We start from the raw sequence: 115343 nt of genomic DNA on the forward strand, positions 1-115343 counted from the left end.
CACCGGCGACGGCGCCGGGATCATGATCCAGGTCCCGGACGAGTACTACCGCGCGATCACCGACTTCGACCTGCCGCCGGCGGGCCACTACGCGACCGGTCTGGTCTTCCTGCCGACCGACGCCGACGACGCGGCCCGCGCGATCAAGGTCTTCGAGAAGTACGCGCTCGTCGAGGGTGGCGAGCTGCTGGGCTGGCGCGACGTGCCGGTGGACCCGTCCGGCCTGGGCGCCACCGCCGAGGACGCGCGCCCGGCGATCCGCCAGGTCTTCCTGGCCGCGCACCGGCTGGTCGACTCGCCCGCCGGCCCGGCCGGTGAGCAGCTGTCCGGCCTGGAGCTGGACCGGGTGGCGTTCTGCATCCGCAAGCAGGCCGAGCGGGAGACGTCGCAGCGCGGCGTGCCGGCGTACTTCCCGTCGCTGTCCTCGCGCACCGTCACGTACAAGGGGATGCTCACCCCCGAGCAGCTCCCGGCGTTCTTCCCGGAGCTGTCCGACGAGCGGGTGAGCAGCGCGATCGCCCTGGTGCACTCCCGGTTCTCGACGAACACGTTCCCGTCGTGGCCGCTGGCCCACCCGTACCGCCTGATCGCGCACAACGGCGAGATCAACACCATCCGGGGCAACAAGAACTGGATGGCCGCGCGCGAGGCGCTGCTGGCGACGCCGAACATCCCGGGCAACATCAAGCGGCTGTTCCCGATCAACTCGCCCGAGGCGTCCGACTCGGCCAGCTTCGACGAGGTGCTGGAGCTGCTGCACCTGGCCGGCCGGAGCCTGCCGCACGCGGTGCTGATGATGATCCCGGAGGCGTGGGAGAACGACCTGGGCATGGACCCGGCGCGGCGTGCCTTCTACCGCTTCCACGCCAGCCTGATGGAGCCGTGGGACGGCCCGGCCGCGGTGGCCTTCACCGACGGCACGGTCATCGGCGCGGTGCTGGACCGCAACGGCCTGCGTCCGGGCCGCTGGTGGCACACCCGCGACGGCCTGGTGGTGCTCGGCTCGGAGGCCGGCGTGATCGACGTCGAGCCGGCCGAGGTGGTCGCCAAGGGCCGGTTGCAGCCGGGCAAGATGTTCCTGGTCGACACCGCGGCCGGGCGGATCGTGCACGACGACGAGATCAAGGCCGAGCTGGCCGCCGCGCAGCCGTACGCGGACTGGCTGCACGCCGGGCTGATCGAGCTCGCCGACCTGCCCCCGCGCGAGCACGTGATCTACACGCACGACTCGGTGCTGCGCCGCCAGCAGGTCTTCGGATACACCGAGGAAGAGCTGAAGATCATGGTCGCGCCGATGGCGCGGACCGGCGCCGAGCCGCTCGGCTCGATGGGCACGGACACCCCGATCTCCCCGCTGTCGGCCCGCCCGCGGCTGCTGTTCGACTACTTCCACCAGCTGTTCGCCCAGGTCACCAACCCGCCGCTGGACGCCATCCGGGAGGAGCTGGTCACCAGCCTGGCGTCCACCATCGGCCCGGAGGGCAACCTGCTCGACCCGGGACCGGCGAGCTGCCGGCAGGTGGTCCTGCCGTACCCGGTGATCGACAACGACGAGCTGGCCAAGCTGCTCTCCATCGACGAGGACGGCGACCTGCCCGGCTTCAAGGCGGTCCGGGTCTCCGGCCTGTACCCGCTGCGCGACGGCGCGGCCGGGATCAAGGCGCGGCTCACCCAGATCTGCCGGCACGTCTCCGAGGCGATCGAGGACGGCGTGCGCATCCTGGTGCTCTCCGACCGCGACTCCAACGCGGACCTGGCGCCGATCCCGTCGCTGCTGCTCACCGCGGCGGTGCACCAGCACCTGGTGCGGGAGCAGACCCGCACCCAGGTGGCCCTGGTGGTGGAGTCCGGCGACTGCCGCGAGGTGCACCACGCGGCGGTGCTGATCGGCTTCGGCGCGGCGGCGGTCAACCCGTACCTGGCCTTCGAGAGCGTGGACGACCTGATCGCCACCGGCGCGCTGGTCGGCATCGAGCCGCGCAAGGCGGTGCGCAACTACGTCAAGGCGCTCGGCAAGGGCGTCCTGAAGATCATGTCGAAGATGGGCATCTCCACGGTGTCCTCGTACTGCGGCGCGCAGGTGTTCGAGGCCGTCGGCCTGGACAACAAGCTGCTGCAGCGCTACTTCGCGGGCACGTCGGGCCGGATCGGCGGCGTCGGGCTGGCCGAGATCCACGCCGAGGTCAAGGCGCGGCACGAGAAGGCGTACCCGGCGAACCCGGCCGAGCGGGCGCACCGCCGGCTGGAGGTCGGCGGTGAGTACCAGTGGCGCCGCGAGGGCGAGATCCACCTGTTCAACCCGGAGACCGTCTTCCTGCTGCAGCACGCCACCCGCAGCAAGCAGTACGACGTCTTCAAGCGCTACACCAGCAAGGTCGACGAGCTGGCCGGTCAGGCCGGTTCGCTGCGCGGCCTGTTCCGTTTCGCCAGCGAGCGGGCCCCGGTCCCGCTGGACGAGGTGGAGCCGGCCAGCGAGATCGTCAAGCGGTTCGCCACCGGCGCGATGAGCTACGGCTCGATCTCCGCCGAGTCGCACGAGACGCTGGCCATCGCGATGAACCGGCTCGGCGGCAAGTCCAACACCGGTGAGGGCGGCGAGGACGTCGAGCGCCTGTACGACCCGGAGCGCCGCTCCAGCGTCAAGCAGATCGCGTCCGGCCGGTTCGGCGTGACCAGCGAGTACCTGGTGAACGCCGACGACCTGCAGATCAAGATGGCGCAGGGCGCGAAGCCCGGCGAGGGTGGCCAGCTGCCCGGCAACAAGGTGTGGCCGTGGGTCGCCAAGACCCGGCACGCCACCCCCGGCGTGGGCCTGATCTCGCCGCCGCCGCACCACGACATCTACTCGATCGAGGACCTGGCGCAGCTGGTCCACGACCTGAAGATGGTCAACCCGGCCTCCCGGGTGCACGTGAAGCTGGTCAGCGAGATCGGCGTGGGCACCGTGGCGGCCGGTGTGGCCAAGCTGAAGGCCGACGTCATCCTGATCTCCGGGCACGACGGCGGCACCGGCGCGTCCCCGCTGAACTCGCTCAAGCACGCCGGAACCCCGTGGGAGCTGGGCCTGGCCGAGGCGCAGCAGACGCTGCTGCTGAACAAGCTGCGTGACCGGGTCACCGTGCAGGTCGACGGCCAGCTCAAGACCGGCCGGGACGTGGTGATCGCGGCGCTGCTGGGCGCCGAGGAGTTCGGTTTCGCGACCGCGCCGCTGATCGTCTCCGGCTGCATCATGATGCGGGTCTGCCACCTGGACACCTGCCCGGTCGGCATCGCCACGCAGAACCCGGTGCTGCGCGAGCGGTTCACCGGCAAGCCGGAGTTCGTGGAGAACTTCTTCATCTTCCTCGCCGAGGAGGTCCGGGAGATCCTCGCCGAGCTCGGCTTCCGCAGCATCGAGGAGGCCATCGGCCACGCCGAGGTGCTCGACGTGGTCGAGGCGATCGACCACTGGAAGGCCAAGGGCCTCGACCTGTCGCCGGTGCTCTACGTCCCCGAGCTGCCCGAGGGCGCGGCTCGCCGCGGCGTGGTGGCCCAGGACCACGGCTTGGAGAAGGCGCTGGACAACGAGCTGATCGCGCTGGCCCAGCCGGCCCTGATCAAGGGGGCCAAGGTCCGGGCCGAGGTGACCATCCGCAACGACCAGCGCAGCGTCGGCGCGATGCTGGGCGGCGAGGTGAGCCGGCGCTACGGCGGCAACGGCCTGCCCGACGACACCATCGAGTTCACCCTGCGCGGCACCGGTGGCCAGTCGTTCGGCGCGTTCCTGCCGCGGGGCGTCACCCTGCGGCTGATCGGCGACACCAACGACTACGTCGCCAAGGGCCTCTCCGGCGGCCGGGTGATCGTGCGACCGGCCGAGGACGCGCCGTTCGTGGCCGAGGAGAACACCATCGCCGGCAACACCATCCTGTACGGTGCCACCTCCGGCGAGCTGTTCCTGCGCGGCCGGGTCGGCGAGCGGTTCGCGGTCCGCAACTCGGGCGGCTCCGCGGTCGTCGAGGGGGTCGGCGACCACGGCTGCGAGTACATGACCGGTGGCACGGTCGTGGTGCTCGGCTCGACCGGGCGCAACTTCGCCGCCGGCATGAGCGGTGGCAAGGCGTTCGTGCTCGGCCTCAAGCCGGAGCTGGTCAACCCGGAGCTGGTGGACCTGGCGCCGCTCACCGACGAGGAGGGCGAGCTGGTGCGCTCGCTGGTGGAGAAGCACCACGCGGAGACCGACTCGGCGGTGGCCGGGCGGCTGCTGAAGGACTGGCCGGCCGCGGTCGAGCAGTTCACCGCGGTGGTGCCGCGCGATTACAAGCGCGTGATGGAGCTGATCAGGACCGCCGAAGCCGCCGGTCGCAACGTGGACGAAGCGGTCATGGGGGTCACCAGTGCCTGATCCTAACGGTTTCCTGCGCTACCAGCGGCAGCTGCCGAAGCGGCGGCCCGTCCCGGTGCGGATCATGGACTGGAAAGAGGTCTACCCGCCCGCGGGCGAGGAGCTGATCCGCGACCAGGCCACCCGCTGCATGGACTGCGGCATCCCGTTCTGCCACGACGGCTGCCCGCTGGGCAACCGCATCCCGGACTGGAACGACCTGGTCCGTACCGGGAACTGGGCGGCGGCCGCGGAGGCCCTGCACGCCACCAACAACTTCCCGGAGTTCACCGGCCGGCTCTGCCCGGCGCCGTGCGAGGCGGCCTGCGTGCTGGGCATCGGCGACGACCCGGTGACCATCAAGCAGGTCGAGGTGGAGATCGCCAACCACGCGTTCGACCTGGGCTTCGTCCGGCCGCAGCCGGCGCCGGCGCGGTCCGGCAAGTCGGTCGCGGTGGTCGGCTCCGGTCCGGCCGGCCTGGCCGCGGCGCAGCAGCTGGCGCGCGCCGGCCACGCGGTCACCGTCTACGAGCGCGACGACCGGATCGGCGGCCTCCTCCGGTACGGCATCCCGGACTTCAAGATCGAGAAGCACGTGATCGACGCCCGTCTGGAGCAGATGGCCGCCGAGGGCGTGGTCTTCCAGACCGGCGTCGAGGTGGGCGTCGACATCACCGCCGACGACCTGCGCGAGCGCTACGACGCGGTGCTGCTGGCCGCCGGCGCGCTGGCCGGCCGGGACACCCCGGAGACCCCGGGCCGGCACCTCAACGGCGTGCACCTGGCGATGGAGCACCTGGTCCCGGCGAACCGGATGGTGGCCGGCCTGCAGGACACCACGCCGATCGACGCCCGCGGCAAGCACGTGATCATCATCGGTGGCGGCGACACCGGGGCGGACTGCCTCGGCGTCGCGCATCGCCAGGGCGCTGCCTCGGTGACGCAGCTCGACCAGTATCCCCTGCCGCCGGAGATTCGTACCGGGCTGAAGGACCCGTGGCCGACCTGGCCGATGATCCTGCGCAACTACCCCGCGCACGAGGAGGGCGGCGACCGGATCTTCGGCGTCGCGGTGCAGGAGTTCGTCGGCGACGAGAACGGCAACCTGGTCGCGATCCGGCTGGCCGAGGTCTCGGTGCAGCGGGTCGACGGCGTGCGTACGGTCGTGGTCACCCCGGGCTCGGAGCGCGAGCTGCGCGCCGACCTGGTGCTGCTGGCGATCGGCTTCGAGGGCACCGAGGACCAGCCGCTGCTGGCGCAGTTCGGCCTGACCCGCAACCGGCGCAACGTGCTGGACGCGGACCGGACCTGGCAGACCGGGGCCGAGGGCGTCTTCGTCGCCGGTGACATGCACCGCGGCGCGTCGCTGATCGTCTGGGCGATCGCCGAGGGACGGGCCGCCGCGTCGGCCATCCACGACTACCTCGGCGCGGCCGGCGAGCTGCCGGCTCCGGTGCGTTCGGATCAGCAGCCGCTGTCCGTCTGAGTCAACGGTCGTTAAGGGCGGCCCGTCACCCGAAAGTGCGCGACGGGCCGCTTCTTTGCTGGTCAGCGCTCCGATCGACGTACCCGGAAGGGTTTGTGGCATGTGGTGCCGGTCGCCGTGAGGCGACCGATAAGCTGGTCCGGCGGTCGCTGAAGCCCGCGGACGACGCGGCGAACCCGTGACTTTCCGGGTTGACCTCGCCGTCGACACCCGCAGTTCATGCCGATGACGGGGGTCGGCCGCCGAGCCGCCCCAGGAGAAGGACTAGCCTGATGGCCGTGACACGCCGCGTAAAGATCGTCTGCACGATGGGCCCCGCCACCAAATCGCCGGAGCGGATGCTCGGGCTGGTAGAAGCGGGCATGGACGTGGCCCGGATGAATTTCAGCCACGACACCCGGGACAACCACCGGGAGATGTACGAGCTGATCCGCTCCGCCGCGCAGCGGACCGGCCGGGCGGTGGCCATCCTCGCCGACCTGCAGGGCCCGAAGATCCGGCTGGGCAAGTTCGCCGACGGCCCGCACCGCTGGGAGACCGGCGAGCGGGTGGTCATCACCGGCGACGACATCCTGGGTACCAAGGAGCGGGTCTCCTGCACCTACACGAAGCTTCCGCAGGAGGTCAAGGTCGGTGACCGCCTCCTGATCGACGACGGCAAGGTCGCGGTCGAGGTGACCGGCGTCGAGGGCAACGACATCCAGGTCCTGGTCACCGAGGGGGGCCCGGTCAGCAACAACAAGGGCGTCTCGCTGCCGAACGTCGCGGTCAGCGTCCCGGCCATGAGCGAGAAGGACGAGGAGGACCTGCGGTTCGCGCTCAAGCTGGGCGTCGACCTGGTCGCGCTCTCGTTCGTCCGCTCGCCGGACGACATCAAGCTCGTCCACCACGTGATGGACGAGGAGGGCCGGCGGGTGCCGGTCATCGCCAAGGTGGAGAAGCCGGAGGCGGTGGAGCACCTGGAGGAGATCGTCCTGGCCTTCGACGGCGTCATGGTCGCCCGTGGTGACCTGGGCGTCGAGCTGCCGCTGGACCAGGTCCCGCTGGTGCAGAAGCGGGCCGTGCAGCTGTGCCGGGAGAACGCCAAGCCGGTGATCGTGGCCACCCAGATGCTCGACTCGATGATCGAGAACTCGCGCCCGACCCGCGCCGAGGCCTCGGACGTCGCCAACGCGGTGCTCGACGGCACCGACGCGGTGATGCTTTCCGGCGAGACCTCGGTCGGCAAGTACCCGGTGCTCACGGTCAGCACGATGGCCAAGATCGTCACCACCACCGAGGGCGGCCACGTCGGCATCCCGCGCCTGCAGCACGACCCGCGCACCCACGGTGGCGCGCTGACCATCGCCGCCTCGCAGATCGCCCGCAACATCGGCGCCAAGGCGCTGGTCGCGTTCTCGCAGACCGGCGACACCGTGCGCCGGCTCGCCCGGCTGCACTGCGACCTGCCGCTCTACGCGTTCACCCCGGTCCCCGAGGTCCGCAACACCCTGGCGCTGAGCTGGGGCGTGGAGACCTTCCTGACCGACTTCGTCGAGCACACCGATGACATGTTCATCCAGGTGGACGCGAAGATGCTGGGTCTCGGCCTGGCCAAGCCCGGCGACTACGTGGTCGTCGTGGCCGGCTCCCCGCCGAACGCCCCCGGCTCCACCAACACCCTGCGCGTCCACCAGCTCGGCTCCCTCGTGGACCCGTCCGCGGTATGACGCCACCCCTGCAGGGCCAGGCCGCCGTCGACCAGCTCCTGGAGATCCTCGATCTCAAGCAGGTCGACGCGGCCACCTTCACCGGTGACAGCCCGCAGACCGGTGCCCAGCGCGTGTTCGGCGGCCAGGTCGCCGGGCAGGCGCTGGTCGCCGCCGGCCGGACGGTCGACCCCGGACGGCTGGTGCACTCGCTGCACGGCTATTTCGTCCGCCCGGGCGACCCGACCGAGCCGATCACGTTCCACGTGGAGAACATCCGGGACGGGCGGTCCTTCTCGGTCCGCCGGTCCACCGCGAAGCAGCACGGTAAGACGATCTTCTTCATGTCGGCGTCCTTTCAGGTGCCCGAGGAGGGGCTGGACCATCACGAGCCGGCCCCGTCCGGGGTGCCCGCCCCGGAGGACGTCCCGACCATGCGCGACTGGGTGGAGCGCTACCCGGACCGCCGGAGCGTCTTCAACGCCAGCCCGCAGGCGGTCGACGTGCGCTACATCGGCCAGCCCGGCTGGGTGCCGCCCGGCGACCGGGACGCCGAGCCGAAGCAGCGCGTGTGGATGCGGGTGGACGGCAAGCTGCCCGACGACCCGCTGATCCACGCGTGCGCGCTGACCTACGCCTCGGATCTGTCGTTGCTGGACGCCGTGTTGTCGTACCACGGCGAGGTGTGGGGTCCGGGCGGCGTGGTCGGCGCGAGCCTGGACCACGCGCTCTGGTTCCATCGGACGTTCCGCGCCGACGAGTGGTTCCTGTACGACAGCGCCAGCCCTTCGGCGAGCCGGGCCCGCGGCCTGGCGAACGGGCGGATGTTCACCCGCGACGGCCGGCACATCGCCAGCGCCGTCCAGGAGGGTCTGCTGCGGCGCGTCGGCGCCTGAGGTGACCCCGCCGGTGTGGGTCCACGGCCTGGCGACTGGCCGTTGACGGATCCACCTCCGGCGGGGCCGGGGACAGGACCTTCTAATGACCGCCGGCCGGAGGTTCCGGCCGGGCGGCGTTTCCTGCGGGGGCATTCTCGATGCCCGCCGGGCTGTCCGGCACCGGCGGCAGATCCCGGGCGTCCCGGCCGGTGCGGGCGCCCGCCCGGGGGCCGGTGATCCCGGCCTGGGCCAGCATCGCGTCCAGATCCGCGGTGGTCCGGACCACCCGGTCGTGGAACGACTCGCGGGGCGGCTCGGCGGTGGCCGCGGCGGCCCCGGTGTCCCGGGCCCGGTGCTTGGCGGGTTTGCGGCTCACGCCCTCGAAGTCGGTGCGGCCGGCGGAGTATCCGGCCAGTCCGGTGGCCCGTTCCGGCGGCAGTTCCAGCACGTCGCGGCCCTTCGCCGCGATCTCGCGCAGCCGCAGCGCGGTCACCAGGTCGGCCACCGCGCGCAGCACGCCGAGTCCGCCGAGGATCACCACCACGGTCTGCGCGCCGCGGGCCGACGGGCTCGCGGACACGAAGCCCAGCCCGGTCTCCAGCACCCCGACCGTCACGAGCAGGCTCCACACCCGGTCCGAGCCGCGGGTCATGATCCCCACGGCCACGTCGACCGCGCCGCGGACCAGCAGGTACCAGCCGATCAGCGAGGCCGTGGTGGTGTAGCCGGAATCGTCGCTGACCAGCATGATCACGCCGGTGGCGGTGAACAGCACGGCCAGACCGGCGTTCAGCCACCAGGTGCGGGTGCCGGCCAGCGCGCGCAGCGCCTCGCACACCGCGCCGAACAGCACGATCGGTCCGGCCACCCGGGTCACGTCGATCGGCTCCAGCCGCAGCACGCTCCAGCCGATGACCAGCCAGGCGGCCCCCGCGAACATCAGGAATCCCCACATGCCTGCGCGCGTGACGGTCAGTGGCGAAGAACCGGACCACAACATGAGGCCTCCCGCTGATGCTGTCCCTGCCATGACAGCATCCGGGGCAGGTGGTGGCGGGGCGTTCGCCCAGATTGCCCGGCGAGCCGGGCGGTGTGTGCGAACCTTTTTTCGTACGCCGTCGTCAGCGGACCGGGAAACCGCCGGAGCCGGACCGGGCACGCCTGTCGCAGCGCAGCCTCGCGGGCGGCGCAGCCGGCTTCCCGGCGACGCCCGCACCGGCACTGACGTGCGTGAATGTCTCGGGCGCCTGTGGCCGACGTCACCGCATGGTTGCCGGTGAATGCGGTACTGCCCAGGGTGGTGCGCGATGGTGTCGCTGGTGTCCCCGGTGGGATTCGAACCCACACTGAATGGATTTTGAGTCCATCGACTCTGCCGATTGGTCTACGGGGACAGGCGGATCGGCCGCACCGTTGGAAGCGGTGATGCCAACCTCAGCGAGAGACAGCCTACCCACTACGCTGAGGAGGGTGACACCCAGATACGGGGTGTCGCGACGCAGAGGGTTGGGGGAAGAGGTTCCGTGGCCGACACGCAGGCTGGTGCCGAGCGCAGGCGGGTGCTCATCGCCGAGGACGAGGCCCTGATCCGGTTGGACCTCGCCGAGATGCTCGTCGAGGAGGGCTACAACGTCGTCGGCGAGGCGGGGGATGGTGAGACCGCCGTCCGGCTGGCCGAGGAGCTGAAGCCGGACCTGGTGATCCTGGACATCAAGATGCCGATCATGGATGGCCTGGCCGCCGCCGAGCGGATCGCCGGCGGACGGATCGCGCCGGTGGTGATCCTGACCGCTTTCAGTCAGCGCGATCTGGTGGAGCGGGCGCGCGCGGCGGGCGCGATGGCCTATCTGGTGAAGCCGTTCCAGAAGTCCGATCTGGTGCCGGCCATCGAGATCGCACTGTCGCGGTATTCCGAGATCGCCGCGCTGGAGTCCGAGGTGGCCGGTCTCACCGACCGGCTGGAGACCCGCAAGTCGGTGGAGCGGGCCAAGGGCGAGCTGATGACGAAGTACGCGATGACCGAGCCGCAGGCGTTCAAGTGGATCCAGCGCACCGCGATGGACCACCGGATGACGATGCGTGAGGTGGCCGATCGGATCCTGGCCGAGAGTCAGGAGTCCGGCGGGGTCACCGGCGCCAGTTGACCGCGGGTCAGCCGAACTGATCTTGACAGGACGACGTTGGTAACACTCTCCTCGCGCAAGGCGTCACTGCTTGTAACGGTTCGATGAAAGCCTGACCGGCCCCTATCCTCCGGCTCGGCATGTGGGATAGCGTCCGGCCCCATGACGGGCGACGTGCGTCGTGTGAGGGCGCGCAAGGGCCAATTGGCGCACGGTGGCCCGGTGGGTTCGGTTATGAGGAGGGTTCCAACCTTGAAGCAGGTCTTCGCGCGTGCGATCGGCGGTGTCGCCCTGATCGGGCTGCTGGCCGGTACTGCAGCTTGTAACAAGGATACGAGCAGCGACACAGCGTCAGGTTCGAACTGCGGCTACAAGCTGGCGTTCTTCGGCGCGCTCACCGGATCGGCGGCGAACCTCGGTGTGAACATCGAGCAGGGCTTCGAGCTGGCCGTCAACCAGTTCAACGAGAAGAAGGGCTCGACCTGCATCGAGGTCGCCAAGTTCGACTCGCAGGGCGCGGCCGAGGTGGCGCCGGGTGTGGCCCGCAGCCTGGTGGCCGACAAGAAGGTCCTCGGCATCGTGGGCCCGCCGTTCTCCGGTGAGTCCGAGGCCGCCGACCCGATCTTCGCCGAGGCCGGCATCCCGACGATCACCCCGTCGGCGACCCGGACCTCGCTGGCGTCGAAGGGCTGGAAGGTCTTCCACCGCGCGGTCGCCAACGACGACGCGCAGGGCCCGGCCGCGGCGGCGTACATCAAGGACGTCCTGAAGGCCCAGAAGGTCTTCGTGGCCGACGACCAGTCGGCGTACGGCGCCGGCCTGGCCGACGTGGTCAAGAGCAAGCTCGGCGCCGCCGTGGTCAACAGCGACAAGACCGAGGGCGACGGCAAGCAGACCGACTTCTCCGCGCTGGTGCAGAAGGTCAAGTCCAGCGGCGCGACCGCGCTCTTCTACGGTGGCTACTACACCAACGCGGGTCTGATCCGTAAGCAGCTGACCGCGGCGGGCTGGAAGGGCACCCTGCTCGGCGGCGACGGCATGAAGGACCAGGGCCTGGCCAAGGCGTCCGGCAACGCGGCCGCGGTCGGCACCGTCGTGACCTGCCCGTGCTCCCCGCCGGAGCAGGCCGGCCAGGACTTCAACAACGCCTACAAGGCCAAGTGGAACGTCGCCGCCGGTACCTACTCGGACGTGGCCTACGACGCGGCGAACATCTTCCTGCAGGGCATCGAGGCGGGCAACACGACCCCGGAGAAGCTGAACAACTACCTGTCGACGGTGAACTACAAGGGCATCGCGAACACGTATAAGTGGACGCCCGAGGGGGAGCTCGACCCCACCCTGATCAAGGTGTGGGCGTTCAAGTTCGACGCGTCGGGCGACACCAAGGCGGACCAGGAGATCAAGACTTCCTGACGCCCGCCAGGCGGTAACCCTCTGTAGGGACGGTGTGGCCGGATGATCTCCGGCCGCACCGACCTCGTCGTTTTGGAGCCCCCTTGTGAATTTCTCCGGTCTGATTCAAGACTTCGGGCCGCTGACGATCACCGGCCTGGCACAGGGCGCCATCATCGCCCTGTTCGCTCTCGGCTACACCCTGGTCTACGGCGTCCTCCGGTTGATCAACTTCGCCCACTCCGAGGTCTTCCTCGTCGGCACCTTCGCCTGCCTCATCGTCTGGGGCTTCTTCGGCCTGGACCAGAACTCCGCGACCCCGGGACTGCTCGGTGTCCTGGGCTATCTCGCGATCGGCCTGCTCGCGGCCATCGTCGCGTCCGGGGTGACCGCGCTGGCGGTCGAGCTCGTGGCGTACCGCCCGCTGCGGCGGCGCAACGCCCCGCCGCTGGCCTTCCTGATCACGGCGATCGGCGCCTCGCTGTTCATCTCCGAGGTGGTCGGTGTGCTGACCGACCGCAACCAGCGCGGTGTCCCGCCCCTGATCGTGCAGAAGGACGTGGTGTCCTTCGGCAACACCCACATCACCAACCTGCAGATCCTCATCATCGTGCTGGCGCTGGTGATGATGTTCGCCCTGGACCGGTTCATCAACCGCTCCCGGCTGGGCCGCGGCATCCGTGCCGTGGCGCAGAACCCGGACGCGGCCGCCCTGATGGGCGTGAACAAGTCCCGGGTGATCTCGCTGGTCTTCCTGATCGGCGGCCTGATGGCCGGCATCGCCGCGGTGATGTACGACCTGAAGATCGGCGCCACCAAGTTCGACGCCGGCTTCCTGCTCGGCATCGAGGCCTTCACCGCCGCGGTGCTGGGTGGCATCGGCAACCTGCGCGGGGCGCTGCTCGGCGGCCTGCTGCTCGGCCTGCTGCAGAACTACGCGGCCAGCCTGCTCGGCTCGGAGTGGCTGCACGCGGCCTCGTTCGTCGCGCTGGTGCTGATTCTGCTGTTCCGCCCGACCGGCCTGTTGGGTGAGTCTCTGGGGAGGGCCCGGGCATGAGTGTCGCCACTGACAAGCGCAACGGCGGCGCGGTCCGCGGCTGGCTCGGCCGGCAGCCGCTGCCGGTCCGGCTGGCGCTGGTCGCGCTGTTCGTCGTCGCGGGGTACCTGCTGCCCTACGTCGGCTCGATCCCGGTGATCGGCCCGCAGATCGTGACGCAGGGTATCGACTGGCCGAGCGCGCTGTTCAACATGTCGTACTACGTGCTGCTCGCGCTGGGCCTGAACGTCGTGGTCGGCTTCGCCGGCCTGCTCGACCTCGGGTACGTCGGCTTCTTCGCCGTCGGCGCGTACGTGACCGCGCTGCTGACCTCGCCGGACAGCATCCTGCACACCGAGTGGGCGTGGCTCGCGTCGATCCCGATCGCGCTGGCCGTGACCATGCTGGCCGGTGTCCTGCTGGGCTGGCCCACGCTGCGGCTGCGCGGTGACTACCTGGCGATCGTGACGCTGGGCTTCGCCGAGATCATCCGGATCGTGGCCACCAGCACCGAGGTGCTGCGCGGCGAGCGCGGGTTCAGCAGCATCCCGCACCCGCCGGGGCAGGGCTCGGACGGCAAGCCGATCTTCGGGGTGGCCGACGCGACCCCGTACTTCTGGCTCGGGCTGACCGTCATCCTGCTGGTCATCGTCGGCGTCCGGAACCTCGACCGCAGCCGGGTCGGCCGCTCCTGGCTGGCCATCCGGGAGGACGAGGAAGCCGCCGAGCTGATGGGCGTGCGCACCATCAAGTACAAGCTGTGGGCGTTCGCGATCGGCGCGTTCATCGGCGGCCTGGGCGGCATCATCTGGGCCGGCAACCAGAACTTCATCAACTCGGCGACGTTCCAGCTGCAGTTCTCCATCCTGGTGCTGGCCGGCGTCGTGATGGGTGGTTCCGGCAACATCGCCGGCGCGATCCTGGGCGGCGCGCTCATCTCGTACATCCCGGACCGGCTCCGGGGCATCGAATTCGGCGACACGGACCTCTACGAGTACCGGTTCGCGATCTTCGGCGCCGCGATCATCCTGATCATGGTGTTGCGGCCGCAGGGCCTCATCCCGAGCCGCCGCCGCGCGATGGAGCTGAAGGACCGGCAGAAGGAGGTGGCTCCGCAGTGAGCGAGCCGCACATCGAAACGCCCGAGGAACTGGACCGGGCGAACGAACGGCCGGTCGACGAGCCGGCGCCGAGCGGCTCGGCCCCCGAGTCGCGGCCCACCCCCGAGGCGGCCGGCGACGTCCTGCTGGAGATGGACGACGTCACCCTGCGCTTCGGCGGCGTGGTGGCGCTCGACGGGGTCAGCTTCGCCCTGCGCAAGGGCGAGATCTTCGGTCTGATCGGCCCGAACGGCGCCGGCAAGACCACCTGCTTCAACGCGATGACCGGGGTGTACCGGCCGACCAGCGGGGCCATCCGGTTCCAGGGCCAGTCGATCGTCGGTAAGAAGAAGCACGAGATCACCCGCAGCGGGATCGGCCGGACCTTCCAGAACGTCCGGCTCTTCCCCGAGATGACCGCGCTGGAGAACGTGATGGTGGGCGCCGACGCCCACTTCAAGACCAGCGTGCTCGGCGCGCTGTTCCGCCTGCCGCGGTTCTGGCGCGAGGAGCGCGAGGGCCGCGAGAAGTCGCTGGAGCTGCTGCGGTTCGTCGGCATCGAGCACCGCGCCGGCGAGGTGAGCCGTAATCTCTCGTACGGCGAGCAGCGGCGGCTGGAGATCGCGCGGGCGCTGGCCACCAACCCCACCCTGCTCTGCCTGGACGAGCCGGCCGCCGGCTTCAACCCGGCGGAGAAGGAGGACCTCCTCAACCTGATCCGCAAGATCCGGGACACCGGCGTCACCGTCCTGCTGATCGAGCACGACATGCGCCTGGTGATGGGGGTGACCGACCGGATCGTGGTGCTGGAGTTCGGCAAGAAGATCGCCGAGGGCACTCCGGCCGAGGTGCGTGAGAACCCGGCGGTCATCGCCGCTTACCTGGGAGTGCCGACCGATGCTGCTTGAGCTGAAGGACATCACGCTGCTGTACGGGCGGATCCAGGCCCTGCACGGCATCAGCCTGACCGTCGGCCAGGGTGAGATCGTGGCGCTGATCGGCGCGAACGGCGCCGGCAAGTCGACCACCATGCGGGCCATCTCGGGGCTGCGCCCGGTGGCCCAGGGCTCCATCGTCTTCGACGGCGAGGACATCACCAAGCTGCGCGCCGACCTGCGGGTGGTGCGCGGGGTGTCCCAGTCGCCCGAGGGCCGGGGCATCTTCCCGGGCATGACCGTGCGGGAGAACCTGGAGATGGGCGCCTACACCCGGCGCAACCGAACCGAGATCAACGAGGACATGGAGCGGGCGTTCACCCTGTTCCCCCGCCTCAAGGAGCGGGAGAAGCAGGTCAGCGGCACGATGTCCGGCGGCGAGCAGCAGATGCTCGCGGTCGGCCGGGCGCTGATGAGCCGGCCCAAGCTGCTGCTGCTCGACGAGCCCTCGATGGGCCTCGCCCCGATGCTGATCCAGCAGATCTTCGACATCATCGTCGAGATCAACCAGCAGGGCACCACGGTGCTGCTGGTCGAGCAGAACGCGCAGCAGGCGCTGTCCCGGGCGCACCGCGGTTACGTGCTGGAGACCGGCCGGATCGTCAAGGAGGGCACCGGGCAGGAGCTGCTGCACGACCCCGCCGTCAAGGACGCCTACCTCGGCGTCGCCTAATCTTCGCTCTGCAAACCCCTCTAGGAGTACCCATGTTCCGCATCACCCCCGGCCGGCGGGCGATCCTCGGCGTGGCCGTCGCGGCGGCGCTGACCGTGTCGCTGTCCGCATGTGGCGAGGAGTCCGACACCAGCACCGGCGCCGGCACCGCGCCCAGCGCCGCCGCTGACACCTCGCTCGCCGACAAGGTTCCGGCCGACATCAAGGCCGCCGGCAAGCTGGTCGTCGGCACCGACTCGACGTACGCGCCGAGCGAGTTCATCGACACCGACGGCAAGACCGTCATCGGCTTCGACGTGGACCTGTTCAACGCGGTCGGCCAGAAGCTCGGCCTGACCACCGAGTGGCAGTCCGCGACGTTCGACAGCATCATTCCGGGCGTCAGCACCGGGAAGTACACCGTCGGTGTCTCCTCCTTCACGATCAACCCGGACCGGCTGAAGGAGGTCAACATGATCTCCTACTTCTCCGCGGGCACCCAGTGGGCGGCCAAGACCGGCTCGACGCTCAACCCGGACGACGCGTGCGGCAAGAAGATCGCCGTGCAGACCGCGACCGTGCAGGCCGACGACATCGCCGAGCGGTCGAAGAAGTGCACCGAGGCCGGCAAGCCGAAGATCACCATCGACCAGTACCAGAAGCAGTCGGACGCCACCAACGCCGTGGTCACCGGCAAGGACGAGGCCATGCTGGCCGACTCGCCGATCGTGGCGTACGCGGTGAAGCAGACCAACGGCCAGCTCGCCCTGCTCGGCGACATCTACGACTCCGCGCCGTACGGTTACGCCGTGGACAAGAAGCAGACCGAGTTCGCGGACGTCATCGCCGAGGCCGTCAAGGCGCTCATCGCCGACGGCACCTACAAGACGATCCTCGACAAGTGGGGCGTCGGCGCCGGTGCGATCACCGCGCCCGCGGTGAACCCGGCCGCCTGATCGTCCCGGCATGACGCAACCGACAACCGAGCGGGCACGGCCTGAGGCGATCAAGGCCGTGCCCGTCCGGCACCCCGGCAGGTGGGTGGCGATCGCCGTGCTGGCGGTGCTGGTCGCCATGTTCCTGCACCTGATCCTGACGAACGCCGGGTTCCGCTGGTCGTTCATCTTCCTGTCGTACGCCGAGGGCAAGCGCGGCGTGATGTTCACCGAGCCGGTCCTGGAGGGCCTGCGCGGGACCATCCTGCTCACCCTGTTCTCCATGCTGATCGGCATCGTGCTCGGCATCGTGGTCGCGATCATGCGGCTCTCGCCGAACCGGGTGCTCTCCACCGTCGCCTGGGCGTACACCTGGTTCTTCCGGGCCGCGCCCCGGCTGGTGCTCGCGGTGATCTTCGGCAACCTGAACATCCTCTGGACCCGGATCGGGTTCGGGCTGCCGTTCGGCGAGCAGATCGGCGCCCTGTTCGGGATCGACAACTTCGACGGGCAGATCTTCAGCATCAAGTCGACCGACCTGCTCGCCGGGTTCGTGGCCGGCATGATCGCGCTGGGTCTCTCCGAGGCGGCCTACATGGCCGAGATCGTCCGGGCCGGCATCCAGTCGATCGACCCCGGGCAGTCCGAGGCGGCGGTGGCCCTGGGCATGTCCCGCGGCCAGGTGCTGCGCCGGGTGGTGCTGCCGCAGGCGATGCGGGTGATCGTGCCGCCGACCGGCAACGAGGTCATCGCGATGGTCAAGGACACCTCGCTGGTGGCCTACGTGCCGGTGACCGGCGAGCTGTTCTTCCAGCTCCAGCAGGTCCAGGCGCGTACCTTCGTGGTCCTGCCCTGCCTGGTGGCCGCCCTGATCTGGTATCTGATCATCTGCAGCGTGCTGATGATCGTCCAGTACTTCGTGGAACGGCACTTCGGCAAGGGGTACGGCACGGCCGGCAAGGCCCGCCAGCGGCTCCGCGACCTCCAGGTCGAGCAGGGCGGGCGCATCACCACCCAGACGAATCCCGGGGGAGGTGCGTTGTGACCGAGATGATCCGCGCGGAGAACGTCCACAAGTCGTTCGGCTCGCTGGAGGTCCTCAAGGGCGTCGACCTGACCGTGCCGCAGGGCGGGGTGAGCTGCGTGCTCGGCCCGTCCGGGTCGGGCAAGTCGACGTTCCTGCGCTGCATCAACCACCTGGAGAAGCTCAACGCCGGCCGCATCCTGGTCGACGGTGAGCTGGTCGGTTACCGCGAGCGCGGCGGCAAGCTGCACGAGATGAACGAGCGGGACATCGCCCGGCAGCGGCAGGCGATCGGCATGGTGTTCCAGCGGTTCAACCTCTTCCCGCACATGACCGTCCTGGACAACGTCATGGAAGCCCCCTGCCGGGTCAAGCGGGAGAACCGGTCCGAGGTGCGCGAACGCGCCCTGGCGCTGCTGGACCGGGTGGGTCTGGCCGCCAAGGTCGACAACTACCCGGGCCAGCTCTCCGGCGGTCAGCAGCAGCGGGTGGCCATCGCCCGGGCCCTGGCCATGCGGCCCAAGGTGATGCTCTTCGACGAGCCGACCAGCGCGCTGGACCCGGAGCTGGTCGGTGAGGTGCTCGAGGTGATGAAGGGCCTGGCCCGGGACGGGATGACGATGGTCGTGGTCACCCACGAGATCGGCTTCGCCCGGGAGGTGGCCGACGAGGTCGTCTTCATGGACGGCGGTGTGGTCGTCGAGAAGGGCCCGCCGAGCGAGGTCATCACGAATCCGCAGCAGGAACGTACCAAGGCATTCCTGAGCAAGGTGCTGTAAAGCGGGCGGGGCGGTCGGCAAACCTGTCGGAGGTCGGGTCTAGAGTTCCCAGACGTGAGCGACGACGCAACGACCCCCCGCCTGCTGCTGCTCGACGGCCACTCGCTGGCCTACCGGGCCTTCTTCGCGCTGCCCGTGGACAACTTCTCCACGCACACCGGCCAGCCGACCAACGCGGTGTTCGGCTTCACGTCGATGCTCATCAACATGCTGCGCGACGAGAAGCCGACACACATCGTGGTCGCCTTCGACGTCTCCCGGGTCTCCTTCCGCACCGAGCTCTACGCCGACTACAAGGCCGGCCGCTCCGAGACGCCACAGCCGTTCCAGGGTCAGGTCAGCCTGATCAAGGAGGTGCTGGAGGCGCTGCGCATCCCGGTGGTCGAGAAACCCGGCTACGAGGCCGACGACGTCATCGGCACCCTCGCCTGCCAGGGCCGCGACGCCGGCATGGAAGTGATCATCTCCACCGGCGACCGGGACGCGTTCCAGCTCGCCGACGAGCACATCACCATCCTCTACCCGGTGCGCGGCGTCTCCGAGGTGCGCCGCATGACGCCCGCCCTGATCGAGGAGAAGTACGGCGTGCCCCCGCACCGCTACCGCGACAAGGCGGCGCTGGTCGGGGAGAAGAGCGACAACCTGCCGAACGTGCCGGGCGTCGGCGACAAGACCGCCGCCAAGTGGGTCAACGAGTACGGCGGGCTGGACGGCCTGGTGGCCCGGGTCGACGAGATCAAGGGCCGCGCCGGGGAGAGCCTGCGCGCCAACCTCGCCAACGTGCTGCGCAACTACGAGATCAACAAGCTGGTCTGCGACCTGGAGCTGCCGCTGCGGCCGGAGGACGCCCGCTGGGCCGGCTGGGACCGCGAGGCGGTCCACCAGCTCTTCGACGCGCTCGAGTTCCGGGTGCTGCGCGAGCGGCTGTATTCGTACCTGGAGTCGGTCGAGCCGGAGGCCGAGTCCGGCTTCGACCTCGACGGCCGGGTCCTGCGCTCCGGTGAGGTGGCCGGCTGGCTGGCCGAGCACGCCGCGAGCGCCCCGGTCGGCGTCGCCGTCACCGGCACGTTCGGGCGCGGCACCGGCCAGGTCACCGGCATCGCGGTGGCCACCGGCAGCGGCCCGGCCGCCTGGTTCGACCCCACCGCGCTGGACGAGGACGACGAGCGTGCCGTCGCCGCCTGGCTCGCCGACCCGCAGCGGCCCAAGGTGATCCACGACGCCAAACCGGCCCTGCTCGCCTTCCGGGCGCACGGCTGGCGGCTCGCCGGCGTCACCACCGACACCGCCCTCGCGGCCTACCTGGCCAAACCCGACCAGCGCGGGTACGACCTGACCGACCTCGCGCTGCGCTACCTCAAGCGCGAGCTGAAGGTCGACACGCCGGACGACGGCCAGCTCGCCCTCTCCTTCGACGGCGTCGACGAGGACCGCGCGGCCGAGGAGGGCGTGATGCTGCGCGCCCGCGCCACCCTCGACCTGGCGGACGTGCTGATCGCCGAGCTGTCCCGCGACGGCGGCGAGTCGCAGCGCCTGCTCGCCGAGGTGGAGCAGCCGCTGTCGGTGGTCCTCGCCGAGATGGAGGCTCAGGGCATCGCCGCGGACACCGACTACCTCTCCGAGCTGGAGGCACACTTCGCCGCCGAGGTGAAGGCGGCCCAGCAGGCGGCGCACGAGGTGGTCGGCCGCGAATTCAACCTGGGTTCGCCGAAACAGCTGCAGGAGATCCTCTTCGTCGAGCGCAACCTGCCGAAGACCAAGAAGATCAAGTCCGGGTACACCACCGACGCGGACGCGCTGCAGAGCCTGTTCGCGCAGACCGGCGACCCGGTGCTGGCCCACCTGCTGCGGCACCGTGACGTGGCAAAGCTCAAATCGACCGTGGACGGGCTGCTCAAGTCGGTCTCCGACGACGGGCGCATCCACACCACGTTCAACCAGACCGTGGCCGCCACCGGCCGGCTGTCGTCCACCGACCCCAACCTGCAGAACATCCCGATCCGTACCGAGGAGGGCCGCCGGATCCGCCGCGCCTTCGTCGTGGGCAGCGGGTTCGAGCAGCTGATGACCGCCGACTACAGCCAGATCGAGATGCGGATCATGGCGCACCTCTCCGAGGACGAGGCGCTGATCGCGGCGTTCAACTCGGGCGCCGACTTCCACGCCGCCACCGCGTCGTCGGTGTTCCACGTCGACCTGGCGGACGTCACCGCCGACCAGCGCCGCAAGATCAAGGCGATGAACTACGGCCTGGCGTACGGCCTGAGCGCGTTCGGCCTGTCGAACCAGCTCACCATCTCGACCGACGAGGCCCGGACCCTGATGGAGGAGTACTTCCAGCGGTTCGGTGGCGTGCGGGACTACCTGCAGGCCGTGGTCACCCAGGCCGGCAAGGACGGCTACACCGCCACCATCCTCGGCCGCCGCCGCTACCTCCCCGACCTGAGCAGCGACAACCGGCAGCGGCGCGAGATGGCCCAGCGGATGGCCCTCAACGCGCCGATCCAGGGCTCCGCGGCGGACATCATCAAGATCGCGATGCTGAAGGTGGACGCGGCGCTGACCAGCTCCGGGCTGACCTCGCGGATGCTGCTTCAGGTGCACGACGAGCTGGTCTTCGAGGTGGCGCCGGGGGAGCGGGAGGCGTTGGAGGAGCTGGTCCGCCGGGAGATGGGTCAGGCGTACCCGCTGGCCGTGCCCCTGGAGGTGTCGGTCGGACACGGCCGGGACTGGAACGGCGCCGACCACTGACCCTGGGGGAACCGCGTCCGCGCAGGCCTGGGGGAACCGCGTCCGTGCGGGCCCTGGGGGCCGCGTGGACGCGCGGGCCCAAGGGGACCGCGCCTGGGCCCACCCGTGGGGCCCGCGCCTGCGCGCGGGACCACGCGGTCCGTGCCTGCGCGCGTAATCCATTTCGGTCCGTCGGTCCGTCGGTCCGTCGGTCCGGCGATGCGGTAGGAGTCCGGCGGCGCGGTGCGGTGGTGGTCCGGCGGCGCGGTCTGGTCCGGCGGCGCGGTGCGGTGGCGATCCGGTGCCCGGGTGTCGTCCGGGCGGGTGATGATCGGTGGCTTTCCGGCTCGTTCGGGTCTTCCTGACCCCTTTCGGGGCACCCCGGAGCCATCGTGGCTTGCCCGGGTCTGCGAGGCTGGACCGATGTCGAGCCGATCGATGTCGATGGAGCAGACCGTAAGTCCGGCCGTGCCGCGTTCGACCACCTCGGCCGCCGGCGCCACCACGCCGCTCGTCCCACCCGAGCGCGCCCGGCTGGCGGCTGCCCCGCCCACCCGGGACGCCGGGTTCGGCGCCGCCCCCGCGGTGCGTGCCGGATTCCGCGGTGTGCCGGGCGTCTCGGCGGTCGGCGGCCTCGTGGCCGCGCCGCTGGAGACGTCCAGGGCGACGGCGTTCGCGGCGATGTTCAAGGCGCTCGGTGACCCGGTCCGGCTCCGGCTGCTTTCGATGATCGCCTCGGCGCCGGCCGGCGAGATCTGTGTCTGCGACCTCAGCGGCGCGTTCCACCTGACCGGCCCGACCATCTCGCACCACCTGCGCATCCTGCGCGAGGCGGGCCTGGTCGACAGCGACCGCCGTGGCACCTGGGTCTACTACCGCGCCGTCCCGGCCACCCTGATCCTGCTGGCCGGGCTGCTGCACACCCCCGCCTGATCAGTCCTTGAGCGGGTCGTGGCCCCAGTTCATCAGGGAGTACCGCCACTTCGTCTCGGTGATGTCCCCGTCCGGGCGCTGAGCGAGGTGGCGGTGCACGTACCCGATCACCTTCCGCATGTGCTGCTCGTCGTCAGCGGTCAGCGCCGACTTCTTCTTCCCGAGCAGCCCGACGATCTTGCGGCCGGAGTCGTGTCCCACGGACTCGGATCCGGCCGACGCCTTCTGGCCGACCGCCTGCGACTGCTCGCTGTCGAGCCACTTGCGCAGGTCGGCGGCGCTCATGTTGACCGCCGCGCGGAACTCCTCATACACCTCAGTCACGTCGCAACGCCCCCGGCTTGTGCACCGCGTCGTGCCCGGTCTTGTCACTGCGTACCCGGTACTGCGGCTCGTCCTTGGACGCGGCGACGGTGCGGCCGGCGGCCTCGGTGCGCTCGGTGATCTTCTCTTCCACGGTGCCGTGTACGTCCTCGCCGTGGCTGCGCCAGGTGACCTGGTCGCCCTTCTTCAGCTCGTCTTTCGCCATCAGTCGCGGATACCCGGCCCCGGACCGGAAAAACCGCCCGCCGGGCGCCGCCGCGCAGGTGTGCCGGGGGCTGAGGAGTAGGGTCGCCGCCGCGCAGGTGTGCCGGGGGCTGAGGAGTAGGGTCGCCGCCGCGCAGGTGTGCCGGGGGCTGAGGAGTAGGGTCGCCGCCGCGCAGGTGTGCCGGGGGCTGAGGAGTAGGGTCGCCGCCGCGCAGGTGTGCCGGGGCCGAGAAGTCCGGCCGCGGTCGCGTAGGCGTGCCGGGCCGGGAAGTCCAGCCGTCGTCACGCCGACGTGCCGGGGCCGGAAAGCCCCGGCCGCCGTTCAGTGCGCGGGCAGGTCGCAGACGAAGATCGCGGTGCCGGGGAAGAGGCGGCCGCGCAGCGGGCTCCACTGCCCCCAGGTCTCCTCGTGGCCCTCCGGCCACTCCGGTTCGACCAGGTCGCGCAGCACGAAACCGGCGCCCACCAGCTCCCGGATCCGGTCGCCGAGGGTCCGGTGCTGCTCCAGGTAGGTGAGCCGGCCCCGCTCGTCGCGTTCCACGTACGGCGAGCGGTCGAAGTACGAGTTGCGTGCGACCAGGCCGCTCTCGTCCGGCTCGTCCCAGAAGACCCACCGCATCGGATGTGTGACGGAGAACACCCAACTCCCGCCGGGCCGGAGGACCCGGGCCACCTCGCGCATGGCGGCGGCGGAGTCGGCCACGAACGGGATGGCGCCGAAAGCGGTGCAGACGATGTCGAACGACGCCGCCCGGAACGGCAGCGCGAGCGCGTCCGCCTGCACCAGCGGCACCCGTACGCCGCTGCGGTCCGCCGCCTCGCGGGCATGCCGCAGCATGCCCGCGGACAGGTCCATCGCGATCGGCTCGGCGCCCTGCAGGCGCAGCCACCGGGCGCCGGCCGCGGCCCCGGCGCCGAGCTCCAGGACCTTCTTTCCCCGTACGTCACCGAGCAGTCCCGCGTCCGCCTCGCGCAACCGCTCGGGGCACCAGACGAAGTCCACGTCGCCGAGGAAGGCGCCGTGCTCGTCCTGGTAGTCGTCGGCGTCGAGGTCCCACCAGGCACGGTTGGCGTGGCGCGTCTCATCCTCGGTCACGCGGCGGTGCGAGGGCGTCTCGATGGTGGGGATCTCGGTCACCCGACCACGGTACGACAGGCGCGTCGCACGCCCTGAATTAGTCTAAAACGGGCATGATGACGGGTTGCGACCGAACAATGTGCCGCGCTCATCAGGAGGGCTTGCAACCTGTGGTAATGCGCACGGTAAGCTAGTCGATGCGCTCGCGGAACGTGTGCCTCGGCAGGGAGCAGGTTCCGTGGTCGCCGGTCTTGGCATGATCGACTGGCAATGATCTGACTGCTCCTGGGTTGGTCGTCTCGTTCGCTCGTGCCGCTTCCGGTGGCAGTTCCGTCGAGTGCGAGAGACACCACGAATCCATCCGTTCGGAGCAACTGTCCACATGACGAGCAGCATCGAGGCCACCTCGAGCGCCAACAAGGTCACCGTCGACGACCTCGGCTCTGAGGAAGCTTTCCTCGCAGCCATCGACGAGACCATCAAGTACTTCAACGACGGCGACATTGTCGAAGGCACCGTCGTCAAGGTCGATCGGGACGAGGTCCTGCTCGACATCGGCTACAAGACCGAGGGCGTCATCCCCTCGCGCGAGTTGTCGATCAAGCATGACGTGGACCCCGCGGAAGTGGTGTCGGTCGGTGACCACATCGAAGCCCTCGTCCTCACGAAGGAGGACAAGGAAGGCCGTCTGATCCTCTCGAAGAAGCGCGCTCAGTACGAGCGGGCCTGGGGCACCATCGAGAAGATCAAGGAGGACGACGGCGTCGTCCGCGGCTCGGTCATCGAGGTCGTCAAGGGTGGTCTCATCCTCGACATCGGCCTCCGTGGCTTCCTGCCGGCCTCCCTGGTCGAGATGCGTCGCGTCCGCGACCTGCAGCCGTACGTCGGCCGCGAGCTCGAGGCGAAGATCATCGAGCTGGACAAGAACCGCAACAACGTGGTCCTGTCCCGCCGCGCCTGGCTCGAGCAGACGCAGTCCGAGGTCCGCACCGAGTTCCTCAACAAGCTGCAGAAGGGCCAGGTCCGCAAGGGCGTCGTGTCCTCCATCGTCAACTTCGGCGCCTTCGTGGACCTGGGTGGCGTGGACGGCCTGGTGCACGTCTCCGAGCTGTCCTGGAAGCACATCGACCACCCGTCCGAGGTCGTCGAGGTCGGCCAGGAGGTCGAGGTCGAGGTCCTGGACGTCGACCTGGACCGCGAGCGCGTCTCGCTGTCGCTGAAGGCGACCCAGGAGGACCCGTGGCGGCAGTTCGCCCGGACCCACGCGATCAACCAGATCGTCCCGGGTAAGGTCACCAAGCTGGTTCCGTTCGGCGCCTTCGTCCGCGTGGACGACGGCATCGAGGGCCTGGTGCACATCTCCGAGCTGGCCGAGCGGCACGTCGAGCTGCCCGAGCAGGTCGTCCAGGTGGGCTCCGACGTCCTGGTCAAGGTCATCGACATCGACCTGGAGCGTCGCCGGATCTCGCTGTCGCTCAAGCAGGCCAACGAGGGCTTCGTCGAGGGCGAGGAGCACTTCGACCCGACCCTCTACGGCATGGCCGCGACCTACGACGCCGAGGGCAACTACATCTACCCGGAGGGCTTCGACCCGGAGACCGGCGAGTGGATGGAAGGCTTCGAGAAGCAGCGCGAGGCCTGGGAGAAGCAGTACGCCGAGGCGCGCGAGCGCTGGGAGGCCCACACCAAGCAGGTCCAGGCGAGCCGCGAGGCCGACGCCGACGCCGCGCTCAACCCGGCTCCGGCCGGCGGCGTGACCTCCTCCTCGTCGAGCTCGCCGGCCCCGGCGCGCGCCGCCGAGGAGCCCGCGGGCACCCTGGCCACCGACGAGGCCCTCGCCGCCCTGCGCGAGAAGCTGGCCGGCGGCAAGAGCTGAGTCACCCGGTTGCTCCGGTGATTCTGTTCCGGTAACAGCGTGAAAGGCCGTCCCGACCTCAGGTCGGGGCGGCCTTTTCGCTTCCCTGCCCGGGACCGCTCCGAGGCGGACGCGCGCCGGTCTCCCGGCCGTGGGCCCCGGATGCGCGGCGGTCGCCCCGGCCGGCTCCCCTCCTGGTCGGCTCCCCTCCTGGTCGGCTTCTCGCCTGGTCGGCTCCCCGCGTGGTCGGCTTCTCGTCCGGTCGGCTCCTCGTCCGGTCGGCTCCTCGTCCGGTCGGCTTCTCGCCCCCGGGGGGCGATCCGTCCCCGCGGTCGCGTGCCCGCCCCGGCCGGGCGAATTCGGGGTGACTGTCGTCCTTGCGCCTTTCGCCAAGTCGTGACCGGCGGCCGCGAGGCGCGCGGCGTCCTGTGCCGGGATACTGAGTCCATGCTGATGGTCGGTCTCACGGGTGGCATCGGCGCCGGCAAGAGTGCCGTCGCCACACGACTGGCGGAGCGCGGTGCGGTGATCATCGACGCCGACCGGCTCGCCCGCGAGGTGGTCGAGCCGGGCACCGACGGGCTCGCCGAGATCGTCGCGGCGTTCGGCGCGGGCGTGCTGACCCCCGAGGGTGAGCTGGACCGCCCGGCCCTGGGCGCGAAGGTCTTCGGTGACGACGAGGCGCGCCGTCGCCTGGAGCGGATCATCCACCCACGCGTCCGGGCGCGCACCGCCGAGATGGTCCGGGCCGCGCCGCCCGACGCGATCGTGGTCAACGACGTACCGCTGCTGGTGGAGACGGGGCTGGCTCCGACGTACCACCTGGTGATCGTGGTCACCGCGGACCGGGAGATGCGGATCCGGCGGTTGATGCGCGACCGTGGCATGTCGGCGGCCGAGGCCGCCGCCCGGATCGGCGCGCAGGCCGACGACGCCACCCGGCGGGCCGCGGCGGACGTGCTCCTGCCCAACGAGGACGACCTCGCTACCCTGCACGCCCGGGTCGACGAGCTGTGGCGCGACCGGCTGGTCGAGTTCGAGCACAACGTCCGGCTGCGCCGGCCCGCCCGCAAATCGCCCGAGCTCAGCATCGTGCCGCCCGAGCCGGACTGGCCGCAGGCGGCCGCCCGGCTGATCGCGCGGATCCGGCAGCACCTCGGCGGCGCCATCGGCTCCGCCGAGGTCCACCACATCGGATCCACCGCGGTGCCGGGTCTGCCGGCGAAGAACATCATCGATCTGATGCTTTCCGTACGCACCCTGGCCGAAGCCGACGCGCTCGCCGACCGGCTGGCCGCGGCCGGGTTCCCGCGCCGGTCGGGGGAGTGGGCGGACAATGCGCGCCGGCTGCCGGGGGAGACCTGGCCGAAGCGGATGCACGGCTCGGCCGACCCGGGCCGGCCGGTGATCCTGCACGTGCGGGTGGCCGGGTCACCGGGCTGGCGGTTCGCGCTGCTGATGCGTGACCACCTGCGGGCGGTCCCGGCGGCGCGGGACGCCTACGCGGCGGCCAAGGCGGAGCTGGCGCTGCGGTTCGCGGACCGGACCGGCTACGCGGCGGCGAAGGAGCCGTGGTTCGACGAGGAGGCGCGGGCGGCCGACGACTGGGCGGAGGCCACCGGCTGGCAGCCGCCGATCTCCTGAGCCGGCCCGTCGTCGGCTGGGCGTGCCGGTGCCTCCGCCCCGCCGGGGGCTTCTGTCGGATTGTCGTCTCCACCGGGCGTTCGCTCGGCGTGGACCGGTGTCCCGGCCGGGCCGCGACGCACGTCCGGCGCTCGATGGCGCGGTGGGCGTTCGGTGGCGGGGAGCGGTGCTCGATGGCTCGATGGCGCGGTGGGCGTCCGGTGGCGGGGAGCGGTGCTCGATGGCGCGGTGGGCGATCGGCGGTGTGGAGCGGTGCTCGATGGCTCGATGGCGCGGTGGGCGTTCGGTGGCGGGGAGCGGCGCTCGATGGCGCGGTGGGTGTTCGGTGGCGGGGAGCGGCGCTCGCGGCGGCCGGCCGGCTCGGGAGCGCGACCCCCGCAGGTGCGCTCGCCGGATGTCGGGGCGCATCGACCGCGGTGCGGCACGGCTGGATCGTTGGGTGACCCCGACCGTGCTCGTCGGCCGCCGCGAGCGGCCTACCCCGCCAGGGTAGGGGGCGCGGTAAAGACCAGACAATGCCGCACGGTGCGGTCGAATGTGCACCATCGGCACGGCGCGGGCCGCACCGGATCCCACCGGTGGCGGGCGAAAGTTGTCGTACCCCCGACGTACGGTGGTGTGCATGGCGCTCGACATTCCACGACTCGACGGCCGGTTCGAGGTAGTCAGCGACTACCAGCCGGCCGGTGACCAGCCCGCGGCGATCGACGAGCTGGAGCGGCGGGTGCGCCGCGGCGACCGGCACACCGTGCTGCTCGGCGCCACCGGCACCGGCAAGAGCGCGACCACCGCGTGGCTGATCGAGCGGCTGCAACGGCCGGCGCTGGTGCTCGCGCCCAACAAGACGCTCTGCGCGCAGCTCGCCAAGGAGTTCCGCGAGCTGCTGCCGAACAACGCGGTGGAGTATTTCGTCAGCTACTACGACTACTACCAGCCCGAGGCGTACATCGCCCAGACCGACACCTACATCGAGAAGGACTCGTCGGTCAACGAGGAGGTGGAGCGGCTGCGCCACTCGGCCACCATGTCGCTGCTCACCCGGCGCGACACGATCGTGGTGGCCACGGTCAGCGCCATCTACGGCCTGGGCACCCCACAGGAGTACATCGAGCGCGCCGTCCAGGTGAAGGTCGGCGGCGAGATCGACCGGGACAAGCTGCTGCGCCGGCTGGTCGACATCCAGTACACGCGCAACGACATGGCCTTCCAGCGCGGCACGTTCCGGGTCCGGGGCGACACACTGGAGATCATCCCGGCCTACGAGGAGCTCGCGGTCCGCGTGGAGCTGTTCGGCGACGAGGTGGAGAAGCTCTACTACCTGCACCCGCTCACCGGCGAGGTGGTCCGCGAGGTGGACGAGCTGATCATCTTCCCGGCCACGCACTACGTCGCCGGTCCGGAGCGCATGGAGCGCGCGATCCGTGACATCGAGGCCGAGCTGGCCGAGCGGCTGGCCGAGCTGGAGCGCCAGGGCAAGCTGTTGGAGGCGCAGCGGCTGCGGATGCGGACCACGTACGACATCGAGATGATGCGTCAGGTCGGCTTCTGCAACGGCATCGAGAATTACTCGATGCACATGGACGGCCGCCGTCCCGGTGAGCCGGCCTACACGTTGCTGGACTACTTCCCGGACGACTTCGTCACCGTCATCGACGAGTCGCACCAGACGATCCCGCAGATCGGCGGGATGTACGAGGGCGACGCCTCCCGGAAACGTATCCTGATCGAGCACGGTTTCCGGCTGCCCAGCGCGGCCGACAACCGTCCGTTGCGGTTCGACGAGTTCCTCGACCGGGTCGGCCAGATGGTCTTCCTCTCCGCGACCCCGGGCACCTGGGAGATGGATCAGGCGCAGGGCGAGTTCGTCGAGCAGGTGATCCGGCCGACCGGGCTGGTCGACCCGCAGGTCGTGGTGAAACCGACCAAGGGCCAGATCGACGACCTGATGCACGAGATTCAGCTGCGCACCGAGCGGGACGAACGTGTCCTGGTCACCACGCTCACCAAGAAGATGGCCGAGGACCTCACCGACTACCTCCTGGAGAACGGCATCCGGGTGCGCTACCTGCACTCCGAGGTGGACACGCTGCGGCGGGTCGAGCTGCTCAAGGAGCTGCGCAAGGGCGACTACGACGTCCTCGTCGGCATCAACCTGCTGCGCGAGGGTCTCGACCTGCCCGAGGTGTCGCTGGTGGCGATTCTCGACGCGGACAAGGAGGGCTTCCTGCGCAGCGGCCGGTCGCTGATCCAGACCATCGGGCGTGCCGCACGTAACGTCTCCGGCGAAGTGCATATGTACGCTGACAAGATCACCCCGTCGATGCGGGACGCGATCGACGAGACGGACCGGCGCCGCGCCAAGCAGATCGCCCACAACGAGGCGAACGGGATCAAGCCGCAGGCGCTACGCAAGAAGATCCACGACATCCTCGACGACATCTACCGCGAGGCGGAGGACACCGACTCGGCGGTGGCCGGGCCGATGGTCGGTGGCGGAGGCCGCCAGATGTCGCGGGGCAAGGCGCCGGTGCCGGAGACGCGTTCCAAGGGCCGCGGGTCGGCAGGCCCGGCCCGCGAGGGCATGGCCCGGGCGGAGCTCGCGCAGCTCATCCAGGATCTCAACGACCAGATGCTGGGGGCGGCGCGCGAGCTGCAGTTCGAGCTGGCGGCGCGGATCCGGGACGAGATCGGCGAACTGAAGAAGGAGCTCCGGGGGATGGACATGGCCGGGGTGAAGTAGCCCGCTGCCGTGGTTTGGCCTGGTGTTTCCGGGCTGCGCGCGAGGTGGGGCCGTTGTGGGCGGGGAGTGCCTTTCGGAGCCCGTCAGGCTTTTGATGTCTCCGAAAGGCACTCCCCGCCCACAATCTTGCGTGGCTGGGGTGGCTGCCGCGCGTGTCGGAGGCGGGGGTGCCATCGGTTCTGGCCGCGTGCTCACCTGCGGATTCGTTCGAGCTGAGTCTTGACTGTCTTGCGGCTCGGATGCGTTCGCGGCCCGGGTTGGGCTGGTCCATGGCGGTTCTCGGCTTTGGACGCCGCGCGGCCCGGGTTGGGCTGGTCCATGGCGGTCTTCGGCCTTGGATGCCGTGCGGCCCAGGGCGGGCTGCTCCAAGGCGGTCTTCGGTTTTGGCCGCTTCGCGGCCCAGGTTGGGCTTCCGGGTGCCTTCGGCCTTCGGCGCTTCGCGGGCAGGTCTGTTCGGCCGGGCCGGGTGGGTTCGGGCTTGGCTCGGTCGGGTTTGTGGTCTGTGGCTTGCGGATCGAGCCTGGGGTGGGGGTCCGACGGATCCGCGACCCGGAGGACCGGTCCGGTGTGGTGGGCGGATTCCCGGCCTCGGACAGTTCCGGTGAGGCGGACGGCGCGCTGGTCGTGAACCGCCTTGGGCCGTGGTCGTGCCTGGTCCCGCCTCCGATCTCGGAAAGTCCTCGGTTGCCGGCGCGGTGGTCTCTGCGGAGGTGGATCCGGCCGCCGGTCGTGAACGCCTCTCGGCGATCGGGATCCGGCGGCCCTCGGCGTCAGGCTGCTCGTGCCGGCGAGCGCCGCTCCGAGTCGGGACTGTTCGTTGCGCCGGCTCGGAGGGGTGCGCCGGCACGAGCAGGCTGACGAGTCGGGACTGTTCGTTGCGCCGGCTCGGAGGGCCTCCGGCGGGGGCGTGTGCCGTTTTCGATTGATGTTCGCTCGGAGCGACCCGGCGAGTCGAGCCGTGTGCCGCCCTCGGCCGGGTGCTGGTGACGCCGGGGCCGTCCGGTCAGGCGGCGAAGAAGTCGTGATCCGGGTCGGGGCGGCCGGCCGGGGTGGCGATCTCGGTGAAGTATTCGGACAGCGGGGGCTGGGCCAGGGTGGCGGAGATCGAGGCACGCCACTGGGCGAAGCGGTCGGTACGGCGGAAGTTGTGCTCGTTGGCTTCCATGGAGTCCCATTCGACCAGGAGCACGAAGCGGTTGGATGACTCGGCGCCACGCTTGAGCCGGAGCCCCCGGCAGCCCTCGGCGCCCGCGATCTGGGGGCGGGCGAGCTGGTAGGCGGCGATGAAATCGTCCTCCCGGCCCGGGAGGATGTCGATAAGCGTGACTTCGAGGATCATGCCCGCAAGCGTCCCATACGCACCAGATGGCTAGCTTACTAGGATGCCTTAGACCGAGTTTTGCCTGGCACAGGTGTGTGCAGCCACTCGAATCCGGACCACGCCACTCGGATCCGGGCCACGCCACTCGGATCCGGGCCACGCCGCTTGAACGAAGACAGCGCTGCTCGAACCAAGACAACGCTGCTCGCAGCAAACAGTGCCGCGCCAGTTAAGAGAAGCCTGCTCGCAACGGGGCCGGCGATGTGCCGGAGCGGCGGGCGCCGACCGATCCGGGCCGACGGGACGGAGGGCCGCGGCGCCCGACCGGCATGATGGTGGGCTGCACGGTGGTGGCCCGGCGGGGTGCGGGCTGCACGGTGGTGGCCCGGGCAGGCTGCACGGTGGTGGCCCGGCGCGGGGTGCGGCGTGCACGATGGGTGGTGGCCCGGGGCAGGGTGCACGGTGGTGGCCCGGCGCGAGTGGCGGAGCGTCGCTTCTGCGGCGTGACCGCCCGCTCGGGGCCTCCGGCGGCATCGGCGGCGCGGGGAACGGTTGCACCCGCGACGGTGTGGTGACCGGCTACCCGGGTCCAGGACGGTGACCGCGATGCATGAGTGAAACGGGTGGTCAGCGCGGCGGGTCGTTGCGCCAGCCGGGGGACCGGGGCTGCGGGGGACGCCGGGTCAACGGCGGCCGGCGGTCCCTTCGCGGGCGGGAAGTGGCTGGTGAAGGCGCTGATGTACGACCTCGGCCAGCTGCCGGGTGGGTGGCGCCGGGGTGACCGCGGAGTTACGTGGCAGTAGTCGCCCCGGTGAGGGGTTTCGGAAGCGAGCCCTGCCACTGTTGGGCTCCCGGTGTGTCGATCGAGCCCCGGATGCGCAACAATGGGCAACGTGGGAGGGGAGTATTCCCCCGCTCCGGTCTCGTCAACACGGCATGCCCGGCTGGGTCACCAGCAGGGTTGACCCGGGGCCGGGGGTCGCGGGTGTCCGCGGCGGAAGAGACCTCCGACAGTCGCACGTCGCTGCTTCGTCTCGAAATCTCGAGTCGGCGCAGCGACGACACGTGTCTGCCGGAGGGTCGCATTGAACGTTTCAACATGGGTCTGGCTCGCCACCTTGGTGGCGCTGGTGGCGGTGCTCGCCGTCGATCTTCTGATCATCGGGCGTCGGCCGCACGAGCCGACGATGAAAGAGGCCGGCGGCTGGGTCGCGTTCTACGTGGCGCTGGCGCTGCTCTTCGGAGCGGGGGTCTGGGCCGTCGCCGGTGGCCGCTATGCCGGGGAGTTCTACACCGGCTGGCTCACCGAGTACTCGTTGAGTGTCGACAACCTGTTCGTCTTCGTCATCATCATGGGCCGGTTCGCGGTGCCGCGCCGATTCCAGCAGAAGGTGTTGCTGATCGGCATCGTGCTCGCGCTGGTCATGCGAGGCGCGTTCATCGCTGCCGGCGCGGCGCTCATCGCGCAGTTCTCCTGGGTGTTCTACATCTTCGGCGCGTTCCTGGTGTACACCGCCGTGACCCTGGTCAAGGGCGGCGAGAACGACGAGGACGAATTCAAGGAGAACGTGCTGATCCGCTGGGCGAAGCGGGCGCTGCCGATCTCCTCGTCGTTCGCCGACGGGCAGTTCCGGGTGGTCACCGCGGCCGGCAAGCGCCTCTTCACGCCGATGCTGATCGTGATGATCGCGATCGGCACGACCGACCTGATCTTCGCGCTCGACTCGATTCCGGCGATCTTCGGGATCACCAAGGAGCCGTACCTGGTCTTCACCGCGAACGTCTTCGCGCTGATGGGCCTGCGCCAGCTCTTCTTCCTGCTCGGCGGCCTGCTGGAGCGTCTGGTCTACCTCAACGTCGGGCTCGCCGCGGTTCTCGCCTTCATCGGCGTGAAGCTCTTCCTCGAAGCGCTGCACACCAACAGCCTGCCGTTCATCAACGACGGCCACGGGCTGCACTGGGCGCCGGAGATCCCGATCTGGCTGTCGCTGCTGGTCATCCTCGGCACGCTCGGCGTCGCCACGGTCGCCAGCCTGGCCAAATCGGCCCGCGACCGCAAGAAGGATCTGGTCAGCGCAGACCGCTGACCCAGAACCCGATTTCCAGTACGCCGTGAGCACCGCTCCCGCACACCCGTGAGCACCGGGCCCGGGCGACCGATGTCGCCCGGGCCCACGCGTAGCTACGTCCCGGGGAGGGGCGGGAGCGGCCTGGCGTCCCGGGGAGGGGCGAGAGCAATCCGGCGGCCCCCGGAAGGGGCGAGAGCAATCCGGCGGCCCCCGGAAGGGCGGGAGCAGTCCGGCGGCCCGGGAGGGGCGGGAGCAGTCCGGCGGCCCCGGAAGGGCGGGCACAGCCTGGCGGCCCCGGAAGGGCGGGCACAGCCTGGCGGCCCCGGGAGGGGCGGGAGCGGCTCGTGCCGCCCAGCGCTCCGCAGCGGGCGGCCGCAGGCGCGCGGGTGGGTGCCGTCCCGGCGGAGTGGGGTCGTACCGGAAGGGACGGTTCGTGGGGAACCCGCGGCCCGGCGCGGAAACGGCGACGCCCCCGCCGTCGGGCGGGGGCGTCGGCGCGGTGTGGAGCGTTACTGCTGGTGCTTGCGGCGGGCGGCGGCGCGGCCCCGCGCGGTCTGGTCGAGGACGACCTTGCGGATGCGGACGGCGGCCGGGGTGACCTCGACGCACTCGTCCTCGCGGCAGAACTCGAGGGCCTGCTCCAGCGACAGTTTGCGCGGCGGGATCAGCTTCTCGGTCTCGTCCGCGGTGGACGAGCGCATGTTGGTGAGCTTCTTCTCCTTGGTGATGTTGACGTCCATGTCGTCGGCGCGGGAGTTCTCGCCGACGATCATGCCCTCGTAGACCTCGGTGGTCGGCTCGACGAAGAGCTGGCCGCGCTCCTGCAGGTTGGTCATCGCGAAGGCGGTGACCACGCCGGCGCGGTCGGCGACCAGGGAGCCGTTCTGGCGGGTACGCAGCTCGCCGTACCACGGCTCGTAGGCCTCGAAGAGGTGGTGCATGATGCCGGTGCCGCGGGTCTCGGTGAGGAACTCGGTGCGGAAGCCGATCAGGCCGCGCGCCGGGACCAGCCACTCCATCCGCAGCCAGCCGGTGCCGTGGTTGGTCAGCTGCTCCATCCGGCCCTTGCGGGTGGCCAACAGCGAGGTGATCGCGCCCATGTACTCGTCGGGGGCGTCGATGGTGAGGCGCTCGACCGGCTCGTGCACCTTGCCGTCGATGATCCTGGTGACCACCTGCGGCTTGCCGACGGTCAGCTCGTAGGACTCGCGGCGCATCTGCTCGACCAGGATGGCCAGGGCCAGCTCACCACGGCCCTGCACCTCCCAGGCGTCCGGGCGCTCGGTCGGCAGGACCCGGAGCGAGACGTTGCCGATCAGTTCCTTGTCCAGGCGGTCCTTCACCATGCGCGCGGTGACCTTGGCGCCCTTGACCTTGCCGACCAGCGGGGAGGTGTTGGTGCCGATGACCATCGAGATGGCCGGCTCGTCCACCTTGATCAGCGGCAGCGGGACCGGGTTCTCCGCGTCGGCCAGGGTCTCGCCGATCATGATGTCCGGGATGCCGGCGACGGCCATGATGTCGCCGGGGCCGGCGCTCTCGGCCGGCTTGCGCTCCAGCCCCTCGGTGATCAGCAGCTCGGAGATGCGCACGTTGGAGACCGAGCCGTCGGTCTTGCACCAGGCCACGGTCTGGCCCTTGCGGATGGTGCCCTCGTGCACGCGGCAGAGCGCGAGACGGCCGAGGAACGGCGAGGCGTCCAGGTTGACGACGTGCGCCTGCAGCGGCGCGCCCTCGGTGTAGGTGGGGGCCGGGATGGTGTTCAGGATCGTGGTGAACAGCGGCTCCAGGTCGGCGCTGTCCTGCGGGACGGCGCCGTCGGCCGGCTGGTTCAGCGAGGCGATGCCGTCGCGCGCGCAGGCGTAGACGATCGGGAACTCGATCTGGTCCTCGTCGGCGTCCAGGTCGAAGAAGAGGGCGTACGTGTCGTCCACCACCTCCTTGATCCGGGCGTCCGGCCGGTCCACCTTGTTGATCACCAGGATGATCGGCAGCTTGGCCTGCAGTGCCTTGCGGAGCACGAAGCGGGTCTGCGGCAGCGGGCCCTCGGACGCGTCGACCAGCAGCACCACGCCGTCGACCATGGTCAGGCCGCGCTCGACCTCGCCGCCGAAGTCGGCGTGGCCGGGCGTGTCGATGATGTTGATGGTGACCGGCGCGCCCTCGGCCGGCTGGTAGCTGATCGCGGTGTTCTTGGCGAGAATCGTGATGCCCTTTTCCCGCTCCAGGTCCATGGAGTCCATCACGCGGTCGGCCATCTCGCCGCGCGCGTGAGACTGTCCGCCCTGCCGGAGCATGGCGTCGACCAGGGTGGTTTTGCCATGGTCGACGTGAGCGATGATGGCGACATTGCGGAGGTCGGTGCGGGTCTGCATGCGGCCATTGTCCCCGGTTCGGGTTGCCGTTCGCGGCGCGGGGTCAAGTCCGGAACATTGGGATCTTTTGGGCGTTTTGCGGGTCGGCCGGTGCTGGTCCGGGGTGGTCCCGGGTCGGGCCGAGCCGCGAGCTACACTGGTCGGCGGACCCGAGACCCCGCTTATCCAGCCGTTTTGACCCTCCCGTCAGGGCGGTAGTAAGGTCTCGGGGTTGTCGTGTGTCGTTGATGCTGGCGAGCTGCGTTGTCTCGGCCCGTGCAGCTCACCCTAAGGAGCCCTACTCAATGCCGCCCAAGAAGAAGACTCATGAGGTAACCCTCGCGCTTGAGGCGGGTAACGCCGCGATGGTCGACCTCGGTAAGATGCTCGGTCCGACCGGTGCCAACATGCGTGCCGTCAAGGTCGAGTACGACGAGGCCACCGCGAAGAACCGGGGCGAGATCATCCCGGTCATCGTGACGGTCTACGAGGACCGCAGCCACACGCTGGCCTACAAGACCCCGCCGACCAGCTTCCTGATCCGCAAGGCGCTGGGCATCCAGTCGGGCGCGTCGAACCCGCTGACCCAGACCGTCGGCACCCTCAGTGCCACGCAGGTCAAGGAGATCGCGGAGCGCAAGCTTCCCGACCTGAACGCGAACGACCTGGACGCCGCGATCAACATCGTGAGCGGCACCGCGCGTTCGATGGGTGTCAAGATCGCTTCTTGATCCCCGCGTCGGCAGAACGGCCCCGGACCTCGGTCCGGGGCCGTTCTGCGTCTCAGCGGGCCTTGGGCGTGATGACCTCGTCCAGCAGGCCGTACTCCAGGGCCTCGGCGGCGCTCAGGCTGCGCCCGGCGGACAGGTCGTCCTCCACCCGGCTGCGTGGCCGGCCGGTCACCTCGGCCAGTCGCACCACGACCTCCTCCAGCTCCCGCAGGTGCTGCCCGGCCGCGGCGGCCACCTCGTCGGCCGTCCCGGTCACCCCGGCCGCCCGCGGCTCGGTGAGTTTGAACCGGGCGTGCCGGTAGGCCGCGCGCCGGTCGGCGGCCGCCAGCACCGCCAGCGCGGCGCCGCCCGCCTCCGCGGTGACCAGCGAGTGCACCGGGGACACCAGCGCGTCGAGCACGTCGACCACGGCCAGAGCGGCGCTCAGATCGCCGCCCGGGCACGCCACGTGCAGCTGGATCGGCGCCTGGCCGGCCGCGTCCAGGGTGAGCAGGGCCGCCGAGAGGGCGGTCGCCACCTCGCTGGTGAGCTGGCCGCGCAGCATCACGATGCGCTGTTCGAAGAGGCGTTCCTCCAGCCAGCCGGGGAGACCGGGGCCGGCGGGTGGCAGGTCGGCCGGCTGGTTCGGCTGCTGCGGCGGGAAGCCCCACCGCGACGGATCATGTCTCAGGTTCATGCGGCGCCTCCACGTCTGCCGGCGGGCTCCCGCCAGCGTACGTGGGAAACAGCCGCGACTCCGGGGTCCGGCACCGGCCATGCAACCCGTGGTGTCCGCGAGTCGTCAGGGAGGTGTGACAGCGAAGGAGGTCTCGTGAGAAACGAGCGCGACGAGCAATTCCACCGCTTCGTGGTGTCCCGGAGATCCGGTCTGGTGCGTACGGCGACCCTGCTCACCGCGGGTGACCCCCACCTGGCGGAGGACCTGGTCCAGTCGACGCTGACCAAGCTCTACGTGGCTTGGCCGTCGTTCCAGCGGGCCGGCAATCCGGACGGTTACCTGCGCCGTGTGCTGGTCAACGCGTTGACCGACGAGAAGCGGCGGTGGTGGCGTCGGCGGGAGGAGCCGATGGCGGACGTGCCCGACCGGGCCGTGGCCGTCGACCCGTTGGCGCACGGCGAGCTGGCGGACGGGCTGCGCGCGGCCCTGAAGCAGCTGCCCCCACGGATGCGGGCGGCCCTGGTCTTCCGCTACGTCTACGACCTCGACGTCGCTGACACCGCCGACGCCCTCGGTTGTTCCGAGGGCACGGTGAAGAGCCAGACCGCCCGGGCCCTCGACCGGCTCCGGGCCGTCATCGGCCAGAACCCGTCACTCGCCCACCTCTGAGCAGGGAGGAATCCCATGACGAATCTGCGTGAGCAGCTCGCCGGCCTCGCCGGGACGCCGATCGAGACGACCACCGCCCAGGCCGACGCCGACCTGGCCCGCGGCCGTGGCGCGCTGCGCCGCCGCCGGGCCGTGCAGACCGCCGCCGGTTCCGCGTTCGCCGTCGCCGTCGCGGCCGCGGCCGTCGCGTTCACCACGGCCGGCAACCCCACCGACGCCGCCCCGATCGCCGGTGCGGTGCCCGCCACCGCCGTCGCCGCGCCCACCACCGGCTCGTTCCAGCTGGTCGCCTACACCGGCAAGCAGCCCGCCGGCTTCTCCGTGGACCGGGTTCCGGCCGGCTGGGAGGTCCAGGGCATCGACGAGTACTCGCTGGTGCTGGCCCCGGAGGGCGCCAAGCCACGGAACAGCGCGGCGCCGCTGGGCGACACCGCCGACACCGACCCGAACAGCTTCGTCGGCAAGGTCGCCGTGATGCTGCAGTCGGTCGACGAGAAGGGCACGCCGTCCGGCGAGCGGGTCCAGGTCGGCGGGCTGGCCGGCACGCTGGTCAAGAAGGAGGGCAACAGGGACGGCCGCACCCTGTACGTGCCGCAGCCGTCCGGGGTGAACCTCCAGGTGCAGGTCTGGGACGGGATCGGCTGGTCCGCCGAGCAGATCGTCGAGTTCGCCGAGGGCATCCACGTCAACACGAACGCCAAGCCGGGCCGGGGCTGACCGGGCAGTAACGCCGTGCCCGGCCGGCAGTGACCGGATAACAACCGACGACAGACACCGGATCCGGGCGCGCCAATCGCCCGGATCCGGCGTGCATCAAGCTTTACCAGCCGCGCGCACGCCACTCGGCCAGGTGCGGGCGCTCGGCGCCCAGAGTGGAGTCCCGGCCGTGGCCCGGATAGAACCAGGTGTCGTCCGGGAACCGGTCGAACAGCTTGCGCTCCACATCGTTGATCAGCGACTCGAAGTTCTCCCGCACCCCGCGGGTGTTGCCGACCCCGCCGGGAAAGAGGCTGTCGCCGGTGAACAGGTGCGCCCGGCCGCCGCCCGGTTCCTGATAGGCCAGCACGATCGAGCCCGGGGTGTGGCCGACCACGTGGATCACCTCCAGGCTGTGCCCGCCGACCTCGACGGTGTCGCCGTCCTGCAGGGTGCGGGTCACCACCGGCAGCGGCGGCGCGTCCGCCGCGTGCGCCAGCGACGCCGCGCCGGTCGCCCGGACCACCTCGGCCAGCGCGAACCAGTGGTCGCGGTGCTGGTGCGTGGTCACCACCGTGGCCAGGCCCGCGTCCCCGGCTAGTTTCAGCAGCTCGGGCGCGTCGTTGGCGGCGTCGATCAGCAGCTGCTCGGCGCCGGCGCTCAACAGATACGCGTTGTTGTCCATCGGGCCGACCGACACCTTGGTCAGCGTCAGCCCGCCGCCGAGATCCCGGACGCCCGGCGCCTCGCCGGTGTACTCCGTGGTCATCGCTGCCTCCGAGGGCTCATTTCCAGCGCACCGGCCGGGGAAGCTCGCCGTCCGGCGAGACGGTCAGGTCGGCGCCGTCGGCGCGGCCGGCCAGCCACGCGGCGATCGACCGGGCCGGGCCGCCGATCACCGGGGCCTGCGTCGTGCCGGTGGGCGAGCCGACCGTCAGCGGGTGCTCCAGGCCGAACGGGCGCAGCACCATCGCCGGGGCCGACGCCGGCAGGTCACCGGCGATCTCGCGGAGCAGCCGCAGGGCGAACGCGTCCGGCCAGTCCGCCGGGGTGTAGCCGCGGCCCAGGTCGACGTGGTGCACCTCGACCTCGCGCAGCCGGGCCCACGGCACCGCGGCCGCCGAGCGGTCGATGACCGGCAGATGGAACGTCCAGGCGGTGGCCGGCATCGCCGCGGCGGCGTCGGCGAACCGCTCGTGCGCGGCGCGGATGTCGGCGATCTGCTCGGCCAGCGGCCGCGCGGCGCCGGCCGCGATGCCCGCCTCGCGCGCCGCGGGCGACGGGTACGGCGGCGTCTCGACGCCGGTCCGTGCCCAGGTCAGCAAATTCGTGTACGCGTCGGCGTTGCGCGCCACGTGGGTCAGCACGTGCCCGACGGTCCAGCCGGGCAGCGCGGACGGCTCGCCGACCACCGTGTCGTCGAGCTGCTCGGCGGTGCGCAGCAGTGCCTCGGTGGCCTGCTCGACGTCGGTCATCAGCACCAGCGGGTCGATCGTCATGCGCGCACCGCCCCACCCGGACAGGTGGCGAGAGCGCGGGGCAAAGGCGTCACGGGAACGACCCTAGCCGGTCCCGGGACGAAACCCGCGCGCTGTCCACAGGCCCGCGGAATTCGGTTTCGCGGCGGTGACCGTGACCGTACCGTCGGTGGGCGAGACGCGCCGCCAGACCGGACCCGCGGAGGAGGTGAGGCACGTGTCGTTCGTCGTTGTCGCGTCCCTTCACCCGGGGGCCTTCGCCCCTCCCCGACCGTAAAGGGTTCCCATGTCGTATCACCTGTCCCAGCTCGGCTGGGACGAGACCTTCGCATCCGCATATCGCCGCTTCGACCGCCCGGACACCGCCCCCGGCCGGGTGCTGCGCGCCGACCGGGGGATCAGCACCGTGCTGACCGCGGACGGCGTCACCCGTGCCAGCCTGGGCGGCAACGCGCTGATCGAGGCCGCCCGCGACCCGTCCCGGCTGCCCTGCGCCGGCGACTGGGCGGTGCTGCGCACCTGGCCGGACCGCCGGGTCACCCTGGAGCTGGTGCTGCCCCGGCGCACCGCGCTGATCCGGCGCACCGCCGACAAGGATTCCTCCGGCCAGGTCCTGGCCGCCAACATGGACACCGTCGCGGTGGTCGAGCCGATCTTCCCGGAGCCCAGCGACGCCCGGGTCGAGCGGCTGCTGGCCCTGGCCTGGGAGTCCGGCGCCGACCCGGTGCTGGTGCTGACCAAGAGCGACACCGCCCGCGATCCGGGCGCGGTGGCCCGGCAGCTCGGCGAGCTCGCGCCCGGCGTGACGGTCCTGCCGGTCAGCGTGCAGCGCGGCGCCGGCCTCGGCCCGTTGCGCGAGCTGGTCGCCCCGGGCCGCACCCTGGCCCTGCTGGGCCGCTCCGGCGCCGGCAAGTCCACCCTGGCCAACGCCCTGGCCGGCACCCCGGTCATGCCGGTGCAGGCGATCCGGGACGCGGACGGCAAGGGCCGGCACACCACGGCGTACCGCAATCTGATCACCCTGCCCGGCGGCGGCTGCGTGGTGGACACCCCGGGCATCCGCGGCGTCGGCCTGCTCGACACCGGCTCCGGGCTGGACCGGGCGTTCGCCGACGTGCTGGCGCTGGCCGGGCGCTGCCGCTTCGACGACTGCGGGCACGAGGCCGAGCCCGGGTGCGCCGTGCAGGCCGCGCTCGCCGACGGCTCGCTGCCCCCGCGGCGGCTGGCCAGCTGGCGCAAATTGCACCGCGAGGTGGCGGTGGAGAGCGGGCGCCGATCCGCGCGCCTGGCGACCGCCTCGCGGCGCCGGCGGCACTGACCCGGCGACCGCGACCGGTCGTGGCGCGCCGCGGTCGCGCGGTGAGCTGAGCGTGACCGTGGTGCGCCGATCGGCGTACCGCCGAATCGGGCGCACGGGCCCGGATCGCGGCGTAAGCGCACCTCACGCCGTGCCCCGCCGCTGCGCCGCGTGTTCCGGCCCGGTGCCGGGCTCTGGCAGAATCCTCCCGGTGCGTGCGGCGGAGGAGATGCTCGAGAAGCGGGAAAGCGTGCCGTCCGGTGCAGTCGTGCCGGACGGCCGGACCGGTTTCGCCGGTTGGCGGCGCGCCGATCTCGGGGTGCTGCTGAGCTTCCTGGCCCTCGCGGTGTTCGTGCTGATCCGGCTCTGGGCCGACCCGAACGGCCGGATCCTCGACCGCAACGACGACGACCACGGCATCTTCCTGTTCATGCTGGCGCACGGCGAGCGGGTGGTCTTCGACGGCGCCTCGCCGTTCTTCGAGGCCCACGTGAACGCGCCGGTCGGCGTGAACATGATGGCGAACACCTCGACCCTGGCGCTCAGTCTGCCGCTGGCCCCGGTCACCCACTTCCTGGGCGCCGGGGTGTCGGTCGCGCTGCTGCTGACCCTGGGCCTGGCCGGCACCGCGGCGGCCTGGTACTGGTTGTTCGCCCGGCATCTGGTGCGCAGCCGGGTGGCGGCGCTGATCGGCGCGGCGTGGTGCGGGTTCGCCCCCACCATGATCTCGCACGCCAGCGGCCATGTGAACTTCGTCAACCAGTACCTGGTCCCGCTGATCGTGTGGCAGGTGCTGCGGCTGCGCGAGCCGGGCCGGGCGGTACGCGGCGGGATCGTGCTGGGCCTGCTGATCGTGCTGCAGATCTTCATCAACGAGGAGACGCTGCTGTTCATCGCGCTCACCATGGGCATCTTCGTGATCTCCTACACGGTGATGCGCCCGGGTGTGGCGCGCGCGGTGGCGCGGCGTTTCGTGGCCGGGCTCGGCGTGGCCGCCGGGGTCGCGCTGACGCTGGCCGGTTACCCTCTGTGGTACCAGTTCTTCGCGCCGGGCAACTACCACGGTCAGCCGTTCGCCCCGTCGGACTTCGTCACCGACCTGTTCTCGGTGGCCGCCTTCCCGCGGCAGTCCGTGGCCGGGTCGGAGACGCTGGCCCAGCGGCTGAGTGTCAGCGCCACCGAGGACAACACGTTCTTCGGCCCGGTCGGCCTGGTCATGATCGTGGTGGCGACCCGGATGCTGTGGCGTTCGGCGGCGGCCCGGTCGGCGGCCGTCGCCGGGTTGGTGCTGCTGCTGGCCTCGATGGGGCCGAGGTTGCAGGCGGGCGGGACCCGGACGTCGATCCCGCTGCCGTTCGGCCTGATCAGCCACGTGCCGGTGATCGACCTGGTGAGCGTCACCCGGTTCGCCATGGTGCCGGCCACGATCGCCGGGGTGCTGCTGGCGCTGGCCGCCGACCGGATCCGGTGGTCGTCGCCGGGGCGCCGGCGGCGGTTCTGGGCCGGCATGGCGCTGGCGCTGGTCCCGCTCTTCCCGACCCCGGTGCCGGTGATCCCGGGCGACCCGCTGCCCGAGTTCCTGACCGCCGGGATCTGGAAGCGCTACGTGCCGCCGGGCCGGACCCTGGTGCCGGTCCCGCTGCCGGACGTGACCGTGGGGCGCACCGCGCAGCGCTGGGCCACCCTGCAGAACCTGGACTTCGCGGTGCCCCGCGGCTACTTCATGGGCCCGACCGACCCGCCGGGCGACCGTACCGGCTCCTGGCGGGCGCCGGTCCGGTTCACCTCCGAGCTGCTGATCCAGGTGCAACTGACCGGGATGCGGCCGTACCTGAACGACGAGGCGCGCAAGCGGATCGTGGCGGATCTGGTGTACTGGCGGGCGTCGGTGGTGGTGCTGGTGCCGCAGAGCCAGAACGCCCCGGCGCTGCGGGCCACCCTGACCGACGCGCTCGGTGAGCCGCAGCTCGTCGGCGGGGTGGAGATCTGGGACGTACGGTCGTTGCCGGTTCCCCCGGCCGAGTGACGGTCCAAGGTCCGTTCTGCGGGAATGTCCGCCATGTGCGAGGCGCTGCACCTAGGCCGCCGAAAAATGTCATACCGCGTGGCTAGAGTGTCTGCTCGACTTCAAACACATGTACGGAGAGGCTGGCAGTGGCCGACCGACTGACTATTCGTGGCGCTCGCGAGCACAACCTTCGCGACGTCAACCTTGATCTGCCCCGCGACGCCATGATCGTCTTCACCGGGCTCTCCGGTTCGGGCAAGTCCAGCCTCGCGTTCGACACGATCTTCGCCGAGGGACAGCGCCGTTACGTCGAGTCGCTCTCGTCGTACGCGCGGCAGTTCCTCGGCCAGATGGACAAGCCGGACGTCGACTTCATCGAGGGCCTGTCCCCGGCCGTCTCGATCGACCAGAAATCGACCTCGCGCAACCCGCGCTCGACCGTGGGCACCATCACCGAGGTCTACGACTACCTGCGACTGCTGTTCGCCCGCACCGGCATCCCGCACTGCCCGGTCTGCGGCGAGCGGATCAGCAAGCAGACCCCGCAGCAGATCGTCGACCGGGTGCTCGCCATGCCGGAGGGCACCCGGTTCATGGTGCTCTCGCCGGTCGTCCGGGGCCGCAAGGGGGAATATGTCGATCTCTTCGCCGAGCTCCAGGCCAAGGGTTACGCCCGGGCCCGGGTCGACGGCGTGGTGCACCCGCTCACCGAGCCGCCGAAACTGAAGAAGCAGGAGAAGCACACCATCGAGGTGGTGGTCGACCGGCTCAGCGTCAAGGCGAGCAGCAAGCAGCGCCTGACCGACTCGGTGGAGTCCGCGCTCGGGCTGTCCGGCGGCGTGATCCTGCTCGACTTCGTCGACCTGCCGGAGGGCGACCCGGAGCGTGAACGCCGCTTCTCCGAGCACCTGGCCTGCCCGAACGACCACCCGCTGGCGATCGAGGACCTCGAACCCCGGGTGTTCTCCTTCAACGCGCCCTACGGCGCCTGTCCCGAGTGCTCCGGCCTCGGCACGAAGAAGGAGGTCGACCCGGAGCTGATCATCCCGGACGAGGAGAAGAGCCTCAACCAGGGCGCGATCCAGCCGTGGTCCGGCGGCACCACCCAGGAGTACTTCCTGCGCCTGCTGGAGGCGCTGGCCAAGGCCGAGGGCTTCAGCCTGGACGCGCCCTGGCGGGCGCTGCCCAGCCGGGCGCAGAAGACCATCCTGTACGGCGCCGACGACCAGGTCCACGTGCGGTACCGCAACAAGTACGGCCGGGAGCGCTCCTACTACACCGGCTTCGAGGGCGTGGTGCAGTGGATCGAGCGGCGCCACAACGACACCGAGAGCGACTGGTCGCGCGAGAAGTACGAGGGGTACATGCGCGACGTGCCCTGCTCGGTCTGCGGCGGCGCCCGGCTCAAGCCGGAGGTGCTGGCGGTGACCGTGGCCGGCAAGAGCATCGCCGAGGTGTGCAACCTGTCCGTCGGCGAGTGCGCCGAGCTGCTCGCCGGGCTCCAGCTCGACGACCGGCAGAAGATGATCGCCGAGCGGGTGCTCAAGGAGATCAACGCCCGCCTGCGCTTCCTGGTCGACGTCGGCCTGGACTACCTCTCGCTCGACCGGGGCGCCGGCACCCTCTCCGGCGGCGAGGCGCAGCGCATCCGGCTCGCCACCCAGATCGGCTCCGGCCTGGTCGGCGTGCTCTACGTGCTGGACGAGCCGTCCATCGGGCTGCACCAGCGGGACAACCACCGGCTGATCGAGACCCTGGTCCGGCTGCGCAACCTGGGCAACACGCTGATCGTGGTGGAGCACGACGAGGACACCATCCGCACCGCGGACTGGATCGTCGACATCGGCCCGGGCGCCGGGGAGCACGGCGGCAAGATCGTGCACAGCGGGACGGTCGAGGGCCTGCTGGCCAACGAGCACTCGCCGACCGGGGCGTACCTCTCCGGGCGCAAGTCGATCCCGGTGCCGTCCGGCCGGCGGCCGCAGACCCCGGGCCGGGAGGTGGTCGTGCACGGGGCGCGGGAGCACAACCTGCGCAACCTCACCGTGCCGTTCCCGCTCGGCCAGTTCATCGCGGTCACCGGGGTCAGCGGCTCCGGCAAGTCGACGCTGGTCAACGACATCCTGCACACCGTCATGGCGAACCAGATCAACGGCGCCCGCCAGGTTCCCGGCCGGCACACCAAGGTCACCGGGCTGGAGAACGTGGACAAGGTCGTCGGGGTGGACCAGTCGCCGATCGGGCGTACCCCGCGGTCCAACCCGGCCACCTACACCGGTGTCTTCGACCACATCCGCAAGCTGTTCGCGGAGACCGCCGAGGCCAAGGTGCGGGGCTACGGCCCGGGCCGGTTCTCGTTCAACGTCAAGGGCGGCCGCTGCGAGAACTGCTCCGGCGACGGCACCATCAAGATCGAGATGAACTTCCTGCCGGACGTGTACGTCCCGTGCGAGGTGTGCAAGGGCGCCCGGTACAACCGGGAGACCCTGGAGGTGCACTACAAGGGCAAGACCATCTCCGAGGTGCTGGAGATGCCGATCGAGGAGGCGGCGGGCTTCTTCGAGGCGATGCCGGCCATCCACCGGCACCTGCGCACCCTGGTCGACGTCGGGCTGGGCTACGTCCGGCTCGGCCAGCCCGCGACCACCCTCTCCGGTGGTGAGGCGCAGCGCGTCAAGCTCGCCTCCGAGCTGCAGAAACGCTCCACCGGCCGGACCGTCTACGTGCTCGACGAGCCGACCACCGGCCTGCACTTCGAGGACATCCGCAAGCTGCTGCTGGTGCTCAACGGGCTGGTCGACAAGGGCAACACGGTGATCACGATCGAGCACAACCTCGACGTGATCAAGACCGCGGACTGGCTGATCGACATGGGCCCGGAGGGGGGCAGCAAGGGCGGCCTGGTGCTGGCCGCCGGGACGCCGGAGGAGCTGGCCGAGGTGCCGGAGAGTCACACCGGGCAGTTCCTGCGTCACATGCTGGGCCTGGAGGGCGAGCCGACCGGGTCGCCGGCCGCGACCGCGCGGGCGGCCAAGGCCAACGGGGAGCGGGCGACCGGGTCCCGGGCGGCCGGCGCGACCAAGCCGCGGGCGGCGCGGTCGCGGGCCAAGGCCGCGGTCTGACCCTTTCGTACGTCGCTCGCGGCGGCCGGTCCTCGCGGGCCGGCCGCCGCGAGCCGTGTCCGGCGCCGGTTCGCTCGCGTCCGGTGCTCCGCCCGGCCCGTTCCCGCTGGGAGCTTCGCGTGGGGCGGCCGCGGGCGAGTGCGAGCGGGGGACGTCGCGGCGGGACGGCGGGGCTCCGGGAGGGACCGGAAGTGTGCCACCGCGGGAAAATTGATTTAGAAAATTCTTAGCCGGCTCATAGCGATGCCGCCGCTCCGGTCTCCTAGGGTCGAGCGGGACGGCCGGCATGCGACATCACCGGCGAAACCGGCCGTCCGGATGCGTACGAATCGGGAAAGCCGCCGCCTGGCGGCGAGTTAATCTCACCGCACGCATGAACCGATCGCGGTGGCGGCCGCGTACTCAAGGTCGACTCCGCGTGACTTCGGGCGCGGACACCAGGTACTGGAGGGCGATACATGACTGACGTGCAGACCGGGACCGGCGCCGACACCCAGGTGGAGCAGACGGGCCCCGCTTCGACCCGCCGCGTCGTCCTGCTGGGCGCCGGCGGCCTCGGCGCCGCCGCGGTCCTGGCCGCCTGCGGCACCGACACCAGCGGCACCAACCCGAACGGCTCGGACTTCGCCGCCGATCCCGCCCCGGCCGGCAGCAAGGGCGCCGACGCGCAGGGCGGCAGCACCGGCGGCGGCGACTCCGCGGCGGGCGCGGCGCTCGCGCTGGTCGCCGACGTGCCCGCCGGTGGCGGCATCATCCAGGGCGACTACGTCATCACCCAGCCCAAGCAGGGCACCTACAAGGCGTTCACCAAGATCTGCACGCACCAGGGCTGCGAGGTCGGCGAGGTGAAGAACGGCACGATCAACTGCCCGTGCCACGGCGCGAAGTTCTCCATCGAGACCGGCTCCCCGGTCTCCGGCCCGGCGCAGAAGCCGCTCGCCGAGACCAAGGTCAAGGTGGACGGCGACAACATCGTCGCGGCCTGACACTCCGCGGCGGAACGGGCGCTCCGCGCACCGGCCGGAGATCCGGCGCCGTGGCGGCGGCACCGGACCTCCGGTCGGGCAATTCTGTCAGTCCCACGCACTACTGTTGTGGTTGTGCCAGACCCGTCCACTTATCGCCCGGCGCCCGGTACCATCCCGGACGCTCCGGGCGTCTACCGCTTCCGCGATCCGGCCGGCCGGGTGATCTACGTCGGCAAGGCGAAGAGCCTGCGTAACCGGCTCAATTCGTACTTCGCCGACGTGTGGTCGCTGCACCCGCGCACCCAGCAGATGGTCACCACCGCCGGCAGCGTCGACTGGGTCACGGTCGGCACCGAGGTGGAGGCGTTGCAGCTGGAGTTCTCCTGGATCAAGGAGTTCGACCCACGCTTCAACGTCAAGTACCGCGACGACAAGTCGTACCCGTTCCTCGCCGTCACGGTGAACGAGGAGTTCCCCCGGCTGCAGGTGATGCGCGGGGCGAAACGCAAGGGTGTGCGCTACTTCGGGCCGTACTCGCACGCCTGGGCCATCCGCGAGACCCTGGACCTGCTGCTGCGGGTCTTCCCGGCGCGCACGTGCTCGGCCGGGGTGTTCAAGCGCAGCAGCCAGATCGGCCGCCCCTGCCTGCTGGGCTACATCGGCAAGTGCTCCGCCCCGTGCACCGGCCAGGTCACCGCCGAGCAGCACCGGGCCATCGTCGACGACTTCTGCGATTTCATGGCGGGCCGGACCGACACGTTCGTCAAGCGGCTGGAGCGCGACATGATGCGCGCCTCCGACGAGCTGGAGTTCGAGCGTGCCGCCCGGCTGCGTGACGACATCGCGGCGCTGCGCCGGGCCATGGAGAAACAGACCGTGGTGCTGGGCGACGGCACCGACGCCGACGTGGTGGCCTTCGCCGAGGACCCGCTGGAGGCCGCCGTCCAGGTGTTCCACGTCCGTGACGGCCGGGTTCGCGGCCAGCGCGGGTGGGTGGTGGACAAGGTCGAGGAGCTGAGCACCGGCGACCTGGTGCACCACTTCTGCAGCCAGATGTACGGCGGTTCGCAGGGCGAGGCCGACGTGCCCCGCGAGCTGCTGGTGCCGGCCCTGCCCGACGACGCCGACGCGCTCGCCGACTGGCTCTCCGACCACCGCGGCAGCCGGGTCAGCCTGCGCGTCCCGCAGCGTGGTGACAAGCGCGCCCTGATGGAGACCGTGGCGCGCAACGCCGGCGAGTCCCTGCAGCGGCACAAGCTGCGCCGGGCCGGTGACCTGACCACCCGCAACCGGGCGCTGGAGGAGATCGCCGACGCGCTGGGGCTGGACTCGGCGCCGCTGCGCATCGAGTGCTACGACGTCTCGCAGATCCAGGGCACCGACGTGGTCGCCTCGATGGTGGTCTTCGAGGACGGCCTGGCCCGCAAGGCGGAGTACCGCCGGTTCGCGGTCCGCGGCAACCCGGACGGCAGCGGGATGGACGACCTCTCCGCGATGAGCGAGGTGATGCGGCGCCGCTTCGCGCGCTACCGGGCGCAGGCCGGGGCGGAGGCGCCACGTGACCTGCCGGACCCGGACGAGGCCGGCGAGGCGCCCGGCGAGCTGCCCGGCATCGACCCGCTGACCGGCAAGCCGCGCCGGTTCGCGTACCCACCGCAGCTGGTCGTGGTGGACGGTGGCCAGCCGCAGGTGAACGCGGTCGCGACGGTGCTCGCCGAGCTCGGGATCACCGATGTGGCGCTGTGCGGGCTGGCCAAGCGGCTGGAGGAGGTGTGGCTGCCGGGCGAGGACTTCCCGGTCATCCTGCCGCGCACCTCCGAGGCGCTCTACCTGCTGCAACGGCTGCGTGACGAGGCGCACCGGTTCGCCATCACGTTCCACCGGCAGCGCCGCTCCAAGCGGATGACCCAGTCGGCGCTGGACACCGTCGCCGGCCTGGGGGAGACCCGGCGCAAGGCGCTGCTGCGGCACTTCGGTTCGGTGAAGCGGCTCGCGGCGGCCACCCCGGAGGAGATCATCGAGGTGCCGGGGATCGGCCGCCGGACCGCCGAGGCGGTGCTCGCCGCGTTGAACCCGCCGGTCGCCCCGGACCAGACCGGAACGGGCTGATGCGAGACCTCGCAACGACGCCGGACAGCCTGTCCGGCGCTTGCAGCGGTGCCGATCGGCCTACCATGTTGTGTCCGCCGACAGGGGAGCGGGCGAGGCGACGCGGGAGGCGTGCGTGACGGAAGCGATGTCCGAGTTCGGATCCGGCGACGTGGTCGACCCGGACGAGGCCGGCACCGACCTGGTGGTGGTCACCGGCTTGTCCGGGGGTGGCCGCAGCACGGTGGCCCGGGCCCTGGAGAACGTCGGATTCTACGTGGTCGACAACCTGCCGCAGGCGCTGATGCTGGAGATGGCCGAGCTGGCCTTCGCCGCCGGCGGCGCGGCCCGGCGTACCGCGATGGTGCTGGACGTGCGCAGCCGCGCGTTCTCCACCGACCTGGCCGGCGCGGTGCGGGCGCTCAAGGAGCGCGGCTTCTCGCCGCGGGTGGTGTTCGTGGACGCCGACGACGAGGTGCTGATCCGGCGCTTCGAGTCGGTGCGCCGTTCGCACCCGCTGCAGGGCGACGGCCGGCTGGCCGACGGGATCGCCGCCGAGCGCAAGCTGCTCGCCGAGGCACGCGAGCAGGCCGATGTGATCATCGACACCAGCCACCTGAACGTCAACCAGCTCCGCCGCCGGGTGGAGGAGCTGTTCGGCGGGGAGGACGCCCGCAAACTACGGATCACCGTGCTGTCCTTCGGCTTCAAGTACGGCCTGCCCCCGGACGCCGACTACGTGCTCGACGCCCGGTTCCTGCCCAACCCGTTCTGGGTGCCGGAGCTGCGCGAGCACACCGGCCTGGAGGAGGGCGTGAGCAGCTACGTGCTGGGCCAGGAGGGCGCCACCGACTTCGTGGCGACCTACGCCGGCCTGATCGCGGCCACCGCGCCCGGGTTCGAGCGGGAGGGCAAGCGCTACCTGACCGTGGCCATCGGGTGCACCGGTGGCAAGCACCGCAGCGTGGCGATCGCCGAGGAGTTGACGTCGCGGCTGAGCGGGATGCGCCTGTCGGCGCACACCTCGCACCGCGACCTGGGGCGCGAGTGACCGCCGCGGTCGGCGGCCGAGCGGACCGGCCGATCCGCGTGGTGGCGTTCGGTGGCGGGCACGGGCTCAGCGCCTCGCTGCGCGCGCTGCGGCACGCCGCCACCGAACTGGAGCTGGACCTGACCGCGATCGTCACGGTCGGCGACGACGGCGGCTCCAGCGGCCGCCTGCGGGTCGAGCGGGACGCCCTGCTGCCCCCGGGCGACCTGCGCCAGGCGCTCGCGGCGCTGGCCGACGAGCATCCCACGACGCAGCTGACCGCGACGCTGATGCAGCACCGGTTCGTGGCGATGCCCGAGCCGGGCGCCGGGCACCTGCCCCCGGTCGTCCGCGGGCCCCGGCTGGAGCGGCGGGCCGACCGTTCCAAGGACACCCTGGCCGGGCACACGGTCGGCAACCTGCTGCTGCTGGGGTTGATGGAGATGCTCGGCGACCCGGTGCGGGCGCTGGACCACGCGGCCGCGATGGTCGGCGCGTGCGGGCGGGTGCTGCCGATGGCGTTGCACGCGGTCGGCATCGAGGCGGATGTGGCCGGCACCGACCCGGCCCGTCCGGGTGACACGGTGACCGTGCGCGGCCAGCACTCGGTGGCGGTCGCCGACGGCCGGGTGGAGGCGGTCCGCCTGGAGCCGGCCGACCCGCCGGCCTGCCCGCAGGCGGTGGAGGCGGTGCTGGCCGCCGACTGGCTGATCTTCGGGCCGGGGAGCTGGTACACCAGCGTGCTGCCGCATCTGCTGGTGCCCGGCCTGGCCCGGGCCATCGTGGCCAGCCCGGCCCGCCGCCTGGTCACCCTCAATCTGGGCACGGACAAGGAGACGCACGGGCTCTCCGCCGCCGGCCACCTCGTCACCCTGCAGCGCTACCTGCCCGAGTTGCGGGTGGACGCGGTGCTGGCCGACGTGAAATGGGCCGGCGAGCCGGAACCGGTGCGCGCGGCCGCCCAGCGGATGGGAGCCGAGCTGGTATTGGCACCCGTCGCCGTCGACGACGGGAGCCCACGGCATGATCCTGAGGCACTGGGTGTTGCACTGGTGCCAGTATTGGGCGCCGCTCGTTAATTACTGGCGTAAGTGCGGCACACACTGTCCAAGATCCGGCGCATGAGGTGACAACACGATGGCGATGACGGCAGCGGTCAAAGACGAGCTGAGCCGGGTCGACGTGCCCAAGCCCTGCTGCCGCCGGGCGGAGATGGCGTCCCTGCTCCGGTTCGCCGGCGGCCTGCACATCGTCTCCGGCCGGGTGGTCGTCGAGGCCGAGCTGGACACCGGCGCGGTGGCGCGCCGGCTGCGCCGGGAGATCGCCGACGTGTACGGCTACCCCAGCGAGGTGCACGTGCTGGCCTCCGGTGGCCTGCGCAAGGGCAGCCACTACATCGTCCGGATCGTCAAGGACGGGGAGGCGCTGGCCCGCCAGACCGGGCTGCTGGACGTGCGCGGCCGTCCCGTCCGTGGCCTGCCGCCGCACGTGGTGTCGGCGAACGTCTGCTGCGCGGTGGCCGCCTGGCGCGGCGCGTTCATGGCGCACGGCTCACTGACCGAGCCGGGCCGCTCCAGCGCTCTGGAGATCACCTGTCCGGGGCCGGAGGCGGCGCTCGCCCTGCGCGGCGCGGCCCGCCGGATCGGGATCACCGCCAAGGAGCGGGAGGTCCGCGGCGTGGACCGGGTGGTGATCAAGGACGGGGACGCGATCGCCGCGCTGCTCACCCGGATCGGCGCGCACTCCAGTGTGCTGGCCTGGGAGGAGCGCCGGGTACGCCGCGAGGTGCGGGCCACCGCGAACCGCCTGGCGAACTTCGACGACGCGAACCTGCGGCGCTCGGCCCGTGCGGCGGTGGCCGCCGCGGCCCGCGTCACCCGCGCGCTGGAGATCCTCGCCGACGAGGCTCCGAACCACCTGACCTCGGCCGGGCAGCTGCGGCTGGAGCACCGGCAGGCGTCGCTGGAGGAGCTGGGCGCGCTGGCCGACCCGCCGCTGACCAAGGACGCCATCGCCGGGCGGATCCGGCGGCTGCTGGCGCTGGCCGACAAGCGGGCCCGTGATCTCGGCATCCCGGACACCGAGGCGGCCGTCACCCCGGAGATGATGGCCTGCTGACCGACGGTCACCGATTTCGGTGATCTCGGTCACCCGGTCGGATGCCGGGGTGGCTCATCGGGTGCCTCCGCGGGCGGAACGTGCCTTCCGGCTGCACATCGGACTCGTTGTTCGTACCGTGGAGAAGGCGGACGGACCGTCGGCCCGGCGGCCCGGGGCAGACCTGTGCCACCGGCCCCGCCGGGGAAGGTGTGCCCGGGTTTGCGGGACCTTTGGTCCTTAACGCCGGGCGGTGTCCGGGGAAGGCTCAAGGAGGCGACGGCGACGTCGCGGTGATCCGTTTTAGATAACGTTCAGGTCGCGCCCCGCTGCGGCCCGGACGGGTGGTCTCGGATAGGGTCACTGGTGACGGCGACGGTGCCGGCAGTTCGGCCGAACCCCGCTGTGACGCCGCCAATGTCTCTGCTGCGGCGTTCTCGCTCCGACGGGCGCGGCGGCCGGACGCCCCCTGTGCCTGCCTCCACGCGGCCGGCACGAGACCCTCCGCCGGTCGCAGAATCCGGCGGACCGAAACGAGGAGACCACCTGTGACCATCCGGGTTGGCATCAACGGCTTCGGCCGTATCGGCCGTAACTTCTTCCGGGCGGTGCTCGCCTCCGGTGCGGACATCGAGATCGTCGGTGTGAACGACCTCACCGACAACAACACTCTCGCGCACCTGCTGAAGTACGACAGCATCCTTGGCCGCCTGGGCGAGGAGGTCAAGGCCACCGCTGACGAGATCACCGTCGGTGGCAAGACCTTCAAGGCGTTCGCCGAGCGTGACCCGAACAACCTGCCCTGGGGCGACCTGGGTGCCGACGTCGTCATCGAGTCGACCGGTTTCTTCACCGACGCCACCAAGGCCAAGGCGCACGTCGACAAGGGCGCGAAGAAGGTCATCATCTCGGCGCCGGCCAAGAACGAGGACATCACGATCGTGATGGGCGTCAACGACAACCTGTACGACGCCGCCAAGCACACGGTCATCTCGAACGCCTCGTGCACCACCAACTGCCTCGCCCCGATGGCGAAGGTCCTGAACGACACGATCGGGATCGAGAAGGGTCTGATGACCACGATCCACGCGTACACCCAGGACCAGAACCTGCAGGACGGCCCGCACAAGGACCTGCGTCGCGCCCGCGCCGCTGCCCTGAACATCGTGCCGACCTCGACCGGCGCCGCCAAGGCCGTCAGCCTGGTGCTGCCGGAGCTCAAGGGCAAGCTGGACGGCTTCGCGCTGCGGGTGCCGATCCCCACCGGCTCGGCCACCGACCTGACCTTCACCGCCGCCCGTGACACCACGGTCGAGGAGGTCAACGGCGCGATCAAGGCTGCCGCCGAGGGTGCGCTCAAGGGCTTCCTGACCTACACCGAGGACGCCATCGTGTCCGCGGACATCGTCACCGACCCGGCCTCCTGCATCTTCGACGCCGGCCTGACCAAGGTCATCGGCGGCAACCAGGTCAAGGTCGTCGGCTGGTACGACAACGAGTGGGGCTACTCGAACCGCCTCGTCGACCTGGTCAAGCTCGTCGGGGCCTGATCAGTCATGCGGACTCTCGACGACCTGCTCGGCGAGGGTGTCTCGGGTCGGCGCGTCTTCGTGCGCGCCGACCTGAACGTCCCGTTCGACAAGAACAACCCGGGCGTGATCAGTGACGACGGCCGCGCCCGCGCGGTGCTGCCGACGCTGATCGCGCTGCGGGACGCGGGCGCCAAGGTGATCGTGGCGTCCCACCTGGGCCGCCCGAAGGGCGCGCCGGACCCCAAGTACACGCTGCGCCCGGTCGCCACGCGGCTGGCCGAGCTGCTCGGCTCGTCGGTGGTCTTCGCTGACGACACCGTCGGCCCGGAGGCCCGGCAGGCGGTCGCCTCGCTGCAGGACGGCCAGGTGCTGCTGCTGGAGAACCTGCGCTTCAACGAGGGCGAGACGTCGAAGGACGAGGCCGTGCGCGGCGCGTTCGCCGACGAGCTGGCCCGGTTCGCCGACTTCTACGTCGACGACGCCTTCGGCGCCGTGCACCGCAAGCACGCTTCGGTGTACGACGTGCCGGCCCGCCTGCCGCACTACGCCGGTGGCCTCGTCCTCAAGGAGGTCGAGGTCCTCAAGAAGGTGTCGGAGGCGCCGGAGCAGCCCTACGTGGTCGTGCTCGGCGGTTCCAAGGTGTCGGACAAGCTCGCCGTGATCCAGGCGCTGCTGCCGAAGGTGGACAAGCTGCTCGTCGGTGGCGGCATGTGCTTCACCTTCCTCAAGGCGCAGGGCCACGAGGTGGGCAAGTCGCTCCTCGAAGCCGAGATGATCGACACCTGCAAGGGCCTGCTGGAGCAGGCGGCCGGCCGGATCGTCCTGCCGGTCGACGTGGTCGCCGCGACCGAGTTCTCGGCCGACGCGGACCACGTCACCGTGGACGCGTCCGAGATCCCGGCCGACCGGCTCGGCCTGGACATCGGCCCGAAGTCGGTGGAGCTCTTCGCCTCGGCGATCGCCGGTGCGAAGACCGTCTTCTGGAACGGTCCGATGGGCGTCTTCGAGCTCGCCCCGTTCGCCGCGGGCACCCGGGGCGTCGCCGAGGCGATCACCAAGATCGACGGCTTCTCGGTCGTCGGCGGCGGCGACTCGGCCGCCGCGGTCCGTACGCTCGGCCTGGACGAGTCCGCGTTCGGCCACATCTCCACCGGCGGGGGCGCGTCCCTGGAGTACCTCGAGGGCAAGACGCTGCCGGGCGTCGCCGCGTTGGAGAAGTGATGGGTGACGTGACCCGCAAGCCGATCATCGCCGGCAACTGGAAGATGAACCTCAACCACTTCGAGGCGAATCTGCTGGTCCAGAAGCTGGCGGCGAGCCTGACCGGCGAGCAGCTGGAGGCGGTGGAGGCGGTCGTGCTGCCGCCGTTCACCGACCTGCGCACCGTGCAGACCGCGATCGAGGGCGACAAGCTGGCGATCGTGTACGGCGCCCAGGACATCTCGGCGCACGCGTCCGGCGCGTACACCGGGGAGATCTCCGGCGCGATGCTGGCGAAGCTCGGCTGCACGTACGTGGTGATCGGGCACTCCGAGCGCCGCGAGTACCACAACGAGTCCGACGAGCTGATCAACGCGAAGATCAAGGCGGCTTTCACGGCCGGCCTGACCCCGATCTTCTGCGTCGGTGAGGGCCTGGACATCCGGGAGGCCGGTAACCAGGTCACGCACGTGCTGGCCCAGGTCGACGCGGGCCTCGACGGGCTCAAGGAAGACCAGATCAAGCAGATCGTGATCGCGTACGAGCCGGTCTGGGCGATCGGCACCGGCAAGACCGCGACGCCGGACGACGCGCAGGAGGTCTGCGGCGCCATCCGGGCCCGTCTGGTGGAGAAGTACGGCAGCGACGTCGCCGAGGCGGTGCGCATCCAGTACGGTGGATCGGTCAAGGCGGCGAACATCGCCTCGATCATGGCCCAGCCGGACGTGGACGGCGCCCTGGTCGGCGGCGCGAGCCTGGACGCCGAGGAGTTCGCCTCCATCGTGCGCTTCCCGGAGCACGTCGCTCGCTGAGCGTGAAAGGCGTGTGCCCGGCCGTATGAAACGGCCGGGCACCCGCTATTGTGGGACCGCTGCTGTGCCCTTCGAGAGGAATGAACCCGACCATGCCGATCGCGTTCGCGTACACGTTGATCGTGTTGCTGATCATCACCAGCATTCTGCTGACCCTGCTGATCCTGCTGCACCGGGGCAAGGGCGGCGGCATGTCGAGCATGTTCGGCGGCGGCGTGACCTCCAGCCTGGCCGGTTCCTCGGTGGCGGAGAAGAACCTCGACCGCTACACGGTTCTGGTCGGCGTGCTGTGGCTCGCCTGCGTCATCGGGCTCGGCTTCTGGCTCAAGCAGGCGATCCCTTCCTGACGCGCGGTAACCGTCGTACAATCTGCCGCGCGGCCGGTTTCTCCGGTCGCGCGGCTTTTTGTCGTCATCGTCCTTATTGATCGGGAGTGACGTACGTGTCCAGTGGCAGCGCCATCCGCGGCAGCCGCGTCGGGTCCAGCCCGATGCGCCCCGACGAGCGCAGCGAGCCCGCGCCGCGCCGGCAGGTGAGCTACTTCTGCTCCTCCGGCCACGACAGCCGGATCTGGTTCGCCGCGGACGTGCCGGCGCCGGAAACCTGGGACTGCCCGCGATGCGGCCAGCCGGCCGGGCTGGACCGGGAACGGCCACCCGGGCGGCTGCGCACCGAGCCGTACAAGTCGCATCTGGCGTACGTCAAGGAGCGTCGCTCGGCGGAGGACGGCGCGGCCATCCTCGCCGAGGCCCTGGCCAAGGTGCGTCAGCGCCGCGGCCGCGACTGATCCTCGCCGGCAAGCGGCCCGGTGTCGCGGGCCAGATAGATCGCGCCGGGTTCCGCGATCGGCAGATCCCGGAACCCCATGCGCCGGTAGAAGGCGCGCGCCCCGTGGTTGTCCGGCGCCATGCCCAGGTGCACCCCGGACACGCCGGCGGCGCGCAGCCCGGCCAGGAACGCGGCCATCAACGCGCGCCCCTGCCCCCGGCCCTGCCACTCGGGCAGCAGGTCGATGTGCAGGTGGGCCGGGTAGTCGTCGAGCACGGGCAGCAACATCCGCTCCGGGCTCCGGTGCAGCTCAAGCATGAGCTCGTCACGCGGATCGCCGTCGCGCAGCCGGTCCGCGGTGGCCGGTAGCCACTCGTTGCGGTAGCGCTCGACGAACGTGGCGGTGTCCGCGGTGCCGATGATGTAACCGACCGGGCGGCCGCTGCCGTCGTCCAGCACGTGCGCGTGCTCCGGTTCCAGGACCACGTAGGGCGCCGCCCAGATGTCCCCGAGCAGACGGTCCGAGCTGTACTTCCCGCGCGCGTCGCGGCCCGCGTCGCCGGTGCGGGCACAGATGTCGTAGACGGCGTCGAGGTCGCTCGATCGGTAGGCGCGAATCGCAACAGGCACCTGCCGGAGTCTACGGATGGCAGCATGGGTCGATGAACTGGACTCTCGAGGTGGTCATCGTCCCGGTCACCGACATCGACCGGGCCAAGCGGTTCTACGCCGAGCAGCTCGGCTTCCACGTCGACCACGACACCGCGTTCGGCGACCAGGTGCGGATCGTGCAGCTGACCCCGCCGGGCAGCGGCTGCTCCATCGTGATCGGCCGTGGCGCGGTGCCCCAGATGCCACCCGGGTCGCTCAAGGGCTTGCAGCTGGTGGTCCGCGACATCCGGGCCGCGCACGCCGAGCTGGTGGCCCGCGGGGTCGAGGTCAGCGACGTGACCACGCTGGGGGAGAACCCGACGCCGACCCCTGATCCGCTGGACAACGTCGGGTTCATCTTCTTCAACGATCCGGACGGGAACGGCTGGGCGGTCCAGCAGATCTCGTCACGCCCCTGAGGCCGCGCAGGGTTTCGCGGCGGCAAAACCGCGCAGCCTTTCGCGGCGGCAAAACCGCGCAGCCTTTCGCGGCGGCGAGGCCGCGCGGCGCTTCCCGGCGGCAAAACCGCGCAGCGCTTCCCGGCGGCGAGGCCGCTCAGCGCTTCGCGGCGGCCGCCTCGTCGAGCAGGAAGAGCGTCCTGCGTACGCCCTTCGCCCGTGCCGCCGGCAGATCGCCGCCGGCCAGCGCCGTCGCGATCGGGCCGGCCTTGTCCGGTCCGGCCGCGACCAGCCACACCTCGTCGGCGGCGCCGATCGTGGGCAGGGTCAGCGTGATCCGGGTGGGCGGGGGCTTCGGGCTGTTGAAGGTGGCCACCGCGGCGCCCTCCTCCTTGAGCACCGGGTGCCCGGGGAAGAGCGAGGCCACGTGCCCGTCCTCGCCGACGCCGAGCATCAGCACGTCGAAGCGGGGCAGGGCGCCGTCGCCGGCCGCGGTCAGCTCGGCGGCGTACCGGGCGGCGGCCGCGGTCGCGTCGTCGCCGTCCGGGCCGTCCGAGGCCGGCATGGCGTGCACCCGGGCCGGGTCCAGCGGCAGCGCGTCCAGCAGCGCGGCACGGGCCTGTGTCTCGTTGCGGTCCGGGTCGCCGGACGGCAGGAAGCGCTCGTCGCCCCACCACAGGTCCACCCGGGACCAGTCGATCGCGGCGGCGGCCGGCAGGTCCCGCAGCGTGCCCAGCACCTTGGCGGCCACCCGGCCGCCGGTCAGCACCACGCTCGCCGTACCGTGCACCGCCTGCGCGTCGATGATCCGGATGGCGAGCCGTGCCGCCACCGTGGACGCCAGGATGTCGGCGTCCGCAACCACCACGACCACGGTCTCACTCACTGCGCTCTCCTTGTCGAAGGGCCGCCCGCGTGGCGGACGGCCCTCTGTCAGTCGTTCCTCGTGTGCCTATCCGGCCAGCGCGTCGGACGTGCTGGCCGCCCGGGCCGCCAGCGCCGGGTCCTTCCAGACGTGCACCCGCGCCGCCGGTCGGTGCTCCAGACCGGTGGTCCCGGCCATGGCGGCCAGCGCCTCCGCGTAGATCTGGTCCGCGTCGAGCCGGCGCAGCTCCTCGGCGAGCTCGTCGCCGACCGGCCGCCTGGGCAGCGGCATGTACCGATCCTCCTGGCCGGTCCGGCTGAACAGCGCGGTGCCCTCCTCGCGGGTGACCCGCACGCATTCGCCGTTGGCGCACTGCAGCTCGACCGAGTGCATTCGCGGAGCCTTGTCGGTGTGCTCCAGCACCGGCTCGATGCCCAGCCGGGACTTGAGCCAGCCGAGCATCAGCCAGGCGGTGGGGTCCCGCTCCGGCGCCACGATGCGTGCGCCGGTCACCTGCGCGTCGGTGGTGTCGAAGGCGCCGGCGACCAGGGTCCGCCACAGCGTGATCCGGGTCCAGGTCAGGTCGGTGTCGCCGGGCGCGTAGTCGACCGCCCGCTGCCGCAGCGCGGCCACCGGGTCCGGCGCCTGCGCGCTGTCGGTGATCCGGCGTTCCGCGACCACGCCCAGGAAGTCGTTGGCGATCATGTCCGGCGGCTCCTGGTGCCACCAGGTGACGACCGGGACGTCCGGGGCGAGCAGCGGGATGACCACCGACTCGGCGTGCAGCGCGAGCCGGCCGTACATCCGCATCACGACCGCCTCGGCCGGGCCCAGCCGGCCGCCCACCACGATCTCCGCGTCCAGCCGGCTGCGGCCGTCCAGATCGGAGCGCACCACGATCAGCAGGCGGCACGGGTGCGCGGCGGCGGCGATGGTGGCGGCCGCCTCGGCCTCGCGGACCTTCTTCTCCTCGACCACCGCGATCAGGGTCAGCGCCAGGCCGGAGGCCACGCCCCCGGCGCTGCGGCGCTCCGCGGCGAGCGCCTTGACGACCTCGTTACCGGTGGTGTCCCACAGCCCGATCATGCTCGCCTCCAGGCACGGCCCTCGCGCTCCAGCATCTCGTCCGAGGCCCGCGGGCCCCACTCACCGGCCCGGTAGGGTTCCGGCGTGGTGCCCGCCCAGGCGGCCTCCAGCGGGTCGATGACCCGCCACGACTGCTCCACCTCCGCGGCGTCCGGGAACAGCGTGCGGTCGCCGATCAGGACGTCCAGGACGAGGCGTTCGTACGCCTCCGGGCTGGACTCGGTGAAGGCCTCGCCGTACTGGAAGTCCATCGCGATGTCGCGGACCTCCATGGCCGTGCCGGGCACCTTGGAGCCGAACTTGAGGACCACGCCCTCGTCCGGCTGCACCCGGATGACCAGCTGGTTGTTGCCCAACATCTCCACGTCGGCCGGGTCGAACGGCAGGTGCGGCGCCTTCTTGAACATGATCGCGATCTCGGTCACCCGGCGCGGCATCCGCTTGCCGACCCGGACGTAGAACGGCACGCCCGCCCACCGCCGGTTCTGGATGCCGAGGCGGACCGCGACGTACGTCTCGGTCTTGGAGTCCCGCGGGATGTTCGCCTCTTCGAGGTAGCCGACCGCCCGCTCGCCGGCGACCCAGCCGGGAAGGTACTGCCCGCGCACCGAGCCGGCGGCGATGTCGGCCGGCAGGCTGATCGCCCTGAGGACCTTGAGCTTCTCGGCCCGCACCTCCTGCGGGTCGAAGCTGGTCGGCTCCTCCATCCCGACCAGCGCGAGCAGCTGCAGCAGATGGTTCTGGAGCACGTCACGGGCGGCGCCGGAGGCGTCGTAGAACGCGGCCCGGGTGCCGATGCCGACGTCCTCGGCCATGGTGATCTGCACCGAGTCGACGTACTTGGAGTTCCACACCGGCTCGAACAGGCTGTTCGCGAAGCGCAGGGCCAGGATGTTCTGGACCGTCTCCTTGCCGAGATAGTGGTCGATGCGGTAGACGTCGTCGGGGTTGAAGACGTCGTCCACCAGCTGGTTCAGCGCGATCGCGGTCTTGAGATCGTTGCCGAACGGCTTCTCCACCACCACCCGGCGCCAGCCGCCGGTCTTCGCGTTGTCCGCGAGCCCGGTGCGGTTGAGCTGGTTGAGCACCAGCGGGAACGCCGCCGGCGGGATGGAGAAGTAGAAGGCCGTGTTGCCCTGGATGCCGTTGCGCTCGCGCAGCTCGTCCAAGGTCTCGGCGAGTTTGTCGAAGTCGTTGTCGTCGTCGAACGAGCCGGGAACGAACTGGAACTGGCTGGAGAGCCGTTGCCAGACGTCCTCGCGCCAGGGCGTCCGGGCGCCCTTCTTGGCGGCCGCGTAGGCCAGCGACTCGAAGTCGCCGTCGCCCCAGTCGGCCCGGGCGAAGCCCACGACCACGAAGCCGGGGGGTAGCAGACCGCGGTTGGCCAGGTCGTACACGGCCGGGATGAGCTTTTTACGGGACAGGTCACCGGTGACCCCGAAAATGACCAGAGCGCAGGGCTCCGGGATCCGCGGGAGCCGACGGTCCTGTGCGGTGCGCAGCGGATTACCCACGTTGCCATCCTGCCAGTTTTTCGCCAATGGAGCGGCCTGTCGCGAAGGGTTCCGCGACAGGCCGCGCAGGGGTCCGGATCAGGCCGCGTCGCTGGGATTCGCGGCGCCGCCGGCGGCTGCCTTCAGCGACTTGGTGACGCCGTCCAGCAGGTCGTTCCAGCTCGCCTCGAACTTCTCGACGCCCTCCTCCTCGAGGACCTTGACGACGTCGTCGAAGTCGATGCCGACCGCCGCCAGGTCCGCGAAGACCTGCTTGGCGTGGCCGAAGTTGCCGGTGACGGTGTCGCCCCGCGTGGTGCCGTGGTCCTCGAACGCGAAGATCACCGACTCCGGCATGGTGTTCACCGTGCCGGGCGCGATCAGCTCCTCGACGTAGATGGTGTCCGGGAAGTCCGGGTTCTTCGTCGAGGTGGAGGCCCACAGCGGCCGCTGCGGGTGCGCCCCGGCGTCGGCCAGCGCCTTCCACCGGTCGGTGCCGAAGACCTCGGTGTACGCCTCGTACGCCAGCCGGGCGTTGGCGATCGCGGCCTTGCCCTTGAGCGCCTTGGCCTCGTCGCTGCCGATCTTGTCGAGTCGCTTGTCGACCTCGGTGTCCACGCGCGAGACGAAGAACGACGCGACCGAGCCGATCTTGGACAGGTCGTGGCCGTTCGCCTTCGCCTGCTCCAGGCCGGCCAGGAACGCGTCCATGACCGCCCGGTAGCGCTCGAGCGAGAAGATCAGCGTCACATTCACGCTGATGCCGGCCGCGAGCACCTGGGTGATCGCGGGCAGGCCGGCCAGCGTCGCCGGGATCTTGATGAACAGGTTCGGCCGGTCGACCAGCCACCACAGCGTCTTCGCCTCGGCGACGGTCGACTCGGTCTCGTGCGCCTTGCGCGGGTCCACCTCGATGGAGACCCGGCCGTCCACGCCGTTGGAGGCGTCGTACGCCGGGCGCATCACGTCCGCCGCCGCGCGCACGTCGGCGGCGGTCATCAGCCGGACCGCCTCCTCCACCGTGACGCGCTGGGCGGCCAGGTCGCGCAGCTGCTCGTCGTAGGCGTCCGCGTCGGCGAGCGCCTTCTGGAAGATGCTCGGGTTCGTGGTGACCCCGACCATGTGCTGTTCACGGCGCATCTTGTCCAGCGAACCGCTGGTCAGGCGTACCCGGGAGAGATCGTCGAGCCACACCGCCACACCCGCGGCGGAGAGCTCGGCCAGCCTGTCGGTCATTGACTTCAACTCCTGTCAGTTGCCGGTCTTGTGACCAGTGATCTCGCCGACCTTGGCGAGCGAGGCGTGCGCCTTGGCGACGACGTTGTCGGCGGTGAAGCCGAACTGCTCAAAGAGGATCTTGGCGGGTGCGCTGGCGCCGTAGTGCTCGATGCTGACCGCCTCGCCGGCGTCGCCGATGATCCGGTCCCAGCTCATCCGGATGCCGGCCTCGACGCTGACCCGGGCCTTCACCCCGCGCGGCAGGACCTCCTGCTGGTACGCCGTGTCCTGCTGGAAGAACCACTCCTGGCACGGCATCGAGACGACCCGGGTGGGGGTGCCCTGGGCCTCCAGGCGCTCCTGCGCGGTGAGCGCGATCGCCACCTCCGAGCCGCTGGCGATCAGGATCACCGACGGGTCGCTGTTCGACGCCTCGGACAGGATGTAGCCGCCCCGGAGGGTGCCCTCCGCCGACGCGTACTTCGAGCGGTCGATGGTCGGCAGGTTCTGCCGGGACAGCGCCAGCGCGGTCGGCCGGTCGGTGTGCTCCAGCGCGCCGCGCCAGGCGTACACCGTCTCGTTGGCGTCGGCCGGGCGGACCACGTCGAGGCCGACGATGGCGCGCAGCGCGGTCAGCGTCTCGATCGGCTGGTGCGTCGGGCCGTCCTCGCCGAGACCGATCGAGTCGTGCGTCCAGACGAAGATGACCGGCAGCTTCATCAGCGCGGAGAGCCGGACGGCGCCGCGCATGTAGTCGCTGAAGACCAGGAAGGTGCCGCCGTACGGGCGGGTGCCGCCGTGCACCGCGATGCCGTTGAGGATCGAGCCCATGCCGTGCTCACGGATGCCGAAGTGCAGCGTGCGGCCGTACTCGTGGCCGGGGAACTCCTTGGTGGCGTACTCCGCCGGGATGAACGACGGCTCGCCCTTCATCGTGGTGTTGTTGCTCTCCGCCAGGTCGGCGGAGCCGCCCCACAGCTCGGGCAGCACCGGCGCGAGCGCCTCCAGCACCTTGCCGGACGCGGCACGGGTGGCCAGGCCCTTCTCGTCGGCCGGGAACTCCGGCAGCGCGGCGGCCCAGCCCTCGGGCAGCTTCTTCGCGGCGAGCCGGTCGAAGAGCGCCTTGCCCTCGGGGTTGCCGGTGGCCCAGGCCTCGAACGCCTGGTTCCACTCGGCGTGCGCCGCCTTGCCGCGCTCGACGGCCCGGTGGGCGTGCTTGATCACCTCGGCGTCGATGGCGAACGGCTCGGGCGCGAAACCGAGCACCGCCTTGGTGGCCGCGACCTCGTCGGCGCCCAGCGCGGAGCCGTGGATCTTGCCGGTGTTCTGCTTGTTCGGCGCGGGCCAGCCGATGATCGTCTTGAGCACGATGAACGACGGCTTGTCGGTCACCGCCTTGGCGGCCTGGATCGCGTCCCAGAGCGCCTCGACATCCTCGGTGTACGGGTCGGACGAGCGCCAGTCGACGACCTGCACGTGCCAGCCGTACGCCTCGTAGCGGGCGGCGACGTCCTCGGACTTGGCGATCCGGGTGTCGTCCTCGATGGAGATCTCGTTGTCGTCGTAGATCACCGTGAGGTTGCCCAGCTTCTGCACCGAGGCGATGGCGCTGGACTCGTGGCTGACCCCCTCCTCGATGTCGCCGTCCGAGCAGATCGCGTAGACCTGGTGGTCGAACGGCGACTGCCCGGGCTCGGTCTGCGGGTCGAACAGGCCGCGCTCGCGGCGGGCGGCCATGGCCATGCCGACCGCGTTGCCGATGCCCTGGCCCAGCGGGCCGGTGGTGACCTCGACGCCGGGGGTGTGGCCGTGCTCCGGGTGGCCCGGGGTCAGTGAGTCCCACTGGCGCAGCGACTTCAGATCGTCCAGCGACAGGCCGTAACCGCTCAGGTAGAGCTGGATGTAGAGGGTGAGGCTGGAGTGACCGCAGGACAGCACGAACCGGTCGCGGCCCGCCCAGTGCGGATCGGTCGGGTCGTGCCGCATCACACGGTTGAACAGCAGGTAGGCGGCCGGCGCCAGGCTCATGGCCGTGCCGGGGTGGCCGTTGCCGGCCTTCTCGACGGCATCCATGGCCAGCACCCGAACCGTGTCGACCGCCTTGCGGTCGAGGTCGGACCAGTTGAGAGCAGGATCTGTGGCACCCACGTCTGTTGTGCTCCTCGGGCAGGATTGTGGAACCCTTTTCGGCTTGACCCTATCCAGTAGGTCTAAACGTCTGCGCAGCGAACGTCCCAGGCACATACGCTGTGAGCGGACACACGGTTGAGGGGTGTGATGGCGTCCACCCGTGCTGGGTGCCCCGAGCAGCGGAGACGATGGCGCGTAGGCTGTCCGGGCGGCTCGGCCGGGTCGATGGTCACCCGGCGGCAGGTCGCGAGTTGGTCCAAATGCCGGAAGGTGGCTGTCCGTGAGCATGATCACCGAGCGTTCCGTCCAACGACGGTCGCCCGGCGTGGTGGAGCCTGCGCCACGCGTCGAGACCCGACGTGACCGGATGGCGGTGTTCCGGGCGTACCTCGCGCTGACCAAGCCGGCCATCGTCGAGCTGCTGCTGGTCACCACGGTGCCGACGATGATGCTGGCCGCCGGTGGCTGGCCGGACCTGGTCACCTTCTTCGCGGTGCTGGTCGGCGGCGCGCTGGCCGGCGGCGCCGCGAGCGCGCTGAACTGCTACATCGACCGGGACATCGACCAGTTGATGAAGCGGACCAAGCGGCGCCCGCTGCCCACCCACCAGATCAGCCCGCGCGCGGTGCTGATCTTCGGGTTGACGCTCGCCGTCGTGTCGGTGGCGCTGATGGCGGCGCTGACCAACTGGCTGGCGACCGCGCTCACCGCGTTCTCGATCTTCTACTACGACGTGATCTACACGCTCTGGCTGAAGCGGCGCACCCCGGCGAACACCTTCTGGGGCGGTGTCTGCGGCGCGGCGCCGGTGGTCATCGGCTGGGCCGCGGTGACCGGATCGATCGCCCCGATGGGCTGGGCGCTTTTCGCAGTTGTCTTCTTCTGGCAGATGCCGCATTTCTACGCGCTCGCCGTGAAGTACAAGGACGACTACGCCCGGGCCGGCATCCCGATGCTGCCGGTGGTGCGCTCCGCCGCCCGGGTGAACTTCGAGATCCTGCTCTACACCGTGCTCACCGTCGGCTCCTCGCTGATCGCCTGGCCGCTGGGCCGGGAGCTCGGGCTCGGCTGGATCTACGGCGTCGCGGCGGTCCTCACCGGCGCGCTGTTCCTCGGTGAGTCGGTGCGGCTGGTCTACCAGACCCGCCACGGCGGGCTGGTGAAGCCGATGCGCCTGTTCCAGCTGTCGATCACGTACCTGACGCTGCTGTTCATGGCGATCGCGGTGGACGCGTTGATCTGAGATCGCCGTGAGTGATCCGGTAACGGGTAAGTCGCACAAGACGCCCGGATTGTGACCAGTGTCAACTACTGTCCGTCACTCAATAGTGGGATTCTGGCTACGCGGCAATTCGGGCGCAATTGGTGCAAAACTATGCCGCTGACGCCGAAACCTGCTGGTAACGAGAGTCACAGAAGGCCTCCGGAGTACCGCGGGAGGCGTCGCTGATTGCTTAGGCTGCGAGACATGGCAGAAGGTTCCGTAACGACACTGACCTCCGAGATCAAGTCTTTCGCCGCCGGGCACGGCGGCGCCAAGGCGGTCATCGAGTACGTCGGTAAGCGCGGCGCCCGCATCGTTCTCGTCGGCGAGGACGGCGAGTGGTCCGACCAGTTCGCCCAGGACACCGGCGTCGCCCGGGAGGCGTGCTCGCACGCCGGCGTCGAGGTGGAGAACGCGTGGGAGCGGGAGCTGCTGGAGCAGATGCGCCCGAGCAACGACCTGTGGCGGTCGATGGCGCGCCGGAGCATGGCCCGCTGATGGCCGCCGACGCCCGTATCGCCCTGGTCACCTGCGCGGCCTTCCCCGACCTCTGGGACGACGACCACCCGCTGCGCGACGCGCTGCTCGCGCGTGGGCTGGCCGTCGACGTGGTGCGCTGGGACGACACGGACGCCGACTGGTCCCGGTACGACCTCACCGTGATCCGCTCGCCGTGGGACTACGTCCCCCGCCGCGAGCAGTTCGTCGCCTGGGCGCACAGCGTGCCCCGGCTGGCCAACCCGGGCGACATCATCGCCTGGAACACCGACAAGCGTTACCTCGCCGAACTCGCCGCGGCCGGCGTCCCGGTCATCCCGACCGACTTCGTCGGCCCCGGCGAGACCTGGACCCCGCCCGCGGAGGGCGAGTGGGTGGTCAAGCCCACCGTCTCCGCCGGCAGCCAGGACACCGCCCGCTACCGGCTGCCCGCCCAGGCCGCCGAGGCCGCGGCCCACGTGGCCCGGCTCACCGGCGCCGGCCGGACCGCGATGATCCAGCCGTACCTGACCGCCGTCGACACCGCCGGTGAGACCGCGGTGCTGTGCCTGCCCGACGCGAGCGGCGAACTGACGTTCAGCCACGGCATCCGCAAGGGCCCGATGCTGCGGCGGACCGGCGAGCACACGATCGACCCCGGCAGCGAGGACATCAGCCCGCGCACACCGTCCGAGGCCGAGCTGGCCGTCGCCCGCCGGGCGCTGTCCGCCGTCCCGGGCGGCGCGAAACGCCTCCTCTACGCCCGGGTCGACGTGATCCCGGGCCCGGACGGCGCGCCGCAGCTCGTCGAGTTGGAGCTGACCGAGCCGTCGCTGTTCCTGCGTGAGGGGCCGGGCGCCGCGGAGCGTCTCGCCGACGCGATCCTCGCCCGGGTCTGACCGGTTCGGTTCCCCCGCAGCCGCCGGTCACCTCTCCGGCGTCCGCCGGTCAGCGTTTCCGGCGTCCGGCGGTCAGCGTTTCCGGCGTCCGGCGGGCGTTCTTTTTGCTTGCGCGGGTTGTTCTTTCCGCTTGCGCGGGTTGTTCTTTCCGCTTGCGCGGGTTGTTCTTTCCGCTTCCGCGGGTTGCTCTTTCCCGCCTCCGCGGGTTGCTCCTCTGGCATCCACTTACTGCATCCGCGCGGGTCGCTCTTTCCGGCGGCCGCGGGTCACCTTTTCGCATCCGCGCGGGTGGTTCTTTGCGGCGGCCGTAAGTCGCCCTTTTCAGCATCCGCGCGGGTCGTCCTCTTCCGTACCCGCCGTCGCCCTTTCCCGCAACGACCGGATGCGCTTCATGCGCGCGTCTTTCCGCCCTCTCGGTGCGACTGTCCGGGTCCCATGCCCGCATGGTCCTGTCCGGTGGGTGCGACGTGAAGGGGACTCCGTGCACGGGCCGCCCGGCTGATCCGGCGGCCCGGAGGATGGCGGCCCGGAGGATGGCGGCCCGCCGGCGCCTCCGCGAGCGTCGGGCTGGTGGTGGCGGTGGTATCCACAGTCCCTTGGCCACCGTCAGCGCCGGCTGGTCGATTGCGGCTGGTCGTGGCGGTGGTTTCGGCGCTTTCTCAGGCGCGGTGAGTGCCGGCCGGGCTGCGCTCCGAGTGGTAGGGGGTCGGCGCGGCCAGGCGCCCTGGAATGGAGCGCGGCGGGGGGAGTGCGCAGAGCGGGGTGGGGGCAGGGGCGGCGCGGGGTCGGGCGTGGCGGTGCCCGGCGGGTCGGCGCGGCCAGGCGCCCTGGAATGGAGCGCGGCGGGGGGAGTGCGCAGAGCGGGGTGGGGGCAGGGGCGGCGCGGGATCGGGCGTGGCGGTGCCCGGCGGGTCGGCGCGGCGCGGAGTGCGACAGGGCGGCGCCGGATGCGGTGCGGTGCACCGGGTCCGCGGGGCGGCCCCGGTGGCGCCCTCAGGCGGCCGGGACGGGCTCGCCGGCCGGGAGCGGGGTGGTGGCGGCCGGTTCGGGCGCGGTTCGGGCGGGGCGCTCACGCAGCGACCACAGGACGGCGAGCGTCGCCCACCACACCACGCCGGCGCCGAGCATGTGCGCGGCGACCAGGACCACCGGGAGGTGGGTGAAGTACTGCACGAAGCCGATCAGCCCCTGCGCCAGCTCGATCACCACGAGCATCCCGGCGGCGCGGATCGCGGCGGCCGGGGCGGCGACCGCGCGCAGTGCGAACCAGATCGCCAAGGACAGGCCGATCAGCAGGAAGACCAGGTCGGCGTGGACCTGGCTGACGGCGGCCGGGTCCAGGCCGTTGCGCTTGGCGCCCCGGTCGCCGGAGTGCGGCCCGCTGCCGGTGACCACCACGCCGACCGCGACCACGGCGAGGCTGGCCAGCGCGGTCAGCCGGCCCAGGGCGCGGAGGGGGGCGGGGACCAGGGAGCGCGGCGCACCGTCGCCCTCGTCGATCCGGCGCCAGAACGCGTACGCCACGGTGATCAGCGCGACGGAGAGCAGGAAGTGCAGCCCGACCACCCACGGGTTCAGGTTGGTCAGCACGGTGATGCCGCCGACCACGCCCTGCATCGGGATGCCGAGGCCGACCGCGATCGAGAGCCGGACCAGCGACCTGCGGCGTGGCTGGGCGAGCGCTCCGAGGAAGCAGGCGATGGCGAGCCCGGCGAGCACGAAGGTGAGCAGCCGGTTGCCGAACTCGATCATGCCGTGCACGCCCATCGCGGCGGTCGTCGTGTACGACGCGTCGGTGCATTTGGGCCAGGTGGGGCAGCCCAGGCCGGAGTCGGTGAGCCGGACCGCCGCGCCGGTGACGATCAGGACGACGTTCGCGATCAGTGACGCCAGCGCGAGCGGGCGCAGCGCGGCGGCGAACGGGCGGAACAGCGGCTCGAACTTCACCCGGGGAATCGTACGCTCGAAGTTGATCTTGATTGCGGGTGTCCCCGGGCTCCGGTGTGGTGGATCACCGGAGTTCGGGTTTGCAGCCCCCGGAGGAAATACGTAACGTTGCCGTAGTGAAAAACGAGGTGCTGGCCAGGAGCGGTGCGGTGGCGTCGGCCACCGCGTCGGACGGCCGCACCCGTGACCGGGTCGCCCGGCTGCTGCTGGAGCGCGGCGCGGCCACCGCGGCCGAGCTCGGCGCCCAGCTCGGGCTGAGCCCCGCGGCGATCCGCAAACACCTGGACGCGATGCTGGCCGACGAGCTGGTCGAGACCCGCGAGGTGCGCCGCACCGGCCCGCGCGGCCGGGGGCGGCCCGCCAAGGCGTTCGTGCTCACCGCCGCGGCCCGGGAGAGCTTCCCGCACCACTACGACGGCATCGCCTCGGCCGCCCTGCGCTGGATCGCCACGCACGGCGGCCCCGGCGCGGTGACCGCTTTCGCCGAGTCCCAGGTCGAGGCCCTGGAGGAGCGTCTGCGCACGGCGATGCTGTCGGCCGGCGCCGATCCGCTCGCCCGGGCGGAGGCGCTCGCCGATGCGTTGACCGCGGAAGGTTACGCTGCCAGCGCGACCACGATCGCGTCCGGCGGACAGTTGTGCCAGCACCACTGCCCGGTGGCCCACGTGGCTGCCGAGTTCCCTCAGCTGTGCGACGCCGAGACCGAGGTCATCTCCCGGCTCGTCGGCACCCACGTGCAGCGCCTCGCCACCATCGCGCACGGCGACGGGGTGTGCACCACGCACATCCCCGCCCCGCAGTGCGCACCCGCCGCAAACACGGTTAGGACAGATAGATGACTGACCAGATCGTCACTCAGGAAGAGCACCTCGCCGCTCTTGGAAAGTACGAGTACGGCTGGGCCGACGCCGACATCGCGGGCGCCGCCGCCACGCGTGGCCTGTCCGAGGCCGTGGTGCGCGACATCTCCGCGAAGAAGAACGAGCCGCAGTGGATGCTCGACCTGCGGCTCAAGGGTCTGCGCCTGTTCGACCGCAAGCCGATGCCGTCCTGGGGCGCCGACCTCACCGGCATCGACTTCCAGAACATCAAGTACTTCGTGCGCTCCACCGAGAAGCAGGCCGCCACGTGGGACGACCTGCCCGCGGACATCAAGAACACCTACGACAAGCTGGGCATCCCGGAGGCCGAGAAGCAGCGGCTCGTCTCCGGTGTCGCCGCGCAGTACGAGTCCGAGGTCGTGTACCACAAGATCCGTGAGGACCTCGAGGAGCAGGGTGTCATCTTCCTCGACACCGACACCGCCCTCAAGGAGCACGAGGACATCTTCAAGGAGTACTTCGGCACCGTGATCCCGGTCGGCGACAACAAGTTCGCCGCCCTGAACACGAGCGTCTGGTCCGGCGGCTCGTTCATCTACGTGCCGAAGGGCGTGCACGTCGACATCCCGCTGCAGGCCTACTTCCGGATCAACACCGAGAACATGGGCCAGTTCGAGCGGACCCTGATCATCGTCGACGAGGGCGCGTACGTGCACTACGTCGAGGGCTGCACCGCGCCGATCTACTCGTCCGACTCGCTGCACTCCGCGGTCGTCGAGATCATCGTGAAGAAGAACGCCCGCTGCCGGTACACCACCATCCAGAACTGGTCGAACAACGTCTACAACCTGGTCACCAAGCGCGCCACCTGCGAGGAGGGCGCGACCATGGAGTGGATCGACGGCAACATCGGCTCCAAGGTCACGATGAAGTACCCGGCCGTCTACATGACCGGCCCGCACGCCAAGGGCGAGGTGCTCTCCATCGCGATGGCCGGTGAGGGTCAGCACCAGGACTCCGGCGCCAAGATGGTGCACGCCGCGCCGTACACCTCCTCGACGATCGTGTCGAAGTCGATCGCCCGGGGCGGCGGCCGCACCTCGTACCGCGGCCTGGTGCAGGTGCTGGAGGGCTCGTCGCACTCGAAGAGCACGGTCAAGTGCGACGCGCTGCTGGTCGACACGATCTCCCGCTCGGACACGTACCCGTACGTCGACATCCGTGAGGACGACGTGAACATGGGGCACGAGGCGACCGTCTCCAAGGTCAGCGAGGACCAGCTCTTCTACCTGATGAGCCGGGGCCTGACCGAGGACGAGGCGATGGCGATGATCGTGCGTGGCTTCATCGAGCCGATCGCCAAGGAGCTCCCGATGGAGTACGCCCTGGAGCTGAACCGCCTCATCGAGCTGCAGATGGAGGGCGCGGTCGGCTGACCGCCCGCCCCGCCGGACTATCGAAGACTCACGAAGCAAGGACGAGATGACTACCGAGGCCATCGCCCCGCCGAGCACCAAGTCGCAGGTGCTGCGCTCCTTCGACGTCGCCGACTTCCCGGCCCTCAACGGCCTGGAGGAGGAGTGGCGTTTCACCCCGCTCAAGCGCCTGCGTGAGCTGGTCAAGGCCACCTCGCTGTCCGGCACCGCCCCGTCGGTGGAGCACGCCGGCCTGCCCGCCGGGGTGACGGTCTCGTCCGTGGACGACGCCGACCCGGTGCTGATCCCGTTCGACCGGATCAGCGCGCTGGCCCACGGCTCGGCCGCCGGGGTGACCCTGATCGAGGTGGCGGCCGAGGCCGAGCCGGCCGAGGCGGCCGTGATCCGGCTGGTCGGCAAGGGCGGCGAGGCCGCGGCCGCGCGCACCGTGGTCCGGGTCGGCAACTTCGCCAAGGCGACCGTCGTGCTGGAGCAGACCGGCACGGTCACCCTGGCCGACAACATCGAGGTGGTGCTCGGCGACAGCGCCCAGCTCACCTTCGTCACGCTCGCCGAGTGGGACCGCGACGCGGTGCAGGCCCAGCACGTGAAGTTCCGGGTCGGCAAGGACGCGCGCGTCCAGCACGTGCAGGTGACCCTGGGCGGCGACCTGGTCCGCCAGTTCACCAGCGTGGAGTACACCGGGCGTGGCGGCGACGCCGAGCTGTTCGGCCTGTACTTCGCCGACGCCGGCCAGCACCACGAGCACCGTCAGCTGGTCGACCACAGCGTGCCGGACTGCCGCAGCTACGTCGGTTACCGCGGCGCGCTGCAGGGCTCGTCGGCGCACACCGTCTGGGTCGGCGACGTGCTGATCCGGGCGGCGGCGACCGGCACCGACACGTACGAGATCAACCGGAACCTGGTGCTGACCGACGGCGCCCGCGCCGACTCGGTGCCGAACCTGGAGATCGAGACCGGTGAGGTCGCCGGCGCCGGGCACGCCAGCGCCACCGGCCGGTTCGACGACGAGCAGCTGTTCTACCTGATGGCGCGCGGCATCCCGGAGGCGGAGGCGCGCAAGCTGGTGGTCCGCGGCTTCTTCGCCGAGCTGATCAACAAGATCCCGGTCGAGGAGCTGCGCGAGCGGCTCGGCGACGCGATCGAGGCCCGCCTGGCCGAGGTGGGACAGTGACGTTCGAGAACGTCGGACCGGCGTCCGACATCGCGAAGGGCACCGTGCTCCAGGTGGAGATCGACGGGGTCGAGATCGCGGTCGTGCACGCCGACGACGACAACTACTACGCGGTCCGCGACGAGTGCAGCCACGCCTCGGTGGCGCTCTCCGAGGGCGAGGTGGACGGCTGCACGCTGGAGTGCTGGCTGCACGGCTCCCGCTTCGACCTGCGTACCGGCGAGCCCTCCGGACCGCCCGCCATCGACCCGGTGGCGGTCTACCCCGTCGAGATCCGCGACGGAGACATCTACGTTTCGACGACCCCGAGCAATGGAGTAGAGCCGTGAGCACCCTGGAGATCCGCGACCTGCAGGTTTCGGTGAAGCTGCCGGATGGCGAGCTGAAGCCGATCCTGGCCGGGGTCGACCTGACCGTGAAGTCGGGCGAGACCCACGCCATCATGGGCCCGAACGGCTCCGGCAAGTCGACGCTGGCCTACTCCATCGCCGGCCACCCGAAGTACGAGATCACCGGCGGCTCGGTGACCCTGGACGGCCAGGACGTGCTCGAACTGAGCGTGGACGAGCGGGCCCGGGCCGGCCTCTTCCTGGCCATGCAGTACCCGGTGGAGGTGCCCGGCGTCTCGGTGGCCAACTTCCTGCGTACCGCGAAGACCGCGATCGACGGCGCGGCGCCGAAGCTGCGCACCTGGGCCGGCGAGCTGCGCGGCGCGATGGAGAAGCTGCAGATGGACCCGTCCTTCGCGCAGCGCAACGTGAACGAGGGCTTCTCCGGCGGTGAGAAGAAGCGTCACGAGATCATGCAGCTGGAGCTGCTCAAGCCGAAGATGGCGATCCTCGACGAGACCGACTCGGGCCTGGACATCGACGCGCTGCGGATCGTCAGCGAGGGCGTCAACCGGGTGCGCGCCACCGGCGAGACCGGCTTCCTGCTGATCACCCACTACACCCGGATCCTGCGCTACATCAAGCCGGACTTCGTGCACGTCTTCGTCGGTGGCCGGATCGTCGAGGAGGGCGGTCCGGAGCTGGCCGAGCAGCTCGAGGCCGAAGGCTACGAGAAGTTCCTGACCCGCGCCTAGTCACTGAGGGATTCAACGTGAGCTACGACGTCGCACGGGTGCGCAAGGACTTCCCGATTTTCGAGCGGGAGGTGAACGGCCACCCGCTGGTCTATCTGGACAGCGCCAACACCTCGCAGAAGCCGGTGCAGGTGCTCGACGTCATGCGTGCGCACCAGGAGAAACACAACGGGAACGTGTCGCGCTCGGTGCACACCCTGGGCACCGAGTCGACCGAGATGTACGAGGCCGCCCGCGCCCGGATCGCCACGTTCATCGGCGCGGGCCGCCCGGACGAGGTGGTCTTCACCAAGAACTCCACCGAGGCGATCAACCTGGTCGCGCACGCCGCCGGACAGCTGCTCGCGCTCGGCCCGGGCGACGAGATCGTGATCTCCGAGATGGAGCACCACTCCAACCTGGTGCCCTGGCAGCTGCTGTGCGAGCGGACCGGCGCCACGTTGCGCTGGTTCGGCATCACCGACGAGGGACGGCTCGACGAGTCGCGGCTCGACGAGCTGGTCAACGAGCGCACCAAGCTCGTCTCGGTGGTGCACATGTCGAACGTGCTCGGCACGATCAACGACGTGTCCGCGCTGGTCGCCCGGGCCCGCCAGGTCGGCGCGCTGGTCATGCTGGACTGCTCGCAGTCGGTCCCGCATCTGCCGGTCGACGTGCGCGCGCTGGGCGCCGACTTCATCGCGTTCACCGGGCACAAGATGCTCGGCCCGACCGGTATCGGCGTGCTCTGGGGCCGGTACGAGCTGCTCGAACGGATGCCGCCGTTCCTGGCCGGCGGTTCGATGATCGAGACGGTGACGATGGCGGGCACCACGTACGCCGCGCCGCCGGCCCGATTCGAGGCCGGCACCCCGCCGATCACCGAGGCGATCGGGCTCGGGGCGGCCGTCGACTACCTGACCGGGCTGGGGATGGCCAACATCCACCGGCACGAGCAGGAGATCACCCGGTACGCCCTGGAGCAGCTGTCCGCCGTCCCCGGTGTGCGGATCTACGGTCCGGCGAAGCCGGAGGGCCGCGGCGGCACGGTGTCGTTCGGGGTCGACGGGGTACACCCGCACGACGTGGGACAGGTCCTGGACGCGCTCGGTGTCGAGGTTCGGGTCGGCCACCACTGCGCCCGGCCGGTCTGCGCGCGTTTCGCGGTGCCGGCGATGACCCGGGCCTCGTTCTACCTCTACACGACCACGGATGAGATCGACGCGCTGGCACGCGGTCTCGACCAGGTGCGGAAGGTGTTCGGCTGATGATGCTCGACGCGCTGTACCAGGACATCATCCTGGATCACTACAAGAACCCGCACGGCCGGGGGCTGCGGGACCCGTACGACGGCGAGGCGCACCACGTCAACCCGACGTGCGGCGACGAGATCACCGTGCGGGTGTCGGCCGATCTGTCCAACGTCTCGTACGACGGGCTGGGCTGCTCGATCAGCCAGGCCTCCGCCTCGGTGCTGCACGAGCTGCTGCAGGGCAGGAGCCGGCAGGAAGCGGCGGAGATCCACCACGCGTTCGTGGAGCTGATGCAGAGCCGCGGCCAGATCGAGCCGGACGAGGAACTGCTCGGCGACGGGATCGCGTTCGCCGGGGTGGCGAAGTTCCCGGCCCGGGTGAAATGTGCCCTCCTGCCGTGGATGGCATTCAAGGACGCGGCGGTTCGCGCGGGCGTCGACGTGGGCGCGAGCCCGGAGGTGAAGGCATGACAGACAGGATCGACACGCGGGAGGACGTGGTCGCCGAGACCGCGCCGGCCGCGAACTCCGACGAGGTGCCGGCCTGGCTGGCCGCCGAGCGGGCCGAGGCGGCGGCGGCCGGTACGCCGGTCGAGGTGCCCGCGGCCGGCGTCTCGGAGGTCGCCGACGGCGCGCCGGCCGGCGCGGCCGTGCCCGCGGGCGACGCCGCGCCGGTGAAGAAGGCGTCCGTCGACGACATCGAAGAGGCGATGAAGGACGTCGTCGACCCGGAGCTCGGCATCAACGTCGTCGACCTCGGCCTGGTCTACGGCGTCCACGTGGACGACGACAACGTGGTCACCCTGGACATGACGCTGACCTCGGCGGCCTGCCCGCTGACCGACGTCATCGAGGACCAGACCCGCCAGGCGCTGACCGCGGGCCCGGGTGGCGGCCTGGTGCAGGACTTCCGGATCAACTGGGTGTGGCTGCCGCCGTGGGGGCCGGACAAGATCACCGATGATGGGCGCGAGCAGCTGCGCGCGCTCGGCTTCAACGTCTGACGACGCCGCGCGACGATCCGGGCGTGGTCCCCACCGGGGGCCACGCCCGGTCGCGTCTCACCGGAGCGGGCCGGTCGGGCGTACGCCCAACGGACGGCGCGCCACGAAGCGTGCCGTCCGCCGCCCCGGTCCGGTGGTACAAACCGGGCATGACTCCGACTCCGCCCTTCCCCGAGCTGGTCACCCTGATCGAGGAACGGTCCGCGGCCCTGCGGGAGGCCGCCGTGCGGGCGCCCGATCCGGCCGCCCGGGTGCCCGGCTGCGCTGACTGGTCGCTGCGTGACCTGGTCGCCCATCTCGGCGAGGTGCAACGTTTCTGGGCGGTCGTGGTGACCGAGGCCGACCCGTCCGGGCCGCCGTCGCGGGAACGGCACGGCAGCACCGTCCCGCAGAGCGACCTGCTGCAGTGGTCCGCGGAGTCGACCCGGATGCTCGGCGCCGCGCTGCGCGCGGCCGGCCCGCAGTCGCCGTGCTGGGCGTGGTGGCCGGAGACGGCGGCGCCGCACACCGCCGGCGCGGTGGCCCGGCACCAGGTGCAGGAGGCGGCGGTGCACGCGTACGACGCCCTGGACGCCCTGGGCGAACCCGAGCCGCTGCCGGCCGCGGTGGCGGTCGACGGGGTGAGCGAGTTCCTCGGCACGGCCCTCGGCTCGCTCGGGGCGTGGCCGCACCGCCCGGCCCGGGTGATGTACCGGGCGATCGAGGGGCCGTCCTGGACGGTGGACCTCTCGCCCAGCGGCGCCACCGCCGACCCGGCGGCCAGCGGCGCGCCGGTCACCACCGTCCACGGCACGGCCAGCGACCTGGTGTTGCTGCTGCACCGCCGGATCCCGCTGGACGCCGTCCGCATCGACGGCGACCGCGAGGTGGCCGCGCAGCTGCGCGAGTGGACCGGCACCGGTTGAGGTGGCCGCCGGGCTGCGGAGGAGGCCGGGACCGGTGGAGGTGGCCGCCGGGATGCGCGAAAAGACCGGGACCGGCCGGGACCGGTTGAGGTGGCCGCCCGGCCTCGTGCGGAGGCCGGGACCGGCCGGGAGCCGGGCGGGTCGGCGCCGCGGTTGATCGACGCCGACGCATAGGATCCCGGCGTGGAAACCTTCGACGCTCCCGACGGCACCCGGCTCGCGCTGCACCGCCGCGGCTCCGGCGAGCCGCTGATCTGCCTGCCGGGCGGCCCGATGCAGGCCTCCGCCTACCTCGACGACCTGGGCGGGCTGTCCGCGCACCGGCTGCTGCTGGCCCTGGACCTGCGCGGCACCGGGGACTCACAGATCCCGGCCGACCCGGCGACCTACCGCTGCGACCGGCAGGTCGCCGATGTGGAGGCGCTGCGCGAGCACCTGCGGCTGGACCGCTTCGACGTGCTCGGCCACTCCGCCGGGGCCACCCTGGCGCTGCTCTACGCGGCCCGGCACCCGGAGCGGGTGCGCCGGCTGGTGCTGGTCAACCCCAGCCCGCGCGCGGTCAACCTGGAGATCAGCGACCTGGACCGGCGCCGGGTCGCCGAGGAACGCCGTGGCGAGCCGTGGTTCCCGGAGGCGTTCGCCGCGCTGGAACGGGTGCAGACCGGCCAGGCCACGCCGGCCGACGGGCGGGCCCTCGCGCCGTTCATCTACGGGCGCTGGGATGCCGAGACGCAGGCGTACTCGGCCCGCGAGGCCGGCCAGAAGAACCGGGTGGCGGCCGCGGCCTACAACGCCGAGGGCGGATTCGACCCCGACGACGTACGAACCCGGCTGGCCCGGCTGGCCGCGCCGGTGCTCCTGGTCACCGGCGAGGTCGACCTGCAGCTGCCGCCGAAGAGCGCCGCCGAGTACGTCGGCCTGTTCCCGCAGGCCGAGCTGGCCACGGTGCCCGGTGGCGGGCACTTCGCGTGGCTGGACGACGCGGAATGGTTCGTGCAGAAGGTGGTCGGCTTCCTGCGCCGTCCGTGAGCGGGCCGGTGCCGGATCACTTGACGACGGCCAGGGTCTTGCCGGCCGTGACCCGGTGCTCGTCCAGCGCGTGCCAGGTGGAGAAGAGGAACGGCGCCAGCGTCACGGTCAGGTAACCGATCCCGGCGAGCAGCGCTCCGGTACGCAGGCCCAGCTCGTCGGCGGCCCACCCGCCCAGGACGCCGCCGAGCGGGATGCCGGCCCAGGAGAACGCGATCAGCACGCTCATCACCCGGCCCTGCACGCGTACCGGGATCCGCTCGTAGACGGACGCCAGCAGGATCGGATTGATCGTCGCCATCAGCGTGCCGGCCAGCGCGGCCACCGCCAGGACCAGCCACAGCCGGTCGGTCAGGGCGAGCGCGAAGAGCTGTGCCGGGCCGCCGATCAGGAAGCAGACCGCGAACGTGGCCCGCCGGGGCAGGCGCGGGCCGAAGATCGTCCACAGGATGTTCCCGGCCACCGCGCCCGCCCCGAACGCGCTGCCGAGCACCCCGAGCGCCGCCGGGCCGTGTGGGCCCTCGCGCACCCACACCGGCACGAACACGGTTGCGAACGCCTGGTCGAAGAGGTTCGTCGCGAACAGCATCGACATGATGCCGATGATCAGGCGATCCTGGCGTACGTACCGGAAACCGCACCGCAGCGCCGCGGCGTACCCGCCCTCCTCGTCCTCCGCGGGGTTCTGGCCGGCGGAGCCGGAGCGCACGTAGACCGAGACCAGCACCGCGCCCACGGCGAACGTCGCCGCGTCCACCAGCAGCACCCGGGTCGGGCCGACCGCGGCCACCAGGAGCCCGGCCAGCGGCAGGCCGAGCAGCGTGGCGACCCGGCTGATCCCGTCGTAGAGGGTGGTGCCGCGCTCGGTGGTCAGCCCGGCGTCGGCGATCACCCGGGGCAGCAGCGCGCGCTTGGCCGTGTCGCCGAACCCGCGCAACGCCCCGGCCAGGGCGATCAGGCCGAGCAGGGTGTGGTACGAGATCGCCTCGGTGGCGGCCAGCAGCGGGATGCCGCTCACCGCGAGCACGCTGGCGGTGTCGGCGGCCACCGCGGTCGGCCGCGGCCCGACCCGGTCCACGATCGGCCCGCCGAGCAGACCGGCCAGGACGTACGGCAGCATCTCGGCGAAACCGGCCACCCCGGCCAGCAGCGCGGAGCCGGTGGTGGTGAGCACCAGCCAGGGGAGGGCCACGAAGGTGATCCGGCTGCCCAGCAGGGAGACCGCCTCGGCCGCGAGCAGCCCGGCCAGCCCGCGCCTCACCGCTCGATCCGCAGGTCGCCGCGCGGCCGGTCGTCCCGGGGCGGGGCCGGGAGCGGGAACGCCTGCCACTGGAAGATCACCCGCTCGCTGCCGGGCAGCGCCGGCTGGTCCGGGTCGTCGGCCGGATAGCCGGTGAGCAGCGCGCCGAGCCGGGACAGCAGCTCGGTGGCCTGCGCCGGGGTCATCCGCAGCGCGACGTTGCTGACCGCCACCCCGGAGTACCACTCCGGGGGCAGGCCGCCGGCCACGCTGAGGAAGTCCTGCACCCGCTGGAAGTCGGCGGCCGCGATGGCGCGCAGGTGATGCTCGGCGTCCGCGGGCGCTTCCGCGGTGGCCCTGGTCGCCGCACGCCACCAGCGCTCCCGGCCGGCGCCGCGGCCGGGCTCGTCCTCGACGAATCCGTACGCCGCCAGCCGGCGCAGGTGGTAGCTGGTCGCCGCGGACGACTCGTCGAGCCGGTCCGCCAGGCGGGTCGCGGTCGAGGCGCCCTGCTCGCGCAGCTGGGCGAGGATGCGCACGCGGAGCGGATGAGCGAGGCCGCGCAGCGCTTGCGGGAGACGGGCGTCGATGGGAGCGGGCATCGATCCAACCTATCGATGCAAAGAAACCTTTGGAAGATGCCGATCGATGTATCGTCGCGGGTTCAGGCCGGTGGGAGATGGTCGATCACGTTGTAGCGGTCGAGTTTCAGAGCCCCGCCGCCGTCGTCCACGAAACGGGTGACCGATGCGTTCCGGACGTTGCCCGACGCCTTCTCCACCGCGGCCAGCTCCGCCCAGTCCAGATCCTCGATCACCGCGCGGGTCATCAGCACCACCGAGTCGTGCGCGACCACCGCCACCCGCCGGCCGGCGTGCTCGCGGTGCAGGTCGGCGAGGAAGGACGCCAGCCGCGCCCGGATGTCGGCGAACGACTCACCACCCGGCGGGCGGTACTCCCACACGCCGGCCTCGGCGAGGCGGGCCGCCTCACCCGGGAACCGGGCCGCCACGGCGGCCCGGGTCAGCATCTCCAGCTCACCGAGAAGCCGATCGACGAGACGATCATCCGTACGCGGGTCGGGCCACGGCACGCCGGACGCCTCGGCGGCGATCCGCCACGTCTCCCGCGCCCGCAGGTAGGGCGAGGTGACCACCACCTCGGGGCGTCGCGGCGCCGGCAGCGTGGCCAGCCACACGCCGAGCGCACGGGCCTGCTCCACGCCCAGCTCGGTGAGCGGGACCTCGGCGTCCCGGCCGCTCACCTCCGCCTCCAGCAGGCCCCGCGCATCCGCCGCGGGAAACGCGACGTTGGCCAGGCTCTGCCCGTGCCGGATCAGGATCAGTTCCGCGACGACACCCATGGTCGGACCTTATCTGTCACCATCCGTCGCCAGGGAGGCCGCATCGAGTGACGGTAATCTCGTCCGGGCGCCTCCGCTGATCGTGCCCGGCGGCCCGCTCGTCGGCTCGACCTCGGCGGCCCGGCTCCGGCGGCTGGGTCTCGGTGCCCGGTCTCGGCGGCTGGGTCTCGGCGCCGGTCTCGGTGGCCCGCTCGTCGGCTCGGCTCCGGCGAGCGAGTCCCCAGCCGCCTCGCCGCTCCGCCGGGGATCGCCCGGCCCGGGCGGCGCGGAATTCGGTGGCCGGCCGGCGCCGGCCGGTCGGATGATGGCGGCGTGACCGAGCCGAGAGCCTTCCGCATCCTCCCCGTCGCCGCGGCCGGACGGAGCGGGCGACAGCAGCGGGCCGTCCCGGGAACGGCGGTGTCCGGCCCCCGGTCATGAGCGCGTCCTTCCTGGCCGGTGTGGTGGCCGGCTACGGGATCGCGGTTCCGGTCGGGGCCATCGGCGCGCTGATCGCCGGGCTCAGCGCCCGCACGTCGCTGCGGGTCGGCGCGGCGGCCGGGCTCGGCGCGGCCACCGCCGACGGGATCTACGCCGGCGCCGCGGTCGCCGGCGGCGCGGTGATCGCCGGGGTGATCGCACCGATCGCCGAGCCGCTGCGCTGGGCCGGGGCGGTGGTGCTGCTGGCGCTGGCCGGCTGGACCGCCTGGGGCGCGATCCGGCGGCCGCACACCGGGGCGCGCTCCGAACGGCCGGTCACAGCGATCCGGGCGTACGCCGCGATCCTCGGACTCACCCTGCTCAACCCGGCCACCGTGCTCTACTTCGCCGCGCTGGTCCTCGGCAGCGGCGGCGCCGGAGGCGGCGTCTGGTTCGTGCTCGGCGCCTTCCTCGCCTCGGCGAGCTGGCAGCTGCTGATCGCCGGCGGCGGTTCGCTGATCGGCCGCCTGCTGATCGGCCCGCGGGGGCGTCTCCTCACCGCGCTGACCTCCAGCGCGGTGATCGCGGTCCTCGCGCTGCGTCTGCTCCTGACCTGAGTGCGGCCTGCCGGTGCGTGGTCGGTGGCGTGTCGTGCGGGGACCGGCCGCACCCGAACGCGGCCTGCGGCGGCGCGCCCTGCGGGGACCGGCTGCCCGCACATGGCCGTAGTGTGGCGGGAATGGGTGCACGGCCGGCCGCCGGCGGCGGGAAATGGGTGGATGTGGCGCCGGAGCGGGTGGCGCGCTGGCTGGCGAACTTCGCGGCGCGGCACGGGGCGTACCGGGTGGCGGGCCTGACCCTGACCGCCGCGGACGGCGCGACCGCGACGCTGCAGGCGCCGCCGGGCGCCGGGACGGTCACGACGGTGGCCGAGCTGATCGCCGAGGCCGGGGCGCCGCGGCGGCTGGGGTTGCTGCTGGCCCGCAAGGGCGCGGTCGCGGTCGGCGTCGCCGACGGCGCCGAGTTGGTCGCCTCCAAGGTGGACACGCACTATGTGCAGGGCCGGACCGCGGCGGGTGGCTGGTCGCAGCAGCGCTTCGCGCGCCGCCGCGACAACCAGGCCAGGGCGGCCGCCGCCGACGGAGCCGGGATCGTGGGCCGCATCCTGCTTCCCGAGGTACGGTCGCTGGCCGCGCTCGTGACCGGCGGCGACCGATCAGCCGTGGACGCGATCCTCGCCGACCGGCCGCTGGCCCCGGTCGCCGCGCTGCGGGCCGGGCGCCTGCTGGACGTGCCCGAGCCGCGCCACGCCGTCCTGGTCTCGGCGGTGGCCCTGGCCCGCGCCGTCCCGATCCTGGTCCGCGAGCCCTGAGCCCGGCCGGCGGGTGCGGGGAACGGCTCCGGCCGCCGTCCCGCGCCAGGTGCGGGTCGGCGGCCGGATGTTCGGTGGGCGAGACCGGTCGGTCGCCCTGCTTGACCGCGCCGGTGGGTCGCCTGCTCGACCGCGCCGGTCAGTCGCCCTCCTTGACCGCGCCGGGCGCGAACGTGTCGCATTTCGCCGGGTCACCGGTGTCGTATCCGACGCGGAACCACTTCTGCCGGTCCGCGGAGGTGCCGTGGGTGAACTCGGCCGGGTTGACGCTGCCCCCGTTGCGCTGCTGGAGCGTGTCGTCGCCGATCTGCCCGGCGGTCTGGATGCCCTCCTGGATGTCCGAGTCGCTGAGGCTCGTGAAAATCTTGTTGCCCTTGGCGTCGGTGGTGCCGGTCGCGCCCCTGGCCCAGGCTCCGGCGTAGCAGTCGGCCTGCAGCTCCAGCTTGACCGACTCCAGGTTCGCCTGGTCCGGGTTGGTGTTCTGGGCCTGCCGCATCTTCGCCTCGGTGCCGAGCAGATCCTGCACGTGGTGACCGTACTCGTGGGCGAGCACGTACGGCTGCGCGAACTCGCCGGGCGCGCCGAGCTCCCTGGCCAGCTGCTGGTAGAACGTCAGGTCGATGTAGACCTTGTTGTCCGCCGGGCAGTAGAACGGGCCGACGCCGGAGTCGGCGGCGCCGCAGCCGGTGCTGACCCGGTTGGCGAAGACCCTCGTGGTGGCCTTCTCGTACGGCTTGCCGAACGCCTGGGGCAGCTCGGTGGCCCAGTACGCCTGGATCGAGTTGATGTAGAGGACGTTGCGGCAGTCCAGCTGCTCGGTGGCGTTCTGCTGCTTGCACTCCTGTTCCAGCTTCGTGTTGTCGGCGCTGGAGGAGCCGCCGCCGCCACCGCCCAGGTTGTTGATGCCGAAGTAGCCCCCGACGAGCAGGAGCAGCACGGTGACGATGATGCCGGAGAGCCCGCCGCCGCCGATCGGGAGGCCGCCGAAGCCGCCTCCGCCGAAGCCGCCTCCGCCCGAGCCGCGCACGTCCTCGACCTGACTGGTGTCGATCTCGGCTTTCTCATTGAGTTCCATGCCGTCCTCACTTCGCCACGGTTGCCCGGCGTGTACCCGATGATCTTGAAAATTAATCGGGTGGGAGGTCGGACCGAGGCCCGGGTAGTATGGCCGGGTGCTGCTCTGCGAAGGCTGACACGCCCCGCGCCGACCGTCCCCTGGGCGGCCGGCGCTTTCTTGCGCCCTGAGTCAGCCCGATCACCGAGAGCGAGAACCGTCATGATCACCGCCACCGGACTGGAACTTCGCGCCGGCGCGCGCATCCTGCTCTCCCCGACCACCCTGCGGGTGCAGCCCGGCGACCGGATCGGCCTGGTCGGCCGCAACGGCGCGGGCAAGACCACCACGCTGAAGGTGCTGGCCGGCGAGGGTATGCCGTACGCGGGTCAGGTCGAACGGACCAGCGAGATCGGTTACCTCCCGCAGGACCCGCGCACCGGCGACCTGAACGTGACCGGCCGCGACCGCGTGCTCTCCGCGCGCGGGCTGGACGTCCTCCTCGCCGAGATGCAGAAGCTCGAGGTGCAGCTGGAGGAGAGCGCCGACGACAAGCTCGTCCGGCGGTACGGCCAGCTGGAGGACCAGTTCGCCGCCCTCGGTGGGTACGGCGCCGAGGCCGAGGCCGCCCGGATCTGCGCGAACCTGGGGCTGCCCGACCGTGCCCTGGCGCAGACCATCGGCACCCTCTCCGGCGGTCAGCGCCGCCGGATCGAGCTGGCCCGCATCCTGTTCGCCAACTCGGGGCAGAACGGCAAGGGCATCCTGCTGCTCGACGAGCCGACCAACCACCTCGACCAGGACTCGATCGCCTGGCTGCGCGGCTACATGGCGCAGCACAAGGGCGGCCTGATCGTGATCAGCCACGACGTCGAGCTGCTCGACGCGGCGGTGAACAAGGTGTGGTATCTCGACGCCAACCGCTCGGTCGTCGACGTCTACAACATGGGCTGGAAGACGTACCTGGAGGCCCGGGAGACCGACGAGCGGCGTCGCCGCCGGGAGCGGGCCAACGCGGAGAAGAAGGCCGGCGCGCTGATGGCGCAGGCCGACAAGATGCGGGCCAAGGCGACCAAGACGGTGGCCGCGCAGAACATGGCCCGGAGGGCGGAGAAACTGCTCAGCGGCCTGGAGGACAGCCGCGTCGCGGACAAGGTGGCGAAGGTCCGGTTCCCCAGCCCGGCGCCGTGCGGCAAGACGCCGCTGACCGCGACCGGGCTGTCGAAGTCGTACGGGTCGCTGGAGATCTTCGCGGACGTCGACGTCGCCGTGGACCGTGGTTCCCGCGTGGCCATCCTGGGCCTCAACGGCGCCGGCAAGACGACCCTGTTGCGCATCCTCGGCGGCCTGCTCAAGTCCGACACCGGTGAGGTGCGCCCGGGCCACGGCCTGCGGCTCGGCTACTACGCCCAGGAGCACGAGACGCTGGACGTGGACCGGACGATCCTGGAGCACATGCGCAGCGCCGCCCCCGAACAGACGGACACCGAGCTGCGGAAGATCCTGGGCGCGTTCCTGTTCTCCGGCGACGACGTCGACAAGCCGGCCGGGGTGCTCTCCGGCGGGGAGAAGACCCGACTGGCGCTGGCCACCCTGGTCTGCTCCGGCGCCAACGTGCTGCTGCTGGACGAGCCGACCAACAACCTCGACCCGGTCAGCCGGGAACAGGTGCTGGACGCGATCGCCAACTACCCGGGCGCCATCGTGCTGGTCACCCACGACGCGGGCTGCGTGCAGGCGCTCAAGCCGGACCGGGCGATCCTGCTGCCCGACGGCGACGAGGACGCCTGGAGCGACGACCTGCTGGAGCTGGTCGAGCTGGCGTAGCCGGGTCCGGTTCGCCGGAGCCGGCCGGAGATCGGGGGATCATCGGCATCGTCAGTTGTCAACTGGTGCCCACACAGACAGTGCGATGTTCGGACGTTTGCGGGCAGGTCGGACTTGCTACCGTACGTTCCCACCGCCCCCCGCCGTCCCGCCCCCGCCCCGTCAAGGGCCATTGGCCAGGTCATCGCCCGCGAGTGCCTCGATCGAGTGTTTCTGCAGGTGATCGATGGTCTTGGTGAGCCGGCCGAGGCCCCTGGGGCGGCTCGGAAATGGCGTCGCGAGCGCGGCCGGCAAACAGTCTGACATTGATGCCCGTGGTAACCGTCAAGTTCCTGACAGTAATAAATGGGCACGTTCCTCGACGCCAGATGCCTAGCGCATGATCGTTGGAGGCGGTGTAATAGGTGGGACCGTATCTGACCGCACTGTCTGCGACGTGAGGATTCAAGATGGCAGCCACTGGCACAGCTACCAGTACTGAGAAGGGTCGTCGAATCGTCGGTAGCGAGCGGCAGTCGCTCGCCAAGGACCTGGTGAAGCGTTACACCTCCGGCGAGAGCATCCGGGCGCTTGCCGCTTCCACCGGCCGTTCCTATGGATTCGTACACCGCGTGCTCACCGAGTCCGGTGTGCAGTTGCGCCAGCGTGGCGGCGCGCGCCGCCGCAAGAAGGCGTGACCGCCGACGACGCCGAGGCGGCTACCACGGTGACCGCCGACGAGGTAGGCGTTCGCTACGAACAGGCCGGGCCGGTCGCGACGGTCACGTTGTGCCGGCCCGACGTTCTCAATGCACAGACTCCGGCCATGTGGGCGGAGCTCGGCAACATTTCCCGAAAATTGACCGGCGACGTACGCGTCGTCATTGTGCGCGCCGAAGGTCGTGCGTTTTCCGCTGGCCTGGATCTGTCGGTCGCCCGCGGGGAGGGCGATTCTTCACTGGCCCGCCTGGCGCAGTTGTCGGCCTCCGAGTGCGCCGATCGGATTGCCGTCTTCCAGACCGCGTTCACCTGGCTGCGGAGTCCGTCCATCGTGTCCATCGCGGCGGTGCAGGGCCACGCCATCGGCGCCGGCTTCCAGCTCGCGCTGAACTGTGACATGCGGGTGCTCGCCGACGACGCGCGGTTCTCCATGGCCGAGGTCACCCTCGGCCTGGTGCCCGATCTGGGCGGGACGAAGCGGCTCACCGAGCTGGTCGGACCGTCCCGGGCACTGGAGATCTGCGTGACCGGGCGGCGGATCGCGGCCGACGAGGCGGACCGGATCGGCCTGGCCACCGCCGTCGTGCCGCGGGCTGATCTGGATGCGGCGGTCGCCGACCTGACCGCCGCCGTCCTGGCCGGGGACGCGGGGGCGGTCGCCGAGATCAAGGCTCTGCTGGCCGGCGCGCCCGGCCGGTCGTACGCGGAGCAGGACCGCGCCGAGCGGGAGGCACAGACCCGCCGGCTCGCGGACCTGCTCGGAGCCGGGGAGTAGCACGCCGGAGCCGGCCGGCTCCCGTACGGGGGAGCGGGGCTGATCGGCTCCGGGCGGTAAGGACCGTCCGCGGAATAGCGGCCTCACCTCCCGGGTTGTCGTACCCACGCGGCAGACTGTGTGCCGCGGCGTCGAACGGCACCCGGGAGGTGGCGGAATGAGCATGCCGAGCTGGAGCATGCTGCGCTCGATCCAGAATTCCGACCGGGTCGCGGCGCACCAGGTCAAGCCCGGCACGACCCGGCGGATCCTGCGGTTCGCCCGGCCCTACCGGCGGGACATCACGATCTTCGTGATCACCGTGGTGGTCGCCGCCGGCATCGGCGTGGCCACCCCGCTGCTGGCCGGCGAGGTGATCAACACGATCACCCGGGGCGGCCCCGGCGCGGCCCCGGCCGTCGTGCGGATCGCCCTGCTGATCGCCGGCCTGGCCGTCGCCGACGCGCTGCTCTCGCTCGCTCAGCGGTGGTATTCGGCGCGCATCGGCGAGGGCATCATCCTGAGCCTGCGCACCCGCGTCTACGACCACGTCCAGCGGATGCCGCTGCAGTTCTTCACCCGCACCCAGACCGGCGCCCTGGTCAGCCGGCTCAACAACGACGTGGTCGGCGCGCAGCGGGCGTTCACCTCGACCCTGTCCGGCGTGCTCAGCAACGTGATCCAGCTGGTGCTCACCGCGGTGGTGATGTTCAGCCTGTCCTGGCCGATCACCGCGCTGTCGCTGCTGCTGCTGCCGGTCTTCATCATCCCGGCGCGCCGGGTCGGCAAGCGGCTCGCCGAGATCACGCGGGAGTCGTACAACCTGGACGCCAAGATGAACGCGACGATGACCGAGCGGTTCAACGTCTCCGGCGCACTGCTGGTCAAGCTGTTCGGCCGGCCGGACACCGAGGCCGCCAAGTTCGGCGAGCGCGCCGAGCGGGTCCGCGACATCGGGGTGCAGCAGGCGATGTTCTCCCGCACCTTCTTCGTCGCGATGCTGCTGGTCGCCTCGCTGGCGCAGGCCCTGACGTACGGCCTGGGCGGCTGGCTGGCCGTCCGCGGCGACGTCTCGGCCGGCACCGTCGTCACCCTGGCCCTGCTGCTCACCCGGCTGTACGGCCCGCTCACCGCGCTCAGCAACGTCCGGGTCGACGTGATGAGCGCGCTGGTCTCGTTCGACCGGGTCTTCGAGGTGCTCGACCTGCAACCCGGCATCGCGGAGAAACCCGACGCGGTCGCGATCCCGGCCGGCGCGGGCCGCATCGAGTTCCGTGACGTGCGGTTCCGCTATCCCAGCGCCGCCGAGGTCTCCCTGGCGACGCTGGAGGACGTGGCGACCCTGGACCGCTCGGAGAACACGCCGGTCCTGCACGGCGTCGACTTCACCGTCGAGCCGGGGCAGCTGGTCGCGCTGGTCGGCCCGTCCGGCGCCGGCAAATCGACGACCTCGATGCTGGTGTCCCGGGTCTACGACGTGACCGGCGGCGCGGTTCTGATCGGCGGCGTCGACGTGCGGGACGCGACGCTGGACTCGCTGCGGGACACGGTCGGCGTGGTCACCCAGGACTCGCACCTGTTCCACGAGACGATCGCGGAAAATCTGCGGTACGCCCGGCCCGACGCGACCGAGGAGCAGATGTGGGCCGCGCTGGACGGCGCGCAGGTCGGCGACCTGGTCCGGGCGCTGCCGGACGGCCTGGACACCGTGGTCGGTGAGCGCGGGTACCGCTTCTCCGGCGGCGAGAAGCAGCGCATCGCGATCGCCCGGCTGCTGCTCAAGCAACCGTCCATCGTGATCCTCGACGAGGCCACCGCGCACCTGGACAGCGAGTCCGAGGCGGCCGTGCAGCGAGCGCTGGCGACGGCGTTGCGGGGGCGGACCGCGCTGGTCATCGCGCACCGGCTGTCCACCATCCGGGAGGCCGACCAGATCGTGGTGCTCGACCACGGGCGGGTCGTCGAGCGCGGCACGCACGAGACGCTGGTCGCGGCCGGTGGGCTGTACGCCGACCTCTACCGCACCCAGTTCGCGCAGGCGTCGCCGGCCGGGCCGCTCACCGAGGACGTCGAGATCATGACGGTACCGATGGGCACGGTCGAGCCGTGACCGGCCTCCTGATCTTCGCGGTGCTGTTCACGGCGATGCTGTACGCGTTCGTGCGGTTCGCCGGGTGGGTCCGGCGCAAGGGGGTCGGCGGCGGGCTCGTGGGGCCGATCGACGAGGCCTGGCACCCGTCCGCCGACCGGTTCCGGCGCGAGACGGCGGTCCACGAGCAGCGGGTCATGCCGCCCCGGCCCGGTGACGAGCGGTCCTGAACGGCGGTCCATCGTGGCCGGTCCGGTGTTCGCGCGGTCCAGCGATTCGCGTCCGGGTCGGTTCGCACATCGAGCGGTTCGGTGCGCAGGGTCGAGTGGTCCGGGTCGGTTTGCCGGGTCGAGCGGTTCGGGTCCGGGTTCGGTTCGCCGGGTCGAGTGGTCTCGGTTCGCTTCGCCGGGTCGAGCGGTTCGCGTCCCGGGTGCGTTCGCGCATCGAGCGGTTCGGTGCGGCGGGAACCGTGGTGTGCGCGGTTCGGGGTGGGCGGGGCCGGGGGCCGGTGTCGCGGATTCAGTGCCGGGGCGGCCGGGCGGCGGCCTCGCGCAGGGCACGGAACTCGCGGATCAGGTCGGGTAGCTGGAAGTGGGCGTTCAGTCCGCTGGGGTTGGGCAGCACCCAGACCGGGACACCGCCGACGGTGTCCGGCTGCCGGCCGATCCGGGCCTTCGGCCGCCCGAACGCGGTGCGATAGGCGGTCACCCCGAGCACGGCCAGGAACCGGGGCCGGTGATGGCGTACCAACTCGGCCAGGATCGCGCCGCCGGCGACCAGCTCGTCCGGGCTGAGCTCGTCGGCGCGGGCCGTGGCCCGCGCGACGACGTTGGTGATGCCCAGACCGAGAGCGGGCAGCAGCTGCTGCTCGGAAGGGTGCAGCAGGCGGTCGGTGAAGGCCGCGCCGTGCAGGGTGGGCCAGAACCGGTTGCCGGGACGGGCGAAGTGGTGGCCGGTCGCGGCCGAGTACAGGCTCGGGTTGATCCCGGAGAAGAGCACCCGCAGGCCCGGGCCGACCAGGTCGGGGATGGTGCGCCCGGCGGCGGCAGCGACCTGGTCGGCGGACGGCCGCACGAACCCCGGGGCTGCCGCCGCGGATCCCGGTCCGCCGGTGGGCGCTGCCTTCCGGCGCGGCGTCACAGGCTGCGCAGGGCGCCACCGTCGACCGGGACGGCCAACCCGGTGAGGTAGCTCGCCGCGGGGGACAGCAGGAACGCCGCCACCCGGCCGAACTCGGCGGGCTCGCCGAGCCGCCCCATCGGGACCGAGGCGGCCGCCTCCGCCGCCGCGGTCGCCGCATCGCCGCTGGCCTGGAACAGCTCCCGGTTGCGGTCCGTCATGATCCGGCCGGGCAGCAGGCTGAGCACCCGCACGCCGCGGGGGGCGTACTCGTCGGCCATGTCCTTGGCGACCATCGCCAGGCCCGGCCGCAGCCCGTTGGACAGGCCCAGCCCGGCGAGCGGCGACTTGGCCGAGGTGGACAGCACCAGCGCGATCGCCCCGCCCTCGGGCAGCGCGGACGCGAACGTGCGGGCCGCGCGCACCGAGCCGAGGAAGACCGTCTCGAACGCGTCCCGCCACTGCTCGTCGCTCAGGCCGGCCGAGGTGCCGCGGGGCGGGCCGCCGACCGAGACCAGCGCGCCGTCCAGCCGGCCGAAGCGCTCCGTCGCGGTGTCCACCAGCTCGCGCGGCGTGCCCGGGTCGGCCAGGTCGGCGGTCACCCCGGCGGCGTGTTCCGGGCCGCCCAGCTCGGCGACCGCATCGGCCACATTGCGCTCGTCCCGCGAGGAGATCACCACCCGGGCGCCGTCGGCGACGAGCGCCTGCGCGGTGGCGAAGCCCAGCCCGCGCGAGGCGCCGGTGAGGATGAAGACGCGATCAGCCAGCCCCAGATCCATGCGCACCATCTTGGCAGAGGATCGGCGGGGTGCGCGCCGGCGGGCGGGACGCCTCAAGCGCCGGGATGCCTCGTGCGCCAGGATGCCCCGTGCACCGGGATGCCTCGTGCGCCGGATGCTTCATGCACCGGGATGCCCCGTGCACCGGGATGCTTCGTGCGCCGGATGCCTCGTGCGCCGGGATGCTTCGTGCGCCGGATGCCTCGTGCGCCGGGATGCTTCGTGCGCCGGATGCCTCGTGCGCCGGGATGCTTCGTGCGCCGGGTGCCTCGTGCGCCGGGATGCCCGGCCCGGGTGGCGGCCGATCATCCACATCGGGCAGGAGCTGCCGGGGCGTACTCGGGCGGGGAGGTCGGCCGGGCAGGGAGGCCGGACGAGCGGCGCGGCGGGTACGGCGAGGGTCAGTGGCGGCGGACCGCGTCCTCCACCAGGTCCAGGACGTGGGCGAGGTCACCGGGCGGGCGGCCGGTGGCCAGGTGCAGGACCAGACCGTCGTACGCCAGCTCGAGGAACTGGGTCAGCACGTCGACCGGCACGTCCGGGCGCAGCACGCCGGCGTCGCGCTGCCGCTGGAGGCGTTCCCGGGTGGCGTCGGCGATGGCGGCCGACCGTTGCGCCCAGCGCTTGGCGAACGCCGGGTCGGTGCGCAGCCGGTGGGAGACCTCCAGCTGGGTGCCGAGCCAGCCGGCGGTGTCGCCGTCACTGGTGCCGGCCCGCTCCAGCAGGTCGCGCATCACCTGCACCAGGCCGTTGCGGGCGACCGTCTCCACCATGGTGGCGGCGTCGTCCTCGGCGACCGCGAGGAACAGTGATTCCTTGTCGCGATAATGGTGGAAAATCGCGCCGCGGGACATGCCGGTGGCCTCTTCGAGACGCCGGACCGTGGCGCCCTCGTAGCCGAACCGTGCGAAACAGCCGCGGGCCGCCGTGAGGATCTCGTGGCGGCGGGCTTCGAGCTGGTCCTGGCTTACCCTGGGCACGCCGCTGATCGTGTCACGTGCCCCCGCAGTCTTGCAATCCGTACGTACGGCTTCCTAAGCTGCCGGGTCGCTCGAACGGATGATGCGAATTTCGTCAAGGGTTCTGCGCATTGTTAACAGTCCTGGACTGTTCGCTCCGGCCGCCGCTCACGTAAAGTGCCCGGGTGCCTCTAGTCTTCCTCGCTCTGGACGACACCCTGCTCGACCGCAGCGGCGCCTTCCGGCTGTGGGCTAAAGGTTTCCTCGACGAGATCGGCGCGCCCCAGGACGATCTCGACTGGCTGGTCGCGGTGGACGCCGACGGCCTGACCTCCCGGTGGGACCTCGCCGACCTGATCCGTGACCGCTACCGGCTACGAGTGCCGTCCATCGATCTGGTCGACGAGCTCTACGAGGGGCCCCTCGCCCACGAGCGGCTCGACCCGCTGGTGGGGTGCGCGCTGGAGATCGCGGCCGACGCGGGACTGGTTCCGGTGGTGGTCACCAACGGGGCGGCGGAGCAGTGCGAGGGCCGGATCCGGCGTACCGGGCTGGATCGTCATGTCGCCGACTGGGTGATCTCCGAGCAGGCCGGGGTGAGCAAGCCGAACCCGCGGATCTTCGCGCTGGCCGCCCAGCGGGTCCGGATGCGGCTGGCCGGCGCCTGGGTGGTCGGCGACAGCCCGGAGGCGGACATCGGTGGCGCGGCCGCGCTCGGTCTGCCCAGCGTGTGGCTGCACCGCGGGCGGGAGTGGATGGACACCCGGTTCGCCCCGACCAGGGTGGTCGGCAACGTGATCCAGGGGCTCTCCGCGATCATGGCGGCCCGCTGACGGCGTACCCGATAAATCGGTTGCGTGGCGGGCGGGGGTGCGAAAGAGTCGTCGCGCAACGCGCTGTCCGGCCCGTGCGGGCCGGTGCGAGAGAGAAGGGGGTGGCCCGAAATGGCTGTCTTTGTGATGCCTGCTGTCTCGGCTTCCCCGCAAAATTCTTTCTCCGAGGAGACCCTCCAGTGCGAGAGCACGACTCCTTCGGCCCGGCGACCATGCGCCGTGGCCGACGCAAGTTCGACGACGACGAGCCCGATTTCCTGAAGCGCGGCCGGCCCGAGCCGGCCCTCCAGGAGGATCCGGACCTGCCCGAGGCCGGTGACCGGTGGTCCAGCTGGGACGGCGCGCTGCACGGTCCGCAGCCGCGCCCGGAGTGGGTGCGCACCGAGTACGGCGCCGTGGACACCGAACTGGGTGTCCTGAAAACCGGCAAGGAGGCGGACGTCTTCCTGGTCCGCCGCTGGCTCCCGGCCACCGGGCAGGTCAGCATGCTCGCCGCGAAACGGTATCGCGACGGCGAGCACCGGTTGTTCCACCGCGACGCCGGCTATCTGGAGGGACGGCGGGTGCGCCGGTCCCGGGAGATGCGGGCGATGACCAACCGGACCGCGTTCGGCAAGCAGATGATCGCCGGTCAGTGGGCGGCGGCGGAGTTCGACGCGCTCGGCCGGCTCTGGCAGATCGGGCAGGAGAGCGGGCTGGTCCGCGTGCCGTACCCGGTGCAGCTGGTCGGCACCGAGGTGATGCTGGAGTTCATCGGCGACTGGGAGACCGGTGAGGCCGCGCCCCGGCTGGCGCAGGTGCGCTCCGGCGCCGACGAGCTCGAGCAGCTGTGGCGGCAGATGACCGACGCGCTGTCGGTGCTGGCCCGTTCGCAGGTGGCGCACGGGGACCTGTCGCCGTACAACATGCTGGTGCACGACGGCCGCCTGGTCCTGATCGACCTGCCGCAGATCGTGGACGTGGTGGCGAACCCGCGCGGTGCCGAGTTCATCGCCCGGGACGTGCAGAACGTGGCGAGCTGGTTCCGTGCCCGTGGGCTGCCGATCGACGCCGCGGAGCTGACCGACCGGCTGCTGTTCGAGGCCGGCCTGCGCTGATCCGGTCCCGCGCCTGCCGGCCGGCGGCGGCCGTTCCTCCCGGAGCGCCCCCGCCGGCCGGTGGGTCGTGTCCGGGTCGGCGGTGGCGGCGGGCGGGTGGCTCGTGTCCGCGCCCGGCGGTGGCGGCGGGGCGGGTGGGCCGTGTCCGGGCCGGCAGCCGTGGCCCGGCCCGCGGCCGCCGCGCGGACGGCGGCCGCGCCCGGGTCACTGCAGGTAGTTCTCCACCTCGCTGACGCTGTGGGCCTGCTCGGTGTCCGGGTCGTGCCCGGCGTCACGCGCCGCCCGGCGCCGGCGCAGCAGGTCCCAGCACTGGTCCAGGGACTCCTCGAGATCCTTGAGGCGGGCATGCTCCTCGGTGGAGGAGATCTCGCCCCGGCCCAGCTGCTGGCGCAGCCGGTGCTCCTCCTCGACCAAGCCGCTGATCCGGCTCAGCACACTGTTGTCATCCATCCCCGAAGCTTATTCACCACGGGGACGTGGGCAGGGCATCCCCGGACGTGTCCGATGTCGCGCCGGTCACGCTCTACGGTGAACGTATGCCCGAGACGCCCGAGGAACTGCGCCCGGTCCTGCGCGACGTGCACGCCGCGTCCCCGGTGCGGGTGGTGGTGCGCGAACCGTCGGGCGACCATCCGTACGACGCCGGGACGGTGTGGCTGCACGTCGCCGGCACACTCGGCAGCATCGGATTCCGGCCGGCGCCCGGCACCGCCCTGCCGGACCGGGTGTGCGCGGCCGCCGACCAGCTGCACGACTGGATCCTGGAGTGCCTGCCGGAGCTCGGCTTCCCGGCGGTGTGGCCGGAGTGCCCCGAGCACCCGGCCACGCATCCGTTGCGGGTCGGCATGACCGGCGACGGGCCGGTGTGGCGGTGCCCGCGCTCGGCGGCCGTCCACGCCCGGGTCGGCGAGCTGGGTCGCGTGCCGTTCCGGGAGGCCGGGTAGTCGGGCCTGCGGGCCGTGGGCGGTGGCGGGAGGCCGGGTAGTCGGGCCTGCGGGTCGCGGTGGGAGGCCGGGTGGTAGGGCTGTGGTTCGCGGCGGGAGGCCGGGTAGGACCCGTGGGCCCGGGCCGTTGCGGGCCGGGGCGTGGGAGATCGGCGGGCGGCGCGGTCACCGGCCGTGCCGCCGAAGCGGAAGGCCCCGCCCCCGGCTGAGCGGGGGCGGGGCCTTCCGGTGTGGCGGCGCGTCAGCCGCGGAGCATCTTGCGCAGGACGTACTGCAGGATGCCGCCGTTGCGGTAGTAGTCCGCCTCGCCGGGGGTGTCGATGCGCACGACGGCGTCGAACTCGATGCCGGTGTCCGTGGTCACCTTCACGGTACGCGGAGTGGTGCCCTCGTTGAGCTCGGTGACCCCGGAGATCGAGAACGTCTCGGTGCCGGTGAGGCCCAGCGACTCGGCGTTCTGGCCCTGCGGGAACTGCAGCGGCAGCACGCCCATGCCGATCAGGTTGGAGCGGTGGATGCGCTCGTAGCTCTCGGCGATGACCGCCCGGACACCCAGCAGCATGGTGCCCTTGGCGGCCCAGTCACGCGACGAGCCGGAGCCGTACTCCTTGCCGGCCAGGATGACCAGCGGGATGCCGGCGGCCTGGTAGGCGACCGAGGCGTCGTAGATGGTGGTCTGCTCGCCGGTCAGGTGGTTGACCGTGAAGCCGCCCTCGACGCCCGGCACCAGCTGGTTGCGCAGCCGGATGTTGGCGAAGGTGCCCCGGATCATGACCTCGTGGTTGCCGCGGCGCGAGCCGTAGCTGTTGAACTCGGCGCGCGGGACGCCGTGCTCGGCGAGGTACTTGCCGGCGGGCGAGTCCGGCTTGATCGAGCTGGCCGGGGAGATGTGGTCGGTGGTGACCGAGTCGCCCAGCTTGGCCAGGACGCGGGCGCCGGTGATGTCGTTCACCGGGGCCGGCTCGGCGGCCATGCCCTCGAAGTACGGGGGCTTGCGCACGTAGGTGGAGTCCGCGGACCAGGCGAAGGTGTCACCGGTCGGGGTGGGCAGCGACCGCCACTGCTCGTCGCCGGCGAAGACGTCGGAGTACGCGGTGCTGAAGCCCTCGGCCCCGATCGCCGACGCGATGACGTCGTCGATCTCCTTGGCCGACGGCCAGATCTCGTTCAGGTAGACCGGCTTGCCGTCCGAGCCGATGCCCAGCGGCTCGGTGGTGATGTCGATGTCCATCGAGCCGGCCAGCGCGTACGCCACGACCAGCGGCGGGGACGCCAGGTAGTTCATCTTGACGTCCGGGTTGATCCGGCCCTCGAAGTTCCGGTTGCCGGAGAGGACGCTCACCGCGGTCAGGTCGGCCTCGTTGATCGCCGCCGAGATCTCCTCGGGCAGCGGGCCGGAGTTGCCGATGCAGGTGGTGCAGCCGTAGCCGACCAGGTTGAAGCCGATCTTGTCCAGGTACGGCGTGAGACCGGCCCGGTCGTAGTAGTCGGAGACGACCTTGGAGCCCGGGGCGAGGGTGGTCTTGACCCACGGCTTGCGGGTCAGGCCACGCTCGACGGCCTTCTTGGCCAGCAGCGCCGCACCGATCATGACCTGCGGGTTCGAGGTGTTGGTGCAGGAGGTGATGGCGGCGATGACGACCGCGCCGTGGTCCAGTTCGTACTCGACGCCGTCCTCGCCGCGGACCCGGGTCGGCTTGGAGGGCCGGCCGCCGGCGTTCTGCGCGGCGCTGAACGTGTGCGGCTTGTCGGCCGCCGAGTCCTCGTGGTTGGCGGGCGGGTCGCTGGCCGGGAAGGACTCCTGGCTGGCCTCGTCCGCCGGGCCCTCGGCCTGCACGTAGTTCTTCAGCGCGTCGCGGAACATCGGCTTGGCGGTGTGCAGCGGGACGCGGTCCTGCGGGCGCTTCGGGCCGGCCAGCGACGGCACGATCGTCGACAGGTCCAGCTCGAGCTTCTCGGAGTAGTCCGGCTCGGCGTCCGGGTCGAGCCACAGGCCCTGCCGCTTCGCGTACGCCTCGACCAGCGCCACCTGCTGCTCGGTGCGGCCGGTGAGCTTGAGGTACTCGATGGTCTGCTCGTCGATCGGGAAGATCGCGACGGTGGAGCCGTACTCCGGCGACATGTTGCCGATGGTGGCCCGGTTGGCCAGCGGCACGGCGCTCACGCCGGGGCCGTAGAACTCGACGAACTTGCTGACCACGCCGTGCTTGCGCAGCATCTCGGTGATGGTCAGGACCAGGTCGGTGGCGGTGGTGCCGGCCGGCGCCTCGCCGAACAGCTTGAAGCCGACGACCCGCGGGATCAGCATGCTGACCGGCTGGCCGAGCATCGCCGCCTCGGCCTCGATGCCGCCGACGCCCCAGCCCAGCACGCCCAGGCCGTTGACCATGGTGGTGTGCGAGTCGGTGCCGACCACGGTGTCCGGGTACGCCTGGCCGTTGCGCTCCATGATCGTCCGGGCCAGGTACTCGATGTTGACCTGGTGCACGATGCCGGTGCCCGGCGGGACGACCTTGAACTCGTTGAACGCGGTCTGGCCCCAGCGCAGGAACTGGTAGCGCTCGCGGTTGCGCTGGTACTCCAGCTCGACGTTGCGCTGGAAGGCGTCCTCGCGGCCGAACAGGTCGGCGATCACCGAGTGGTCGATGACCAGCTCGGCCGGGGCCAGCGGGTTGACCTTGGTGGCGTCGCCGCCCAGTTCCTTGACGGCCTCCCGCATGGTGGCCAGGTCGACCACGCAGGGGACGCCGGTGAAGTCCTGCATCAGCACCCGGGCCGGGGTGAACTGGATCTCCACGCTGGGGTCCGCGTTCTGGTCCCAGTTGCCGAGCGCGCGGATGTGGTCGGCGGTGATGTTCGCGCCGTCCTCCGTGCGCAGCAGGTTCTCCAGGAGGATCTTCAAGGAGTAGGGCAGCCGGTCGTGGCCCTCCACCTTGTCGATCGTGAAAATCTCGTAGCTCGCGTCTCCGACGCGCAGCTCGCTCTTCGCACCAAAGGTGTCGAGGCTGGCCACCGTCATCTCCTTCACACCCAGCGACTGGAAGTCAAGTCTTTCGCACCGAAAGGGCGACCTGCGGGTTAGGCATGCCTAACTCTCGGTTGTGCGTTGCCGCTAAACCGTACGTCCGTCTTGCTATGCCTCGCAAGGCGGGGTCCACCTGCCGATCCTCCCAGTCCGGCGCGGGCCGGCGGGCTCGGGTTTGCCGTCGTCGATCGCCGGGCATACCGCGGCTCATGGCAGCCCAGGCGGAACTGGACCAGCTCAGCGAGTTCTTCGGCCGCTACGGCGCGGCGCTCACCACCGGCGACGTCAGCGTCGTCGCGCGCTGCCACGCCCTGCCCGGGATGGTGGTGGCCGACTCCTACAGCTTCACCTTCAGCACCCCGGCGGCGGTCGCGCTGTCCTTCCTGGGCGCCGCTCCCACGTACCGGGATCAGCAGATCGTCGCGGCGCACGCGCAGCTGCTGGACGTGCACCGGATCTCGGCGGTGCTGTCGCTGGTCGAGGTGGAGTGGGAATACCTGGACAGCATGGGTGGGGCGGTCCCCGGGGAGCGGTACCGCTACCTGATCCGGACCGGCGCGGACGGCCCGCTGATCACCACAGTGATCGCTTCCCGCTGAAAATCGTCGTACCCCGGTGCGACGATGTTGCGGTGACGACCCGGCCGCCGCACTGGCTCATCGTGCATTACCACCGCCCCGACGGCGACTACTCCGGCTGGTCGCTGCACGTCTGGGGGGACGTCGCCGCCGGGCAGGAGACCGCCTTCCCGGGCGGGCAGCCCTTCGCCGGTGAGTACGAGCACGGCCGCTTCGCGTGGGTGCGCCTCGCCGAGGGCGCCGCCGAGGTCGGCTTCGTGGTCGCGCACGCCTCCGGCGCCAAGGACGTCGACGCCGACCGGGTGGTCGATGTCCGGGAGACGGCGTCGATCTGGTTGCACTCCGGCGACCCCGCGGTGCACACGTCGCCGCCCGGCCCGCCGGCCGACCCGGAACACGGCTACGCCGTGATCCATTACCGCCGCCCGGACGGTGACTACTCCGGGTGGGGCCTGCACGTCTGGGAAGGCGTCGAGACCAGGGACAAGACCGCCTGGGGTACGCCCCTGATGCCGACCGCCTTCGACGCGTACGGCGCGGTGTTCCGGGTCCCGTTGAGACCGGACGCCGTGGGCCTGCGCTACGTCGTGCACCGCGCCGAGCACAAGGACCTGCCCGACGACCAGCGCCTCGACCTGACCGTCACGCGGGAGATCTGGCTGCTCGCCGGCACCGTCGAGCCGGTCCAGCCGGACCTGGGCACGCTCGGCCCGGAGCTGGATCCGGCCCGTTCACTGGCCGTCTTCGTCGACCGGACCACGGTCGCCCTGCCCGAGTGGTTCGCCGCCCGGGCCGCCACCTTCCGGCTGCTCGGCACGGACACCACCCTCGCGCTGACCCCGCGGCCGGGTGGGCTCTTCCAGGCACAGAGCCGCCGGTTCCCGCACCTGCGGGCGTACAAGGCCTTCGCCGTCCCGGAGCTGACCGACGCCGCCCTCGGTGAGCTGCTGCGCGGCCGGCTGCTGGTGGTCGGGCAGGACACCACCGGGGAGGTGACCGCCCGGACCGCGGTGCAGATCGCCGGCGTGCTCGACGACCTGTACGCCGAGGCGGCCGACGCCGACCTGGGCCTGACCCTGGACGGCGACCGGCCGCAGCTGGCGGTGTGGGCGCCCACCGCGCGCACCGTCGAGCTGGAGCTGTTCCGCGAGCCCGGCGGCGAGCCGCGGGTCCTGCGGATGGACCGCGACCACCTGACCGGCGTCTGGTCGATTCCGGTCAAGCGCAAGTGGCTCGGCCGCTGGTACCGGTACCGCGTCGAGGTCTGGCAGCCGGCCGCCCAGCGGGTCGTCACCACCAGCGTCACCGACCCGTACTCGGTGTCGCTGGCTCCCGACTCCACCCACAGCCAGCTGGTCGACCTGGACTCGCCCGAGCTGATGCCGCCGGGCTGGACGTCGGAGGCCAAACCGCCCGCGGTCCCGCCGGCCCGGATGCAGATCGCCGAGGTCTCGGTCCGCGACTTCTCGATCGCCGACGCCTCGTTGCCGCCCGAGGAGCGCGGCACGTTCCTGGCGTTCACCCGGCCGGGCTCGGACGGGATGCGCCACCTGCGCTCACTCGCCGAGGCCGGGCTCACCCACGTGCACCTGCTGCCGGTCAACGACTTCGCCACCGTGCCGGACCGCCGCGCCGACCAGGCGCAACCCGCCTGCGACCTGACGGCCTTCCCGCCGGATTCACCGGAGCAGCAGCGCGCGGTGATGGCGGTGGCCGACCGGGACGGCTACAACTGGGGTTACGACCCGTGGCACTGGACCACGCCGGAGGGCAGCTACGCCACCGACCCGGCCGGAACCGCACGGATCCGCCAGCTGCGGGCGGCGGTCGCCGCGCTGAACGCGACCGGGCTGCGGGTGGTGCTGGACGTCGTCTACAACCACACGATGGGCGACGGGATGCACCGCTTCAGCGTGCTCGACCGGATCGTCCCGGGCTACTACCACCGGCTGCTCGCCGACGGCAGCACCGCCGAGTCGACCTGCTGCCCGAACACCGCGCCGGAGCACCGGATGATGGGCCGGCTGGTGGTCGACTCGCTGGTCACCTGGGCCCGGGCGTACCGGATCGACGGTTTCCGGTTCGACCTGATGGGCCACCACCCGCGGGCCAACATCCTGGCCGCGCGGGCCGCCCTGGACGAGCGGGTCCCGCACGGCAGGGACATCTGCCTGTACGGCGAGGGCTGGAACTTCGGCGAGGTCGCCTACGACGCCCGGTTCGCCCAGGCCACCCAGGTCAACATGGCCGGCACCGGGATCGGCTCGTTCAACGACCGGCTGCGCGACGCGGCCCGCGGCGGCGGCGCGTTCGGCGACCCCGGGGTGCCCGGCTTCGCCACCGGGCTCGGGGACGACACCCCCGGCTTCGTTCACGACCGGATCAAAGTCGGACTCGCCGGCGGGCTCGCGACGTACCGCTTCGTCAACCACGACGGGGTGGAACGCAGCGGCGCCCAGGTCGACTACAACGGCTCCCCGTGCGGGTACGCCGCCTCGCCCGCGGAGACGGTCAACTACGTCGACGCGCACGACAACGAGATCCTGTACGACGCGATGGCGTACAAACTGCCACGTGGCACGCGCCCGGTGGACCGCGCCCGGATGCAGGTGCTCGCGCTGTCGCTGGTGGTGCTCGGGCAGGGCGCCGGATTCGTGGCGCTGGGCAGCGAGCGGCTGCGCTCGAAGTCCCTCGACCGCAACTCGTTCAACTCCGGCGACTGGTTCAACCAGATCCGCTGGGACCCCGGGCACGGCAACGGGTTCGGGGTCGGGCTGCCGCCGTGGTCGGAGAACGGCGACACGTGGGACCACGCGCGCCCGCTGCTCGCCGACCCGGCGCTGGTGCCGAGCGCCGAGGTGATCAACCTGACCGCCGAGCGGTACCGCGAACTGCTGCGGATCCACCGTTCCTCCCCGGTCTTCTGGCTGCCCAGCGCCGAGGAGGTGGAACGGCGGCTGACGTTCCCGCTCGGCGGGCCCGGCGAGACGCCCGGGGTGATCGTGATGTGCCTGGACGGGACCGGCCTGGACGAGCGGTGGCGGCGCATCGTGGTCGTGTTCAACGCCACCGACGAGCCGACCTGCCAGGTGGTACCGGAGGAGGGCACGCTGCGGCTGCACCCGGAGCTGACCGCGTCCGTCGACCCGGTGCTGCGCGGCGCGTCCGCGGTCACCAAGCTGGACGGTGCGGAACTGAGCGTGCCGGCCCGGCAGGTCGCGGTCTTCGTGTCCGACCTCTCGTGATCGCGGCCCGGCGCACACCCTCGCCGGGCCATCCGGGTCGGCGCGGATCCCGGCAGCCGCACGGGGTGCGCGGCTGCGCTAGATTGCGCCGCGTGGCCCGCCGGAGGTCGGCGGCCATCCCCGAGTGGAGGTCGTCGTGCGGTTCGAGCGTGCCCGGCTCTGGCCGGTCCTGGGCGCGGTTGGGGTGGCCGGTGTGCTCACCGGGTGCACGTCGTCGCCCGAGCCGGAGTTCACCCAGCCGTCCGCCCCGAGCGCACCCGCCGCCTCCGGCGCACCGGCCGCCGGTGGGCCGGCGCCGGCCTGGTCCGAGCCGGTCTCCTACTCGTACGTCCTGACCCGGGGCTGTGACCCCGCCGCGCCCCTCGGCAGGTACCAGGCCACCGTCCAGGGCGGCCGGGTCACCGGCTACTCCCGGATCGGCGCCCCGACGGCCGCCCCGAGCGCGTCGGCCGACGTGGAGCTCGGCCCGATCACCGGCGACGAGGGTGAGGAGATCGAGGTTCCCAGCCTGCGCGACCTGCTCGCGATGGCGCGGACCACCGCCGACGACGGCGGCCAGGCGACCACCGAGTTCGACCCCGCCGACGGCCACCTGGTCAAGGTCACCATCAACGTGACCGACGACCCGAACGCCGCGGAGTGCTGGAGCGTCTCCGACTACCGGATCGGCTGACCGGCCCGGCCTACCGGGATCGGGGCCTGCGGCGCGTGGTCGAGTGGGCGTCGCCACCGGGCCTGGCGATCAGTGGGCCGGCTCGGCCTGACTCACCAGGTCCAGGAGCGAGACCAGGAAGAAGTTCGCGCCGGCGCCGAAGGCGGCGGCCAACGCGTGACCGACGGCCACGTCCACCGGCCCCGGCTCCCCGTGCCAGTCGGCGTCCACCTCACCCCTGCTGGTGATGGTGAAATCGCCCAGGCGGAAGCCGTCGCGCAGCAGGCGGCTGGTGTCCGGGCTCTTCGGGCGGTACAGGTAGGCGTGGCCCTCGTGCTCGGCGACCACCCGGTACGAGTGCCGGGAGTACCGCCCCGCGCCCGGCCGCAGGCGCACCGGGATGTCGTCGACCATCATCCGCAGGTGCTGCCGCTCCCGGGTGCCGATCGGGATGTGCGGGTGGACCCGCGGGTCGTGCAGCCGCTCGACGACCGCGACCGTCGTGGTCCCTGCGGCGAGGACACGGACGACCACCCGGCCGTCGGACTGCTCCACGTCGACGATGCGGGCGTCGGTCACGGCGGTCTCCCGTTCGCTGGGATCGGCGGCATTCACGCTGCGCCAATCCTCGCACCGGGCGGCAAGCGCCTAGAGCGCTCGGCGCGGGAGCGTGGTCCGGACGCCGCGCGCGATGGTCGTGGACCGGCCTGAGCGGGCGGTGACCGCTTCGCCGGGCGGCACGTCGCCGATGAACGCGGTGACGTGCCGCCCGGCGGACGGCGGCTGGTCTGGCGGAGTACGGCTCAGCCGGGCAGGCGGGGGCCCGCCTCGCGCTGCGCGGCCAGCCACTTCTCGACCTCGTCGGAGGTGCGCGGCAGGCCCGCGGACAGGTTGCGGCAGCCGTCGGCCGTCACCAGGACGTCGTCCTCGATGCGGATGCCGAGACCGCGCAGCTCCTCGGGGACCAGGTCGTCCTCGGGCTGGAAGTACAGCCCCGGCTCGACGGTGAGGACGTAGCCCTCGCCGAGCGGACCCTCCCGGTACGCCTCGTTCCGCGCGTGCGCGCAGTCGTGCACGTCGATGCCGAGCATGTGCCCGAAACCGTGCAGGGTCCAGCGGCGGTAGATTGTGCTGTCCTCGGCCATCGCCTCGTCCACGCTGACCGGGAGCAGGCCCAGATCGTGCAGGCCCTCGGCGAGCACCCGCATGCACACCTGGTGCACGTCGCGGAAGAGCACGCCGGGACGGATGGCGTCCATGCCGGCCTGCTGCGACGCGTACACGATGTCGTAGACCTGCCGCTGCAGCGGCGTGAACGTGCCGGAGACCGGGACCGTGCGGGTCACGTCGGCGGTGTAGAAGTTGTTCCCCTCCACACCCATGTCCATCAGCAGCAGTTCACCGGGCTGCGTCACGCCGGTGTTGCGGACCCAGTGCAGGATCGTCGCGTGCGCGCCGGCGCCGACGATCGAGCTGTAGCCGACGTCGTTGCCGTCGTGCCGGGCGCGCAGGCCGAAGACGCCCTCCAGCAGGCGCTCCTTGACCGCGCGGTCGGCCGGCAGGACCCGGGCGACGTCCTCGAAGCCGAGCACGGTCGCGTCGATGGCGGCCTGCAGCTGGGCGATCTCCCACTCGTCCTTGACCAGCTTCAGCTCCGAGATCACCCGGGCCAGCTCGCGGTCCCGCGGACGGCTGCGGTCCGGCTCGTAGGCCAGCACCGCCCGGTCGACGTTGGCGTCGAGACCGCGCAGCACGCGGGTGCGGCCGGGCGCCGAGGCGGCCAGGGCCGGGCCGAGCGCGCCCAGCGAGGCGGTCTCCAGGCCCAGCTCGGTGGATTTCTCGGCCAGGGTGTGGGTGCGGCCGATCCAGAGCTCGCCGTTGCGGTCGCGGAAGAAGCGGTCGGTCTCCTTCGAGTTGCGCTCCCGGGTGTAGAGCACCGCGTCGTGGCCGGACGCGCTCGGTCGGAGCACCAGCACGCTGTCCGGGTCGCGGTCGCCGGTGAGGTAGAAGAAGTCGCTGCCCGGCCGGAACGGGTAGTCGGTGTCGTTGGCCCGCACCTTCTCGTTGCCGCTCGGGATGATCAGCGTCTCACCGGGGAACGCGTCGGAGAGCGCGGCGCGACGCTTCGCGTAGTTCGGAACCTCGGGCAGCGGCGCGACCGAGATCGGGTCCTCGCGCCATCCGGTGCGCATGAACTGCAGGAACGCCTCCGGGAAGGCGGGGTCGTGGGACTCCGTCCGGGGTGCGGGCTGCGCGCCGCCGTCCTTCTGCGCCATCGTGGGGTGCCTCCGTTCCTCGTGCGGTTCCCCGACGTTACCGCTTGCCCCCGACGAAAAGCACCGCCCGGTGCGCCGGCCGGCGGCGGGCGGCTCCCGTCGTACCCGGGAAGCGGTGGAGCGTCCATCCGGATGTCGCGGCGCAAGCCGGACCGACGCGTGCGCCGGACGGTGCGGGAAGACCGGGAGCGGCCGGACCGCGAGGCCCGGCCGGTACGGTCGTCGAACGGCGCGACGGGCTCAGCGCCCGCCCATCCTCTCGTACCCGAACGGCAGGTTCAGGCAGCCGACCCGGGCCCCCGCCGTCCCGGCTGCACCGGGCGTGGTCCGGGTCGTCTCCGCGTGCAGGATCAGCGACTTCGGCAGCCGCTCGTGGGAGAACATCCAGTGCTGCTCACGGCGCACCGTCGCCGCGCCCTGCGCGTCCGTGGTGAAGTCCAGCCAGATCTCGTTCGCGGGGTTGGCGTATGCCGGATCGGTCGACGGTTTGGCCGTGGTCGCGGCCGGATCGTGCCGGTGCTGGTAATGCGGGCCGGCCGCCTTGGGGTCCCGGTCGCACTCGGCGACGTGCATGTGCGCGCCGTATCCGCGGCCCGGCACCAGCCCGGTCACGTCGAGCTGCACCCAGAGATTGCTGCCGGTCGAGCTGAACTCGACGTGTGCGGTGGCGCCCACCGGCACCAGCTCGGGGTCGTAGGTGATCGCCTGGGCGCCGGGCTCCCACGTCTGGAAGACGGCGGGGCCGGGCGCCGGGACGGCGGTCAGGCCGGCGAGGGCCAGGCCGGCTGCTAGTTGAGATAGTGCAAACATGGCAAGAATTGTCGCAAAAACGGATTTATCCGGTGTCGGAACCCCAGGCTGGACTGACCGGCGCCGGAGCGGGGCACGGCGGAGATCTCGCCGGGTGCGCCGTCCCGGTGAAGCCGGCCAGCGGGCATGATCAGCGGGCGCCGCGCCACGGCGGTGCAGTGGTGCATCGGCGGCGGTGGGGTGGCGGCATCGGCGGCGATGGCGCGGTGGCGTGATGGCGCGGTCGCGGTGGCGCGGTGGCATCGTCGTCGTGGCGTCGTGGCGTCGTGGCGTCGTGGCGTCGTGGCGTGGTGGCGTGGTGGCGTGGTGGCGTTGGCGGACGGGACCCGGGAAGCGGAGGAAGCGGCATGGGCTACGCGGTGGTGCTCGGTGAGGCACTGATCGACCTGCTGGAGGCGGAGCAGGACGGCGACCTGATCTACCGTCAGGCGATCGGCGGCGCGCCGCTCAACGTCGCCGTCGGGGTGACCCGGCTGGGCGGCCGGGTGGAGTACGCCGGATCGCTCAGCGGCGACGTGCTCGGCGACCGGATCGCCGCGTTCCTGCGCGCGGCCGGCGTCGGCGACCGGGGCGTGCGCCGGGTCGACGTGCCGACCACGCTCGCGGTCACCACGTTCGAGGGCGCCGAGCCGACCTTCACGTTCTACGGGGAGCCCCCCTCGTACGCCCTTCTCGCCCCCGCGGACCTGGACCGCACCGCGATCGCCGGCGCCGGCCTGCTCTATGCCGGCTCCATCTGCCTGCTCCGCGAGCCGTTCCGGGCGACTGCCCGGGACGCGTGGGCCCGGTGCGGCGGCATCCGGGTCTTCGACCCCAACGTCCGTCCCAAGCTGCTGCCCGACGACGCCGCGGTGACCGCCCTGCGCTACCTCGTCGAGGAGTACTTCGCCACCGCTGACCTGGTCAAGCTCAGCTCCGCCGACGCGCAGGTGCTCTACGGCGACGCGGACCCGGCAGCCGCCGCCGAGCGGATCCGCGCGCTGGGCGCGGGCGCGGTGGTGGTGACCTGCGGGGCCCGTGGCGCGCACGTGGCCGCGGCGGACGGCACGGCGCTGCTGCCCGCCCCGGCGGTCACCGCGGTGGACGCCACCGGCGCCGGTGACTCGGTGATGGCCGCGCTGATCAGCCGCCTGCTGTCCGGCGGGCTGCCGGCGGATCTGGCCGGCTGGCAGCGGCACGTCCGATTCGCCCTCGCGGTGGCCGGGCTGGTCTGCGAACGTCACGGTGGGGCGACGGCCATGCCCACCTCGGACGAGGTCGCCGCCCGCTGGGGCGACATCTGACGGTCCGCGAGGCGGCGACGTCTCCATGCCGCCGCGCGAGCGGCGGCGGTCCGCCCGATTCCCGGTACGAACCGGCCCGCACGCCGGCGGTCATGCGCCCCGTGGCGGCCCCGCGCGGTACGGCCGCCGGTGTTCGGGCGGCCACGGCAACCATCGGGAGCGGGCGCGAGTTCGGCTCGGGCGGTCCGGCCGGTCAGTCGCCGAGGGCACGGGCGATGAAGCGCGTCCGGTCGAGGACGGTGCGCTCGACGTGGACCTCGGCGACCACGGTCTCGCCGTCCCGGACCTCGACGTGGAAGAGCAGCTTGCGCCCGTCCACGCCGACGAGTCTGGCGTGGGCGAGCACCTTGCGCCCGACCGGCGTCGGCGCCCGGTGTTCCACCGTGGCCCGGGTGCCGACAGTGGTGATTCCACCCGGGATCTGTCGCGCGGTCGCGGCCACCGTGGCGGCCTCGGCGAGCGCCAGCACCCGGGGCGTGGCCAGCACCGGCACGTCGCCGGAGCCGATGGACTGGGCGGTGTCGGCATCGGTGACCGTCAACTCCACCCGGGCGTTGAGACCGGGAGCGAACTCCGGTAGCTCCATCCCGACAGCTTAAGCGCGCCCGGGTGGCCGCCAGAACGTCTCGTCAGCGGGTTGACCCGCCCCGGAAGGTGGACTACCCGTCCGCGGGTGCCGGGCCGGCCGGTGGTCCGCCGGCAGGATGCGAATCGGTCGGTGGTCCCGTCGTGGGTGGCGCAGCCTGGTGCGGTCCCGTCGTGGGTGGCGCAGCGTGGTGCGGCCCCGCCGTGGGTGGTGGACCGGTTGGCTGCCACCCCACCGGCGGCGGGGCGAGCGGCTGCCCGGCTGTCGCCGGAGGCGGCAGCGGTCCCGGCATGACGGGCAGCGCGAAGATCTGACCCGCCACCGGCGGCAGGTAGACGGTCTGCCCTGGTCGCCGCTGCCAGACCGGGGGATACCCGGCTGCCGGCGGAGGGACGGGCTGGGCTCCGGCGAATGGTGCCGGGAAGGGCTGCGCTTCCGTGGGGGGCGCCGGGAAGGGCTGTGCTCCCGTGGGCGGTGCCGGGAAGGGCTGTGCTCCCGTGGGCGGTGCCGGGAAGGGCTGTGCTCCCGTGGGCGGTGCCGGGAAGGGCTGCGCTCCCGTGGGGGGCGCCGGGAGAGGCTGACCGCCCGGGGGCGGCGGCCCCGCGGGTCGACCGTCCGCCGCTTGACCGCGCGCCGCTTGACCGTCCGCCGCTTGACCGCGCGCCGGGAGCCACCCCGCGGCCGGCGAGCCGCCCGGCAGCCCGCCGGCCGCGGCGGGAGCGGGCCGCCGCGCCTGTCGCGCCCGGCGGGCCAGTTCGTCGGCGAGCGCCCACGCCTCGGCGAGATCGCGGTCCCGGGCCACCCCGGACCGGCCGCCGGCCGCGTCCGCATGGACCGTGGCGAGGCCGAACAGCCGCTGCAGCGGACCCTGCACGACCCGGACGCTCTGCAGCCGGGCGTACGGCACCAGGGTCATCTCCCGGGCGAGCCGCCCCTGCCGGGTGACCAGCACGTCCGGGTGCAGCCCGACGCCCATGAACCGCAGCCCGACCGGGTGCAGCCAGCGCACCCGGGCCGGCGGCGGTGAGGTGGCCAGGGTGGCCAGGTCGACACCGGGCAGCACGGCGCCGATCAGGAAGCGGGCGGCGTGCCGGTCGCCGACCGGGAGCAGCCGGTCGGAGCCGGTGTCGGCGCCGCGTTCCGGTGCGCCGTACCCGGCCACGTCCAGTTGCAGGTAGAGCCATCCGGAGGGTCGCCAGAGCAGCGGCCAGGTGATCCGGAGCGCCTGGACGCGGTGCAGCGGCACCACCTGGTTGCGGGTCTCGGTCAGGCCGTAGTGCAGCAGCAGCCGCCCGCCCGGATCGCGGGCGAGCCGGAAGTTCCAGTCCCGCAGCACCCGGCGGATCGGTTGGAGCAGCACCCCGGCCATCGCGGTGACCGTGCTGGCGATCCCGATGAAGGTCCACGAGCCCTCCATCACGAACTGGACGATCACCCAGGCGACGCCCACCGGCAGCAGGAACGCCTGCGGGGTGAGCAGCTGGCTGACCAGCAGGTCGCGGTTGCGGACGGAGAGGAACACGTGTTCCGGCGGGGTCGCGGTGACCGGGGCGGCCGCCGGGCCGGCGCCGGGCACGGCCGGCTGCGGGGTACGACCGGACAGCGCGAGCAGGCGTTCCCGCAGCGCGGACGCTTCCCGTACGGTCAGGTAGGCCAGCGGCGCCTCGGCCTTGTTCCCGCCGACCACCTCCAGCCGCAGCTCGGCCAGGCCGGTGAGCTGCGCGAGCAGCGGCCGGCGCAGCTCGACGGACTGCAACCGGTCGAGCGGGATGGCCCGGTTGCGCCGCCACAGCAGCCCGTCGGTGATCCGCAGCTCCCGGGCCACCACCTGGTAGCCGGTGTTCCACCACCCGATCGCCGAGAAGATCACCGCGCCCACCGCGAGGGCGGCCACCACCATCGCGAAGTGCGTCGGCCCGAGCTGGCGCAGTGTCTGCCAGGACAGCGCGGCGACGATCACGACGAGGCTCTTGGCGCCGTGCAGCAGCGGGCTGAGCGGGTGCAGTCGCTGCCGCCCGGCCGGCTCGGGGGTCCCGGTGGCGGTCACAGGCCCTCGGCCCGGTCCTCGCCGAGGGCGGTGAGCCGGTCGCGCAACCGGGCCGCCTCGTCCGGTGGCAGGCCGGGCACCCGGGCGTCGCTGGCCGCGGCCGCGGTGTGCAGCTGCACGGTGGCCAGCCCGAACGCGCGCTCGATCGGTCCGGCGGTGACGTCGACGAACTGCATCCGGGCGTACGGCACGATGGTGAGCCGCCGGACCAGCAGGCCGTGCCGGACCATCAGGTCGTTGTCGCGCTCGGCGTACCCCCAGGCCCGGACGGCCCGGACGGCGACGGCCGCGCGCCAGAGCCCGAGCAGCAGCACCGCGCCCAGGCCGGCGAGCCAGCCCCACTGCCGGCCGACGAGCCAGCCGACGCCGAGCCCGATGAGCAGGACCGCCTGCCAGATGGCCAGCCCGATCAGCTCCACAGTGATCAGCTTGCTGGAGACCGGACGCCAGCGGACCGTGTCCGGCCACGGCTGCAGGGCATCGACGACGGTGGGCACCGCGGGCTCGTTCACATCTGAACCCTACGAGATCCTGGCATCCTCCGACGACACGAAAGGTGTCACTTCCCGCAGGAAGGAGCGGGCTTCCAGGAAGGCGCCGAGGGACACCCGATGATCAGGGCAGGCGAGCCAGGTCTTGCGGTATTCCGGGGTGTGCAGCTTGGGATTGTTCCAGAGCAATTGCCAGGCCGCGGGCGCGCGACAGCCCTTGGCGGAGCACTGCGGGGGGAGTTCCTCGACCATGCGACCAACTTAATGGCAACGTCATTGACGACTCTGGCATGGGAGAAATAAAAACGGGTGGTTATGCGCCGGGCGGCCACGGGGGAAGCCGCCCGGCGACGTGCTAAATGCTACACGGTTCAAAGACATACGTATCCACCCGGTGAGCGTGGCTGTTCCGGCGGATCGCGCAGAAAGATCAACATGTTCGGCGGATAGTGCCCTGGGCTGCGGCGATCCGTCCGGGCCGGGATGATGGGACGGTCAGGTGACGGCGCCGGTTCCGCCTCTCCTAGGAACCTCTCAGGCGTGTGTAGTTGTCTGTCGTGTAAGTCTTGAGCGTCGGCATCCGCGCCGGCGCATCACGACCGTTGTGGAGGACCGGTGGCGCAGCCCAGCACGCCCGAGACCGAGACGAGCCCGGAGGGGGCCGCGCCGGTCCCGCCGGCACACGACGCGTCGCAGCTGGAGCGGGCGATGTTCGAGGTCAAACGGGTCATCGTCGGCCAGGACCGGATGGTCGAGCGGATGTTCGTGGCGCTGCTGGCCCGCGGCCACTGCCTGTTGGAGGGCGTGCCCGGCGTGGCCAAGACGCTGGCCGTGGAGACCCTGGCCAAGGTGGTCGGCGGCACCTTCTCCCGGGTCCAGTTCACCCCGGACCTGGTGCCCGCCGACATCGTCGGCACCCGGATCTACCGGCAGAGCAGCGAGCAGTTCGACGTCGAGCTCGGGCCGGTGTTCGTGAACTTCCTGCTCGCCGACGAGATCAACCGGGCGCCGGCCAAGGTGCAGTCGGCGCTGCTCGAGGTGATGGCCGAGCACCAGGTGTCGATCGGCGGCAAGAGCTACGACGTGCCGGACCCGTTCCTGGTGATGGCCACGCAGAACCCGATCGAGCAGGAGGGCGTCTACCCGCTGCCCGAGGCGCAGCGGGACCGGTTCCTGATGAAGATCATCGTGGGGTACCCGACCGACGCCGAGGAGCGCGAGATCGTCTACCGGATGGGGGTGAGCGCGCCCGAGCCCAAACAGGTGTTCACCCCGGCCGACCTGCTCGCCCTGCAACGCCGGGCGGACCAGGTGTTCGTGCACAACGCCCTGGTCGACTACACGGTCCGGCTGGTGCTGGCCACCCGCGCGCCGGCCCAGCACGGCATGCCGGACGTCGCCCAGCTGATTCAGTACGGCGCCAGTCCGCGTGCCTCGCTCGGCATCGTCCGCGCCACCCGGGCGCTCGCCCTGCTCCGCGGCCGTGACTACGCGCTGCCGCAGGACCTGCAGGACGTCGCGCCGGACATCCTGCGGCACCGGCTGGTGCTCAGCTACGACGCGCTGGCCGACGACATCCCGGCCGACCACATCGTGGCCCGGATCATGCAGGCCGTACCGATGCCGTCGGTCGCTTCCCGGCAGGGCACCTCGCCGCACGGTGGCCCGGTCGCGCCGGGTGCCCACCCGAACGGGGCGCAGCCGACCAGCGGCGTGCCGGCCGCCATGGCGTACCCGGCGCAGGGCAACCCGGCGTGGCCCGGGCAACCCCAGCCATGACCGGCGGCACCGAGCGACGCCGGCCCGCGCCGGCCGGTGATCCGTGCGGCGCGGGCCGTGCGGGCACGGTGGAGGGGGCGCGGTCGTGAGCCAGCCCGTGCCGGCGCCGCCGGCGGAGGCGGCACGCTCCGAGGCCGTGCTCGCCCGCCTGCAGCTGCTGGTCACCCGGAAACTGGACGGCCTGCTGCAGGGCGACTACGTCGGCCTGCTGCCCGGCCCGGGCACCGAGGCCGGCGAGTCCCGGGAGTACCGCCCCGGCGACGACGTGCGCCGGATGGACTGGCCGGTCACCGCGCGCACCACGCTGCCGCACGTGCGGCGCACGGTGGCCGACCGCGAGCTGGAGACGTGGCTGGCCGTGGACCTGTCGGCCAGCCTCGACTTCGGCACGGCCAGGTGGCTCAAGCGCGACCTGGTGATCGCCGCGGCCACCGCGGTCACCCACCTCACCGCCCGCGGCGGCAACCGGATCGGCGCGGTGGTCGGCACCGGCTCCGGCGTACCGGAAAGCGCGCAAGCCCCGGGCCGGTGGCGCCGCAAGGCGGCGACGGCGGCCGTGGCGGACGCGGCCGGCCCGTCGGTGGTGCGGATGCCGGCGCGGCCGGGCCGCAAGGAGGCGCAGGGCCTGCTGCGGGCCATCGCGCGCACCGCGATCCGGCCCGGGCGCACCGACCTGGGCGCCCTGATCGACATGCTGAACCGGCCGCCGCGGCGGCGCGGTGTGGCCGTGGTGATCTCCGACTTCCTGGCTCCGGTGGAGAGCTGGGCGCGGCCGGTGCGCAAACTCGCGGTGCGCCACGACGTGCTGGCCGTCGAGGTGCTCGACCCGCGTGAGCTGGAGCTGCCCGACGTGGGGGTGCTGACCCTGGCCGACCCGGAGTCCGGCGAGCTGCACGAGGTGCAGACCGCCGACCCGCGGCTGCGGCAGCGCTACGCGGCCGCGGCGAGCGAGCAGCGCGCCGCGATCGCCCGGGCGTTGCGCGCGGCCGGCGCGTCCCACCTACGGCTGCGCACCGACACCGACTGGCTGCTGGACATGGTCCGCTTCGTGGCCGCCCAACGACACGCACGCACCCGGGGGACCACTCGATGATCCGTTTCCTGGCTCCGTGGTGGCTGCTCACGCTGCTGCCCGTCCTCGCCGTCGCCGGCGCCTACGTGTGGCGGCAGCTGCACCGGCGGTCGTACGCGATGCGGTTCACCAACGTCGACCTGCTGCGCACCCTGGCCCCCCGGGGCCTGGGCTGGCGGCGGCACGTGTCGGCGGCCGCGTTCCTGCTGATGATGGCGGCTCTGGCGTTCTCCACCGCGCGCCCCTCGGTCGACACCGAGCAGCCGCTGGAACGCGCCACCGTGATGCTCGCCATCGACGTGTCGCTGTCGATGCAGGCCGACGACGTGGCGCCGACCCGGATCGAGGCGGCGCAGGAGGCGGCCAAGGCGTTCGTCGACGAGCTGCCGCCCACCTACAACCTGGGCCTGGTGTCGTTCGCCAAGGCGGCGAACGTACTCGTCGCGCCGACCAAGGACCGGGCCGAGGTGCTGGCCGGGATCGACGCTCTGTCGCTGGCCGAGGCGACCGCGACCGGTGAGGCGGTGTTCACCTCGCTGGACGCGATCCGTTCGGTGCCGGCCGACGGCGCGGACGGCGCGCCACCGGCCCGGATCGTGCTGCTCTCGGACGGGTACCGGACGTCCGGCCGGTCGATCGAGGACGCGGCCACCGCGGCGGCCGGGGCCAACGTGCCGGTCAGCACCATCGCCTTCGGCACCGACACCGGCGTGGTGGACATCCGCGGCCAGCTGCAGCGGGTGCCGGTGGACCGGCTGTCGCTGCAGGAGCTGGCCGAGCGGACGAAGGGCTACTTCTACGAGGCGGCCTCGGTCAGCGAGCTGAAGAAGGTCTACGAGGACATGGGCAGCTCGATCGGGCACCGGACGCAGCCGCGCGAGGTCACCCAGTGGTACGCGGCGACCGCGCTGCTGCTGGCCCTGATCGGCGCCGCGACGAGTCTGCTGTGGACCTCACGGCTGCCGTGACCGGCAGGTCAGGGAGTGTTGTGCGAGGCCAGGACGAACAGCAGGACGACCCACGCGGACAGGACGGTGAAGCCGAGGGGCGCGATGAGGTTCTTCATGGTGGAGCCACCTTCCGCATCGTGACTGAGCGAATCTGCGAAATGCGCAGGTCACGTCGCGGCCATGCCCGGACCCGGTGTCGCGGCGCACACGACACGGCCGGTCGACGTCCTGCGGGCAGGCAGGATCGGACCGGTGGGCGCGGGTGGGAGATCTGGTCAGCGGTCAGAAACGCTGACGAGCGTCCCGGCCACGACTAGGAGGATCGCTATCTCGCACAGCGATCACCTCCGCGAAGTCGATGGGGCCGGGAACCGTGCAGGAGCGTACCTCTTAAGTATCGCTTAAGAAACTCAGGACACCCACAGGTGGCGCGGAACACCTGGACGTGTCACTCGCCGGCCGCGACCAGCCCGGTCTCGTAGGCGAACACCACCGCCTGCGCCCGGTCGCGCAGCGCCAGCTTGGTCAGCACCCGCCCGACGTGCGTCTTCACCGTCTGCTCGGCGACCACCAGATCGGCGGCGATCTCCTGATTGGACCGTCCCCGCGCGATCAACCGCAGCACCTCGGTCTCGCGCGGGGTGAGCGCGGTCAGCGCCACCGGGCGGGGCCGGTCGCGCTGCGGACGGGCGGCGAACTCGGCGATCAGCCGGCGCGTCACCGACGGGGCGAGCAGCGCCTCGCCGGCCGCCACCACGCGGACCGCCTGCACCAGGTCGGCGGCCGGGGCGTCCTTGAGCAGGAAGCCGCTGGCCCCGGCGCGCAGCGCCTCGTAGACGTAGTCGTCCAGGTCGAAGGTGGTCAGGATGAGCACCTTGGGACCGCCGGCCAGCCGGCGGGTGGCCTCCAGCCCGTCCATCACCGGCATCCGCACGTCCATCAGCACGACGTCCGGATCGAGCCGGCGGGCCGCGGCGACGGCGGCCGCGCCGTCCGCCGCGTCGCCGACCACCAGCAGGTCGGGCTGCGCGGCCAGCAGGGCGCCGAATCCCTGCCGGACCATCGCCTGGTCGTCCGCGATCAACACCCTGATCATCACGCCTCCGGCTGTCGCGGGATCCGGGCCAGCACCTGGTAGCCGCCGGCGCCGTCCGGTCCCGCGGTCAGCTCGCCGCCGAGCAGGGCCACCCTCTCACGCATCCCGATCAAGCCGTGCCCCGGCCTGCGGCCCGGCTCCGGCGTGCCGGTCAGCGCGTTGTGCACGCACAGTTCCAGGCGGTCGCCGTCGGCGCGGGCGACCAGCCGCACCGGGCCGCCGGGCGCGTGCCGGGCCGCGTTGGCCAGGGCCTCCTGCGCGATCCGGTACGCCGCCAGCCCGGCCGCCTCGCCGATGCCGTCGAGTTCCGGCAGCTGCCCGGTGACCGGCAGCCCGGCCCGGCGCGCCGTGCTCACCAGCTCGGCGATCTGCGGGTAGCCCGGCTGCGGCTCGCGCTCGGCCGCCTGGCTCTCCGAGCGCAGCACGCCGAGCAGCCGGCGCATGTCGGCCAGCGCCTCCCGGGCGGCGCCGGCGATCGCGGACAGCTCCTGTCCGGTCCGCTCGTCCAGCCCGGCCAGGCGGTACGGCGCGGTCTCCGCCTGCACCGCGATCATCGACATGTGGTGCGCCACCACGTCGTGCATCTCCCGGGCGATCCGGGTGCGTTCCTCCAGCACCGCCCGGCGGGAGCGCTCCAGCTCGTTCAACTCGTTGAGCTCGGTCTGTGCGGCGAGCAACTCCCGGGTGCGGCGGCGGCGCGTCAGGATGTTGCCGAGCGCCGCGACCGCGATCACCAGGACGGCCGCGCCCCAGGAGTTCTCCGGCCGGGCGAAGAGGAACAGCGGGACCAGGCCGAGGCCGGTGGCCCAGAGCGTGACCGGGGACTCCTGGGTCGCGGCGAGCCGGCCCAGGACGACCAGGGTGCCCAGGATCTGCGCGGTGTTCCACGGCCAGGGCTCCCGCGGGCTGTGGAACAGCACCCCGATGAACAGCATCGGGTACGCCATCCGCCAGGCCAGCACCGGACGGCGCGCGGCGACGAGCACCGGCAGGACCGAGCCGGCCGCGATGAG

Annotated in this window: 99 protein-coding genes, 1 tRNA gene and 1 pseudogene (2 of these 101 running past the window's edge); 66 read left to right on the forward strand and 35 right to left on the reverse strand. The window is 71.6% G+C overall.

Features of this window, described 5'->3' with window-relative positions:
- The 4 genes from gltB to ACTEI_RS08435 form a co-directional block, all read left to right on the forward strand.
- A protein-coding gene (gene gltB / locus ACTEI_RS08420; protein WP_122977132.1) for a glutamate synthase large subunit crosses the window boundary here: on the forward strand, nucleotides 1-4384 show its 3' portion. The gene continues 170 nt to the left of window position 1, outside the view; 4384 of the gene's 4554 nt are visible here — the last part of the coding sequence; its start codon lies off the left edge, out of view; the stop codon is at nucleotides 4382-4384.
- Nucleotides 4377-5849 (forward strand): glutamate synthase subunit beta, encoded by a 1473-nt coding sequence (locus ACTEI_RS08425; protein WP_122977133.1) that lies wholly within the window; start codon nucleotides 4377-4379, stop codon nucleotides 5847-5849. The genes gltB and ACTEI_RS08425 overlap by 8 nt, the downstream gene beginning before the upstream one ends.
- A gap of 272 nt (nucleotides 5850-6121) precedes the next feature.
- Nucleotides 6122-7558, forward strand: a complete 1437-nt coding sequence (gene pyk, locus ACTEI_RS08430) for a pyruvate kinase (RefSeq protein ID WP_122977134.1) — start codon at nucleotides 6122-6124, stop codon at nucleotides 7556-7558.
- Nucleotides 7555-8433 carry an acyl-CoA thioesterase gene (locus ACTEI_RS08435; protein ID WP_122977135.1) on the forward strand — a complete coding sequence of 293 codons (879 nt, stop codon included), beginning with the start codon at nucleotides 7555-7557 and terminating at the stop codon, nucleotides 8431-8433. Before pyk ends, ACTEI_RS08435 begins: the two co-directional genes overlap by 4 nt.
- Before the next feature lie 82 nt (nucleotides 8434-8515).
- On the opposite strand, the gene ACTEI_RS08440 is transcribed toward ACTEI_RS08435, so the two are convergent.
- Complete coding sequence (locus ACTEI_RS08440) at nucleotides 8516-9355, reverse strand: HdeD family acid-resistance protein (protein WP_239082248.1); 840 nt, start codon at nucleotides 9353-9355, stop codon at nucleotides 8516-8518.
- Between the two features lie 377 nt (nucleotides 9356-9732).
- Nucleotides 9733-9809, reverse strand: a tRNA-Leu gene (locus ACTEI_RS08445).
- 129 nt (nucleotides 9810-9938) lie between these two features.
- On the opposite strand from ACTEI_RS08445, the gene ACTEI_RS08450 reads away from it, so the two are divergent.
- From ACTEI_RS08450 to ACTEI_RS08500, 11 genes are all read left to right on the forward strand, one after another.
- Nucleotides 9939-10559 (forward strand): ANTAR domain-containing response regulator, encoded by a 621-nt coding sequence (locus ACTEI_RS08450; RefSeq protein WP_122977137.1) that lies wholly within the window; start codon nucleotides 9939-9941, stop codon nucleotides 10557-10559.
- 231 nt (nucleotides 10560-10790) lie between these two features.
- Complete coding sequence (locus ACTEI_RS08455; protein ID WP_122977138.1) at nucleotides 10791-11954, forward strand: branched-chain amino acid ABC transporter substrate-binding protein; 1164 nt, start codon at nucleotides 10791-10793, stop codon at nucleotides 11952-11954.
- A gap of 85 nt (nucleotides 11955-12039) precedes the next feature.
- Nucleotides 12040-12990 (forward strand): branched-chain amino acid ABC transporter permease, encoded by a 951-nt coding sequence (locus ACTEI_RS08460; RefSeq protein ID WP_122977139.1) that lies wholly within the window; start codon nucleotides 12040-12042, stop codon nucleotides 12988-12990.
- Nucleotides 12987-14090 (forward strand): branched-chain amino acid ABC transporter permease, encoded by a 1104-nt coding sequence (locus tag ACTEI_RS08465; protein ID WP_122977140.1) that lies wholly within the window; start codon nucleotides 12987-12989, stop codon nucleotides 14088-14090. The genes ACTEI_RS08460 and ACTEI_RS08465 overlap by 4 nt, the downstream gene beginning before the upstream one ends.
- A 131-nt stretch (nucleotides 14091-14221) precedes the next feature.
- A complete protein-coding gene (locus ACTEI_RS08470) occupies nucleotides 14222-14977 on the forward strand; it encodes an ABC transporter ATP-binding protein (RefSeq protein ID WP_122981996.1) in 756 nt (251 codons plus the stop codon).
- Complete coding sequence (locus ACTEI_RS08475) at nucleotides 14967-15677, forward strand: ABC transporter ATP-binding protein (protein WP_122977141.1); 711 nt, start codon at nucleotides 14967-14969, stop codon at nucleotides 15675-15677. Before ACTEI_RS08470 ends, ACTEI_RS08475 begins: the two co-directional genes overlap by 11 nt.
- A 32-nt stretch (nucleotides 15678-15709) precedes the next feature.
- On the forward strand, nucleotides 15710-16612 hold the full coding sequence (locus ACTEI_RS08480) for an ABC transporter substrate-binding protein (RefSeq protein ID WP_122977142.1): 903 nt from the start codon (nucleotides 15710-15712) through the stop codon (nucleotides 16610-16612).
- Between the two features lie 10 nt (nucleotides 16613-16622).
- Nucleotides 16623-17636: an amino acid ABC transporter permease gene (locus ACTEI_RS08485; RefSeq protein WP_122977143.1), complete on the forward strand. Its 1014-nt coding sequence runs from the start codon at nucleotides 16623-16625 to the stop codon at nucleotides 17634-17636.
- Between the two features lie 5 nt (nucleotides 17637-17641).
- A complete protein-coding gene (locus ACTEI_RS08490) occupies nucleotides 17642-18394 on the forward strand; it encodes an amino acid ABC transporter ATP-binding protein (RefSeq protein WP_122981997.1) in 753 nt (250 codons plus the stop codon).
- A 54-nt stretch (nucleotides 18395-18448) separates the two neighbouring features.
- Complete coding sequence (gene polA, locus ACTEI_RS08495; RefSeq protein ID WP_122977144.1) at nucleotides 18449-21145, forward strand: DNA polymerase I; 2697 nt, start codon at nucleotides 18449-18451, stop codon at nucleotides 21143-21145.
- 585 nt (nucleotides 21146-21730) lie between these two features.
- Nucleotides 21731-22057 (forward strand): ArsR/SmtB family transcription factor, encoded by a 327-nt coding sequence (locus ACTEI_RS08500; protein WP_372443227.1) that lies wholly within the window; start codon nucleotides 21731-21733, stop codon nucleotides 22055-22057.
- Here the strand turns inward: ACTEI_RS08500 and ACTEI_RS08505 are convergent, their stop codons facing one another.
- The 3 genes from ACTEI_RS08505 to ACTEI_RS08515 all read right to left on the reverse strand — a co-directional run bounded on the left by ACTEI_RS08505 (nucleotide 22058) and on the right by ACTEI_RS08515 (nucleotide 23741).
- Nucleotides 22058-22381 (reverse strand): DUF3140 domain-containing protein, encoded by a 324-nt coding sequence (locus ACTEI_RS08505; RefSeq protein WP_239082249.1) that lies wholly within the window; start codon nucleotides 22379-22381, stop codon nucleotides 22058-22060.
- Nucleotides 22374-22586, reverse strand: a complete 213-nt coding sequence (locus ACTEI_RS08510; RefSeq protein ID WP_122977146.1) for a hypervirulence associated TUDOR domain-containing protein — start codon at nucleotides 22584-22586, stop codon at nucleotides 22374-22376. The genes ACTEI_RS08505 and ACTEI_RS08510 overlap by 8 nt, the downstream gene beginning before the upstream one ends.
- A gap of 321 nt (nucleotides 22587-22907) precedes the next feature.
- Nucleotides 22908-23741 (reverse strand): class I SAM-dependent methyltransferase, encoded by an 834-nt coding sequence (locus ACTEI_RS08515; RefSeq protein WP_372443228.1) that lies wholly within the window; start codon nucleotides 23739-23741, stop codon nucleotides 22908-22910.
- Nucleotides 23742-24045: 304 nt separating this feature from the next.
- Between ACTEI_RS08515 and rpsA the strand changes: the two genes are divergently transcribed.
- The 3 genes from rpsA to uvrB all read left to right on the forward strand — a co-directional run bounded on the left by rpsA (nucleotide 24046) and on the right by uvrB (nucleotide 29902).
- A complete protein-coding gene (gene rpsA, locus ACTEI_RS08520; RefSeq protein WP_122977148.1) occupies nucleotides 24046-25539 on the forward strand; it encodes a 30S ribosomal protein S1 in 1494 nt (497 codons plus the stop codon).
- 426 nt (nucleotides 25540-25965) lie between these two features.
- A complete protein-coding gene (gene coaE / locus ACTEI_RS08525; protein ID WP_122981999.1) occupies nucleotides 25966-27162 on the forward strand; it encodes a dephospho-CoA kinase in 1197 nt (398 codons plus the stop codon).
- Between the two features lie 622 nt (nucleotides 27163-27784).
- Complete coding sequence (gene uvrB, locus ACTEI_RS08530) at nucleotides 27785-29902, forward strand: excinuclease ABC subunit UvrB (protein WP_122977149.1); 2118 nt, start codon at nucleotides 27785-27787, stop codon at nucleotides 29900-29902.
- A 1003-nt stretch (nucleotides 29903-30905) separates the two neighbouring features.
- On the opposite strand, the gene ACTEI_RS08535 is transcribed toward uvrB, so the two are convergent.
- A complete protein-coding gene (locus ACTEI_RS08535) occupies nucleotides 30906-31241 on the reverse strand; it encodes an antibiotic biosynthesis monooxygenase family protein (RefSeq protein WP_122977150.1) in 336 nt (111 codons plus the stop codon).
- A gap of 1067 nt (nucleotides 31242-32308) precedes the next feature.
- On the opposite strand from ACTEI_RS08535, the gene ACTEI_RS08545 reads away from it, so the two are divergent.
- The gene (locus ACTEI_RS08545; protein WP_122977152.1) at nucleotides 32309-33310 is read left to right on the forward strand and encodes a TerC family protein; all 1002 of its coding nucleotides are present in this window, start codon (nucleotides 32309-32311) and stop codon (nucleotides 33308-33310) included.
- A gap of 491 nt (nucleotides 33311-33801) precedes the next feature.
- On the opposite strand, the gene typA is transcribed toward ACTEI_RS08545, so the two are convergent.
- Nucleotides 33802-35667 (reverse strand): translational GTPase TypA, encoded by a 1866-nt coding sequence (typA, locus tag ACTEI_RS08550; RefSeq protein WP_122977153.1) that lies wholly within the window; start codon nucleotides 35665-35667, stop codon nucleotides 33802-33804.
- Nucleotides 35668-35951: 284 nt separating this feature from the next.
- Between typA and ACTEI_RS08555 the strand changes: the two genes are divergently transcribed.
- Nucleotides 35952-36377, forward strand: coding sequence for an uL11 family ribosomal protein (locus ACTEI_RS08555; protein ID WP_122977154.1), 426 nt, complete (start codon nucleotides 35952-35954; stop codon nucleotides 36375-36377).
- A 52-nt stretch (nucleotides 36378-36429) separates the two neighbouring features.
- Here ACTEI_RS08555 and ACTEI_RS08560 read toward each other — a convergent pair whose 3' ends face one another.
- Nucleotides 36430-37053 (reverse strand): ATP-dependent Clp protease proteolytic subunit, encoded by a 624-nt coding sequence (locus tag ACTEI_RS08560; RefSeq protein WP_122977155.1) that lies wholly within the window; start codon nucleotides 37051-37053, stop codon nucleotides 36430-36432.
- A 135-nt stretch (nucleotides 37054-37188) separates the two neighbouring features.
- Between ACTEI_RS08560 and ACTEI_RS08565 the strand changes: the two genes are divergently transcribed.
- Nucleotides 37189-37704 (forward strand): SigE family RNA polymerase sigma factor, encoded by a 516-nt coding sequence (locus ACTEI_RS08565; protein ID WP_122977156.1) that lies wholly within the window; start codon nucleotides 37189-37191, stop codon nucleotides 37702-37704.
- 15 nt (nucleotides 37705-37719) lie between these two features.
- Nucleotides 37720-38421 carry a hypothetical protein gene (locus ACTEI_RS37715; protein ID WP_122977157.1) on the forward strand — a complete coding sequence of 234 codons (702 nt, stop codon included), beginning with the start codon at nucleotides 37720-37722 and terminating at the stop codon, nucleotides 38419-38421.
- A 103-nt stretch (nucleotides 38422-38524) separates the two neighbouring features.
- Here the strand turns inward: ACTEI_RS37715 and ACTEI_RS08575 are convergent, their stop codons facing one another.
- On the reverse strand, nucleotides 38525-39169 hold the full coding sequence (locus ACTEI_RS08575; RefSeq protein WP_122977158.1) for an MBL fold metallo-hydrolase: 645 nt from the start codon (nucleotides 39167-39169) through the stop codon (nucleotides 38525-38527).
- Between the two features lie 16 nt (nucleotides 39170-39185).
- Nucleotides 39186-39899 (reverse strand): maleylpyruvate isomerase family mycothiol-dependent enzyme, encoded by a 714-nt coding sequence (locus tag ACTEI_RS08580; protein ID WP_122977159.1) that lies wholly within the window; start codon nucleotides 39897-39899, stop codon nucleotides 39186-39188.
- Between the two features lie 265 nt (nucleotides 39900-40164).
- On the opposite strand from ACTEI_RS08580, the gene rsgA reads away from it, so the two are divergent.
- From rsgA to ACTEI_RS08645, 13 genes are all read left to right on the forward strand, one after another.
- A complete protein-coding gene (gene rsgA / locus ACTEI_RS08585) occupies nucleotides 40165-41196 on the forward strand; it encodes a ribosome small subunit-dependent GTPase A (protein WP_122977160.1) in 1032 nt (343 codons plus the stop codon).
- Nucleotides 41197-41386: 190 nt separating this feature from the next.
- Nucleotides 41387-43201 (forward strand): hypothetical protein, encoded by a 1815-nt coding sequence (locus tag ACTEI_RS08590; RefSeq protein ID WP_122977161.1) that lies wholly within the window; start codon nucleotides 41387-41389, stop codon nucleotides 43199-43201.
- 128 nt (nucleotides 43202-43329) lie between these two features.
- Complete coding sequence (gene uvrA, locus ACTEI_RS08595) at nucleotides 43330-46305, forward strand: excinuclease ABC subunit UvrA (RefSeq protein WP_122977162.1); 2976 nt, start codon at nucleotides 43330-43332, stop codon at nucleotides 46303-46305.
- Between the two features lie 458 nt (nucleotides 46306-46763).
- Nucleotides 46764-47291 carry a Rieske (2Fe-2S) protein gene (locus ACTEI_RS08600; RefSeq protein WP_122977163.1) on the forward strand — a complete coding sequence of 176 codons (528 nt, stop codon included), beginning with the start codon at nucleotides 46764-46766 and terminating at the stop codon, nucleotides 47289-47291.
- A 114-nt stretch (nucleotides 47292-47405) separates the two neighbouring features.
- Complete coding sequence (gene uvrC / locus ACTEI_RS08605; RefSeq protein ID WP_122977164.1) at nucleotides 47406-49382, forward strand: excinuclease ABC subunit UvrC; 1977 nt, start codon at nucleotides 47406-47408, stop codon at nucleotides 49380-49382.
- 127 nt (nucleotides 49383-49509) lie between these two features.
- On the forward strand, nucleotides 49510-50412 hold the full coding sequence (gene rapZ / locus ACTEI_RS08610) for an RNase adapter RapZ (protein ID WP_122977165.1): 903 nt from the start codon (nucleotides 49510-49512) through the stop codon (nucleotides 50410-50412).
- Nucleotides 50409-51470, forward strand: a complete 1062-nt coding sequence (locus ACTEI_RS08615) for a gluconeogenesis factor YvcK family protein (RefSeq protein WP_170206129.1) — start codon at nucleotides 50409-50411, stop codon at nucleotides 51468-51470. Before rapZ ends, ACTEI_RS08615 begins: the two co-directional genes overlap by 4 nt.
- A gap of 58 nt (nucleotides 51471-51528) precedes the next feature.
- A complete protein-coding gene (gene whiA / locus ACTEI_RS08620; RefSeq protein WP_122977166.1) occupies nucleotides 51529-52509 on the forward strand; it encodes a DNA-binding protein WhiA in 981 nt (326 codons plus the stop codon).
- A gap of 527 nt (nucleotides 52510-53036) precedes the next feature.
- Nucleotides 53037-54038: a type I glyceraldehyde-3-phosphate dehydrogenase gene (gene gap / locus ACTEI_RS08625; RefSeq protein ID WP_122977167.1), complete on the forward strand. Its 1002-nt coding sequence runs from the start codon at nucleotides 53037-53039 to the stop codon at nucleotides 54036-54038.
- 6 nt (nucleotides 54039-54044) lie between these two features.
- Nucleotides 54045-55241 carry a phosphoglycerate kinase gene (locus tag ACTEI_RS08630; RefSeq protein WP_122977168.1) on the forward strand — a complete coding sequence of 399 codons (1197 nt, stop codon included), beginning with the start codon at nucleotides 54045-54047 and terminating at the stop codon, nucleotides 55239-55241.
- Nucleotides 55241-56032 carry a triose-phosphate isomerase gene (gene tpiA, locus ACTEI_RS08635; RefSeq protein WP_122977169.1) on the forward strand — a complete coding sequence of 264 codons (792 nt, stop codon included), beginning with the start codon at nucleotides 55241-55243 and terminating at the stop codon, nucleotides 56030-56032. The genes ACTEI_RS08630 and tpiA overlap by 1 nt, the downstream gene beginning before the upstream one ends.
- 92 nt (nucleotides 56033-56124) lie before the next feature.
- A complete protein-coding gene (secG, locus tag ACTEI_RS08640; protein WP_122982001.1) occupies nucleotides 56125-56379 on the forward strand; it encodes a preprotein translocase subunit SecG in 255 nt (84 codons plus the stop codon).
- A 95-nt stretch (nucleotides 56380-56474) separates the two neighbouring features.
- Nucleotides 56475-56819, forward strand: coding sequence for an RNA polymerase-binding protein RbpA (locus ACTEI_RS08645; protein ID WP_122982002.1), 345 nt, complete (start codon nucleotides 56475-56477; stop codon nucleotides 56817-56819).
- Here ACTEI_RS08645 and ACTEI_RS08650 read toward each other — a convergent pair.
- Nucleotides 56798-57430, reverse strand: a complete 633-nt coding sequence (locus tag ACTEI_RS08650) for a GNAT family N-acetyltransferase (protein WP_122977170.1) — start codon at nucleotides 57428-57430, stop codon at nucleotides 56798-56800. The two genes, ACTEI_RS08645 and ACTEI_RS08650, sit on opposite strands and share 22 nt — an antisense overlap.
- Nucleotides 57431-57462: 32 nt before the next feature.
- Here ACTEI_RS08650 and ACTEI_RS08655 point away from each other — a divergent pair, with 32 nt between their 5' ends.
- Entirely contained in the window at nucleotides 57463-57870 is a 408-nt protein-coding gene (locus ACTEI_RS08655; RefSeq protein WP_122977171.1) for a VOC family protein, read from the forward strand.
- A gap of 136 nt (nucleotides 57871-58006) precedes the next feature.
- Here the strand turns inward: ACTEI_RS08655 and pgl are convergent, their stop codons facing one another.
- From pgl to tkt, 5 genes are all read right to left on the reverse strand, one after another.
- Nucleotides 58007-58735: a 6-phosphogluconolactonase gene (gene pgl, locus ACTEI_RS08660; protein ID WP_122977172.1), complete on the reverse strand. Its 729-nt coding sequence runs from the start codon at nucleotides 58733-58735 to the stop codon at nucleotides 58007-58009.
- A gap of 66 nt (nucleotides 58736-58801) precedes the next feature.
- On the reverse strand, nucleotides 58802-59800 hold the full coding sequence (locus ACTEI_RS08665) for a glucose-6-phosphate dehydrogenase assembly protein OpcA (RefSeq protein ID WP_122977173.1): 999 nt from the start codon (nucleotides 59798-59800) through the stop codon (nucleotides 58802-58804).
- Nucleotides 59797-61314 carry a glucose-6-phosphate dehydrogenase gene (gene zwf / locus ACTEI_RS08670; protein WP_122977174.1) on the reverse strand — a complete coding sequence of 506 codons (1518 nt, stop codon included), beginning with the start codon at nucleotides 61312-61314 and terminating at the stop codon, nucleotides 59797-59799. Before zwf ends, ACTEI_RS08665 begins: the two co-directional genes overlap by 4 nt.
- Before the next feature lie 78 nt (nucleotides 61315-61392).
- Nucleotides 61393-62529: a transaldolase gene (gene tal, locus ACTEI_RS08675; RefSeq protein ID WP_122977175.1), complete on the reverse strand. Its 1137-nt coding sequence runs from the start codon at nucleotides 62527-62529 to the stop codon at nucleotides 61393-61395.
- Between the two features lie 15 nt (nucleotides 62530-62544).
- On the reverse strand, nucleotides 62545-64584 hold the full coding sequence (gene tkt, locus ACTEI_RS08680; RefSeq protein ID WP_239082252.1) for a transketolase: 2040 nt from the start codon (nucleotides 64582-64584) through the stop codon (nucleotides 62545-62547).
- A gap of 337 nt (nucleotides 64585-64921) precedes the next feature.
- Here tkt and ACTEI_RS08685 point away from each other — a divergent pair, with 337 nt between their 5' ends.
- From ACTEI_RS08685 to ACTEI_RS08695, 3 genes are all read left to right on the forward strand, one after another.
- Nucleotides 64922-65884 (forward strand): heme o synthase, encoded by a 963-nt coding sequence (locus ACTEI_RS08685; protein ID WP_122977177.1) that lies wholly within the window; start codon nucleotides 64922-64924, stop codon nucleotides 65882-65884.
- Between the two features lie 225 nt (nucleotides 65885-66109).
- Complete coding sequence (locus tag ACTEI_RS08690) at nucleotides 66110-66403, forward strand: hypothetical protein (RefSeq protein WP_122977178.1); 294 nt, start codon at nucleotides 66110-66112, stop codon at nucleotides 66401-66403.
- On the forward strand, nucleotides 66403-67281 hold the full coding sequence (locus tag ACTEI_RS08695) for an ATP-grasp domain-containing protein (protein WP_122982003.1): 879 nt from the start codon (nucleotides 66403-66405) through the stop codon (nucleotides 67279-67281). The genes ACTEI_RS08690 and ACTEI_RS08695 overlap by 1 nt, the downstream gene beginning before the upstream one ends.
- A 993-nt stretch (nucleotides 67282-68274) precedes the next feature.
- Here the strand turns inward: ACTEI_RS08695 and ACTEI_RS08700 are convergent.
- Complete coding sequence (locus tag ACTEI_RS08700) at nucleotides 68275-69228, reverse strand: COX15/CtaA family protein (protein ID WP_122977179.1); 954 nt, start codon at nucleotides 69226-69228, stop codon at nucleotides 68275-68277.
- Nucleotides 69229-69344: 116 nt separating this feature from the next.
- Between ACTEI_RS08700 and ACTEI_RS08705 the strand changes: the two genes are divergently transcribed.
- The 10 genes from ACTEI_RS08705 (at nucleotide 69345) to ACTEI_RS08750 (ending at nucleotide 77912) form a co-directional block, all read left to right on the forward strand.
- Nucleotides 69345-70067, forward strand: a complete 723-nt coding sequence (locus ACTEI_RS08705) for a helix-turn-helix transcriptional regulator (RefSeq protein ID WP_122977180.1) — start codon at nucleotides 69345-69347, stop codon at nucleotides 70065-70067.
- The gene (sufB, locus tag ACTEI_RS08710) at nucleotides 70064-71485 is read left to right on the forward strand and encodes a Fe-S cluster assembly protein SufB (RefSeq protein WP_122977181.1); all 1422 of its coding nucleotides are present in this window, start codon (nucleotides 70064-70066) and stop codon (nucleotides 71483-71485) included. The genes ACTEI_RS08705 and sufB overlap by 4 nt, the downstream gene beginning before the upstream one ends.
- A gap of 46 nt (nucleotides 71486-71531) precedes the next feature.
- Entirely contained in the window at nucleotides 71532-72659 is a 1128-nt protein-coding gene (sufD, locus tag ACTEI_RS08715) for a Fe-S cluster assembly protein SufD (protein ID WP_122977182.1), read from the forward strand.
- Nucleotides 72656-72988, forward strand: coding sequence for a Rieske (2Fe-2S) protein (locus ACTEI_RS08720; protein WP_122977183.1), 333 nt, complete (start codon nucleotides 72656-72658; stop codon nucleotides 72986-72988). The genes sufD and ACTEI_RS08720 overlap by 4 nt, the downstream gene beginning before the upstream one ends.
- The gene (gene sufC / locus ACTEI_RS08725; RefSeq protein WP_122977184.1) at nucleotides 72985-73743 is read left to right on the forward strand and encodes a Fe-S cluster assembly ATPase SufC; all 759 of its coding nucleotides are present in this window, start codon (nucleotides 72985-72987) and stop codon (nucleotides 73741-73743) included. Before ACTEI_RS08720 ends, sufC begins: the two co-directional genes overlap by 4 nt.
- Before the next feature lie 17 nt (nucleotides 73744-73760).
- Complete coding sequence (locus tag ACTEI_RS08730; RefSeq protein ID WP_122977185.1) at nucleotides 73761-74990, forward strand: cysteine desulfurase; 1230 nt, start codon at nucleotides 73761-73763, stop codon at nucleotides 74988-74990.
- Nucleotides 74990-75445 carry a Fe-S cluster assembly sulfur transfer protein SufU gene (gene sufU / locus ACTEI_RS08735; RefSeq protein WP_122977186.1) on the forward strand — a complete coding sequence of 152 codons (456 nt, stop codon included), beginning with the start codon at nucleotides 74990-74992 and terminating at the stop codon, nucleotides 75443-75445. Before ACTEI_RS08730 ends, sufU begins: the two co-directional genes overlap by 1 nt.
- 125 nt (nucleotides 75446-75570) lie before the next feature.
- Nucleotides 75571-75978 (forward strand): metal-sulfur cluster assembly factor, encoded by a 408-nt coding sequence (locus tag ACTEI_RS08740; protein ID WP_372443229.1) that lies wholly within the window; start codon nucleotides 75571-75573, stop codon nucleotides 75976-75978.
- A gap of 149 nt (nucleotides 75979-76127) precedes the next feature.
- On the forward strand, nucleotides 76128-76883 hold the full coding sequence (locus ACTEI_RS08745) for a maleylpyruvate isomerase family mycothiol-dependent enzyme (protein WP_122982004.1): 756 nt from the start codon (nucleotides 76128-76130) through the stop codon (nucleotides 76881-76883).
- Nucleotides 76884-77066: 183 nt separating this feature from the next.
- Nucleotides 77067-77912 carry an alpha/beta fold hydrolase gene (locus ACTEI_RS08750; protein WP_122977188.1) on the forward strand — a complete coding sequence of 282 codons (846 nt, stop codon included), beginning with the start codon at nucleotides 77067-77069 and terminating at the stop codon, nucleotides 77910-77912.
- Between the two features lie 16 nt (nucleotides 77913-77928).
- Here ACTEI_RS08750 and ACTEI_RS08755 read toward each other — a convergent pair whose 3' ends face one another.
- The 3 genes from ACTEI_RS08755 to ACTEI_RS08765 all read right to left on the reverse strand — a co-directional run bounded on the left by ACTEI_RS08755 (nucleotide 77929) and on the right by ACTEI_RS08765 (nucleotide 80515).
- Complete coding sequence (locus ACTEI_RS08755) at nucleotides 77929-79173, reverse strand: MFS transporter (RefSeq protein ID WP_122977189.1); 1245 nt, start codon at nucleotides 79171-79173, stop codon at nucleotides 77929-77931.
- On the reverse strand, nucleotides 79170-79754 hold the full coding sequence (locus ACTEI_RS08760) for an ArsR/SmtB family transcription factor (RefSeq protein WP_122977190.1): 585 nt from the start codon (nucleotides 79752-79754) through the stop codon (nucleotides 79170-79172). Before ACTEI_RS08760 ends, ACTEI_RS08755 begins: the two co-directional genes overlap by 4 nt.
- 62 nt (nucleotides 79755-79816) lie before the next feature.
- Nucleotides 79817-80515 (reverse strand): histidine phosphatase family protein, encoded by a 699-nt coding sequence (locus tag ACTEI_RS08765; RefSeq protein ID WP_122977191.1) that lies wholly within the window; start codon nucleotides 80513-80515, stop codon nucleotides 79817-79819.
- Nucleotides 80516-80931: 416 nt separating this feature from the next.
- Here ACTEI_RS08765 and ACTEI_RS08775 point away from each other — a divergent pair, with 416 nt between their 5' ends.
- Together ACTEI_RS08775 and ACTEI_RS08780 are read left to right on the forward strand one after the other, a co-directional pair.
- The gene (locus ACTEI_RS08775; protein WP_122977193.1) at nucleotides 80932-81531 is read left to right on the forward strand and encodes a LysE family transporter; all 600 of its coding nucleotides are present in this window, start codon (nucleotides 80932-80934) and stop codon (nucleotides 81529-81531) included.
- Nucleotides 81532-81653: 122 nt separating this feature from the next.
- Nucleotides 81654-82286 carry an acVLRF1 family peptidyl-tRNA hydrolase gene (locus ACTEI_RS08780; RefSeq protein ID WP_122977194.1) on the forward strand — a complete coding sequence of 211 codons (633 nt, stop codon included), beginning with the start codon at nucleotides 81654-81656 and terminating at the stop codon, nucleotides 82284-82286.
- A gap of 139 nt (nucleotides 82287-82425) precedes the next feature.
- Here ACTEI_RS08780 and ypfJ read toward each other — a convergent pair whose 3' ends face one another.
- On the reverse strand, nucleotides 82426-83361 hold the full coding sequence (gene ypfJ / locus ACTEI_RS08785; RefSeq protein WP_122977195.1) for a KPN_02809 family neutral zinc metallopeptidase: 936 nt from the start codon (nucleotides 83359-83361) through the stop codon (nucleotides 82426-82428).
- A 201-nt stretch (nucleotides 83362-83562) separates the two neighbouring features.
- Here ypfJ and ACTEI_RS08790 point away from each other — a divergent pair, with 201 nt between their 5' ends.
- The 5 genes from ACTEI_RS08790 to ACTEI_RS08810 all read left to right on the forward strand — a co-directional run bounded on the left by ACTEI_RS08790 (nucleotide 83563) and on the right by ACTEI_RS08810 (nucleotide 88939).
- The gene (locus ACTEI_RS08790) at nucleotides 83563-85167 is read left to right on the forward strand and encodes an ABC-F family ATP-binding cassette domain-containing protein (protein WP_122977196.1); all 1605 of its coding nucleotides are present in this window, start codon (nucleotides 83563-83565) and stop codon (nucleotides 85165-85167) included.
- 449 nt (nucleotides 85168-85616) lie between these two features.
- Complete coding sequence (locus tag ACTEI_RS08795; protein WP_014441759.1) at nucleotides 85617-85844, forward strand: helix-turn-helix domain-containing protein; 228 nt, start codon at nucleotides 85617-85619, stop codon at nucleotides 85842-85844.
- A gap of 29 nt (nucleotides 85845-85873) precedes the next feature.
- The gene (locus ACTEI_RS08800; protein ID WP_122982005.1) at nucleotides 85874-86641 is read left to right on the forward strand and encodes an enoyl-CoA hydratase/isomerase family protein; all 768 of its coding nucleotides are present in this window, start codon (nucleotides 85874-85876) and stop codon (nucleotides 86639-86641) included.
- A gap of 157 nt (nucleotides 86642-86798) precedes the next feature.
- Complete coding sequence (locus tag ACTEI_RS08805) at nucleotides 86799-88730, forward strand: ABC transporter ATP-binding protein (protein ID WP_122977197.1); 1932 nt, start codon at nucleotides 86799-86801, stop codon at nucleotides 88728-88730.
- Complete coding sequence (locus ACTEI_RS08810) at nucleotides 88727-88939, forward strand: hypothetical protein (protein WP_122977198.1); 213 nt, start codon at nucleotides 88727-88729, stop codon at nucleotides 88937-88939. Before ACTEI_RS08805 ends, ACTEI_RS08810 begins: the two co-directional genes overlap by 4 nt.
- Nucleotides 88940-89228: 289 nt before the next feature.
- On the opposite strand, the gene mug is transcribed toward ACTEI_RS08810, so the two are convergent.
- The 3 genes from mug to ACTEI_RS08825 all read right to left on the reverse strand — a co-directional run bounded on the left by mug (nucleotide 89229) and on the right by ACTEI_RS08825 (nucleotide 91587).
- Nucleotides 89229-89783 carry a G/U mismatch-specific DNA glycosylase gene (gene mug / locus ACTEI_RS08815; RefSeq protein ID WP_239082250.1) on the reverse strand — a complete coding sequence of 185 codons (555 nt, stop codon included), beginning with the start codon at nucleotides 89781-89783 and terminating at the stop codon, nucleotides 89229-89231.
- Between the two features lie 62 nt (nucleotides 89784-89845).
- Nucleotides 89846-90607, reverse strand: coding sequence for an SDR family oxidoreductase (locus ACTEI_RS08820; protein WP_122982006.1), 762 nt, complete (start codon nucleotides 90605-90607; stop codon nucleotides 89846-89848).
- A 401-nt stretch (nucleotides 90608-91008) separates the two neighbouring features.
- Entirely contained in the window at nucleotides 91009-91587 is a 579-nt protein-coding gene (locus ACTEI_RS08825; RefSeq protein WP_122977200.1) for a TetR/AcrR family transcriptional regulator, read from the reverse strand.
- A 164-nt stretch (nucleotides 91588-91751) separates the two neighbouring features.
- Between ACTEI_RS08825 and ACTEI_RS08830 the strand changes: the two genes are divergently transcribed.
- Entirely contained in the window at nucleotides 91752-92399 is a 648-nt protein-coding gene (locus tag ACTEI_RS08830; protein WP_122977201.1) for an HAD family hydrolase, read from the forward strand.
- A gap of 179 nt (nucleotides 92400-92578) precedes the next feature.
- Entirely contained in the window at nucleotides 92579-93496 is a 918-nt protein-coding gene (locus ACTEI_RS08835; protein WP_372443230.1) for a serine protein kinase RIO, read from the forward strand.
- Between the two features lie 204 nt (nucleotides 93497-93700).
- Here the strand turns inward: ACTEI_RS08835 and ACTEI_RS08840 are convergent, their stop codons facing one another.
- A complete protein-coding gene (locus ACTEI_RS08840; RefSeq protein ID WP_122977203.1) occupies nucleotides 93701-93946 on the reverse strand; it encodes a DUF2630 family protein in 246 nt (81 codons plus the stop codon).
- Between the two features lie 86 nt (nucleotides 93947-94032).
- On the opposite strand from ACTEI_RS08840, the gene ACTEI_RS08845 reads away from it, so the two are divergent.
- Nucleotides 94033-94440 carry a hypothetical protein gene (locus tag ACTEI_RS08845; protein WP_122977204.1) on the forward strand — a complete coding sequence of 136 codons (408 nt, stop codon included), beginning with the start codon at nucleotides 94033-94035 and terminating at the stop codon, nucleotides 94438-94440.
- 241 nt (nucleotides 94441-94681) lie between these two features.
- Here ACTEI_RS08845 and acnA read toward each other — a convergent pair whose 3' ends face one another.
- Nucleotides 94682-97468 carry an aconitate hydratase AcnA gene (acnA, locus tag ACTEI_RS08850; RefSeq protein WP_122977205.1) on the reverse strand — a complete coding sequence of 929 codons (2787 nt, stop codon included), beginning with the start codon at nucleotides 97466-97468 and terminating at the stop codon, nucleotides 94682-94684.
- 206 nt (nucleotides 97469-97674) lie between these two features.
- Here acnA and ACTEI_RS08855 point away from each other — a divergent pair, with 206 nt between their 5' ends.
- The 3 genes from ACTEI_RS08855 (at nucleotide 97675) to ACTEI_RS08865 (ending at nucleotide 101961) form a co-directional block, all read left to right on the forward strand.
- Nucleotides 97675-98064, forward strand: coding sequence for a hypothetical protein (locus ACTEI_RS08855; protein ID WP_122982007.1), 390 nt, complete (start codon nucleotides 97675-97677; stop codon nucleotides 98062-98064).
- 32 nt (nucleotides 98065-98096) lie between these two features.
- Nucleotides 98097-101288, forward strand: coding sequence for a pullulanase-type alpha-1,6-glucosidase (gene pulA / locus ACTEI_RS08860; protein WP_239082253.1), 3192 nt, complete (start codon nucleotides 98097-98099; stop codon nucleotides 101286-101288).
- A 136-nt stretch (nucleotides 101289-101424) separates the two neighbouring features.
- A complete protein-coding gene (locus ACTEI_RS08865; protein WP_122982009.1) occupies nucleotides 101425-101961 on the forward strand; it encodes a hypothetical protein in 537 nt (178 codons plus the stop codon).
- A gap of 69 nt (nucleotides 101962-102030) precedes the next feature.
- Here ACTEI_RS08865 and ACTEI_RS08870 read toward each other — a convergent pair whose 3' ends face one another.
- The 3 genes from ACTEI_RS08870 to ACTEI_RS08880 form a co-directional block, all read right to left on the reverse strand.
- Nucleotides 102031-102519, reverse strand: coding sequence for a hypothetical protein (locus tag ACTEI_RS08870; protein WP_145830827.1), 489 nt, complete (start codon nucleotides 102517-102519; stop codon nucleotides 102031-102033).
- Nucleotides 102520-102743: 224 nt separating this feature from the next.
- Nucleotides 102744-104216 (reverse strand): aminopeptidase P family protein, encoded by a 1473-nt coding sequence (locus ACTEI_RS08875; RefSeq protein WP_122977207.1) that lies wholly within the window; start codon nucleotides 104214-104216, stop codon nucleotides 102744-102746.
- 240 nt (nucleotides 104217-104456) lie between these two features.
- Nucleotides 104457-105026, reverse strand: a complete 570-nt coding sequence (locus ACTEI_RS08880; RefSeq protein ID WP_122977208.1) for a superoxide dismutase family protein — start codon at nucleotides 105024-105026, stop codon at nucleotides 104457-104459.
- A 347-nt stretch (nucleotides 105027-105373) separates the two neighbouring features.
- On the opposite strand from ACTEI_RS08880, the gene ACTEI_RS08885 reads away from it, so the two are divergent.
- Nucleotides 105374-106309 carry a carbohydrate kinase family protein gene (locus tag ACTEI_RS08885; RefSeq protein WP_122977209.1) on the forward strand — a complete coding sequence of 312 codons (936 nt, stop codon included), beginning with the start codon at nucleotides 105374-105376 and terminating at the stop codon, nucleotides 106307-106309.
- Between the two features lie 193 nt (nucleotides 106310-106502).
- Here the strand turns inward: ACTEI_RS08885 and ACTEI_RS08890 are convergent, their stop codons facing one another.
- The 4 genes and pseudogenes from ACTEI_RS08890 to ACTEI_RS08905 form a co-directional block, all read right to left on the reverse strand.
- Entirely contained in the window at nucleotides 106503-106895 is a 393-nt protein-coding gene (locus ACTEI_RS08890) for a thioesterase family protein (RefSeq protein WP_122977210.1), read from the reverse strand.
- Nucleotides 106896-107619: 724 nt separating this feature from the next.
- Nucleotides 107620-108942 (reverse strand): annotated as a pseudogene (locus tag ACTEI_RS08895) (PH domain-containing protein); the annotation flags it as partial.
- A complete protein-coding gene (locus tag ACTEI_RS08900) occupies nucleotides 108939-109454 on the reverse strand; it encodes a PH domain-containing protein (RefSeq protein ID WP_122977211.1) in 516 nt (171 codons plus the stop codon). The gene ACTEI_RS08900 and the pseudogene ACTEI_RS08895, both read right to left, overlap by 4 nt.
- A gap of 9 nt (nucleotides 109455-109463) precedes the next feature.
- Entirely contained in the window at nucleotides 109464-109685 is a 222-nt protein-coding gene (locus tag ACTEI_RS08905; RefSeq protein ID WP_122977212.1) for a hypothetical protein, read from the reverse strand.
- A 363-nt stretch (nucleotides 109686-110048) separates the two neighbouring features.
- On the opposite strand from ACTEI_RS08905, the gene ACTEI_RS08910 reads away from it, so the two are divergent.
- From ACTEI_RS08910 to ACTEI_RS08920, 3 genes are all read left to right on the forward strand, one after another.
- Complete coding sequence (locus ACTEI_RS08910; protein WP_122977213.1) at nucleotides 110049-111212, forward strand: AAA family ATPase; 1164 nt, start codon at nucleotides 110049-110051, stop codon at nucleotides 111210-111212.
- 85 nt (nucleotides 111213-111297) lie between these two features.
- A complete protein-coding gene (locus tag ACTEI_RS08915) occupies nucleotides 111298-112305 on the forward strand; it encodes a DUF58 domain-containing protein (protein ID WP_122977214.1) in 1008 nt (335 codons plus the stop codon).
- Complete coding sequence (locus ACTEI_RS08920; protein WP_122977215.1) at nucleotides 112302-113252, forward strand: VWA domain-containing protein; 951 nt, start codon at nucleotides 112302-112304, stop codon at nucleotides 113250-113252. Before ACTEI_RS08915 ends, ACTEI_RS08920 begins: the two co-directional genes overlap by 4 nt.
- Before the next feature lie 430 nt (nucleotides 113253-113682).
- On the opposite strand, the gene ACTEI_RS08925 is transcribed toward ACTEI_RS08920, so the two are convergent.
- The gene (locus tag ACTEI_RS08925; RefSeq protein ID WP_122977216.1) at nucleotides 113683-114330 is read right to left on the reverse strand and encodes a response regulator; all 648 of its coding nucleotides are present in this window, start codon (nucleotides 114328-114330) and stop codon (nucleotides 113683-113685) included.
- A protein-coding gene (locus tag ACTEI_RS08930; RefSeq protein ID WP_122977217.1) for a sensor histidine kinase crosses the window boundary here: on the reverse strand, nucleotides 114330-115343 show its 3' portion. It continues 171 nt past the right edge of the window; only the last 1014 of its 1185 coding nucleotides appear in the window; its start codon lies off the right edge, out of view — the gene reads right to left on this strand; it ends in the stop codon at nucleotides 114330-114332. Before ACTEI_RS08930 ends, ACTEI_RS08925 begins: the two co-directional genes overlap by 1 nt.

This window comes from Actinoplanes teichomyceticus ATCC 31121 (genome assembly GCF_003711105.1).
Lineage (GTDB): Bacteria > Actinomycetota > Actinomycetes > Mycobacteriales > Micromonosporaceae > Actinoplanes > Actinoplanes teichomyceticus.

Coding starts and splice junctions, on each gene's coding strand:
- pyk (WP_122977134.1), top strand. CDS start 6,122: ATGGCCGTGACACGCCGCGTAAAGATCGTCTGCACGATGGGCCCCGCC.
- ACTEI_RS08435 (WP_122977135.1), top strand. CDS start 7,555: ATGACGCCACCCCTGCAGGGCCAGGCCGCCGTCGACCAGCTCCTGGAG.
- ACTEI_RS08440 (WP_239082248.1), bottom strand. CDS start 9,355: ATGTTCGCGGGGGCCGCCTGGCTGGTCATCGGCTGGAGCGTGCTGCGG.
- ACTEI_RS08465 (WP_122977140.1), top strand. CDS start 12,987: ATGAGTGTCGCCACTGACAAGCGCAACGGCGGCGCGGTCCGCGGCTGG.
- ACTEI_RS08470 (WP_122981996.1), top strand. CDS start 14,222: ATGGACGACGTCACCCTGCGCTTCGGCGGCGTGGTGGCGCTCGACGGG.
- ACTEI_RS08475 (WP_122977141.1), top strand. CDS start 14,967: ATGCTGCTTGAGCTGAAGGACATCACGCTGCTGTACGGGCGGATCCAG.
- ACTEI_RS08480 (WP_122977142.1), top strand. CDS start 15,710: ATGTTCCGCATCACCCCCGGCCGGCGGGCGATCCTCGGCGTGGCCGTC.
- ACTEI_RS08485 (WP_122977143.1), top strand. CDS start 16,623: ATGACGCAACCGACAACCGAGCGGGCACGGCCTGAGGCGATCAAGGCC.
- ACTEI_RS08490 (WP_122981997.1), top strand. CDS start 17,642: ATGATCCGCGCGGAGAACGTCCACAAGTCGTTCGGCTCGCTGGAGGTC.
- ACTEI_RS08510 (WP_122977146.1), bottom strand. CDS start 22,586: ATGGCGAAAGACGAGCTGAAGAAGGGCGACCAGGTCACCTGGCGCAGC.
- rpsA (WP_122977148.1), top strand. CDS start 24,046: ATGACGAGCAGCATCGAGGCCACCTCGAGCGCCAACAAGGTCACCGTC.
- coaE (WP_122981999.1), top strand. CDS start 25,966: ATGCTGATGGTCGGTCTCACGGGTGGCATCGGCGCCGGCAAGAGTGCC.
- uvrB (WP_122977149.1), top strand. CDS start 27,785: ATGGCGCTCGACATTCCACGACTCGACGGCCGGTTCGAGGTAGTCAGC.
- ACTEI_RS08535 (WP_122977150.1), bottom strand. CDS start 31,241: ATGATCCTCGAAGTCACGCTTATCGACATCCTCCCGGGCCGGGAGGAC.
- typA (WP_122977153.1), bottom strand. CDS start 35,667: ATGCAGACCCGCACCGACCTCCGCAATGTCGCCATCATCGCTCACGTC.
- ACTEI_RS08555 (WP_122977154.1), top strand. CDS start 35,952: ATGCCGCCCAAGAAGAAGACTCATGAGGTAACCCTCGCGCTTGAGGCG.
- ACTEI_RS08560 (WP_122977155.1), bottom strand. CDS start 37,053: ATGAACCTGAGACATGATCCGTCGCGGTGGGGCTTCCCGCCGCAGCAG.
- ACTEI_RS37715 (WP_122977157.1), top strand. CDS start 37,720: ATGACGAATCTGCGTGAGCAGCTCGCCGGCCTCGCCGGGACGCCGATC.
- ACTEI_RS08575 (WP_122977158.1), bottom strand. CDS start 39,169: ATGACCACGGAGTACACCGGCGAGGCGCCGGGCGTCCGGGATCTCGGC.
- ACTEI_RS08580 (WP_122977159.1), bottom strand. CDS start 39,899: ATGACGATCGACCCGCTGGTGCTGATGACCGACGTCGAGCAGGCCACC.
- rsgA (WP_122977160.1), top strand. CDS start 40,165: ATGTCGTATCACCTGTCCCAGCTCGGCTGGGACGAGACCTTCGCATCC.
- ACTEI_RS08600 (WP_122977163.1), top strand. CDS start 46,764: ATGACTGACGTGCAGACCGGGACCGGCGCCGACACCCAGGTGGAGCAG.
- rapZ (WP_122977165.1), top strand. CDS start 49,510: ATGTCCGAGTTCGGATCCGGCGACGTGGTCGACCCGGACGAGGCCGGC.
- whiA (WP_122977166.1), top strand. CDS start 51,529: ATGGCGATGACGGCAGCGGTCAAAGACGAGCTGAGCCGGGTCGACGTG.
- ACTEI_RS08630 (WP_122977168.1), top strand. CDS start 54,045: ATGCGGACTCTCGACGACCTGCTCGGCGAGGGTGTCTCGGGTCGGCGC.
- tpiA (WP_122977169.1), top strand. CDS start 55,241: ATGGGTGACGTGACCCGCAAGCCGATCATCGCCGGCAACTGGAAGATG.
- secG (WP_122982001.1), top strand. CDS start 56,125: ATGCCGATCGCGTTCGCGTACACGTTGATCGTGTTGCTGATCATCACC.
- ACTEI_RS08655 (WP_122977171.1), top strand. CDS start 57,463: ATGAACTGGACTCTCGAGGTGGTCATCGTCCCGGTCACCGACATCGAC.
- ACTEI_RS08665 (WP_122977173.1), bottom strand. CDS start 59,800: ATGATCGGGCTGTGGGACACCACCGGTAACGAGGTCGTCAAGGCGCTC.
- tal (WP_122977175.1), bottom strand. CDS start 62,529: ATGACCGACAGGCTGGCCGAGCTCTCCGCCGCGGGTGTGGCGGTGTGG.
- tkt (WP_239082252.1), bottom strand. CDS start 64,584: ATGGATGCCGTCGAGAAGGCCGGCAACGGCCACCCCGGCACGGCCATG.
- ACTEI_RS08690 (WP_122977178.1), top strand. CDS start 66,110: ATGGCAGAAGGTTCCGTAACGACACTGACCTCCGAGATCAAGTCTTTC.
- ACTEI_RS08695 (WP_122982003.1), top strand. CDS start 66,403: ATGGCCGCCGACGCCCGTATCGCCCTGGTCACCTGCGCGGCCTTCCCC.
- sufB (WP_122977181.1), top strand. CDS start 70,064: ATGACTGACCAGATCGTCACTCAGGAAGAGCACCTCGCCGCTCTTGGA.
- sufD (WP_122977182.1), top strand. CDS start 71,532: ATGACTACCGAGGCCATCGCCCCGCCGAGCACCAAGTCGCAGGTGCTG.
- sufU (WP_122977186.1), top strand. CDS start 74,990: ATGATGCTCGACGCGCTGTACCAGGACATCATCCTGGATCACTACAAG.
- ACTEI_RS08745 (WP_122982004.1), top strand. CDS start 76,128: ATGACTCCGACTCCGCCCTTCCCCGAGCTGGTCACCCTGATCGAGGAA.
- ACTEI_RS08760 (WP_122977190.1), bottom strand. CDS start 79,754: ATGCCCGCTCCCATCGACGCCCGTCTCCCGCAAGCGCTGCGCGGCCTC.
- ACTEI_RS08765 (WP_122977191.1), bottom strand. CDS start 80,515: ATGGGTGTCGTCGCGGAACTGATCCTGATCCGGCACGGGCAGAGCCTG.
- ACTEI_RS08775 (WP_122977193.1), top strand. CDS start 80,932: ATGAGCGCGTCCTTCCTGGCCGGTGTGGTGGCCGGCTACGGGATCGCG.
- ACTEI_RS08780 (WP_122977194.1), top strand. CDS start 81,654: ATGGGTGCACGGCCGGCCGCCGGCGGCGGGAAATGGGTGGATGTGGCG.
- ypfJ (WP_122977195.1), bottom strand. CDS start 83,361: ATGGAACTCAATGAGAAAGCCGAGATCGACACCAGTCAGGTCGAGGAC.
- ACTEI_RS08790 (WP_122977196.1), top strand. CDS start 83,563: ATGATCACCGCCACCGGACTGGAACTTCGCGCCGGCGCGCGCATCCTG.
- ACTEI_RS08795 (WP_014441759.1), top strand. CDS start 85,617: ATGGCAGCCACTGGCACAGCTACCAGTACTGAGAAGGGTCGTCGAATC.
- ACTEI_RS08805 (WP_122977197.1), top strand. CDS start 86,799: ATGAGCATGCCGAGCTGGAGCATGCTGCGCTCGATCCAGAATTCCGAC.
- ACTEI_RS08820 (WP_122982006.1), bottom strand. CDS start 90,607: ATGGATCTGGGGCTGGCTGATCGCGTCTTCATCCTCACCGGCGCCTCG.
- ACTEI_RS08840 (WP_122977203.1), bottom strand. CDS start 93,946: ATGGATGACAACAGTGTGCTGAGCCGGATCAGCGGCTTGGTCGAGGAG.
- ACTEI_RS08845 (WP_122977204.1), top strand. CDS start 94,033: ATGCCCGAGACGCCCGAGGAACTGCGCCCGGTCCTGCGCGACGTGCAC.
- ACTEI_RS08855 (WP_122982007.1), top strand. CDS start 97,675: ATGGCAGCCCAGGCGGAACTGGACCAGCTCAGCGAGTTCTTCGGCCGC.
- ACTEI_RS08875 (WP_122977207.1), bottom strand. CDS start 104,216: ATGGCGCAGAAGGACGGCGGCGCGCAGCCCGCACCCCGGACGGAGTCC.
- ACTEI_RS08880 (WP_122977208.1), bottom strand. CDS start 105,026: ATGTTTGCACTATCTCAACTAGCAGCCGGCCTGGCCCTCGCCGGCCTG.
- ACTEI_RS08885 (WP_122977209.1), top strand. CDS start 105,374: ATGGGCTACGCGGTGGTGCTCGGTGAGGCACTGATCGACCTGCTGGAG.
- ACTEI_RS08890 (WP_122977210.1), bottom strand. CDS start 106,895: ATGGAGCTACCGGAGTTCGCTCCCGGTCTCAACGCCCGGGTGGAGTTG.
- ACTEI_RS08905 (WP_122977212.1), bottom strand. CDS start 109,685: ATGGTCGAGGAACTCCCCCCGCAGTGCTCCGCCAAGGGCTGTCGCGCG.
- ACTEI_RS08920 (WP_122977215.1), top strand. CDS start 112,302: ATGATCCGTTTCCTGGCTCCGTGGTGGCTGCTCACGCTGCTGCCCGTC.
- ACTEI_RS08925 (WP_122977216.1), bottom strand. CDS start 114,330: ATGATCAGGGTGTTGATCGCGGACGACCAGGCGATGGTCCGGCAGGGA.